Annotated in this window: 109 protein-coding genes, 4 tRNA genes and 2 pseudogenes (2 of these 115 cut by a window edge); 58 read left to right on the top strand and 57 right to left on the bottom strand. The window is 52.5% G+C overall.

Going from position 1 to position 115343, the window contains the following annotated elements:
* The 6 genes from SOJ49_RS15265 to SOJ49_RS15240 form a co-directional block, all read left to right on the top strand.
* On the top strand, positions 1 to 302 hold the final stretch of the coding sequence (locus tag SOJ49_RS15265; protein WP_369855351.1) for a TRAP transporter large permease. Its footprint begins 1027 nt before the window's first position; 302 of the gene's 1329 nt are visible here — the last part of the coding sequence; its start codon lies beyond the left edge, outside the window; the stop codon is at positions 300 to 302.
* 16 nt (positions 303 to 318) lie between these two features.
* The gene (locus SOJ49_RS15260; RefSeq protein WP_369855350.1) at positions 319 to 792 is read left to right on the top strand and encodes a universal stress protein; all 474 of its coding nucleotides are present in this window, start codon (positions 319 to 321) and stop codon (positions 790 to 792) included.
* Positions 793 to 801: 9 nt separating this feature from the next.
* Positions 802 to 1803, top strand: coding sequence for a helix-turn-helix domain-containing protein (locus SOJ49_RS15255; RefSeq protein ID WP_369855349.1), 1002 nt, complete (start codon positions 802 to 804; stop codon positions 1801 to 1803).
* A gap of 272 nt (positions 1804 to 2075) precedes the next feature.
* A complete protein-coding gene (locus SOJ49_RS15250) occupies positions 2076 to 2558 on the top strand; it encodes a CinA family protein (RefSeq protein ID WP_369855348.1) in 483 nt (160 codons plus the stop codon).
* 140 nt (positions 2559 to 2698) lie between these two features.
* Positions 2699 to 3742, top strand: a complete 1044-nt coding sequence (recA, locus tag SOJ49_RS15245; protein WP_369855347.1) for a recombinase RecA — start codon at positions 2699 to 2701, stop codon at positions 3740 to 3742.
* Positions 3717 to 4283 carry a regulatory protein RecX gene (locus SOJ49_RS15240; RefSeq protein WP_369855346.1) on the top strand — a complete coding sequence of 189 codons (567 nt, stop codon included), beginning with the start codon at positions 3717 to 3719 and terminating at the stop codon, positions 4281 to 4283. Before recA ends, SOJ49_RS15240 begins: the two co-directional genes overlap by 26 nt.
* Before the next feature lie 23 nt (positions 4284 to 4306).
* Here the strand turns inward: SOJ49_RS15240 and SOJ49_RS15235 are convergent, their stop codons facing one another.
* Positions 4307 to 4510, bottom strand: a complete 204-nt coding sequence (locus SOJ49_RS15235) for a DUF2892 domain-containing protein (RefSeq protein ID WP_369855345.1) — start codon at positions 4508 to 4510, stop codon at positions 4307 to 4309.
* Positions 4511 to 4753: 243 nt separating this feature from the next.
* Between SOJ49_RS15235 and alaS the strand changes: the two genes are divergently transcribed.
* From alaS to SOJ49_RS15205, 6 genes are all read left to right on the top strand, one after another.
* Entirely contained in the window at positions 4754 to 7381 is a 2628-nt protein-coding gene (gene alaS / locus SOJ49_RS15230; protein ID WP_369855344.1) for an alanine--tRNA ligase, read from the top strand.
* Positions 7382 to 7627: 246 nt separating this feature from the next.
* Positions 7628 to 8869, top strand: coding sequence for an aspartate kinase (locus tag SOJ49_RS15225; protein ID WP_369855343.1), 1242 nt, complete (start codon positions 7628 to 7630; stop codon positions 8867 to 8869).
* Between the two features lie 187 nt (positions 8870 to 9056).
* Complete coding sequence (gene csrA / locus SOJ49_RS15220; RefSeq protein WP_303434927.1) at positions 9057 to 9251, top strand: carbon storage regulator CsrA; 195 nt, start codon at positions 9057 to 9059, stop codon at positions 9249 to 9251.
* A gap of 68 nt (positions 9252 to 9319) precedes the next feature.
* Positions 9320 to 9410: transfer RNA gene (locus tag SOJ49_RS15215), tRNA-Ser, on the top strand.
* 77 nt (positions 9411 to 9487) lie between these two features.
* Positions 9488 to 9564: transfer RNA gene (locus tag SOJ49_RS15210), tRNA-Arg, on the top strand.
* 41 nt (positions 9565 to 9605) lie between these two features.
* Positions 9606 to 9682: transfer RNA gene (locus SOJ49_RS15205), tRNA-Arg, on the top strand.
* Between the two features lie 203 nt (positions 9683 to 9885).
* Here SOJ49_RS15205 and SOJ49_RS15200 read toward each other — a convergent pair.
* The gene (locus SOJ49_RS15200) at positions 9886 to 10437 is read right to left on the bottom strand and encodes a DUF523 domain-containing protein (RefSeq protein ID WP_369855342.1); all 552 of its coding nucleotides are present in this window, start codon (positions 10435 to 10437) and stop codon (positions 9886 to 9888) included.
* Positions 10434 to 11231, bottom strand: coding sequence for a methyltransferase domain-containing protein (locus tag SOJ49_RS15195; RefSeq protein WP_369855341.1), 798 nt, complete (start codon positions 11229 to 11231; stop codon positions 10434 to 10436). The genes SOJ49_RS15200 and SOJ49_RS15195 overlap by 4 nt, the downstream gene beginning before the upstream one ends.
* 208 nt (positions 11232 to 11439) lie before the next feature.
* Here SOJ49_RS15195 and SOJ49_RS15190 point away from each other — a divergent pair, with 208 nt between their 5' ends.
* Positions 11440 to 12129, top strand: coding sequence for a GGDEF domain-containing protein (locus tag SOJ49_RS15190; protein WP_369855340.1), 690 nt, complete (start codon positions 11440 to 11442; stop codon positions 12127 to 12129).
* On the opposite strand, the gene SOJ49_RS15185 is transcribed toward SOJ49_RS15190, so the two are convergent.
* The 7 genes from SOJ49_RS15185 to rpsU form a co-directional block, all read right to left on the bottom strand.
* Entirely contained in the window at positions 12126 to 12605 is a 480-nt protein-coding gene (locus SOJ49_RS15185; protein WP_369855339.1) for a YaiI/YqxD family protein, read from the bottom strand. The two genes, SOJ49_RS15190 and SOJ49_RS15185, sit on opposite strands and share 4 nt — an antisense overlap.
* Before the next feature lie 65 nt (positions 12606 to 12670).
* On the bottom strand, positions 12671 to 13207 hold the full coding sequence (locus SOJ49_RS15180; protein ID WP_369855338.1) for a hypothetical protein: 537 nt from the start codon (positions 13205 to 13207) through the stop codon (positions 12671 to 12673).
* Between the two features lie 391 nt (positions 13208 to 13598).
* Positions 13599 to 13675, bottom strand: a tRNA-Ile gene (locus tag SOJ49_RS15175).
* A 143-nt stretch (positions 13676 to 13818) separates the two neighbouring features.
* Complete coding sequence (rpoD, locus tag SOJ49_RS15170) at positions 13819 to 15642, bottom strand: RNA polymerase sigma factor RpoD (RefSeq protein WP_369855337.1); 1824 nt, start codon at positions 15640 to 15642, stop codon at positions 13819 to 13821.
* A gap of 214 nt (positions 15643 to 15856) precedes the next feature.
* The gene (dnaG, locus tag SOJ49_RS15165; protein WP_369855336.1) at positions 15857 to 17776 is read right to left on the bottom strand and encodes a DNA primase; all 1920 of its coding nucleotides are present in this window, start codon (positions 17774 to 17776) and stop codon (positions 15857 to 15859) included.
* A gap of 122 nt (positions 17777 to 17898) precedes the next feature.
* The gene (locus tag SOJ49_RS15160) at positions 17899 to 18345 is read right to left on the bottom strand and encodes a GatB/YqeY domain-containing protein (protein ID WP_369855335.1); all 447 of its coding nucleotides are present in this window, start codon (positions 18343 to 18345) and stop codon (positions 17899 to 17901) included.
* 29 nt (positions 18346 to 18374) lie between these two features.
* Positions 18375 to 18590, bottom strand: a complete 216-nt coding sequence (gene rpsU / locus SOJ49_RS15155) for a 30S ribosomal protein S21 (protein WP_369855334.1) — start codon at positions 18588 to 18590, stop codon at positions 18375 to 18377.
* A gap of 250 nt (positions 18591 to 18840) precedes the next feature.
* Between rpsU and tsaD the strand changes: the two genes are divergently transcribed.
* The 3 genes from tsaD to folK (SOJ49_RS15140) are packed head-to-tail and all read left to right on the top strand — an operon-like array spanning position 18841 to position 20764.
* The gene (tsaD, locus tag SOJ49_RS15150; protein WP_369858079.1) at positions 18841 to 19899 is read left to right on the top strand and encodes a tRNA (adenosine(37)-N6)-threonylcarbamoyltransferase complex transferase subunit TsaD; all 1059 of its coding nucleotides are present in this window, start codon (positions 18841 to 18843) and stop codon (positions 19897 to 19899) included.
* Complete coding sequence (gene folB / locus SOJ49_RS15145; protein WP_369855333.1) at positions 19892 to 20245, top strand: dihydroneopterin aldolase; 354 nt, start codon at positions 19892 to 19894, stop codon at positions 20243 to 20245. The genes tsaD and folB overlap by 8 nt, the downstream gene beginning before the upstream one ends.
* Positions 20246 to 20764, top strand: coding sequence for a 2-amino-4-hydroxy-6-hydroxymethyldihydropteridine diphosphokinase (folK, locus tag SOJ49_RS15140; protein WP_369855332.1), 519 nt, complete (start codon positions 20246 to 20248; stop codon positions 20762 to 20764). It abuts the gene before it with no gap.
* A gap of 8 nt (positions 20765 to 20772) precedes the next feature.
* On the opposite strand, the gene SOJ49_RS15135 is transcribed toward folK (SOJ49_RS15140), so the two are convergent.
* The 4 genes from SOJ49_RS15135 to SOJ49_RS15120 form a co-directional block, all read right to left on the bottom strand.
* Positions 20773 to 22002, bottom strand: coding sequence for a multifunctional CCA addition/repair protein (locus SOJ49_RS15135; protein ID WP_369855331.1), 1230 nt, complete (start codon positions 22000 to 22002; stop codon positions 20773 to 20775).
* A 135-nt stretch (positions 22003 to 22137) separates the two neighbouring features.
* Positions 22138 to 23748, bottom strand: coding sequence for a conjugal transfer protein TraF (gene traF, locus SOJ49_RS15130; RefSeq protein WP_369855330.1), 1611 nt, complete (start codon positions 23746 to 23748; stop codon positions 22138 to 22140).
* Between the two features lie 314 nt (positions 23749 to 24062).
* Entirely contained in the window at positions 24063 to 25640 is a 1578-nt protein-coding gene (locus SOJ49_RS15125) for a VWA domain-containing protein (protein ID WP_369855329.1), read from the bottom strand.
* A gap of 122 nt (positions 25641 to 25762) precedes the next feature.
* Complete coding sequence (locus tag SOJ49_RS15120) at positions 25763 to 27814, bottom strand: beta-propeller domain-containing protein (protein WP_369855328.1); 2052 nt, start codon at positions 27812 to 27814, stop codon at positions 25763 to 25765.
* A gap of 257 nt (positions 27815 to 28071) precedes the next feature.
* On the opposite strand from SOJ49_RS15120, the gene SOJ49_RS15115 reads away from it, so the two are divergent.
* Together SOJ49_RS15115 and SOJ49_RS15110 are read left to right on the top strand one after the other, a co-directional pair.
* Positions 28072 to 28821 carry a transporter gene (locus SOJ49_RS15115; protein WP_369855327.1) on the top strand — a complete coding sequence of 250 codons (750 nt, stop codon included), beginning with the start codon at positions 28072 to 28074 and terminating at the stop codon, positions 28819 to 28821.
* Positions 28822 to 28917: 96 nt separating this feature from the next.
* A complete protein-coding gene (locus tag SOJ49_RS15110; RefSeq protein WP_369855326.1) occupies positions 28918 to 29568 on the top strand; it encodes a transposase in 651 nt (216 codons plus the stop codon).
* 72 nt (positions 29569 to 29640) lie between these two features.
* On the opposite strand, the gene SOJ49_RS15105 is transcribed toward SOJ49_RS15110, so the two are convergent.
* Positions 29641 to 30282 carry a tyrosine-type recombinase/integrase gene (locus SOJ49_RS15105; protein WP_369855325.1) on the bottom strand — a complete coding sequence of 214 codons (642 nt, stop codon included), beginning with the start codon at positions 30280 to 30282 and terminating at the stop codon, positions 29641 to 29643.
* A 531-nt stretch (positions 30283 to 30813) separates the two neighbouring features.
* Between SOJ49_RS15105 and SOJ49_RS15100 the strand changes: the two genes are divergently transcribed.
* The 7 genes and pseudogenes from SOJ49_RS15100 (at position 30814) to SOJ49_RS15070 (ending at position 37066) form a co-directional block, all read left to right on the top strand.
* Positions 30814 to 31992, top strand: coding sequence for a dsDNA nuclease domain-containing protein (locus SOJ49_RS15100; protein WP_369855324.1), 1179 nt, complete (start codon positions 30814 to 30816; stop codon positions 31990 to 31992).
* A complete protein-coding gene (locus SOJ49_RS15095; RefSeq protein WP_369855323.1) occupies positions 31992 to 32471 on the top strand; it encodes a hypothetical protein in 480 nt (159 codons plus the stop codon). Before SOJ49_RS15100 ends, SOJ49_RS15095 begins: the two co-directional genes overlap by 1 nt.
* A complete protein-coding gene (locus SOJ49_RS15090; RefSeq protein WP_369855322.1) occupies positions 32468 to 34252 on the top strand; it encodes a hypothetical protein in 1785 nt (594 codons plus the stop codon). Before SOJ49_RS15095 ends, SOJ49_RS15090 begins: the two co-directional genes overlap by 4 nt.
* A gap of 258 nt (positions 34253 to 34510) precedes the next feature.
* Complete coding sequence (locus SOJ49_RS15085) at positions 34511 to 34816, top strand: hypothetical protein (RefSeq protein WP_369855321.1); 306 nt, start codon at positions 34511 to 34513, stop codon at positions 34814 to 34816.
* Between the two features lie 118 nt (positions 34817 to 34934).
* Positions 34935 to 35471, top strand: coding sequence for a DinB family protein (locus tag SOJ49_RS15080; protein ID WP_369855320.1), 537 nt, complete (start codon positions 34935 to 34937; stop codon positions 35469 to 35471).
* A 164-nt stretch (positions 35472 to 35635) separates the two neighbouring features.
* Positions 35636 to 36133, top strand: a complete 498-nt coding sequence (locus SOJ49_RS15075) for a hypothetical protein (RefSeq protein WP_369855319.1) — start codon at positions 35636 to 35638, stop codon at positions 36131 to 36133.
* A 14-nt stretch (positions 36134 to 36147) separates the two neighbouring features.
* Positions 36148 to 37066, top strand: a pseudogene (locus SOJ49_RS15070) (transposase).
* A 150-nt stretch (positions 37067 to 37216) separates the two neighbouring features.
* Here the strand turns inward: SOJ49_RS15070 and SOJ49_RS15065 are convergent.
* Both SOJ49_RS15065 and SOJ49_RS15060 read right to left on the bottom strand, forming a co-directional pair.
* Positions 37217 to 37525 (bottom strand): hypothetical protein, encoded by a 309-nt coding sequence (locus SOJ49_RS15065; protein WP_369855318.1) that lies wholly within the window; start codon positions 37523 to 37525, stop codon positions 37217 to 37219.
* Complete coding sequence (locus tag SOJ49_RS15060; protein WP_369855317.1) at positions 37522 to 38382, bottom strand: DUF6502 family protein; 861 nt, start codon at positions 38380 to 38382, stop codon at positions 37522 to 37524. The genes SOJ49_RS15065 and SOJ49_RS15060 overlap by 4 nt, the downstream gene beginning before the upstream one ends.
* Positions 38383 to 38593: 211 nt before the next feature.
* On the opposite strand from SOJ49_RS15060, the gene SOJ49_RS15055 reads away from it, so the two are divergent.
* Complete coding sequence (locus SOJ49_RS15055) at positions 38594 to 38842, top strand: DUF2061 domain-containing protein (protein WP_369855316.1); 249 nt, start codon at positions 38594 to 38596, stop codon at positions 38840 to 38842.
* A 25-nt stretch (positions 38843 to 38867) separates the two neighbouring features.
* On the opposite strand, the gene SOJ49_RS15050 is transcribed toward SOJ49_RS15055, so the two are convergent.
* The 6 genes from SOJ49_RS15050 to SOJ49_RS15025 all read right to left on the bottom strand — a co-directional run bounded on the left by SOJ49_RS15050 (position 38868) and on the right by SOJ49_RS15025 (position 44172).
* Positions 38868 to 39788, bottom strand: a complete 921-nt coding sequence (locus SOJ49_RS15050) for an FAD:protein FMN transferase (RefSeq protein ID WP_369855315.1) — start codon at positions 39786 to 39788, stop codon at positions 38868 to 38870.
* 233 nt (positions 39789 to 40021) lie between these two features.
* On the bottom strand, positions 40022 to 40540 hold the full coding sequence (locus tag SOJ49_RS15045; RefSeq protein ID WP_369855314.1) for a TlpA family protein disulfide reductase: 519 nt from the start codon (positions 40538 to 40540) through the stop codon (positions 40022 to 40024).
* A 46-nt stretch (positions 40541 to 40586) separates the two neighbouring features.
* On the bottom strand, positions 40587 to 41699 hold the full coding sequence (locus tag SOJ49_RS15040) for a DUF3570 domain-containing protein (protein ID WP_369855313.1): 1113 nt from the start codon (positions 41697 to 41699) through the stop codon (positions 40587 to 40589).
* Positions 41690 to 41923 (bottom strand): DUF4266 domain-containing protein, encoded by a 234-nt coding sequence (locus tag SOJ49_RS15035; RefSeq protein ID WP_369855312.1) that lies wholly within the window; start codon positions 41921 to 41923, stop codon positions 41690 to 41692. The genes SOJ49_RS15040 and SOJ49_RS15035 overlap by 10 nt, the downstream gene beginning before the upstream one ends.
* A gap of 162 nt (positions 41924 to 42085) precedes the next feature.
* Entirely contained in the window at positions 42086 to 43204 is a 1119-nt protein-coding gene (locus SOJ49_RS15030; RefSeq protein ID WP_369855311.1) for a DUF5610 domain-containing protein, read from the bottom strand.
* A gap of 92 nt (positions 43205 to 43296) precedes the next feature.
* Positions 43297 to 44172 (bottom strand): LysR family transcriptional regulator, encoded by an 876-nt coding sequence (locus SOJ49_RS15025; protein ID WP_369855310.1) that lies wholly within the window; start codon positions 44170 to 44172, stop codon positions 43297 to 43299.
* 103 nt (positions 44173 to 44275) lie between these two features.
* Between SOJ49_RS15025 and SOJ49_RS15020 the strand changes: the two genes are divergently transcribed.
* Together SOJ49_RS15020 and fghA are read left to right on the top strand one after the other, a co-directional pair.
* Entirely contained in the window at positions 44276 to 45397 is a 1122-nt protein-coding gene (locus tag SOJ49_RS15020) for an S-(hydroxymethyl)glutathione dehydrogenase/class III alcohol dehydrogenase (RefSeq protein ID WP_369855309.1), read from the top strand.
* Positions 45398 to 45562: 165 nt separating this feature from the next.
* Complete coding sequence (gene fghA, locus SOJ49_RS15015) at positions 45563 to 46396, top strand: S-formylglutathione hydrolase (protein WP_369855308.1); 834 nt, start codon at positions 45563 to 45565, stop codon at positions 46394 to 46396.
* Positions 46397 to 46494: 98 nt separating this feature from the next.
* On the opposite strand, the gene SOJ49_RS15010 is transcribed toward fghA, so the two are convergent.
* The 15 genes from SOJ49_RS15010 to dksA all read right to left on the bottom strand — a co-directional run bounded on the left by SOJ49_RS15010 (position 46495) and on the right by dksA (position 64406).
* Positions 46495 to 47100 carry an outer membrane beta-barrel protein gene (locus SOJ49_RS15010; RefSeq protein WP_369855307.1) on the bottom strand — a complete coding sequence of 202 codons (606 nt, stop codon included), beginning with the start codon at positions 47098 to 47100 and terminating at the stop codon, positions 46495 to 46497.
* Between the two features lie 144 nt (positions 47101 to 47244).
* The gene (gene mtnC / locus SOJ49_RS15005; RefSeq protein ID WP_369855306.1) at positions 47245 to 47964 is read right to left on the bottom strand and encodes an acireductone synthase; all 720 of its coding nucleotides are present in this window, start codon (positions 47962 to 47964) and stop codon (positions 47245 to 47247) included.
* Positions 47961 to 48512 (bottom strand): acireductone dioxygenase, encoded by a 552-nt coding sequence (locus SOJ49_RS15000; RefSeq protein ID WP_369858078.1) that lies wholly within the window; start codon positions 48510 to 48512, stop codon positions 47961 to 47963. The genes mtnC and SOJ49_RS15000 overlap by 4 nt, the downstream gene beginning before the upstream one ends.
* A gap of 140 nt (positions 48513 to 48652) precedes the next feature.
* Positions 48653 to 49300, bottom strand: a complete 648-nt coding sequence (locus SOJ49_RS14995) for a methylthioribulose 1-phosphate dehydratase (protein ID WP_369855305.1) — start codon at positions 49298 to 49300, stop codon at positions 48653 to 48655.
* A gap of 17 nt (positions 49301 to 49317) precedes the next feature.
* The gene (gene mtnA / locus SOJ49_RS14990; RefSeq protein ID WP_369855304.1) at positions 49318 to 50322 is read right to left on the bottom strand and encodes an S-methyl-5-thioribose-1-phosphate isomerase; all 1005 of its coding nucleotides are present in this window, start codon (positions 50320 to 50322) and stop codon (positions 49318 to 49320) included.
* A 170-nt stretch (positions 50323 to 50492) separates the two neighbouring features.
* Entirely contained in the window at positions 50493 to 52151 is a 1659-nt protein-coding gene (gene pgi / locus SOJ49_RS14985) for a glucose-6-phosphate isomerase (protein ID WP_369855303.1), read from the bottom strand.
* A gap of 148 nt (positions 52152 to 52299) precedes the next feature.
* Entirely contained in the window at positions 52300 to 52680 is a 381-nt protein-coding gene (gene panD, locus SOJ49_RS14980; RefSeq protein ID WP_369855302.1) for an aspartate 1-decarboxylase, read from the bottom strand.
* Between the two features lie 117 nt (positions 52681 to 52797).
* Positions 52798 to 53685, bottom strand: a complete 888-nt coding sequence (gene panC / locus SOJ49_RS14975) for a pantoate--beta-alanine ligase (RefSeq protein WP_369855301.1) — start codon at positions 53683 to 53685, stop codon at positions 52798 to 52800.
* Positions 53685 to 54491: a 3-methyl-2-oxobutanoate hydroxymethyltransferase gene (gene panB, locus SOJ49_RS14970; RefSeq protein ID WP_369855300.1), complete on the bottom strand. Its 807-nt coding sequence runs from the start codon at positions 54489 to 54491 to the stop codon at positions 53685 to 53687. The genes panC and panB overlap by 1 nt, the downstream gene beginning before the upstream one ends.
* A 166-nt stretch (positions 54492 to 54657) precedes the next feature.
* The gene (gene folK / locus SOJ49_RS14965) at positions 54658 to 55194 is read right to left on the bottom strand and encodes a 2-amino-4-hydroxy-6-hydroxymethyldihydropteridine diphosphokinase (RefSeq protein ID WP_369855299.1); all 537 of its coding nucleotides are present in this window, start codon (positions 55192 to 55194) and stop codon (positions 54658 to 54660) included.
* Positions 55191 to 56522: a polynucleotide adenylyltransferase PcnB gene (pcnB, locus tag SOJ49_RS14960; RefSeq protein WP_369858077.1), complete on the bottom strand. Its 1332-nt coding sequence runs from the start codon at positions 56520 to 56522 to the stop codon at positions 55191 to 55193. The genes folK (SOJ49_RS14965) and pcnB overlap by 4 nt, the downstream gene beginning before the upstream one ends.
* A gap of 2006 nt (positions 56523 to 58528) precedes the next feature.
* Positions 58529 to 59932, bottom strand: a complete 1404-nt coding sequence (locus SOJ49_RS14955; RefSeq protein ID WP_369855298.1) for a sigma-54-dependent transcriptional regulator — start codon at positions 59930 to 59932, stop codon at positions 58529 to 58531.
* The gene (locus SOJ49_RS14950) at positions 59929 to 62850 is read right to left on the bottom strand and encodes an ATP-binding protein (RefSeq protein ID WP_369855297.1); all 2922 of its coding nucleotides are present in this window, start codon (positions 62848 to 62850) and stop codon (positions 59929 to 59931) included. Before SOJ49_RS14950 ends, SOJ49_RS14955 begins: the two co-directional genes overlap by 4 nt.
* A 96-nt stretch (positions 62851 to 62946) precedes the next feature.
* Entirely contained in the window at positions 62947 to 63915 is a 969-nt protein-coding gene (gene gluQRS / locus SOJ49_RS14945; RefSeq protein WP_369855296.1) for a tRNA glutamyl-Q(34) synthetase GluQRS, read from the bottom strand.
* Positions 63916 to 63971: 56 nt separating this feature from the next.
* Positions 63972 to 64406 carry an RNA polymerase-binding protein DksA gene (gene dksA, locus SOJ49_RS14940; protein WP_369855295.1) on the bottom strand — a complete coding sequence of 145 codons (435 nt, stop codon included), beginning with the start codon at positions 64404 to 64406 and terminating at the stop codon, positions 63972 to 63974.
* 259 nt (positions 64407 to 64665) lie between these two features.
* Here dksA and SOJ49_RS14935 point away from each other — a divergent pair, with 259 nt between their 5' ends.
* The 3 genes and pseudogenes from SOJ49_RS14935 to SOJ49_RS14925 all read left to right on the top strand — a co-directional run.
* Entirely contained in the window at positions 64666 to 65868 is a 1203-nt protein-coding gene (locus SOJ49_RS14935) for a pyridoxal phosphate-dependent aminotransferase (RefSeq protein ID WP_369855294.1), read from the top strand.
* Positions 65865 to 66623 carry a DNA/RNA nuclease SfsA gene (gene sfsA / locus SOJ49_RS14930; RefSeq protein ID WP_369855293.1) on the top strand — a complete coding sequence of 253 codons (759 nt, stop codon included), beginning with the start codon at positions 65865 to 65867 and terminating at the stop codon, positions 66621 to 66623. The genes SOJ49_RS14935 and sfsA overlap by 4 nt, the downstream gene beginning before the upstream one ends.
* Before the next feature lie 119 nt (positions 66624 to 66742).
* Positions 66743 to 67249: pseudogene (locus SOJ49_RS14925) on the top strand (transposase); the annotation flags it as partial.
* A gap of 164 nt (positions 67250 to 67413) precedes the next feature.
* Here the strand turns inward: SOJ49_RS14925 and SOJ49_RS14920 are convergent.
* Together SOJ49_RS14920 and SOJ49_RS14915 are read right to left on the bottom strand one after the other, a co-directional pair.
* The gene (locus SOJ49_RS14920; RefSeq protein ID WP_369855292.1) at positions 67414 to 67725 is read right to left on the bottom strand and encodes a hypothetical protein; all 312 of its coding nucleotides are present in this window, start codon (positions 67723 to 67725) and stop codon (positions 67414 to 67416) included.
* 75 nt (positions 67726 to 67800) lie between these two features.
* A complete protein-coding gene (locus SOJ49_RS14915) occupies positions 67801 to 68220 on the bottom strand; it encodes a phage integrase N-terminal SAM-like domain-containing protein (RefSeq protein WP_369855291.1) in 420 nt (139 codons plus the stop codon).
* Positions 68221 to 68859: 639 nt separating this feature from the next.
* On the opposite strand from SOJ49_RS14915, the gene SOJ49_RS14910 reads away from it, so the two are divergent.
* The 6 genes from SOJ49_RS14910 (at position 68860) to SOJ49_RS14885 (ending at position 72737) form a co-directional block, all read left to right on the top strand.
* A complete protein-coding gene (locus tag SOJ49_RS14910; protein ID WP_369855290.1) occupies positions 68860 to 69405 on the top strand; it encodes a hypothetical protein in 546 nt (181 codons plus the stop codon).
* Between the two features lie 81 nt (positions 69406 to 69486).
* Positions 69487 to 69861, top strand: coding sequence for a hypothetical protein (locus SOJ49_RS14905; RefSeq protein ID WP_369855289.1), 375 nt, complete (start codon positions 69487 to 69489; stop codon positions 69859 to 69861).
* A 130-nt stretch (positions 69862 to 69991) separates the two neighbouring features.
* A complete protein-coding gene (locus SOJ49_RS14900) occupies positions 69992 to 70975 on the top strand; it encodes a DUF4917 family protein (RefSeq protein WP_369855288.1) in 984 nt (327 codons plus the stop codon).
* Between the two features lie 20 nt (positions 70976 to 70995).
* Positions 70996 to 71475, top strand: coding sequence for a hypothetical protein (locus SOJ49_RS14895; protein ID WP_369855287.1), 480 nt, complete (start codon positions 70996 to 70998; stop codon positions 71473 to 71475).
* A 111-nt stretch (positions 71476 to 71586) separates the two neighbouring features.
* The gene (locus SOJ49_RS14890; protein ID WP_369855286.1) at positions 71587 to 72222 is read left to right on the top strand and encodes a toll/interleukin-1 receptor domain-containing protein; all 636 of its coding nucleotides are present in this window, start codon (positions 71587 to 71589) and stop codon (positions 72220 to 72222) included.
* Positions 72223 to 72341: 119 nt separating this feature from the next.
* The gene (locus tag SOJ49_RS14885; protein ID WP_369855285.1) at positions 72342 to 72737 is read left to right on the top strand and encodes an MAPEG family protein; all 396 of its coding nucleotides are present in this window, start codon (positions 72342 to 72344) and stop codon (positions 72735 to 72737) included.
* Between the two features lie 96 nt (positions 72738 to 72833).
* Here SOJ49_RS14885 and SOJ49_RS14880 read toward each other — a convergent pair whose 3' ends face one another.
* Entirely contained in the window at positions 72834 to 73103 is a 270-nt protein-coding gene (locus tag SOJ49_RS14880) for a Txe/YoeB family addiction module toxin (RefSeq protein WP_369855284.1), read from the bottom strand.
* Complete coding sequence (locus SOJ49_RS14875; protein WP_369855283.1) at positions 73084 to 73356, bottom strand: type II toxin-antitoxin system Phd/YefM family antitoxin; 273 nt, start codon at positions 73354 to 73356, stop codon at positions 73084 to 73086. Before SOJ49_RS14875 ends, SOJ49_RS14880 begins: the two co-directional genes overlap by 20 nt.
* 184 nt (positions 73357 to 73540) lie before the next feature.
* On the opposite strand from SOJ49_RS14875, the gene SOJ49_RS14870 reads away from it, so the two are divergent.
* The 3 genes from SOJ49_RS14870 to SOJ49_RS14860 all read left to right on the top strand — a co-directional run bounded on the left by SOJ49_RS14870 (position 73541) and on the right by SOJ49_RS14860 (position 74758).
* Positions 73541 to 73918 (top strand): chorismate mutase, encoded by a 378-nt coding sequence (locus SOJ49_RS14870; protein WP_369855282.1) that lies wholly within the window; start codon positions 73541 to 73543, stop codon positions 73916 to 73918.
* On the top strand, positions 73855 to 74016 hold the full coding sequence (locus SOJ49_RS14865) for a transposase (RefSeq protein WP_369855281.1): 162 nt from the start codon (positions 73855 to 73857) through the stop codon (positions 74014 to 74016). The genes SOJ49_RS14870 and SOJ49_RS14865 overlap by 64 nt, the downstream gene beginning before the upstream one ends.
* A 250-nt stretch (positions 74017 to 74266) precedes the next feature.
* Positions 74267 to 74758 (top strand): hypothetical protein, encoded by a 492-nt coding sequence (locus SOJ49_RS14860; RefSeq protein WP_369855280.1) that lies wholly within the window; start codon positions 74267 to 74269, stop codon positions 74756 to 74758.
* Between the two features lie 60 nt (positions 74759 to 74818).
* Here SOJ49_RS14860 and SOJ49_RS14855 read toward each other — a convergent pair whose 3' ends face one another.
* Entirely contained in the window at positions 74819 to 75151 is a 333-nt protein-coding gene (locus tag SOJ49_RS14855) for a Rieske (2Fe-2S) protein (RefSeq protein WP_369855279.1), read from the bottom strand.
* 649 nt (positions 75152 to 75800) lie between these two features.
* Positions 75801 to 76160 carry a pentapeptide repeat-containing protein gene (locus tag SOJ49_RS14850; RefSeq protein ID WP_369855278.1) on the bottom strand — a complete coding sequence of 120 codons (360 nt, stop codon included), beginning with the start codon at positions 76158 to 76160 and terminating at the stop codon, positions 75801 to 75803.
* A 50-nt stretch (positions 76161 to 76210) separates the two neighbouring features.
* Between SOJ49_RS14850 and SOJ49_RS14845 the strand changes: the two genes are divergently transcribed.
* Entirely contained in the window at positions 76211 to 78700 is a 2490-nt protein-coding gene (locus SOJ49_RS14845) for a DNA polymerase II (protein ID WP_369855277.1), read from the top strand.
* Here SOJ49_RS14845 and SOJ49_RS14840 read toward each other — a convergent pair.
* The 12 genes from SOJ49_RS14840 to SOJ49_RS14785 all read right to left on the bottom strand — a co-directional run bounded on the left by SOJ49_RS14840 (position 78697) and on the right by SOJ49_RS14785 (position 91786).
* Positions 78697 to 79668 (bottom strand): LysR family transcriptional regulator, encoded by a 972-nt coding sequence (locus tag SOJ49_RS14840; protein ID WP_369855276.1) that lies wholly within the window; start codon positions 79666 to 79668, stop codon positions 78697 to 78699. The two genes, SOJ49_RS14845 and SOJ49_RS14840, sit on opposite strands and share 4 nt — an antisense overlap.
* A gap of 175 nt (positions 79669 to 79843) precedes the next feature.
* Entirely contained in the window at positions 79844 to 81898 is a 2055-nt protein-coding gene (locus SOJ49_RS14835) for a TonB-dependent receptor plug domain-containing protein (RefSeq protein WP_369855275.1), read from the bottom strand.
* A gap of 138 nt (positions 81899 to 82036) precedes the next feature.
* Positions 82037 to 83311 (bottom strand): class I SAM-dependent methyltransferase, encoded by a 1275-nt coding sequence (locus SOJ49_RS14830; protein ID WP_369855274.1) that lies wholly within the window; start codon positions 83309 to 83311, stop codon positions 82037 to 82039.
* Positions 83311 to 84219 carry a DUF1365 domain-containing protein gene (locus tag SOJ49_RS14825; protein WP_369855273.1) on the bottom strand — a complete coding sequence of 303 codons (909 nt, stop codon included), beginning with the start codon at positions 84217 to 84219 and terminating at the stop codon, positions 83311 to 83313. Before SOJ49_RS14825 ends, SOJ49_RS14830 begins: the two co-directional genes overlap by 1 nt.
* The gene (locus SOJ49_RS14820; protein WP_369855272.1) at positions 84219 to 85487 is read right to left on the bottom strand and encodes an NAD(P)/FAD-dependent oxidoreductase; all 1269 of its coding nucleotides are present in this window, start codon (positions 85485 to 85487) and stop codon (positions 84219 to 84221) included. Before SOJ49_RS14820 ends, SOJ49_RS14825 begins: the two co-directional genes overlap by 1 nt.
* 18 nt (positions 85488 to 85505) lie before the next feature.
* Positions 85506 to 86306, bottom strand: a complete 801-nt coding sequence (locus SOJ49_RS14815) for an SDR family NAD(P)-dependent oxidoreductase (protein WP_369855271.1) — start codon at positions 86304 to 86306, stop codon at positions 85506 to 85508.
* A complete protein-coding gene (locus SOJ49_RS14810) occupies positions 86303 to 86737 on the bottom strand; it encodes a nuclear transport factor 2 family protein (RefSeq protein WP_369855270.1) in 435 nt (144 codons plus the stop codon). Before SOJ49_RS14810 ends, SOJ49_RS14815 begins: the two co-directional genes overlap by 4 nt.
* Positions 86730 to 88217, bottom strand: coding sequence for a deoxyribodipyrimidine photo-lyase (gene phrB / locus SOJ49_RS14805; RefSeq protein WP_369855269.1), 1488 nt, complete (start codon positions 88215 to 88217; stop codon positions 86730 to 86732). The genes SOJ49_RS14810 and phrB overlap by 8 nt, the downstream gene beginning before the upstream one ends.
* Positions 88210 to 89109, bottom strand: a complete 900-nt coding sequence (locus SOJ49_RS14800; RefSeq protein ID WP_369855268.1) for a MerR family transcriptional regulator — start codon at positions 89107 to 89109, stop codon at positions 88210 to 88212. Before SOJ49_RS14800 ends, phrB begins: the two co-directional genes overlap by 8 nt.
* Positions 89106 to 90083: a YbgA family protein gene (locus tag SOJ49_RS14795; protein ID WP_369855267.1), complete on the bottom strand. Its 978-nt coding sequence runs from the start codon at positions 90081 to 90083 to the stop codon at positions 89106 to 89108. Before SOJ49_RS14795 ends, SOJ49_RS14800 begins: the two co-directional genes overlap by 4 nt.
* A 294-nt stretch (positions 90084 to 90377) precedes the next feature.
* Positions 90378 to 90770 (bottom strand): sirohydrochlorin chelatase, encoded by a 393-nt coding sequence (locus SOJ49_RS14790; RefSeq protein ID WP_369855266.1) that lies wholly within the window; start codon positions 90768 to 90770, stop codon positions 90378 to 90380.
* Between the two features lie 44 nt (positions 90771 to 90814).
* Positions 90815 to 91786 carry an NAD(P)/FAD-dependent oxidoreductase gene (locus SOJ49_RS14785; RefSeq protein ID WP_369855265.1) on the bottom strand — a complete coding sequence of 324 codons (972 nt, stop codon included), beginning with the start codon at positions 91784 to 91786 and terminating at the stop codon, positions 90815 to 90817.
* Positions 91787 to 91905: 119 nt separating this feature from the next.
* Here SOJ49_RS14785 and SOJ49_RS14780 point away from each other — a divergent pair, with 119 nt between their 5' ends.
* The 3 genes from SOJ49_RS14780 (at position 91906) to SOJ49_RS14770 (ending at position 95094) form a co-directional block, all read left to right on the top strand.
* Entirely contained in the window at positions 91906 to 92829 is a 924-nt protein-coding gene (locus SOJ49_RS14780; RefSeq protein WP_369855264.1) for a TIGR01777 family oxidoreductase, read from the top strand.
* A 229-nt stretch (positions 92830 to 93058) separates the two neighbouring features.
* The gene (locus tag SOJ49_RS14775; RefSeq protein ID WP_369855263.1) at positions 93059 to 93388 is read left to right on the top strand and encodes a hypothetical protein; all 330 of its coding nucleotides are present in this window, start codon (positions 93059 to 93061) and stop codon (positions 93386 to 93388) included.
* Between the two features lie 179 nt (positions 93389 to 93567).
* Positions 93568 to 95094 carry an FMN-binding glutamate synthase family protein gene (locus SOJ49_RS14770; protein ID WP_369855262.1) on the top strand — a complete coding sequence of 509 codons (1527 nt, stop codon included), beginning with the start codon at positions 93568 to 93570 and terminating at the stop codon, positions 95092 to 95094.
* A gap of 4 nt (positions 95095 to 95098) precedes the next feature.
* Here SOJ49_RS14770 and SOJ49_RS14765 read toward each other — a convergent pair whose 3' ends face one another.
* Entirely contained in the window at positions 95099 to 95734 is a 636-nt protein-coding gene (locus SOJ49_RS14765) for a hypothetical protein (protein WP_369855261.1), read from the bottom strand.
* A 449-nt stretch (positions 95735 to 96183) separates the two neighbouring features.
* Between SOJ49_RS14765 and SOJ49_RS14760 the strand changes: the two genes are divergently transcribed.
* The 14 genes from SOJ49_RS14760 to SOJ49_RS14695 all read left to right on the top strand — a co-directional run.
* Positions 96184 to 97551 carry a V-type ATP synthase subunit B gene (locus tag SOJ49_RS14760; RefSeq protein WP_369855260.1) on the top strand — a complete coding sequence of 456 codons (1368 nt, stop codon included), beginning with the start codon at positions 96184 to 96186 and terminating at the stop codon, positions 97549 to 97551.
* 1 nt (position 97552) lies between these two features.
* Positions 97553 to 98158, top strand: coding sequence for a V-type ATP synthase subunit D (locus tag SOJ49_RS14755; RefSeq protein WP_369855259.1), 606 nt, complete (start codon positions 97553 to 97555; stop codon positions 98156 to 98158).
* Positions 98155 to 100005 carry a V-type ATP synthase subunit I gene (locus SOJ49_RS14750; RefSeq protein ID WP_369855258.1) on the top strand — a complete coding sequence of 617 codons (1851 nt, stop codon included), beginning with the start codon at positions 98155 to 98157 and terminating at the stop codon, positions 100003 to 100005. Before SOJ49_RS14755 ends, SOJ49_RS14750 begins: the two co-directional genes overlap by 4 nt.
* Positions 99998 to 100456 (top strand): ATP synthase subunit C, encoded by a 459-nt coding sequence (locus SOJ49_RS14745; protein ID WP_369855257.1) that lies wholly within the window; start codon positions 99998 to 100000, stop codon positions 100454 to 100456. The genes SOJ49_RS14750 and SOJ49_RS14745 overlap by 8 nt, the downstream gene beginning before the upstream one ends.
* A gap of 58 nt (positions 100457 to 100514) precedes the next feature.
* A complete protein-coding gene (locus SOJ49_RS14740; protein WP_369855256.1) occupies positions 100515 to 101204 on the top strand; it encodes a hypothetical protein in 690 nt (229 codons plus the stop codon).
* Between the two features lie 134 nt (positions 101205 to 101338).
* The gene (locus SOJ49_RS14735; protein WP_369855255.1) at positions 101339 to 102118 is read left to right on the top strand and encodes a hypothetical protein; all 780 of its coding nucleotides are present in this window, start codon (positions 101339 to 101341) and stop codon (positions 102116 to 102118) included.
* Positions 102115 to 104025: a V-type ATP synthase subunit A gene (locus tag SOJ49_RS14730; protein ID WP_369855254.1), complete on the top strand. Its 1911-nt coding sequence runs from the start codon at positions 102115 to 102117 to the stop codon at positions 104023 to 104025. Before SOJ49_RS14735 ends, SOJ49_RS14730 begins: the two co-directional genes overlap by 4 nt.
* A gap of 76 nt (positions 104026 to 104101) precedes the next feature.
* On the top strand, positions 104102 to 104488 hold the full coding sequence (locus SOJ49_RS14725; RefSeq protein WP_369855253.1) for a response regulator: 387 nt from the start codon (positions 104102 to 104104) through the stop codon (positions 104486 to 104488).
* A gap of 2 nt (positions 104489 to 104490) precedes the next feature.
* Complete coding sequence (locus tag SOJ49_RS14720; RefSeq protein ID WP_369855252.1) at positions 104491 to 105120, top strand: hypothetical protein; 630 nt, start codon at positions 104491 to 104493, stop codon at positions 105118 to 105120.
* Positions 105121 to 105122: 2 nt separating this feature from the next.
* Complete coding sequence (locus tag SOJ49_RS14715; protein WP_369855251.1) at positions 105123 to 107282, top strand: EAL domain-containing protein; 2160 nt, start codon at positions 105123 to 105125, stop codon at positions 107280 to 107282.
* Between the two features lie 479 nt (positions 107283 to 107761).
* On the top strand, positions 107762 to 109222 hold the full coding sequence (locus tag SOJ49_RS14710) for a circularly permuted type 2 ATP-grasp protein (RefSeq protein ID WP_369855250.1): 1461 nt from the start codon (positions 107762 to 107764) through the stop codon (positions 109220 to 109222).
* On the top strand, positions 109222 to 110157 hold the full coding sequence (locus SOJ49_RS14705; RefSeq protein WP_369855249.1) for an alpha-E domain-containing protein: 936 nt from the start codon (positions 109222 to 109224) through the stop codon (positions 110155 to 110157). The genes SOJ49_RS14710 and SOJ49_RS14705 overlap by 1 nt, the downstream gene beginning before the upstream one ends.
* A gap of 103 nt (positions 110158 to 110260) precedes the next feature.
* A complete protein-coding gene (locus SOJ49_RS14700; protein ID WP_369855248.1) occupies positions 110261 to 113638 on the top strand; it encodes a DUF2126 domain-containing protein in 3378 nt (1125 codons plus the stop codon).
* Positions 113639 to 113782: 144 nt separating this feature from the next.
* Positions 113783 to 115343: the 5' portion of a circularly permuted type 2 ATP-grasp protein gene (locus SOJ49_RS14695; RefSeq protein ID WP_369855247.1), read on the top strand. 980 nt of this gene lie beyond the right edge of the window; only the first 1561 of its 2541 coding nucleotides appear in the window; the start codon lies at positions 113783 to 113785; its stop codon lies beyond the right edge, outside the window.

Here is a 115343-nt window from a genome sequence, read left to right as displayed (position 1 = left end):
TGGTGTTCGAGAGCTTGTCGATGATGTTGCTGACGGTGCCGATTTTTTATCCGCTGGTACAGAGCCTGGGCTTTGATCTGGTGTGGTTTGGCATCGTAGTGGTGGTGGTCACGGAAATCAGTCTTATTACGCCGCCGGTGGGGATGAATGTGTTTGTACTCAGTGCGGTACTGCGCGATGTGAACCCGGCGACCATTTTCAAAGGGGTAACACCCTTCTGGTGTGCCGATATTGTGCGTCTGGCGCTGATTGTCTTTATTCCGGCGATCTCGCTGATTCTGCCTGAACTCTTGTACCGCTAACCGGAGAGGGATTGTTATGTTGCCTGAAGTCACCCGAATTCTGTACGCCTCTGATATTCAGCAAGGCGCTCGTCCGGCATTTCGTACCGCCGTCAGTTTGTGTGGGCGTTACCATTCCCACATTACCTTCCTTCATGTGGTGGAACCGGTGCGTGGTAATGCCGAGCGCTTGGTGAAGTCGATGATGCATGAAGATGCCTCACTGCAGGCATTACACGACGACAGTCTGGGGAAAATCCGTCAGCAGGTACGGGATCGGGTCGAGCGTTTTTGCCGCGAGGAGTTGGAAGCGGAGACCATGCTGGAACAGGGGCAGCTGGATGTGCGTATTGAGGAAGGAACGCCCTGGAAAACGATTCTGGCAGTGGCTGATGAAATGGACGCAAGTGTCATTGTTATGGGGGTTCGTCACCAGAAAAGTTTGCTGGGGAATACGTCCAGTAAGGTAATGCACAACAGCAAACGTCCGGTACTGGTTGTGCCGCTGTAGGGCGAACTGATGACGGCATTTATAGCGGACGCTACCGCCCATCCGGTTGAGGTGGGGTATACCCCCAGCGATGAATCGCGGCTACGGGCAGCGTGTCGGGTCTTGAGCGGGCAGCAACGTCGGCTACTGCCAGACAGTGTGGCGGAAGTGCGTCGACCGGTGCGGGTTGAGCGGCTGGGGGAGCATGTTCAGATTGCCCTTGAACAGGTCAGTATGGCCTGTCACTGGCACGTCCCCTCGGGCGTTGTGCAGCTGTTGGTCAGCCATGCGGGTAATCATCAGTTGTCTTGCTCTGGCAAGTCGTACCAATTACAAGCCGGTGACATTCTGGTGGTGTCAGAGGGGTCTCGTATTCAGCTGGCACCAGACGGCGACGGCTTTGTCAGTATTTTGATGCTACCCGTGGCGGAGTTAAAACAGGCGGCAATGGGGATGGGGTGGTTATGGAGTGGCCGCCACAAGGATATTCCCGTTTGTCGGTCACCAGAGCTTGAGCGCCTGGTTCGGGATATGGCGAAGCCGCAGTACAGCCCCGGATATTTCCACGAGCATATTCATTATTATCAGCTGCGGGTGTGTTATGCCCTGGTGCTGCAACTCTGGCAGGAGCCGGGTCATTGTTTTATCGCTAACACGCCTATCGGAGATCGTGTGGTACATCAATTGCGCCAGCGCGTACTGGAAACGATTCTTGATGAACCGGAGGTCTCTGAGCTGGCGGCGTACTGCCAGGTCAGTGTCCGGACTCTGTATAACCGTCTAAAGGCGACACTGGGTTGTACCCTCGGTGAATTTATTCGCCAGCTCAAGATTGAATGCGTATTCCAGGATTTGAATGCCAATCCCCGTATCGTGCGTAATGTCACGGAGGTAGCCATGAAATACGGCTTCTCCAACCCCGGCCGCTTTGCCCATTATTATCGTCAGCACATTGGCGAACTGCCTTCGGAAACCCTGCGGCGGAATTCTGCGGCAGCGGCTAACAGCCAGACATCAGCTCTCCGGAGCTGAGTCTTCCGCCATACCTCATACAAGGATCCGACATACAAAGATCCTATGCTATTTTTTTACCGTACAGCAGGCTCTCTTTGATAGGCCATTGATTGATAGACCATTGATTGATAGGGCAGAGTTGTGAAAATAACAAGACTCCAACAGACTCTGGCATTGTCGCCACAAACGTCCTGTCGCTGGCATCCAGTGACGTCAAAAGCGTCAGATTCATCACCTCTAACCAGGCATCTTGCAAAGCGTTACACTGGAGGGGACATCTGGAGAAAACTATGAACCTGTACAGCCTGACGGAAGACCTTGCCAATCAACTTGTGCTGCGCCACTGGCGGCTGGCGACTGCGGAGTCCTGTACCGGGGGTGGGGTTGCGGCTGCTTGTACCGACTTGCCAGGTTCATCTGCCTGGTTTGACTGCGGGTTTGTGACGTATTCGAACGAAGCCAAAATGCAGCTGCTGGGGGTGTCGAAAGAAACGCTGGTGGTGGATGGTGCAGTCAGTGAAGCGACGGTGCGGGAAATGGTCGCCGGTGCGGTGAGTCATAGCCGTGCCGATGTTGCGGTGTCTATCAGCGGCATCGCCGGGCCGGGTGGTTCGGTTCCGGGCAAGCCTGTGGGCACTGTCTGGTTTGCCTGGGGTAACCATCGGCGTATTAGTGCCGAGTGTTGCCATTTTGACGGTGACCGTGCAGCCGTACGCCAGCAAGCGGTTATACATGCCATCAGGGGCTTGACCCGTTGGCTGGAGCAAGCATAAAAACTGTGAATACATCCAGTAAAAAATAATTTGCTGGCTTGGCGCTGTCCGGAAATTGTGTTTAACTACTGGTCAAATTTACAGTAAAACTTTCCGGATCAGCCAGTGGATTTCATACGCTGGCGATGAGAGGACATTCAATGGACGCGAACAAACAAAAAGCCCTTGACGCTGCTCTGAGTCAGATCGAACGCCAGTTTGGCAAAGGCGCCATCATGAAGATGGGCGAGCAGCCTCGTGAAGCAATTCCGGCTGTTTCTACCGGCTCGCTCGGACTCGATATTGCACTTGGTATTGGTGGTCTGCCCATGGGCCGTATTGTTGAAATCTATGGCCCGGAAAGCTCAGGTAAAACCACCCTCTGTTTGTCGACCATGGCCCAGGCACAAAAGCAGGGCAAGACGGTTGCTATCATTGATGCCGAGCATGCCCTGGATCCCTTGTACGCTGAAAAGCTGGGTATTGATCTGGACAGTTTGCTGGTATCCCAGCCTGATACCGGCGAACAGGCGCTGGAAATTTGTGACAGCCTGGTACGTTCTGGTGCTGTCGATGTCATCGTGATTGACTCCGTGGCAGCATTGACACCGAAGGCTGAAATTGAAGGTGAGATGGGTGACAGCCACGTGGGTCTGCAGGCGCGTTTGATGTCTCAGGCGTTACGTAAAATCACCGGCAATGTCAAAAATGCCAACTGTCTGGTGATTTTTATTAACCAGATTCGCATGAAGATCGGCGTGATGTTTGGTAGCCCGGAAACCACGACCGGTGGTAATGCGCTGAAATTCTATTCGTCCGTTCGCCTCGATATTCGCCGTATCGGTTCGGTCAAGCAAGGTGACGAGGCCATCGGTAACGAGACCCGAGTCAAAGTCGTCAAGAACAAGGTTGCGCCACCGTTCAGACAGGCCGAATTCCAGATCATGTACGGCTCTGGCATCTACCACATGGGCGAGATTATTGATCTGGGTGTGAAGTGTGAGCTGGTGCAGAAAGCCGGTGCCTGGTACAGCTATCAGAACAACAAGATTGGTCAGGGTAAAGCCAATGCGGCGGCCTATCTGGAAGAGCATCCAGAAATCGCCGAAGAAATTGAAGCCGGCATTCGTGCCCAGCTGATCGTTGTTCCCAACCTGAATCAAAGTGCTGGCAACGACAATGTCGAAGAAGTCGAAGCTGACTGATTTATTACCTGCCATCAGCCTGGCTGAACTGCGACCGCAGCTGCGCCAGGCTGGTATCGATTTATTGTCCCGCCGCGAGCACAGCCGCGACGAATTGCACAGCAAGCTGACCCGTCGTTTTTATGACCGTATTGACAGCGATGAGCGGGTGCGCTTCGAATTATTACTGAATGATATTCTTGATGACTTTACCCAGAGTGGCTGGCAAAGCGACGAACGCTTTACCGGGTCTTTTTTGCGCACCCGATTTCAACGAGGGCAGGGGCCATTACGCATTCAGCAGGAGCTACGCCAGAGACGCGTAGCAGACGTCATCGTGCGCACGGCATTTGAAGGCTGTGAGCTGGACTGGTTTGAATTGGCCCGAGCCGGAGCGGCTAAAAAACTTGGAGTGAGTGGCGAACTTGCCAGAGTTCGCCTTGCGGATCAGAAAGAAAAGGCGCGAGTTTACCGTTTTCTGAGCTATCGCGGATTTAACACCGATCAGATTCAATACGCACTGGATGCCTGTTGTGAAGACAGCGAGGATCAGGGCGAATAATGCTCAGCGTCAATAAACCGGTGTCAGGAAAACGCGCAACCTGCTTTAAGACCGACCTTTTTCAGAATCATCGCCAAGGGGCAGAAACCGGTAAATGCTGCCTGCAGCATATTGACGCCGACAAATGCGGTAAACCACAGCCAGTACACACTGTGCAGCTGCGACAGCGCCAGACTCAATAAAATAAAGCATCCGGCAAACGCAAACACCATACGATCAACATTCATGGCAACAACCTCAAGTCTGTGGGTGTAGTACGAACTTGCCTGTCCATAATAAGCGCTTTCGGTCATTGGCAAGTCATTCAAATATTCCTTTATGGTTATATTGTTTGAGTGTCAGGTCAAGTGTTTTCTACCGGGTTTTATACCCTGGTGATGGTTTGGAGTGTGTGCGGGACTCGGACAAAGCGGAGCAACCCGCTATACTGCCGCTTTTGATGCAACCAACCTTCGGAATTACGCCCTCGTATGAAAAGCGCAGATATTCGCCAGGCATTCCTCGATTTCTTTGCCTCCAAGGGGCACGAGGTGGTGCCATCCAGTCCTTTAATTCCTGCCAATGACCCGACCTTGTTGTTTACCAACGCCGGTATGGTGCAGTTCAAGGACGTATTTCTCGGAAAAGACCAGCGCAGTTACACCAGAGCCACCTCATCGCAACGCTGTGTCCGTGCGGGTGGCAAGCATAATGATCTGGAAAACGTGGGTTATACCGCCCGTCACCACACCTTCTTTGAAATGCTGGGTAACTTCAGTTTTGGTGACTATTTCAAGGAAGACGCCATCAAGTTTGCCTGGGAGCTGCTGACGTCAAAAGAATGGTTGAACCTGCCAGTCGAGAAACTGATGGTCACCGTTTATGCCGATGACGATGAAGCCTTTGATATCTGGCACCGACAAGTCGGTATTCCGGCTGAGAAAATTGTCCGCATCGGAGACAATAAAGGCAGCCGTTTTGCGTCGGATAACTTTTGGCAGATGGGTGACACTGGGCCATGTGGCCCTTGCACCGAAATTTTCTACGATCATGGTGAGCACATCTGGGGTGGGCCTCCAGGGTCACCTGAAGAAGACGGCGACCGCTTTATCGAGATCTGGAACAACGTCTTTATGCAGTTCGACCGCCAGCCTGATGGTGAGATGGTGCCACTGCCGAAGCCATCGGTTGATACCGGTATGGGCCTTGAGCGTATCTCCGCCATCATGCAGGGGGTTCACAGTAATTACGAAATTGATCTGTTCCAGGCATTGTTGGCCGCCGCCGCGAATGCCACCGGTTGCCAGGATACCGAGAACAAGTCACTGCGTGTGATTGCCGACCATATCCGTTCTACCAGCTTCCTGATTATCGACGGAGTTTTGCCCTCTAACGAAGGCCGCGGTTACGTCCTGCGCCGCATTATTCGCCGCGCTGTGCGTCATGGTCATATGCTGGGTGCAGCGGTTGGCTTTTTCCATACGCTGGTTCCTGCGCTGGTTGAGCAAATGGGTGAGGCCTATCCAGAGTTGTCGGAGCTGTCGGAGCATGTACAAAAAGTACTGCGTCTGGAAGAAGAGCAATTTGCCAAGACACTGGACAAGGGAATGGCGATTCTTAATGCAACGATTGAAACACTCGAGAGCGATACCATTCCGGGTGAAACGGCATTCAAGTTATACGACACCTACGGCTTCCCGCTGGATTTGACCGCTGACGTTGCCCGTGAACGCGACCTCAAGGTCGACGAAGCCGGGTTTGACGTAGAAATGAACAAACAGCGCGAAAAAGCCCGTGCTGCTGGCAACTTTGGTGCTCACTATGGCGCGGGTCTGGCCATTGACGGTGAAACTGCCTTCCGTGGTTACGACGCACTGGAAAATACCGGTACGGTGAAAGCCCTGTTCAAGAACGGTGAAGCCGTAGTCGAACTGCTTGCCGGTGATGAAGCCACGCTGGTACTGGACGAAACCGCATTTTATGCCGAAAGCGGTGGTCAGGCTGGAGATACCGGCTTTCTGACCGCAAAGGGTGTGGTTTTTCAGGTAAAAGACACCACCAAAGAAGGTAAAAATCACCTGCATCAAGGTGTACTGGTGGAAGGCCGTGTGGTCGCGGGCGATATACTGACGGCAACGGTCGATGCCGAAAAACGCCAGGCAACAGCTTTGCATCACTCCGCTACACATTTGCTGCATGCTGCGTTACGTACAGTATTGGGGTCACACGTGGCGCAGAAAGGCTCGTTGGTTACCTATGACAAATTGCGCTTCGACTTTTCCCACCTCGAAGCGATCAAGCCAGAAGAGCTGCTGCAAATCGAAACTCTGGTTAACCGTCAGATCCGTGCCAATACACCGGTAACGACACGTTTGATGGATATCGACGCTGCTCGTGAAACCGGTGCCATGGCGCTGTTTGGCGAAAAGTACGATGACGAGGTGCGTGTATTGTCGATGGGCATCAATGATTTTTCTGTTGAGCTGTGTGGTGGTATTCACGCCGCGCGTACCGGCGATATCGGATTGTTGAAAATCAGCTCCGAGAGCGGTATCGCCGCAGGTATCCGTCGTATAGAAGCGGTTGTTGGCCAGGCAGCACTGGACTTTGTTGGCCAGCAGGAACAGGCGCTGAAGGGAATTGCTGCGGTATTAAAAGGCTCTACCGACAACGTTGGTGAGAAAGTTGACCAATTACTGAGTCGCAACAAGACCCTGGAAAAAGAGCTGGAGGCGTTGAAATCCAAGCTGGCCAGCAATGCCGGTTCAGATCTTGCTGGTCAGGCTAAAGACATAAAGGGCATCAAGGTTCTGGCCGCTCGTCTGGATGGTGCAGATGTCAATGCTCTGCGTACTATCATGGATCAGCTGAAAAACAAGCTGGGCAGTGCGTTGATCATGCTGGCCGCTGAAAACGACGGCAAGGTCACCCTGCTTGCCGGTGTGACCAAAGACCTGATCAAGTCTGCCAAAGCCGGGGATGCGGTCAAGGCCTGTGCGGAATATGTCGACGGTCGCGGGGGTGGCAAGCCTGAAATGGCGCAGGCGGGTGGGCAGAAGCCAGAAGGGATTGCCGATGCGCTTGCGGCGTTTGAGCGCTGGGCTGAATCGGTAGCCTGATTTTCTGGGAATCGATTACTGCAAAGAATGATAAAACGGGCTTTAATGCCCGTTTTATCATTCTGGGCTGTGTCGGGATGGCCATCGTCACTCGTTTTATATCCACTGTTTGTGTATGGGTACTTGAGTAGATCAGTCAGTCCTGAAATCAGTAACGTTTTCCATACACTCTGTATCTTTCTTGTTTATGACAATTGTTGTTTAATTGGCGCCCTTTTTAGTTTAGTCAACCCCGGTTGTTACATCATGGCGCTATACGTACAGAAATATGGAGGCACGTCGGTCGGTACAGTCGAGCGGATCGAAATGGTCGCCGACAAGGTAAAGTCCTTCCACGATGCCGGTCATCAGGTTGTGGTGGCGGTGTCTGCCATGAGTGGCGAAACCAACCGCCTGATTGGCCTGGCCAACTCTATTTCTGATAATCCATCACCTCGAGAGATGGATGTACTGGTCTCAACCGGGGAGCAGGTAACCATAGCCCTGCTCGCCATGGCGCTTGAAGAGCGCGGTGTCAGTGCACGTTCCTACACTGGCTGGCAGGTGGGTATTAAAACCGACAGCTCATTCATGAAAGCCCGGATTGAAGATATTGATACCACATCCATGCGCAACCAGCTTGATGCGGGTGGGATCGTGATTGTGGCCGGTTTTCAGGGGATTGACGACGACAACAACATTACCACGCTGGGTCGTGGCGGTTCCGACACCACCGGGGTTGCTCTGGCTGCAGCGCTGGGAGCGGATGAATGCCAGATCTACACCGATGTTGATGGCGTTTATACAACCGACCCTCGTGTCGTACCGGCAGCGCGTCGAATGGAGCAGGTGACCTTCGAGGAAATGCTCGAAATGGCCAGTCTTGGTTCAAAGGTATTGCAAATTCGATCGGTCGAATTTGCAGGTAAATACAAGGTTCCGCTGCGTGTGCTTTCCTCCTTTAAGGAAGGTAACGGCACACTGATTACAATGGAGGAGAATGGCTCCGTGGAAAATCCCGTTATTTCAGGCATTGCATTTAATCGTGACGAAGCAAAAGTAACTGTAAAGGGGGTACCTGATATTCCCGGTGTTGCTTCCCGCATACTGGTGCCGATCAGCGATGCCAATATTGAAGTCGATATGATTGTTCAAAACGTATCGGATGATGGTACAACGGATTTTACATTCACGGTTCATCGCAATGATTACAGTAAGGCGATGGCGATTCTTAAAGAAACGGCCAAAGAATTGAAAGCCCGCCATGTGATTGGTACCGATGATATCTGCAAGGTATCCATGGTGGGTGTCGGAATGCGCTCTCATGCGGGTGTTGCCAGCAAAATGTTCAAAACACTGGCCGATGAGAATATTAACATTCTTGTCATTACAACATCGGAGATCAAAATCTCGGTTGTGATTGCAGAAAAGTATTTGGAGTTGGCTGTTCGTTCGCTGCACACCGCGTTCGGACTGGATGCCGAAGAAGAAACCCAGGTTAGCACCTGAGCTTGTTCTGCTCCTGTCTGTTTAGGGAACCTTCCTTCATGGAAGGTGCCCTAATAACCAAACGTTCTCAACATCCCAGGTTTTTTCTGATCATAATGGAATATATGGTCAATACTGTTAGATGAAGAGAATGGGCTCAGCGCCACAGCACCCTAGACCAATAAACAGGATTTTCAGGAGTAACCCTATGCTTATTTTGACCCGTCGCGTAGGCGAGACGTTAATGGTAGGTGACGAAGTGACCGTCACTGTCCTTGGAGTAAAAGGAAACCAGGTACGTATTGGTGTGAATGCACCCAAAGAAGTCGCAGTTCATCGCGAAGAGATTTATCAGCGCATTCAGCGTGAAAAAGATGGTGATGAATCGGCCGGTAACTACTAAGGCCTCAATTTAATAGCATTTTTTTCTTTAAGTTTCTAAATAACGTGGTATCATGCGCGCCGTGATCTGGAGAGATGGCCGAGTGGCTGAAGGCGCACCCCTGCTAAGGGTGTATAGGTTTATACCCTATCGAGGGTTCGAATCCCTCTCTCTCCGCCACGTTTTCTGCTTCTGCAGAGCGTTTATATACAGTTGACTATTAAAGTTTCCTTAATATAATACGCGCCCCACGATGTGCGCTCGTAGCTCAGCTGGATAGAGTACCTGGCTACGAACCAGGCGGTCGGAGGTTCGAATCCTCCCGAGCGCACCATTCTACTGAATGAATCCAATCGTGTTTTGCTTTTCTGATGTGCGCTCGTAGCTCAGCTGGATAGAGTACCTGGCTACGAACCAGGTGGTCGGAGGTTCGAATCCTCCCGAGCGCACCATTTCAGAAATGTCTTTTCGAAGCATTCGCTTCGGCAATTAAAAAATTCTGTAAGTATTACCGTCCAAGCGCCGGAGATTCGTGCCTCATCCGGTTCGATTCGAGCGCAGCGAGAAAACGTCGGAGCTTGCGACGACGGCCTGCAAGGCATTCGTCATCCTCCCGAGCGCACCATTTCAGCAATGTCTTTTCGACGCATTCGCTTCAAAATATTTCCCAATATCCGAATTTTTTATTTTCAATGCCTGAGTCAACCCAGTCTTGCTGTTGTTGCACCCATTCCAGCAATTGCTCAAAACTGTCTGGAGAAAAGCAGGCGATGCCGTGTTGCTTCAGCAGGGTAGCTGTGATGCCGCTATAGGCGGTCAGTTGTTTGCTGAAACTACCGTCATAGGTGCTGTCTGGCCCACAGGACGGCGACCGTGCTGCCAGCAGTGCCGCTTTGGCGTTGTGGGTCTGGGCGTATATCAGTGTGTGCCTGGCACCGGCGAGGAAAAATTCGGTAACATCGTCACCGGTTTGTGTCAGTACCCGACGCTGGCCTGCCAATACCTCGGCACCATTGCCGCCGGCGATTTCAGCCGCAGGTCTGGGTACTGGCAAACCGCCAGCGACTTCCGGGCATACCGGGATCAGCCAGCCTTGCTGATGCCATTGCTCAAGAACAGTCTGCTGGTGCGCCAGCTTTGCAGCGTTATCGGCACCGTCATAGCGGACGCGTTGACCCAGCAGGCAGGCCGATACCAGAATTTTCATGGGATTGCTCGTTTTGCCACCACGTGAATATAGCGGCCCAGCAAGCGGTAGGGGTCTTGCAGGCCAAACTCCAGGTCTGCTTGGTTAACCGAAGGTTGACCAATACGTTCACGAATTTTCTGATGCATATGATCATGAATGCAGCGAATACCGCGCCAGCGTAATATTTCAAAGCCGTTTGCTCTCAGCTCATCCATAATTTTTATGGGGTCGAGAGGGTGTTGAGGAGCATTACCTTCCCGGCGCAGACGATCGTTAGAACCTTCTGGCGCATGGGTTCGGCCATTCATCAGTTGGCGCCATTGATGGCCGTGGAGGTTGTAGAACATCAGTGACAACCAGCCGTCTTCCTTAACAAAATGGCAAATCGTTTCCAGGGCGTCGTAAGGCTGCTCCAGCCACTCAAGCACTGCATGGTTCACTACCACATCAAACTGGCCGGGAAATACAGCGGCAGCGGTTTGCAGGGGGCAGCAGGCACTTTTGAGTGGCAGGTTTGCTGTGGCAAAGCTGTGCTGCGCTAAGGACAGCATGGCTGCTGAAATATCGCAAAGATGAATGTTGGCACCTTGCCGGGCCAGTTCCAGCGCAAATTGCCCTTGTCCGCCGCCAAGATCCAGAACCTCGCATTGCTGCAGGGGAATATCCAGATCGGCAAAATCCTGTCGCAGGGCGGCCAGACGCAGCTGGCCTTTGGGAGTATCGTAAATCGTCTTGCTAAATCGGGCGGCGATATCGTCGAAATTACGGTCGGGAATCTGGTTGCCGCTATCAATCGGGCGTTGTGTGCTCATTACTGTATCGTATGCCATGGTTTGGGCGAGTCTAGCGCTATGTCGCAAAGGATGACATCTCTGCAGTGGCAATTGATATGGGTTGGTGACGGTTACAAATCGGTGTTGGCGGGGTTCGGTGTGATTGTTAAGTGGGGAGACCGGGTTTTTTCGACGTGAGCCGCTTCGCCTTCTACACTGAATGGGTCAAATTCAGGATTGCGATTGTATGAATGATTCAGCAGCGGAACAAACGGGTGCTGCTGCCCTTGTGGCGGCGGTAGAAAATCCCTGGCAATGCCAGTCATCAGGTATTTGCCGGTTTCAAACCGAGCTGGTTACTCTGCGTCAGCAAGCCGTGACAGACCCTCTGACGGGTTTGTACAACCTCCGTTATTTGTTGAAAGCGTTGGCAACAGAAATTGAGCGTACGGAACGTACCGGTTTGTCGACATCATTGATGATGCTGGATCTGGATTTCTTCAAACGGGTTAATGACTGCTGGGGTCATGAGGTGGGTAACCGAGTGCTGCAAAGTACCTCTCATGTGATTTTGGAGACAACGCGCCGACTGGATATTTCGTGCCGGTATGGCGGCGAGGAGTTTGCCATTGTATTACCGGGGTCATCGCTTTTGGCGGCGCGCGCGGTGGCAGAAAGATTACGGGTAAATATTGCGGCGCAGGCACTGAATATCGATGGCCAGTACCTGACAGTGAGTGCCAGCATTGGAGTCACGGCGATGGCGGCAGGCGCATTACAGACTCCCGGAAAGTTGATTGAAAAAGCCGATATCCAGCTTTACCGGGCCAAACAAGCCGGCCGTAACCGGGTCTGCTATGAGGTGGATACGGCGGTAACCAGTCATGTCACTCAAGACGAAAAAGACTTAATGAGATCGTTGTTTGACGGTGGTTAGCGCTTTGCCTTTACCTGTTTTGCCAGCCAGCGATCAAGGCTGTTGGCAAATGATTGCTTGTCGCGCTGATCAAAAGCGGCTGGTCCGCCGCTTTGGATGCCACTTGAACGCAGGGTTTCCATAAAGTCCCGCATATTCAGACGTTGGCGAATGGTTTCCCGGTTGTATGGCTCGCCGCGTGGATTGATAGCATCGACGCCGAGATCAAGAATTTCGGCGGCAAGGGGGATATCCTGGGTGATCAGCAGGTCACCGGGGCGGGCGCTTTGGACAATTGAGTTATCCGCAACATCAAACCCCGCCGCCACGATACGACTGTGAATCCATTCGGACTTGGGCAGTGGCAAGGCATGGTTGGCGACAAACCAGATATGGACTTGCGTCCGTACGGCGGCTTTGCACAGAATCTCGCGAATGGCTTTAGGTGCTGCGTCAGCGTCAACCCAGATACAGGCCGGTTGTTCATTGGTGTTCAATAGATAAGTATCCAGTCTCTACAGTAAAATCTGGCAAGCGTTTCTTGTGCTCGCGTGCCTGTCCATTAAATATCGTCCACTGTTTGCGCCAGTGACAGGTTCAGCCACAATAGCTGAGACTTGTTTTCCTGGGTTGCCAACGCCCGTGTCAGAAAATTGTTACCCGGATTCATCAGACTGAAGCCAAACCGGCTTTGAAAAGCAATCGGGTAATCGCGATTGCCTGCCGTTCCCTGAGCACTGGCGATCGGAAATTGGCTGATGGATCCAGCCAAGGCCTTATAAACGCAAGTACTCGCACCCGGTGAGCGTGCCAGGTCAATCAGCCAGCCATTCCAATCCTGATTACTGTGAACGCCAAAGGCAACACAATGATCAACCCCCTGTTGGGCATCAGGACATACTCCCCAGGCAATATCCAGCTCGTCCAGTCGCGATTCCCACAAGCGATTGCTGGCAGATAACACGACAAACAAGGGGAGTTCGCTGTCCATGGCAGGACGCAGCGCTGCTTCAAATTCAGGTAGCGGCATCAAGCTGGCAGAGAAATCGTCGAGACAACCCGCCTTGTTGGCCACCAATACGATGCCAGGTGCAGACATACAGTGACGTCCCTGATTCAAGTGGCTAAACCCTACTACAGAGAGGGTAAGCGGTAAATGTATAACCACCTCTGCCTGGTTTGTAGCTTTTCTCAGCGAGTAAATCGGCTGGGAGGTCTGAGGTGGCAATCAGGTATGTGACATGAATGGGATAAGTAGATGGGGGAGCTGTCCGTCATCAGGAGGGTGTTAATGAGTGAGAGCAAGCGCTGGAATCCATGAGGCTGTCTGGAGCGCTTGGTAATCTTTGCTGTTCTGAAGAGTGATTATTTGTATTCGGTAGAAGCCGGGAGAGCTGGCCCCATGACTGGATTTGACACCAGCAGAACATCTGCAACAGGGCTGCTGCTTGTTGTGATTCAAATATAACTGACTGATTTTAATAATATAGTGGTGGGCCTTCCCAGACTTGAACTGGGGACCTGCCGATTATGAGTCGGATGCTCTAACCAACTGAGCTAAAGGCCCTTCTGCTTCTGGCTGAACGGCCAGAATGATTACTGCGAAAACAGGGCGCTGATTATAGAGGCGTGCCGCTGACTATGCAAAGACCCACTATAAAAAAACCGGCGCGTGGCCGGTTTTTCTGGGTGACGATTGTCGTTATAGGACTATTCGTCGATAAAGCTGCGCAGATGATCAGAGCGGCTGGGGTGGCGCAGTTTGCGCAGTGCCTTGGCTTCGATTTGTCGAATACGCTCGCGGGTGACATCGAACTGTTTGCCGACTTCTTCCAGAGTGTGGTCGGTGTTCATGTCGATACCGAAGCGCATTCGCAGTACCTTGGCTTCACGAGCCGTCAGGCCGGACAGAACGGAGCGGGTTGCTTCGGTCAGGCCGTCGTTGGTGGCTGTGTCCATCGGTGATTCGGAGTGCGCATCCTCGATAAAATCTCCCAGGTGCGAATCTTCATCGTCGCCAATCGGCGTTTCCATGGAGATGGGCTCTTTGGCGATTTTCAGTACCTTGCGGATCTTGTCTTCCGGCATTTCCATGCGTTCAGCCAATTCTTCCGGCGTTGGTTCCCGTCCCATTTCCTGCAGCATCTGGCGGCTGATACGGTTCAGCTTGTTGATGGTTTCAATCATGTGCACCGGAATACGGATGGTGCGTGCCTGGTCGGCGATCGAACGGGTAATGGCCTGACGAATCCACCAGGTTGCATAGGTAGAAAACTTGTAACCACGACGGTATTCGAACTTGTCGACGGCTTTCATCAGGCCGATGTTGCCTTCCTGGATCAGATCAAGGAATTGCAGGCCACGGTTGGTGTATTTCTTGGCAATCGAGATAACCAGACGCAGGTTAGCTTCGACCATTTCTTTTTTGGCGCGACGGGCACGAGCTTCACCGATGGAGACACGACGGTTGACTTCCTTGATTTCAGGAATGCTCAGACCAACTCGGGATTCGACGGCATGTATTTTACGCTGGGCGCGGAAAATATCGAGTTTGTAGGTGTCGAGTTTTTTCGAGTAGGGCTTGTTGGAGGCGATCAGGCCTTCAATCCAGTCATTGTCGACTTCGTTGCCCTGGAAGAACTTGATGAAGTCCTTGCGATCCATACCGCACTTGCGCGTCATCATCATCATGATTTGACGTTCCTGGGTACGGATGGCGTTTAGTGCTTCGCGGGCATTGGTCACCAGGTTTTCGAAGTGTTTGGGCGACAGCTTGATCGGTGCAAACACGGAAGCCAACGCTAACAGTGCCGCTTCGGATTCCTTGCTGGCGCGACCATGTTTTTCAATCGAGGCGAGCACGGCTTCGTGGGCGTCGTAGATTTCTTCAAAGCGACGGTTGACCTCGGTCAGGTCGATACCGGATTCCGCTTCGGAATCGTCGTCATCGTCTGTTGTCGCTGCGTCGTCTGTTTCTTCAACAACGGCATCAGGGCCGCTTTGCGGGCCTGGTTCCGGGTCTTCATCGGATGGGTCGATAAAGCCATTAAAGATATCGCCAATGCGGTTCGGATCCTGATCGGCATCTGCAAATGCCTTGAGGATGGTCTGCACTGCACCTGGGTAGTAAGACAGCGCCGACATCACTTCACGGATGCCTTCTTCGATACGCTTGGCGATCACAATCTCGCCTTCGCGGGTCAGCAGCTCAACGGTGCCCATTTCACGCATATACATACGGACAGGGTCTGTGGTGCGGCCAACGTCGCTTTCGACCGATGCCAGTGCTGCCGCAGCTTCTTCGGCAGCGGCATCATCGGCGGCATCGTTCATGAACAGGGTTTCACCATCGGGAGCCACTTCCGATACCGGAATACCGATGTCGTTAATCATACGGATGATGTCTTCAACCTGATCAGGGTTGGCAATGTCATCTGGCAGATGGTCGTTCACCTGAGCATAGGTGAGGTAGCCTTGCTCTTTACCTTTGGCAATGAGTTCTTTCAATCGGGACTGTTGGGTATTCGCTGACATAGGGGCCCTGTGATCCGTTGGTATCAGGCGTGGCAAGAAAAGCGCCGAAGTATATCTTTTTGACCGGTTTTAGGCCAGAGCCAACGGGATGGGTTCCATCCGGGCTGTGAATAAAATATACAACAATGACTCGGTTGGTTGAGTCGGGGCATTTCTGGAACGGCTTATCCATATGGGGATGAATGGTTGTTTTTTCAAGCAGCATAGACCTGGTCTAGCGCTGATGTGGATTATTCAGGTAAATCTCACCACGCCCGGCTGTGAGTTCGCGGCGTTGGCGTTGGTAGGTTTTGAGCTGTTGTATCTCGTCGGAACTCATTTGTCGGCGGCTCTCTTTGCTGTGGTAGCGGGCCAGGAGTGACTGGTATTCACTCTCTGTCTGGCGGGTTGAGAGGCGTTTGATGGCATTGCTGACTTCGGCGATAACGGGTTTGACTGGCGTTTCATTGTGGTTGGCAATACGCGTCAGTTCGGCATGGAAGGGCGTACCAATCCACTGGATCAGCAAGCCTATGCTGCTGGATTGTGGTGACTGGTGCAGCTTCTTTACGACTTCCAATAAAAGTCGCTCCCGGTCGGTGAAGGGTTCAAATTCGACAGTATCAAGCTGACTGGCGAGAACCGGGTTGCGTACCAGAGCAGATAGGGCGCGCTCGACTACGGGTATCAGACGCTGGCTATTTTTGTTGTCACTGTTGCCGCTGCGGTTGTCGAGGTTGTCACTGTCGAGTTCGGTCAGCCAGCTGGGGGTGTTGTCTGGCGCATAATAGTCAGCTTCAGGGAGCGGTTCAGTGGCTGGCTGCTGGGGATGGATCTGGTTGGCACCGCTTGTATCGGCGGCGTTGATTTTGTCCATTGCCCGGCTGTGAACACCCAGTTGTTTTTCCAGTTCCGCAATCATCAGATCGCGCAGTGTGCCGCGCGGGATTTTGCTGATCAGCGGGGCCGCCAGCTGATCCAGTCGTGCCTTGCCATCGAGGCTGTCGAAATCGACCTGTTGCTTGAGGTAATCAAACAGGAATTCCGGCAGGTGCCGGGATTGATTCAGGCGTTTTTCAAAGGCTTCCTTGCCTTCCTTGCGTACCAGGGTGTCTGGATCTTCGCCATCAGGTAAAAACAGGAAGCGTGCTTGCAGACCATCTTCGAGGATGGGTAGTACGGTTTCCATGGCTCTGGCAGCTGCGGTTCGACCGGCCTGATCGCCATCGAAGCAAAAAATCAGTTCAGGTACCAGTTTGAACAAGCGGCGCAGATGGTGTTCGCTGGTGGCTGTGCCCAGGGTCGCAACCGCATAGTGAATACCGTATTCGGCCAGTGCCACTACATCCATATAGCCTTCTACGATCATGATGCGGTTCAGCTTCTGGCGAATCTTGCGCGCTTCATACAGGCCGTAAAGTTCCTTGTTTTTCTGGAATACCGGAGTTTCCGGTGAGTTCAGGTATTTGGGTTTGTCGTCGCCCAGTACCCGACCACCAAAGGCAATGATCCGGCCACGAATATCCCGTATCGGAAACATGATGCGATCGCGAAAGCGGTCATAGTGACGGCCATCGTCTTTTTCGATCAGCATGCCAGAGGTAACCAGTTGTTTGACATCAGCAGGTGTGGTACCGAGGCTGCCGATCAGGTTGTCCCAGCCGGGTGGTGCGTAGCCGATGGCAAAAAATTTTGCCGCCTTGCCCGACAGCCCCCGGCCTTTAAGGTAGTCGACCGCCCGCTGGCGTTGGTCATGCTGGCGCAGTTGGCGGGTAAAAAAATCGGCGGCAAGGGACAGTTGTCGATAGAGTGGTTGCTGCTCTTGCTGCTGACGTTCCATATCCTGGCTTTGCTGGTCGCGAGGGACATCCAGTCCGACACTGCTGGCCAGTTTTTCAACGGCATCAGGAAAGCTCAGGCCGTCAAATTCCATCACGAACTTTAATGCCGTACCGGATGCGCCGCAGCCAAAGCAATAGTAGAACTGCTTTTCACGGCTGACGGTGAAGGATGGCGTGTTTTCGTTGTGAAACGGGCAGCAAGCAGAGTAGTTTTTCCCTGCCTTCTTGAGTTTGACGCGGCTGTCCACCACATCGACAACGTCGGTGCGTGAGAGCAGTTCATCAATAAATGCCTGTGGAATTCGGCCCGCCATCGATTTTTCAGCCCGTAGATAACTACACCTGCGGTATAGAGTAAATGAAGGTAGCAGAAAATAAAAAACGCCACTGTGAAAAAGTGGCGTTTTGACTCTGGCGTTGGTGTCTGTCCAGCCGCTTAACCGAGTTGGGATTTCACCATTCGGCTGACTTGCGCCATATCTGCGCGGCCTTGCACCTGTGGTTTGAGGATGCCCATAACGTTACCCATGTCCTGCACAGAGGCAGCACCGGATTGTGCAATGGCATCAGCAACGAGCTGGCTCAGCTCATCTTCGCTCAGAGCCGTTGGCAGAAATTCGCTGAGCACGTCAATTTCGAATTGCTCAACTGCTGCCAACTCATCGCGACCTGCTGCCGTATATTGGGCAAGAGAGTCACGACGTTGTTTGGTCATTTTGTCGAGAATAACCAGAACACGGGCGTCATCAACATCAATACGCTCGTCCACCTCGACCCGTTTGAACTCGGCGGTCAGCATGCGTAACGCACCCAGACGATCTTTTTGCTTGGCGCGCATGGCATCTTTTACTGCCGCTTTTACCTGTTCAACCAGAGTACTCATGGTGGCTCCTATGGTTATTCAGAACAAAATCAGTAGAGACGAACCAGCTTACGTGATTCGCGCTGTACTTTCTTCAAATGACGCTTGACTGCTGCAGCTGCCTGGCGCTTGCGGATCCAGGTTGGCTTTTCGTAGTGTTCGCGACGACGTACTTCAGACAGTACACCGGCCTTTTCACAGGCACGCTTGAAGCGACGCAGTGCTACGTCGAATGGCTCGTTTTCTTTAACTTTTACAGCTGGCATCCAATCACCTACGTTTTAGCTGAATTCTTTGGTCGAGGCCGATGATTCAGGATATTCCTGCATGGACCCCAGTTAGAGGGCGGGCATTCTAATGTTTTTTACAGTGGAATGCAAAGCCTTGACGGTCTGTTTGGTTGGCTTTCGATCGACTGGGCCGTATTATGGGCGGCTTGTTGGCCGCTGCAAGGTGTTCTTGAGGCTGGTCGATCAAAATCAGGAGCAGGTAAATGAATGTGTTGAAGGGTTTGGCGTGATTGTATTGGGTCTGGAGACGTCTTGCGATGAAACCGGTATCGCCGTCTATGATACCCGGCACGGGTTGATGGCGCATCGACTGTATTCCCAGATAGCAGTACATGCCGAATATGGTGGTGTGGTGCCGGAACTGGCGTCGCGTGACCATGTCCGCAAGACCATGCCGCTGATTCACGAAGCACTGGCAGAAGCTGGCATCACGGTGAGCGATCTCGACGGCATTGCTTATACCTCCGGGCCAGGTCTGGTTGGTGCTCTGCTGGTCGGTGCCTGTTTTGGGCGCAGTCTGGCCTGGGCCTTGGGTAAACCTGCGATTGGTGTACATCATATGGAAGGCCATTTGTTGGCTCCAATGCTGGAAGACAACCCGCCGCCGTTTCCATTTGTTGCTCTGCTGGTGTCGGGTGGTCATACCCAGCTGGTACAGGTCGATGGCATTGGTCGGTATACCTTGTTGGGTGAATCACTCGATGATGCTGCTGGTGAAGCCTTTGACAAGGCCGCAAAAATGATGGGTTTGTCATACCCTGGCGGCCCGGCACTGAGCAAACTGGCAACAACCGGAGACGACAAGCGATTTGCGTTTCCGCGACCGATGACAGACCGTCCGGGGCTGGATTTCAGCTTTAGCGGTCTGAAAACCTTTACTCGTACCAAAATTCTGGCATTGGCGGTGGATGGCGTGCTGGCCGATACCGACAAGGCCGATATTGCTGCCGGGTTTCAGGCGGCAGTGGTGGATACCTTGTCGCTGAAGTGCAAGCGAGCGATGCAACAAACCGGTATCAAACGCCTGATTATAGCCGGTGGTGTTGGGGCGAATGTACGTTTGCGTGAACAGCTGCGAGTGACTGCGGAAGCGATGGGCGGGGCGGTGTATTATCCCCGGCCAGAATTTTGCACCGATAACGGTGCCATGATTGCTTACGCCGGAGCACAGCGGTTGGCCGCTGGTCAATGTTCGGATCTGGCAGTGGCGGTGGTGCCGCGCTGGCCATTGGTGGATTTGCCTGCGGTCGCACATTCCGTTGGTGCGGAGGCGGTGGATGGATAAGGTCTTTATTGATGGTCTCAAGGTGGATGCGGTCATTGGTGTGTATGAATGGGAAAAACAGGTGCGCCAACCGCTGGTGTTTGATCTGGAGATGGCCTGGGATATTCGCCAGGCGGCCGCAACCGATGATCTGACTTTCGCGTTGAACTATCAGGCGGTGACGGAATACATTGAGCGTTTTGTGCAGCAGCAGCATTTTCAGTTGCTGGAATCGCTGCTGGAACGCTTGTCTGCTGGGCTATTGCAGGAATTCGGTATGCCCTGGTTGTCTATTCGGGTGGAAAAACCGGCCGTTGTTCCGCAAGCGCGGGCGGTGGGGCTTAAAATCGAACGTGGGGTATTCTAGTTGGCCATTGTCTATTTGGGGGTTGGCTCCAATCAGCAAGCCGAGCGTAATATCACCGATGGCCTTCGAGTCTTGAGCGCCAAGCTGCAGCTGGAGAAAATTTCTCCCTGGTATCGTTCTCCGGCGATGGGATTCGATGGTCCGGCGTTTATCAACCTGGTGGTCAAGGTCTCGACCGATTTATCCTTGCCGCAGTTGGGCCGCGTACTGAAACAGCTGGAGCTGGATTTTGGCCGGGCACCGGATGCGGTGAAGTTTTCATCGCGCACGCTGGATGTCGATGTGTTGCTGTATGACGATCTGGTCGGTCAGTACGAAGGACATTCCCTGCCACGGGGGGATATCCGGCGTTGTGCGTTTGTGTTGCGGCCATTGCTGGATATTGAACCTGAACTGAGTTGCCCATCGAGTCTCCAGCGCTTTGACAGTTTCTGGCCAGCCCTGGCCTCACAGCCACTTGAGCAGATAGTCCCTCCCGCTGATTTTCAAGTGGCGTATTGCAAACAGCAACCTGCTTGAATCTCCGGTCAGCAGACCTGAGCTGCTTTCCAGCTTCCCAGGCAGGCCTTTCTGGCCTCTGCCAATGCCGGACGAATCTCGGCGCCGGTTATGCCATTGACCATTACGTCTTTCGCCGTGATGGTCAGGGCTTGTTGGAGCGCTTGCTGCAGGTATTCCACTTGCGGGTAGTCACATTGTTCAAACCCGGTTCTGCCTCTGGAATCCGCTTTGGCGACCAGCAGGAGCTGTTCAAACCGTTCCGGCCTGCGCCACACGTCCACGCCATCCAATAACTTCAATAAGGTTTCCGGCCGCAGCTCCTGTGCCCGATGTACATGGGTGTGCCACTGGCTGGCCAGTACCGACAGTTCGGCAGCGTCTTTGGGTGCTTTCAGGCGCTTGGCGAGTTGTTTGGCAGGCTGGACACCCCGTGCTTCATGAGCGATATGGCGGGGCCATTCTTCCGGCGGCGTGAGTGCCTTGCCGAGATCGTGAGTCAGTGCTGCCCAGCGGACTGCTACCTGGTCAGACAGCGGGACGCTGGCGCTTAACGACATCAGGGCATGTACGCCGCAGTCGATTTCTGGATGGTGTTGTGGCGGCTGAGGAACACCGAACAGGGCGTCAATTTCTGCGAACCAGACTTTCAGCGCGCCGCAGTCGCGCAGTACCTGGAAGTAGGTGGCAGGCTGCTTTTCCTGCAGGGCACGCTGGGTTTCTTGCCAGACCCGTTCTGGTACCAGGTGATCAAGCTCTCCGGCATTCACCATATCGCGCATCAATGTTTGTGTTTCGTCCGCCACCGTGAAACCAAGCGGGGCCAGACGAGCAGCAAAGCGGGCTACGCGTAATACCCGCAGCGGGTCTTCCATAAAGGCCGGTGATACGTGGCGCAGCAGGCGGTTGTACAGATCCTGTTGACCACCGTAGGGATCGACCAGACTGCCGTCATCCCGTTGCGCCATGGCGTTGATGGTGAGGTCACGGCGTAGCAGGTCTTGTTCCAGCGTAATGTCGGGGCTGAAGCGGCACTCGAAGCCTTGATAGCCTTTGCCAGACTTGCGTTCGGTACGCGCCAGGGCGTATTCCTCGTGAGTTTGAGGGTGCAGGAAGACCGGGAAGTCTGCGCCAACCTGTTCGTAGCCGAGATCAACTAACTGCTGTGGTGTTGCGCCTGTCACGACCCAGTCCCGATCCTTGACCGGAATACCCAACAGTGCGTCGCGGACGGCACCGCCGACCAGATAAGATTGCATGGTGATTGTTATCCTGAAAGCGTGCGGAAGCCTGATTTGCCAGATCGGAAGCATAAAAAACGCCAGCGGGCTTGTCACCCGCTGGCGTTTTAATCGTGCACCTGAGGTTTCCTGCTGGAAACGCCAGGGCGTGTATCAGAAGTAAAAACCGGTTTCCAGTGCGACACCGGCTTCTTTTTCGACATCGTTAGGGTTAGCCATGGCGGCGATGTCGATATGTAATCCAAATGGCGAGAAGCCGAAACCGATTGAGGCGACTTCAGCATCAGATACACTCAGATTGGTGCGGTAACCGGCACGTAGCTGCAGGGTATCAAAGACATCAAATTCTGCACCAATGGCGGCGTATTGGGTCGGGTTTTCCCAGGCAATCGGGTCGTTTTCCGTGAGGTCAACGTCGATGGCGACGGTTGTCCAGTCGCCATTAAAGGCCAGACCCGCGCGGTATTGCGGCTTCAGTGAAATTTCCGGGCCGTCCTGATAGGTGGTCACAACCGCACCACGAACTTCGGCGGGTTTGGTTTCGTAGGTTTTGCTGATCAGGTTTTTACCGACCAGACCAAATACCCATTTGTTGGTGGAGCCAAAGCGGAACGAAGCGCCAAGGTCGACGTTAAACTGGTTAAAGGTTTCGGAGGAATCTTCGAGATCCTGCTCATCAATATCACCATCGTAGTCGGCTTCAGTGACGTAGTGGAGAGTGATGACGCGTTGCAATTTTGGCGTAATACCAATGGCGATTTTTTTCTCCCAGAAGCTGAATTCACGGGAAAAGGAAACACCGAGATCAGAGACCGCAACACCAACCAGCTCCAGACGGGAGTTCAAGTCGGCGTCTTCAGCTTCAGAGCTCAGTTGCCCATCTTCGATAATGCTGATGTCACCCGATGCGGTAGTGATGGTGTCCGACGTATAGTTGCTGGTGGACTGAGCCTGATCGGTAATGGCTGTTAACTGGGCTTCGGTCACATCACCGTTTTCTGCGCCATCCAGCAAGGTATCAAAGTCGGTCGTCAGCGTTTGGGCATCGCTGGCGTAACCGTTGGCGGCATCAGCGTACCCATTGATCAGGTTGTTATCTTCCGGACTGAAGTAGGCCCGGCCAGAAAAGGTAACGTTACCAGAAAGACTGATGGCGGCGGCAAAGCGTTTGCCCGGAAAGGCGATTGCCGCTGAAGCACCCAGGCGACCGCTGAGCGGGTTGCCTGAAACCGAGTTCAGGTCGCTGGTCAGTTGATCCGTCAGGTTGTCGACGTCGTTGATATCCGCAGTCACTGTGGTCAGGGCGGTTTGCAAATCGGCATTTTTGGCGCGCAGATTGGCGATGGTGGCATCGACATTGTTAACGTCCGTAGCCGACAGGCCGTTCAGAGCGTCATATAAAGCCTGGGAAGCCTGATCCAGCGCTTCGATGTGCTTGTCGAAGTTGTCGCTTTCCGCGTTATCAAACAGGGCTTCAAATTCCGGTATCAAATCATCGTTCATATCGACAAAGGTGTCGTACATTTCCGCTTCATCGGCTACTGAAATACCAAACTGTGGAATCAGAATGGCAAAATCATCATCGTGTTCTGCCTGCGACAGCAGCGACGGGTTGTAGGATGGCGCATGGGCGCGCTGGGCGCTGGCAACACCGGTGTTACCCATCGCCAGGCCGCGGGCATCCATCGGCAAAAAAGGAGTCGCCTGGACACTGGCGGCCCCCAGTGTGGCAATCGTTACGGCAAGCAGTGAACGTTTTGTCATAGTCCTGATCCTGAATCCATGTTGTTGATCTGATTGGTCGTATTGGCACCATTCCCTGGACAGGTCTGCACTGCCTTTGCGCTCAAGGCGACCGGTGGTTGCACCAGGTGCATTGCAGGGGTGTGGCCATCGCGTGGGGCTGGTGTTTCTGGGCTAGCAACAAAGTTCCATAATCTTAGCTATTTTTTTTTTGTCTTGCACGGTCATTGCTTAAAGAATAATCACCGCAGGCTGCGGTTGTCTTGAATTGCGGGCAAGCTGCCCGCGCTCCGGGTTAGTGATAGTGATAGTGATAGTGAGATTAAAATGACCTATCAGTCAGCGTAGTGAACGTCGCTGGTGATTGAGCAGTAATCTTCGATGGCGGTTTTGTAACGGAGATAGGTGTCATGCTCGTTATTTAACGTCAGTAACCCTGATGCTGCTATATCGCTGCAGTGGGTGTTGGTAGAAACCAGTTCTGCGAGTGCAGTCACTGCGGCAGCGGCCTGAATCTGGCTGGTTCCGGTGTCGAGTATGTCGCCCATGGTGACGGTCAGGCTGTCTTGTTGGGTCACGCCGTCGTTATCTTTCCAGCGAATCTGCAGGGTAATTTCATCGCTGCTGGCAAATTCTGTATCGGCGGAGAAGGCTTCAAAGAAAAACTGTTCGCTGTTGTAGGAGTAGTTGATGGTCTGGATGGCGTCGGCGTCGGTGGAAGATTCTTCAGCTGCCGATACCCTGTGCTCCCAGTTTTGTGGGTAGTCGAGCATAAACAGCACGTCTCGTACGGCGACATCGACAAAGCGCATAAAACCGTCGCCAAACAGGCGGCTGGCGTCTGCCGGTGTCACCATGGCGGAGTAGGTGCCTTTACCGGCGTCGGTCAGTTCATCCAGAAAATCGGAGTCGAAGTCCGCGCCAATCCCAATGCCGGAAAAATAGATGCCTTCCTGATCATTGAGGGTCAGGTTGTTAGCAATGACATCGACATTGGTTTCACCGGTATTGGCGTAGGCGTCGGTCAGCATGATGACGCGGTTGTCCTTGCTGGCATCGAAGGTTCGTAAGGCAACGCGGTAGGCTTGTTGAATACCGGCATCCAGATTGGTGCTGCCATTGGCCACCAGTTGGTCGAAGTAGTTGGCGAGTGCTGCGGTATTGACAGTATCTGAGCCTGAGTCCAGGTCGTAGTGCCAGCCTTCGAGCAGGGTGCTGGCAGCGGTATTGAATTCGACCAGATTCACGACATCGCCGGCCTTGAGGCTGAAACGCAGTTTATCGAGGCCGTATTTCACCAGCTCGATACGGGTATCGAGGCCATCAATGGTTTCATATGTACCGTTGTAGAAAGGGCTGTCCATGGAGCCGGAGGTGTCGACCAGGAGGGTTAACACCAGATTGTCACGCGCGTCTTTGGTCAGGCTTGGGCCTTGTATATCAATACCGAGGGCGGTGAAATACGCGTGCTCCGAGTTGACCATCAACTCGCTGGCAGTGGTGTTGTAGGCACCGATAGAGACCTCAAATGGTCCCACCGTCTGGCTGTTGAAGGCACCAAAGGTTTCTGCATTGAGGTATTCGTAAGCCCGACCCCAGTTGGCCAGCGGTGTCTGGCCCTGGTCGAGGTAAAAGAGCGTCAGATCACGGGAAGCGGTGCTGGCGGAGTCGTCATAAGAAAAATAGAAGTAACTCAGATCCGTGGTGTCGATTTCGGAGGTTGGTTCATCGGGCAAAGAGGTTTCTGCCAAACTGTCTTCGGTAGCGCTGCCAATTTGCGGGGACGAGGTTAATGAACTGTCACTCTGTTCGTCGCTACCGCAAGCGGCCAGTAGCAGGCTTGTTAATAACAATGCTCTCCAGTGGTGTACTGGAGTCTGGTGGCGAGCTCGGGTCTGGTGGTTATGGATCATGGCGAAAGTCCTTTTGTGGTAAAGAGCCGTAAAAGAGTCTTGTTAGAAAGAGGACGGCAGACTCCGTCAGCAACCTGGGTCTGCCGTTGATGTGCTTGCGGTCGCTGGTTTAGTCTGGCGGCTTATTGTGCAGTCCAATCCGTGACTGAGCCGGAGGTTACCTCGCCGTTGTTAACCAGATGCAGGCCATCGGCTTGTAATGGCACTCGGGTGTATTGATAGCTGTACCAGTAGTTGGCGTAGCTTTCGTCGTTGGGTTCGAGGTAGTTGGTGTTGAGTATTTCGGTGAGGGTTTGGGTGCTGGTGTTGATGTCGGCGATATAGATCTTGTCGCCTAGCCATTGATAGCCGTTGTTTTCGTCGTAATGAGACCAGGTAAACGCCAAGCGCACCCCACTGTCGGTCGCCAGAAAGCTGGCGGCGTGGTGATCCTGGAGAATGTCGGCGCTGGAGCCGCGCCCACCCAGTCGGGTGCTACTGATCGCCGTCGGGTTGGCAGCATCCGAGGTATTAAACAAGGTGAGTTTCAGGCCTGCTGTGCGACCGCTGCTGTCGGCGTCCTGGCCAATGCCCAGTAGCAGTGAGTCGGACAGCGGATGCAGGTAGGCCGAGAACCCGGTGATCTCCAGTTCGCCTTCCACGAAGGGATCACTGGCATCACTGAGATTCAGCACGTACAGCGGGTCGGTTTGCTGAAAAGTCACCACATAAGCGCGGTCACCGCGATAACGCACCGCTTTGACGTCTTCTCCCGGTTTGCCAATCACGGTGGTGCGGCTGGCGTTGGGTAGCTGTGAGATCAGATCCAGAGTGCCATCGCTGGCGGGGGTGACGATAAACAGGCGGTGTTGCCAGTCGCTGCTTTCCATCAGATCGGTGCTGTTGGCGGCGACAGCCGTGGTGCTGGAGCTGGACTCCAGGGTGGCAACGTCGTCGATGAGCACGTCTTCCCAGAACCACCAGTTCCAGCTGGAAGTCAGAATACGCAGGTTGCCGTCTTGTTCGCTAAGGCGGAAGCCGGGCATGCTGCCGTCCAGTGTGCCAGGTACTGTGCCACTGGCTTTCAGCGTCAGACCATCGAGCGTGTACCAGTCGAGGCGGGTGCTATCCCAGTGGCTATTGTCGTAACCCGTCATAATAAACGCGTCGGTTGAGGCGTAGACTCCGGTGATACGACCGCTGTTGCAGCTGGCCTCCCAGTCGGTCGGGTTATTCAGGTTGATTCGCACCAGTGCGACGATGCTGGGATAGCCTCCCTGAGCCAGATCGGGTACGTGACAGTTGCCATCTTCGAACAGGTGTCCGGTTTGTTCACCGTTGATCCAGATCCGTGGTAACAGCTCGCTCAGAGGGGTGTCGAGCACGGTGTGTTGCCAGCTGGCAATCGAGACGTTATCGCCATACTCATTGCTGTTGTCGGGGGGACTGATCGTCGGGGTGAACTTGGTTGCCATATACAGCTGGCCATTTATCACACGGCTGCTGATCAGATAGCCTTCGATACTCAGTTGATAATTCTGGTTTGGCTGAGCGGGTGTACTGAGGTCGAGTACGCGGACATCGGTGCTGTACGACTGCCAGTACCAGGGGTTGTAGTAGCTGTCTGATGCCCGTGTTGTGGCGAGATCGTTGCGGCTGGGGTCGAGCCCTGAGCGGGTCAGTGCAATCAGCCGGTTGTCCTGCAAATACAAACCTTCTACGTCATAAGCTCCCGCCAGCGTGACGCTGCCTTGCAGGCTGCTACTGACCGGGTTGGTGTGGGTGGCCCAACTGAGAATTTTGGGTGCTGTTGTGCCGCTGGGGTCGAGCCAGGCAGGCAGCGGCTGCTGGACGGCATAGAGGTAGCTGCCGTTCTGTTTGACCAGATCGGCTTCGTCGACGCCGCTTTCCTGGGTGTTGGTTACGGAGTAATTCCCACCGGTTGAGTCATCGGCGCTGGTATCTGTGTCGGTTGCTGGTGCCGCGGTGTCGACTTCGGTGCTGGCATTGGTCGACTCTGAATATTGATTGATATAACCGCGTTTGAGGTAGTTTTCCAATGTGGTGGCGTTTTTCAGTTCGGTATCCAGATTCACACCCTTGCTGTCACTATCGCTCTGGCAGGCAGTGAGGATAGCGCTGATCAGCACCGTCGTTGCGATGGTGCGGAAATGGGTTATGACGTCTCTGTCCATGATCGGATGCCTCTGCGGGATCGTTGGTTCGATTATTGTTCAGGTTATATGGGAAAATTTCCCATTTCAATCCGGCAAGATAAATTTCATAAAAGTGTTACATAGCGGACTGGTAGACTGGCGTCCTTGCTCTGTTATTTTTTGAGTCTGTTTTTTGGTGTGTTTTTTGGTGTGTTTTTTGGTGTGTTTTCGGGATGTGTATTTTTGGTGCACTGGTGTGATGTGAATGGTCAGGGACAGCGATACGGGACAACGATATGGGTAGAGTTATCAACGGTTCGGTGAGTCGAGTCGGCATATTCAGCACAGCCAAGCCGGTGAAACAGGCTGGCTTGTACCTGTGTGGATTGCTTGTCGGTATTGTCAGCACCAGCACGGTTGAGGCCCAGTCAGCCCCCTTGCAGGCAACGCTGGGTTATCACACCGGCCTGGCCGATGTGCCGGAGACGGATCAACGCTGGCAGTCCTGGACGCTGACACTGGGAAAAACGCTGCCGGTCGAAGCGCCGCTGGTACGTATTCGTGCCACTCTGGGGGTATTACAATCCGATAGTGCCAGTGGTCTGGCGGATACCTGGGTCTCGATGACCCGGCTGGGGCAACGACGGCATTGGCAGCACTGGTGGGATGTTCGGGCCAAGGTGAAGTTGCCCACCGCCGATGCAGCTGCTGGTCTGGGCACCGGCAGCGTGGACGAAGAGATTGGCCTTCGGGCGCTGGCTCAGTGGGGAGATTGGGTGCCCTGGTACGCTTTGGGTTATCGCTGGCGCGGCGCTAGTGATTACTATGATTTGCAGGATGGTCTGACCTGGGGAGCGGGGCTGGGTCATGCTGGCTGGAACCTGAGCTATCAGGGGCGCACGGGTAGCCGCAGACAAGACCCGAGTCGTCACGTGATGAGTGTCGGACATGGCATGACGCTGTTTGGGCGGCGCTGGTCGCCCTATCTCAGCCTGAATGTCGGTCGTACCTCGCGCTGGGGGACGGGCCTCAGCGCTGTTTTCTGACGGGATGGATGTGGCTATTTAGCAGGCTGTTGATTTTATTCCTGATGTCTACTGGCTTCGGTAAAATGCTCTTTTTCAATGGATTCCCGGACTCCCATGCGTGGCGCTGACATTACTCAAGAGCCTCTGTTCACCACCATCAAACTGGATGAACGGGTTCCACACGATCACCCTTTACGATCCATCAAAACCCTGTTCGATCAGGCGCTCATCCACATCGATTGGAAACTCAGCCTGATCTATTCCGAGCGTGGGCGGGAATCCATTCCTCCGGAGCGTTTATTGAGAGCCTTGCTGCTGCAAATCCTCTTCAGTATTCGCAGCGAACGGCAACTGGTCGAGCAGATTCAGTACACGCTGGTTATCGGCCTGAGCATTGATGATCCGGTCCGGGTTTTAAAAGCACTGCCGGGGGCTCATCATAAAACCGTGGGCGCGGATAAAAACTACGATACCAAGGGGTTTGTGAAGGAATGCAGGAAGCACCGTATCACGCCCCATGTTGCCCGAAATAACAAACGGCCCGGCGGCTCAGCGATCGATGGTCGAACCAGTCATAAAGCGGGTTATGCTGCCAGTCAGATTGTGCGTAAACGGGTCGAAGAACCCTTCGGCTGGGGCAAGACCGTTGGCCACTTACGGCAGTTAAAAGTGAAGGGGCTGGCGAAGGTCAACAGCGCTCTTGAGATGACCATGATGGCCTACAACCTGGTGCGAATGGCAAAGTTACAGGGTCAATCCGTTTGAAGACCGGAAACAGGGTGGAGAATCCTGCTTCCAGCGGAAAAATCACTCAGAAAACAACCAGATAAGCGTGAATTATCGGGTTGAAAAGCTTCTGTCTGCGAAGTGAATAAGAATTTCAACAGCCTGATGCAGATGATGCCGACAGATCACTCCGGTATCCGGGTGCAAACACAAACCGCTGGAAGGAAACAAGAACATCCAGGCCGGTTGACGGAAGGCATTCGGATACTTTCTCCCCAGGGCATCTGGCAACGAGGGGCCAACACCCTGAGTATTATCAATTTTCTGAATTTCTATGGCACTGGCCATCGCTGCTTCAATTTCAGTCTGAAGCGATAAGAAGAGAATTGTCACCCGGTCCTTGTTTCCTTTGCCGCTGTGTACGGTCAGTGCTCGCCGAGAAAAATCGAAATCCTTGATTCTCAGCCGTAAATATTCAGAAAGGCGCAAACCGGAGCCAAATAGCAGCGAAAATATCAGCCGATCCCGATTGTTCATCACGGCAAGAATTCGTCCGACCTCCTGCGATGAGATCACCACAGGCAATTTGGCAGGTTTGTTGGCATGTTGAAAGCCCAGGTCGCCCAGAGGCAATTCCAGATACGTGTTATAGAGAAACGCCAACGCATTCAAGGCCAGCTTCTGAGTATTGACCGAGACATGACGATCATTCGCCAGAAACCCCAGAAACTGCACCACCTCAGCAGCCCCCATCTCTTTGGGATGTCTCCGCTTTTGGTAACGATAAAGAACCGAATCCAGTAAACATAGGTTTTCTCGGTTCGCAGGCTGTAGCCGCGGGTGCGCATAAAGCGGCGAATGTCATTGGAATGTTATTGAGAAAGGGGCTGGAAGTCATTGATCATTCCTTGATCTGATGTGTATGCATATCCAGTATGATTGAAAGTTTGCCCAAATCAATGCGCGCTTTTTCAGAAGCCTTGCGCGCTTTCCCGGACGTTGTTATCGTTGCATTGATACACGGAAATTTGTTGCGCAGGTTTACAGATTAATGCGCAAGGCACAAAGGAGTTAATGCGCATGCTCGCTTTCACAGAATGGACTGATCTGGAAATGGATTTTACTTCCTATTATTCAAGTAGTTACGGTGATTTCCCAGAAACCGCGCATGCGCACTAATAAACTGTTATACGGTGGGTGACACTGAGTTACTCTCAAGAATCAATAATAGGATCAGGAAGTGCGCATCATAAATCGAAGAATATTTCCTGAAGGAAGATAACCGTGGCAGATACAAATATCGGCAGTCCAAAGCTTCATGAAGTCGAGCCACGGGAGAATGTTGGAAGGGAAACCATTGCCCGCTATCAAGCCCAGTTTCGCGGAGCGGCTTTCGAGTGTTTGGCACTATTGGAGGATGAGACGCTAGACCGTGTCTATTGTGATTACCAAGACGATTTCGTGACTCGCCTCAATGTCGAGGGGAATTATGTCTATAATTTTTTTCAGGTCAAAACCAAGGGAAAATTGAATTACCAATGGTCTGTGAACGATGTCTTGGGAATAAGGAAAAGCGCCAAAACATGCGAGCCAGCCAAGATTACTGATAGCTACGTTGGAAAACTCCTTATCCATACTATCAGGTTCAATAACTCCTGTGGTAACGTCGTTTTTCTCACCAACGTGCATCTAAATGATGATTTGGAGGGATTACGTGATGCCATACATGACGATAGTGATAACAACTATTACAAATTATTGCTTGGGAATTTTAATGAAGCTTTGTGCCCAGAAGCGCCCATAGAAGATCAGGGTATTATAGAGCGCATAAAAAAGCTTCAGCTTAAGTCGAATATTTCCTATTTAAATCCACACGATGATAAATTTTTCTCTGAGGCAAGAGAGACCATTTATCAATACAGTGAAATAGATCTGCATCGTTCAGAGTGTGAGGAAATCCTTAACAGTCTTATATCTCTTGTCGAACGGAAGTCGTTTGGCAAACTTTTAGAGGAAATAGGAGAAAGCGACCTCGATGATATAGCAGGTGTTAGTCTTTCAGAAATGCTCGATATTCTGAGTATCTCCAAAGTGGCATATCAGAGCTTAAAAGATAGTGGCGACTCACAAGCCATCAAGAATGTTTCTATTATTCACAGATTGATGAGTAAGGCTGGGGCGTCAGAGCGAATGATAGAGTTCGTGTCTGACTGTAAGGTTCGATGGGATATATGGTTTAGGGACAAACGTCATACTATTCCAGAGTTTGATCTGAATTTCATGTTAGAAGAAATAGAGAGAAATGCTGCTGAGTGGGTGAAATTGGGAGAAAGTCTTCCATTGCTTCAAAGTCGAATCAATATAGTACTGTCTGCCTTGGATACTGAAGATTTGTCTGCCACTCTTAATCGTGAACTCCTTCTAGGCGCTGTTTTTTCATTTTTAGTTAGAGGAAATGCGTGATGGATTACGAAGAATTCTTTCAAGAAGCGTCTGAAAGAGAAATTGTATTGCCTCTAGATCATTTCAGTGGTTCGGCACCTCATCGGCTTAGCAATGAAGCGCTTTTTCATCTTCCCTTGCTTGCGATGACTATTCTCTTGTTGTCTAAAACACGCCGTAAGCCTAAGTCAGACGAACTAGGTCAGTTGATTGGCGAGTGTTTTGAGAGAACATTTTCAGGCTTTAAAGGTTCATCCCAACACTTGGGATGGTCGGCAAACCTTAGAATGCGGACAGTTAAGGCGCTAACCTTTCTTGAAACAGTAAGCCTTGTTGAGGTCGACCGCCATGATTCTCGCATTAAAGCCACCGAGTTTGGGAAAAAGATCGTATCAAAAGCAATAGATGTACAGTCAGACCTCGGTTACACGCTCCAGCTAATTGAACGAAATTATTTTGATATACAAATAGAAAAGCAAATTGCAATGGATTTGGAATGAAACTTGTTAAATTAAAAATTCATCCTTCAGGGAAGACCGGTTGGGGTTCGAAGGATCTTGTGTTTGCTAGCGATATCACCCAACTATATGGGCCGAACGGAGCAGGGAAAACGCCTGTTATTCATTCTATTGCCTTCGCGCTTGGTTACCCTGTTAGATACAGGGACGATATTATGGCGAAATGTTCTTCAGTCAGCCTGACTGTGGAGCATGAAGAGGAATTCTTCACTTTCGCGAGGTCATTTTCTGATAAGTTTCACATAGAAGTTTCGGAAAAAGGCTCCAAGGAAGCACGTATCTTCTACAACGAACAAGAGATTTCTGAGTACCTATTCTCGAGGCTAGGGCTATCATCACTCGCGTTGACGACCAATAATAATGAGCCTACTTATCCGTATATCTCAACATTCCTGCCGCTCTTTTATATTGACCAAGATGCCGGTTACACGAGTGCTTACAGGCCTCCAGGTAGTTTCATAAAAGATCAATACGCGGAGATGGTCAGGTTGGGGCTTGGAATTGCTCCAAAGCATTCGTTCGAGGCTAAGCGTTTTCTCATAGAAAAGAAAAGGGAGCTTGATTTAGTAAATATTCAGATCGTCAATACTGAGGAATTCATACGCAAACTCGAAGAGCAGTCCGATATTGGTAATATTTCCGTTTCGGAGATTGAGGGAGAGTTGGAGCAATTTAGAGGCGAGCTGGAAGAGCTCCGTAATAGTTTTGATGCGACGAACGATGCCGATTATGTGCTACAAAGACTGATTCGCGAGAAGCAGAATGAACGGCTTAATCTTGCGGCTTCGATCAAGAACCTAGAAAGCCGGATATCAGGGTTCAATAAGATAAAGAATGAAATAGAGATCGAAATTAGTACCTTGTCTCTTAACGAAGAGTCTAGACGGCTGTTCAGTTCTTTTAAAGAAATTTGTGCAGCACCAGGTTGTGGTCTTTTTACCTCAAGTTCGGATTCGTACGGAAAAAATTTGCTTTATCTTCGTGATCAAATCAAAGACTTAGGCAGAAACACAAAATTTCAAGAAATAAGGTTGGATAAATATATATCGAGATTAAGAAAGCTCGATGAGGAAATTTCCTCCCTTGAATCCAATTTGACGAAGGAAGAGGAGAATTCCCAAACAACGTCTTTGATTGCTGCAATAAGTGCATTAACGCGATCAATTATTGATCGCCAAGGCAAAAAGGACGTATTGGAAAGGATCGAATCCGAGAAACATGATTATGTTCAGCTATTGAATAAGCGTAAGGGTCTTCAGGGCGATATATCTTCTTTTGAAGGCGGATCGGGTTCGGGTGATATCAGAATTCTCGAATTCAGAAATTCTTATCGTAAGAAGATTGTCGAATGGCTTGATGTTCTCAGTACTAAGAACGTATCGAGGGACATTGCTGTCGATTCTGATTTTAATGTTTTGTTTGGGGCGGAAAAATTATCCCAATTCAGTGGTAGTACACTTTTGCGAGCAGTCCTTGCTCTCAGAGCTGCCTTCTTTGAACTGTTCATTTCCACGGGATGCACTTCCATAGAGTTTCTGATATTTGATACGCCACGGCAGCATGATATTGAAACTAAAGATTTTGCAGCATTTATCACCAGGTTAAAAAGCATCTGCAAAGGTAATCGAGCTCAGATTGTCTTCTCTACTACAGAGTACCACTACAACGCAGCGGAAGGAGACATAGAGTGGAAACCGGAATTTTCTGGCTTTGAACAGCCAATGTACTTAGGTGTAATTGATAGTAATCAAGCACCTAGCTAGACCCTGTGAAGGTAAAATATGAAATTTTAAAAGTGGGAATATCATAAAAAGTCGAATGAATTGTATGCCCGCTTTTTACAAAATGTAGGAATAGTGTTGATGGCGCAGATTGCGTATAACAAACGCAAGTACACGGAACAATTTTACGCTTCGCTTCAAATTGTCCGGTGTTGCGAGCGTTAGTGGCCTATGAAGAAATTTTTAAGTTTCGTATTTATATCAATGTTAACCATTAATTGCTTTGCTCAAGGAAGTAGCGTGAAAATTGAAGAATTAATCGTAAACGATAACTATGCTTTGCCACTTTGGGAAAAACGCGGGTTAATGCCATCACCAGCACCAGTAATCAAACAACTTGAGAACGTTACTGTTAATTTTCTTAAGAGTCTAAAAGCAATTAACGAAAACTCGGGATTGGATAAGCCGTCAAAATTGAAGAGTGTTCAAAAGCTTGTTGACCAATTGCCTTGGGATGATTTTGACACCGAGGAAAAAGAGTTTTTAGCTGATGTAATCGCCCCAGCCATTGAATCAATGGGGTTTAATCCTTGGGCGATAATCTAAGTCGGCAACTAACAAGTTACTCAAAAGGACGCAAAACGCTTGGCTTGTGCTCCTTCGTCGCCAATTTTAGCCAAGCGTTTATGCGCCCATTAGTAAGGCGTTATACCCAAGGAGAGTTATGTCACTTAAATCTTATTTCGAGTTGATGGCAGAGTATAATCAAGGGATGAATGAAAGTATTTATCAAGCTGCTTCTAAGTTAAGTGAAACTGATTTGGCTGAAGACAAAGGTGCATTTTTTGGTTCAATTATTAATACTCTAAATCATATTCTTGTTGGTGATACTATTTGGCTTCAGCGCTTTGCCAATCATCTAGAAAATTTTCCAGCACTTGATTATGTTCGAGTACTAGAAACACCAAAATCACTTGATACTGTTTTGTATTCAGACTTTAGTGAGTTAAAAGAAAAGCGGGGTGAAATGGATGAAATAATTAAGTTTTTTACTAAAGAACTTACTGATAATGTTATTTCTGAACCGTTTTCGTATAAAAATACAAAAGGCCAAGCGTTCATTAAAAACTTTGGTCACGTATTACAACATTTTTTCAATCATCAAACACATCATCGTGGTCAGGTATCAACCTTATTGTATCAACATGGCATAGATATTGGGGTCACTGATTTATTGGTTAACATACCAAGTGTGGAGTAAGGTATAACAAGTTGCTCAAGCATCGTTCCGGCGCAAAAACACGCGCCTCCACTGGACAGTCAAACTGCTGGTCTTTTTGTGCATTTGCTTCGCAAATTATCGCACAAAAAACCCAACAATTTGTCTGCCGCTTAGCAAGGCGTTATGTTTTCTAAGTGAGAAGTATGCATCCACATTTACAGGTTAAATCTACAAATAATGATGCCTTTCTTGAAAGTATCATTAGTGTAATTGAAAGTGTGGATTGTAAAGAATACTTTTCAAATCACCTTGGTAAAAGTCAATCTGATCAAAAGGTCATTGTTGCGGGATTTCAGAGCGCTATATGTGATGCGTTAGCCGCTAATATTCCATCTACAAAATGGGAATTGGAATATCGCCCAAGTAAATCAAGCAGAGATTCTGTCGATATATTTGGAAGTGATGAATATTCGGTGATAGCCATTGAACTTGATAAGCATCGGGCAGATCAAGTCGCAAAAAAATTCGTTTCTCGTGTGGCAATTCTCCCTGAAACTAAGGTGTACTATATATCTCTGTGTTACCCAGGAACGGCGAATATGAGCAAGCCGGAAGTAATAAAATATTTTGGGTTCTGCTCAAATCTTGCCAAAAGAATGGATAATGTATATGCAGGCTTTACCGTTGAATCAAAAACATAACAAGAAGTTCAAACATCGTTCCAGCGCAAAAAGCCACGCTTCCACTGGACTGCCTACGCTACGCTGATAAACGGGTTCCACAGGATCACCCTTTGAGATCCATCAAAATCCTGTTCGATCAGGCGCTCACCCACATCGATTGGAAGCTCAGCCTGATCTATTCCGAGCGTGGGCGGGAATCCATTCCTCCGGAGCGTTTATTGAGAGCCTTGCTGCTGCAAATCCTCTTCAGTATTCGCAGCGAACGGCAACTGGTCGAGCAGATTCAGTACAACATGCTCTATCGCTGGTTTGTCGAACGATCATTTCAGTGTCGATGGTACTTTGATGCAGGCCTGGGCTTCCCAAAAGAGTTTTCGGCCAAAGCAATCTGATGACGACCGTGATCAGGGCGAAGGGCCTTCCGGACGCAATCGGGGAGAGAATTTTCGTGGCACCAAACGCAGCAATGACACGCATGAATCGACCACTGACCCAGATGCGAGGCTGTTCAAAAAATCCAAAGGGCAAGAGGCCCGATTATCTTTCATGGGCCACACTGTCATGGAAAACCGGCATGGTTTGATCGTGGCGACCCAAGCCAGTCTGGCGACCGGAACAGCGGAAAGAGAAGTTGCCCTGACGCTTTTAAAAGCACTGCCGGGGGCGATTACAAAAGCAATGTAATGTTTAAAAAACTGGCTCAAATGACGTTGACACGTTCCGCCCGCAATGACAAACGGCCCGGCGGCTCAGCTATCGATGGTCGAACCAGTCATAAAGCGGGTTATGTCGCCAGTCAGATTGTGCGTAAACGGGTCGAAGAACCCTTCGGCTGGGGCAAGACGGCAGTTAAAAGTGAAAGGACTGGCGAAGGTCAACAGCGTTCTTGAGATGACCATGATGGCCTACAACCTGGTGCGAATGGCAAAGTTACAGGGTCAATCCGTCTGAAGACCGGAAACAGGGTGGATAATCCTGCTTCCAGCGGAAAAATCACTCAGAAAACAACCAGATAAGCGTGAATTATCGGGTTGAAAAGCTTCTGTCTGCGAAGCGAATAAGAATTTCAACAGCCTGTTAGTGATCTTCAGGAGCCGCGTTTTATGGCGGGGTTGCGGTATCTTCTGTGCCGGTATCTTCTGTGCCGGTATCCAGATCAACACTGTCACTGCTGTTATCTGCGCCATAGAGATCAACATCCGGGCGTTCAAAAATATCTGGTCGCTCAAATACTTCCGGCCGCTCTGGCGTATTGATACTGCGACCGGTGCCGCCAATACCTTCCTCGTCACCGGGGAGTTGCGGTTGCTGGCCGGTGCCGCCAATGCCGTCGTTCTCAATGCCGCTCTTGGCGGGCAGGCTGCTGGCCATCAGTAGCAGAATGAGCAGCCGGGGTGTGAGTCCGTTCATACATCGGTTTCCTGCGGGTGCGTGGCGGGGGCTGGATTCGGGTTGGTGGACGACGCTGGTTGTTCACCGCAGGCGAAGTACACCCCGGCATTCATGCGTAAATTCCCGGGTGAGCGGGTTTTCAGCTGGCGTGCCCGTGCGTTTATCTGCTTCAGCAACGCCATGCTCCTTTCCCGATACAGGTGGTGTAATTCGTCGACAGCGGCGGGTGACAACTGGCCATAATACACACTGCGCTCCAGCCGTGGCGGGTTGGTGTCATCAAGGTTTTGCGATGCTGTCTGGATATGGTCGGCCAGATTACGCTGCCAGTAGTAGAGTTTTTCTTCTTCGTTGCCGCGTGGCACGTAAGCGTCGGTTTGCAATACCACTTCGTCTTTACCATTAACACTGGCAATGCCCAGCCGCTGCCATTCGTCTAATACGGCCCGTGGGCGAATATCCTGATGGCCGACGGTTTCGACCAGGGTTTCAAAACTGACATCTCCGGGCTGGCGGCTCTGGCGTGGAATCGGTTGTGGCTGGCCATCCTGGTGATAACCTGCGGTCGCCAGCCAGCTGGCAACCAGTTGCCCTCCCAATGACAGGTTTACCGGCACCTGCTGCGTCGGAATCACGTCTTCTCGCAGGCGTTTGACCTCCTTGCGGTGAATGCCGGTCAGCAGGCTGAGGCGGCTCTCGGTCTGGCGTTTGCCATCCAGCGTCAGTTCCTGATCAGCCACTTCAACATAAAGTTGTTTCAACAAGGGTAGCAAGGCGGTGTAGGTCACCTGATTTCTCAGTAGCAGACGTACCAGTGGGCGCAGTACAGCGGCACAGGCAGTGAGCAGGCGGGAGGGACGTTCGATCTGGCTCATGGTGATCTGCGGTGAAAACGAAGAGCAGAACTGTAGCGAACTTCTGTCTGACTGTCTAAAAATGGGGATAATTTCCATTTGTTATAATTTAAAAAGCTATCAGAATTCTAGTTTTATTTTATTTAAACTATTTAAAGGGTGGCGTTACTCTGTTGGTGTATTCCAATCAATGCCAGACAGCGCCAGCAAGGCAGCTGGCGAGGAGCTTAAAATGATCAAGACACTGACCTTTGCTGTGATGCACTTTTGTGTGGCGTTTACCGTTGCCTACACTCTGACGGGGGATTTGTTGGTCGGAGGTCTGGTGGCCATTGTTGAACCTGCCATTAATACCGTGGCCTTTTACTTCCACGAAATGGCCTGGAACATGAAGGAAAAAATGAAAGACCAAATCCGCGCCGTTGGCGCTGCCAGCGTCAATGGCTGGGTAGCAGTGCAATCGGAAGGGGCGGGTCGGTAGCGCCGGTGGACAGCCATGGAGAGTGTTACAGGGTAAACCCACTGGACAGGTGTTCGATGCCAGCGGCATCGATCACCATGGCTTCAACATCGTCCAGCTGTTCAACCAGTGCCATACCTTCTTGCGGCCCCATAACAAACACTGCGGTGGCCAGGGCATCGGCCCAGAAGCCACGGCTGGCCATGATGGTGACACTCTGGCAGCCATTCGCGGGGTAGCCTGTTGCCGGGTTGATCAGGTGACTATAGCGCTGGCCGTTGTGAATGAAATAGCGTTCGTAGTCGCCTGAGGTAGCCACCGCCATATTGGCGACAGGCAGGCGCGCAATCAGTTGCTCACGCTGTCGAGGGTGCTGAATGCCGACTTGCCACAGCGGTTGTCCTGGCACACTGCTGGCGTACAGATCACCTCCGGCATTGACAACAAATTGCTGGAATCCGGCGCGTCGAATGACTTGTACGGCGCGGTCGATGGCATAACCCTTGGCAATGGCACCCAATCCCATGCTGGTGTTGGCTGAGGTAATTTCTGCCAGATAACCGGTAGGGCTGGTGGTGGATTGTTGCAGCCGCACTTTGTGGTAATCAATCGCAGTTATGGCGGCCTCTATTTGCGCCTGGGTGGGGATGATCTGGTGACGAAAATCCCATAACTTGCCCGCACTGCGGAAGGTGATATCGAACCGTCCACCACTGAGTTCAGACACCTGTAATGCCATTTGCAACAGCCGATACAGTTCCTCGCTGATCGCCACCGGCCCTGTGCCCGCCGCGCTGTTAATCTGAGACACCTCACTGTGTGGTTGCCATTCCGACATCACCTGTTCAATGCGCTGGATTTCTCCGATGGACTCGTCAATTGCCTGATTGGCAGTGGCGGTCTGCTCGATTAATTCAGGCGCGGATTCAAGCGCTAACTGAATCACAAATTCCACCGGCGTGGTCATCAGTGTGACGGTGCGGCTGACTCTGCTGCTCTGGCGTGACTCCGCAGCGGTGGGTTGATCCGGCAGAAGATGCTGGGTTGGCCAGCGTTGTGATGTGTTGTTGCCGACGGTTGCCGGGGTCTGTGCGGCCGCTATCTGTGTTATTGCTAGTTGTGTTATTGCTAGCGATGCGGTCAGTAATATGGCTAACCGTCGGCAGATACGCCGGTGCGGGTGTTGTGGCGCTATCGGTATCATTTTGAGGTTGGTTGCACGGTTTGCTGGGCGTTTGCTGGTGTTGGAATAGCTGGCTGCGCGGCTGGCTGAATAGCCGCCAGGGCAGCACGCAACTCATCATTCAAATGATGGGTAATCTGGATAATGTTGCCACTGGCGTTAATCACCACCAGCGTGGGGGTGCCCCGAACCTGATACTGGTCGGCGATGGTCAACTCGCCATCCTTGACCGAGGCGTAGGGAATACCGCGTTGTTCGACCACCGCCAGACCATTGGCGGCAGTGCGGTCGAGGTTGACACCGACGACCGTTAGCCAGGGATTGCTATTGGTGAGGGTGATCATATCTGGCAGTTCTTTCATACAGGTCGGGCACCAGGAAGCCCAGAATACCAGCAGGGTCGGTGCGCCTGGCTGATAACGGATCGCTGTGCCAACCAAACTGGTGCCACTGAATTCGGGGGCATGGGCAGGTGATTGCAGGGCGTGTGTTGCTGAGGCCAGCGTTAACATCAACATCAGTAAAAGTTTTAGCATGGTGGCTCCAGTCTTGAAGGGTTATAAATAGCGCCAGACGCAGACGTTATTGGGGATAGCGCCAGCCGACGGTCAGCCAGTAAAAGCGGATGTTGTCGCTGCGATCGTAGACCTGAAAACCCATATCATACCAGGCCTGTCGCTGCAGCCAGGGGGCAGAACCGAGCCAGGAAACATTCAGCCCCAGGGTATGGCCGTCGAAATCGCCGAGGTCAGAATCCGAGCTGCGAAAGGGCGGCAAGCCATCAAACTGCCAGGCAAAATAACGGGACTGTTGTTGCTGGTAATAGCGGTAGACCGGCTCCAGCACCAGTTGGCCACGATTGAAATGGGCATAATATCGCAGCTCCAGGGTATTGCCTTTGACATCCCAGTTGTCCTGATAGCGGCTGAAACCGAGCTGCCAGGAGTCTTCTCCGTTTGCCTGTTTGTAACGGATGGAACCGGCGTTGCGAATACGGTGTTCGGGGAGTTGTTCAAACTCAAAGTGGTCGTCTACCTTGACGGCATTAAAGGATGTGGCGAGCATTCCGCGTTGCTGGCTGTTCGACCAGCCCAGATTCAGCACGCGGGTTGGCGTCAGGCTTTGCGTCCAACCCAGATTCAGGGTGTCGGTATTACGCACCTGATCGTGCTCCTTGCTGCCATCGAAGCGAATCACCCGTACCTGATCGTTAAACACCTGCAAGCTGGCACTCAGTTGCGTGGCTCCTTCCGCCAGATCAAGATTGCCCGACAGGTTGTAACCTTGTGAACGGTAGGCGTATTCCTGGCCATAACTGGTGCCGATGGAGAAGCCCCAGTCCAGACTTTGGTGCAGCCAGGCAATATCAATATTGAACCGACCCGGATTGTAGCCAGTAGCACCGGAGACGGTTTCGGCTTTTTCCCGCGCATCGTCATAGGAGGCAGCAGACACTACGTCGCCGGTGAACTTGCCTTGTAATGCATCCTCAGCGCCGAGGCTGCTGCGGTAGAGAAAGAGTCCCTCGTAAATAGAGGCATCTTCGCTGACGTAGGGATTACCACCGTTGTTATCGTCTTGCTGCAACACAATGCCACGAAAGGCAAACAGATCATCCAGTTCACCACTGGATGGAGCAGCCGCAAAACAGGGTAAAACCAGCAACCAGCTGATGACTGTTTTTATCAGTAACACCCGCAGCCACCTCCGCCACCGGTCGAAAAAGTGCCCGAAGCGCCTTCGCGGGATGAATAGATATGGTTTTCCAGTTCGGCCTGCAGTGGCGTGCCATCAAACTGCATATCCGGCCGGGCCAGGGTTTCGCGTTCGTTAAAACGCACGCTGGTGCAGCCACTGCAAACCAGCACCACGGTGGCCAGCGTCAGCCAGTGCCGTGGTCGGGAGAAATTGGGTGTCATCGTGGTTGATCAGTCTATGTCGCTGAAACTAGGATTGAGTTAACCACAGTTATATGGGGATTTTGTGAAGATCCCGTCACGAACCGCAACGGTGACTGGAATGGTGTGTACTATCAGCGGTACTCCCGCCGCAGGCCACAGGTTGGCTGATAATAAGGCTGATCACGTCATTCTGGCGGCTAACACATCGCGAATGCCCTGGTTAAAATCCCTGAAGGCCGTGATGCGGCTATCGTCTGCAGCGAGCCGATTTGCGACCAGGTTTGCTACCAGGGTATCGAGCAACTGCGCGGCAGAGGCTATGGGGTTGGCGGCGTCGAGTGTGGCCAAATAGTGGTCAACATAGTTGGCCAGCGGGGCTTTCAGCTGCTCTATGGCGGTGGTAGGGGCTTCGGCAGCGGCTGGCTGGTACTGCTGGGTGCGTTGGGTCAATGTCGTTTGCAGCGTGAAACCTTGCCTCAGGTCGAGGCTAAACGATGCCAGCTCCTGCTGGTTGTAGCCCAGCGCCATTGCTTCTTTCAATGCTGTACCCAGATCACCGGCAAAAAACTGCTGACTCAGGCTGCCGACCTGTTCGAGCAAGCCGCTTAATGCGGCCATCTCGCCATCGTCCAACTGACCATCAACGCTGAAATTGAACTGCTGATCCTGAGATGCGGAAACCCCATAGCGACCGGCTGATGACGATTCATTGATCGCGGTGTGCTGTGCCAAAAATACCGTTACCTTGTCGCCGTCGCGGGTTTGTACTTCCAGCGCCAGGCGATTGCTTTGGCTGAAAGAAGACCGCTGCTGGTTTTTGGGCGTGCTGGTGGATGGGCTGGTGGACGGGTGGATAAAAGTGTCGGCCAGATGATCGAGGCTCGACAAACGCCCATCCACCAATGATCGTGAAGCGGCAATATCGCCTTTCAGTTGATCGTCCAGCAAGCCCATCGACGACAGCATACCGGTTGCCTGCTGATAGCCTTTCTCGATGCCTTGGCGTGCGGCTTCCAGACGAGCCTCCATGCGCTCATCCGACGCGCCGGATGAGCGCAGCTGTTCGATACCAGTGTTGACAAAATCGAGAATTTTGTTGGCCGTGGTGAGTGGATCTTGCCGCTCGGTATTCTGCAACGAGACGTTATTAACAGAGACCGTCTTTGTAATCGGGTTGGACGTTTTTGCGGCGGCGACTGAATGATCAGGCGAAGCCGCGCTGTTGGTCGCCGGGCGAGTGTTGGCATGCGGCTGGATGGATCCCGGTGTTGATCCCGGCGTGGGCGTAAACTGAACCATACGGCAGCTCCGACAATGGCTTGAGCAGTAACCGCTCAGGGCCGATCAATGATCCAGAGGCTATCGGCAGCGCTGGGCATTGCTTGAGATGTTTATCCGCCGCCCAACCGCTCTGCCAGAAAATCCACCAACAGCCTGACCTTGGTCGACAGGTGGCGGCTGTGCGGATACAGCGCCCAGATCCCTTCGGCTTCCGGCTGGAATTGCGGCAAGAGCTCAACCAGTGCGCCACTGTCGATATGTTCCTTGACGTAATAATTCGGCAGCTGAACCAGACCTATGCCCTTGAGGGCTGCATCGACCAGCGCCAGGCCGCTGTTGGTGCGCAGGTTGCCGCTGACGCGGAGGATTTTTTCCCGGTTGTACTCTCGAAAACGCCAGTAATCGAGAGTGCCCAGCAAACAGTTGTGGTGTTGTAACTCCGAGAGCGAATGGGGCTCGCCCCGTTTGCTCAAGTACTCTGGCGAAGCACACAGATATTGCTGGCGAGTGGTCAGGCGGCGAGCCTTCATGGAGGAGTCTTCCAGCTTGCCCAGGCGAATGGCGAGGTCGTAACCGCCGTCAATCAGATCGAGTTTCTGGTTGGTCATCTGGCATTCAAGCTGCACCTGGGGATGCAGCAGCAGGAAGTCGTTGAGTAACAGGGAAATATGATTTTCACCATAGGTGAACGGTGCGGTCAGTCGTAACAGTCCGGTGGCTTTGTGGTTGAGGGAGTTAAGCGCTTGCTCGGCTTCTTCCAGGCCATCGAGCAAAGGCCGACAATGCTGATAATACAGTCGGCCGGCTTCCGTCACCGACACCTTGCGGGTGGTGCGGTGGAGCAATTCGCTGTTGAGTCGGGCTTCCAGTGCGGCAACCTGGCGGCTGACCTGAGCTACCGATAGTTTCAGCCGTTGGCTGGCCGCGGTAAAGCTGTTGGTCTCTGCCACGGCAACAAATTCTCTGACTCCTTCCCACTGCACCATTATTTCTACACCGTAAAGATAAATTGTTAATCTGGGGGATTATATCCATGTGAGGAAAAACTAGAATGGTGTTTTTACGCTAAATCACCAGCAGGAGAACAACATGGCTGAACCTATCAAGTGCCGCGCCGCTATTGCCTGGGGGCCGAAAGAGCCTTTAAAGATTGAAGAGGTTGAGGTTGCACCACCGCAGGCCGGTGAAGTGCGGGTCAAGATTGTCGCCACGGGCGTGTGTCATACCGATGCCTTTACGCTGTCTGGTGAAGATCCTGAAGGTATTTTCCCGGCGATTCTGGGCCATGAAGGCGGCGGTATCGTTGAGTCGATTGGCGAGGGCGTGACCAGCTTGAAAGTCGGCGACCATGTGATTCCGCTGTACACCGCGGAATGTGGCGAGTGCAAGTTCTGCAAATCCGGCAAGACCAACCTGTGCCAGGCGGTGCGTGCCACTCAGGGCAAGGGCCTGATGCCGGATGGCACTACCCGTTTCAGCTGCAACGGTGAACCGATTTTCCATTACATGGGTTGCTCTACCTTCTCTGAATACACGGTGCTGCCAGAAATTTCGCTGGCCAAGGTCAATCCGGAAGCGCCATTGGAAGAAGTGTGTCTGCTCGGTTGTGGTGTGACCACCGGTATGGGCGCCGTCATGAATACCGCCAAGGTGGAAGAAGGTGCCACCGTTGCTATCTTCGGTCTGGGTGGTATTGGTTTGTCGGCAATTATTGGTGCCACCATGGCGAAGGCCAGCCGCATCATTGCGATTGATCTCAACGAGAGCAAGTTTGAACTGGCGAAGAAGCTGGGCGCGACCGACTGTATCAACCCGAAAGACTACGACAAGCCGATTCAGGACGTGATTGTTGAGTTGACCGACGGCGGTGTGGATTACTCGTTTGAATGTATTGGTAATGTGAACGTGATGCGTTCGGCGCTGGAATGCTGCCACAAGGGCTGGGGCGAATCGGTGATTATCGGTGTTGCCGGTGCCGGTCAGGAAATCTCTACCCGTCCGTTCCAGCTGGTGACTGGTCGAGTCTGGCGTGGTTCCGCCTTTGGTGGCGTCAAAGGCCGTTCCGAACTGCCAGGTATCGTTGAAGATTACCTGGCCGGCAAATTTGCCCTGAACGACTTTATCACCCATACCATGCCACTGGATCAGATCAACGAAGCGTTTGACCTGATGCACGAAGGCAAGTCCATTCGTTCTGTTATTCATTATTGATCAAGTTCGGTATTTGGGGCCAAGGCCGCAGCTATATAACATCGTCGAAACGCTGATTGACACGATGATACAGCAGCGGACTTGGGCGCGATAAATCGGTGATGCAACAGCTATCGCGCCAGGCGCTCCGTTGGCAATGCCGGGCGTTGGCGCAGGAGATGTACGATGGAAATGATCAGTCAGAACAAGAGCTTCGACGGTTGGCACAAACAGTATAGACATCGCTCCGAGGTACTGAACTGTGAGATGCGCTTTGCGATTTATCTGCCGCCGCAGGCGGTGCAGGGTCAGGATGTACCGGTGTTGTACTGGTTGTCGGGACTGACCTGCAGTGATGAAAACTTTATGCAGAAAGCCGGTGCCCAACGAGTGGCGGCGGATCTGGGTATTGCCATTGTGGCAGCGGATACCAGTCCCCGTGGCGACGGTGTGGCCAATGCGGATCAGTACGACTTGGGTCAGGGGGCCGGGTTTTATGTCAATGCGACCCAGCAGCCCTGGAGCAAGCACTATCGCATGTACGATTACATCGTCAGTGAGCTGCCAGCGTTGATTGAGGCAACGTTTCCGGTGACGTCGAAGCGGGCTATTTCCGGTCATTCGATGGGCGGCCATGGGGCGTTGACGATTGCGCTGAAAAATCCGGCGATGTTTTCATCGGTATCGGCGTTCAGCCCGATCAGTAATCCGGTGAACTGTCCCTGGGGTCAGCAAGCGTTTACTGCGTATTTGGGTAAGGATCGTGAGTTGTGGAAACAGCATGATGCCAGTGAGTTGATGAAAAGCGCTGAAGTACGTATTCCGGCGCTGGTGGATCAGGGCGAAGCGGATAACTTTCTGGTGGAGCAATTAAAACCGGAAGCGTTGCAAGCCGCTGCGGAAGCAAGTGATTACCCACTGACGTTACGGCTGCATGCTGGTTACGACCACAGTTATTACTTTATTGCCTCGTTTATTGAAGAGCACTTGCGGTTTCATGCCGAATATCTGGGTGACTGATTCATTCCGAAGTGACTGATTGCTGTGATCAACCAACAAAAAAGCCAACCGGGTTAACAACCCGGTTGGCTTTTTTGTTGGTCACACCATTGTGCCAATCAGAATTGGTAGTGAACACCGACTGACGTTGCGCTGTAGTCCAGCTCGATACTGTCTTCGGCGTAGTAATAATAACTGCCGTCGTCTTCCCAGGTTTGATCCAGATCCATCGAAGCACGGCTATGTTCCAGGCGTACAGCAACACCACTATTAAACAGATACTGGACGCCGCCGCCAAATACAGCACCGAAGCCATCCCAGGAATCTGAATTTGAATGAGAATCGTCGATCGCCAGATCGAAATGCTGAAGTCCAAAGCGTGCGTAAAGGCCAATATTGTCGGTTAACAGCAGCTGAAAACGGGGCGTTATGGCTACGCCTGACAGTGTATATTCTGTGGACGAGCCTTCAGCCTGAAATCCTGGTGCCCGGTTGATGTGCATTTCAAGGCCAAACCAATGGGTGAAGTTGTAACCACCATAAACACCAAACAACGCGGTGTTGTCGTCTGCCGTCAGTGAGCTGTTTAATTTATTGGTCAACTCAATATGAGTACGACCAAATTCACCACCAACAAACCAGCCGCGCTGATCGGCGGCGGATGCTGTTGTTGCTATCAAGCTTATGGTGGCCGTAGTGATTAGCGTAATGAGTGACTTGAACATAGCATTTCCTTATATAGCCCTGAATTTGGACGATGGTGTCAGACGGAGTGTCAGGCAAATAACAAGCCCTGTTATCTGATCACCGGTCTGTGAAGTCCGTGTGACAGGCAGCCTTACAGAGGCTTGCCTGTCAGGTTGATGCCTTCAGAGCGGCTGCACAAAATCAAAAGAGGGCACGGCGGTGTGAGCGGATGCTTGAGGAATTTTTCCATCCCTGATCAGCCAGCAGGTTTGCAGTCCGGCTTCACGGGCAGCATCCAGTTCGGCTTCGATATCCGACAGGAACAGCACGTCTGCGGCTAGCAGACCAACATGTTGGGTTTGTAGTTGCTGCACTATATTGCGGTAGGAATCCGCTGCCTGTTTGGCCCCGGATTGGGTATCGAAATGGCCACTGAATAATGGCAACAGGTTGCCATCCTGGCTGTAACCAAAAAACAGTTGCTGGGCCTTTACCGAACCGGATGAATACACATACAAGGGTATGCCGTCGGCGTGCCATTGCCGCAGCTTGGCAGTGGCATCCGGGTACATATGGGCGGCATAGTCGCCGTTTTTGTAGCCTGTTTCCCAGATCAGTCCTTGCAGGACTTTTAACGGCGTTGCCTTGCGGTCTGCGGCAATCCATTCCAGCAGTGTATTGATCAGGGCATCGGTATCCGCTGCGGTTGCTTCACTGCCGGGAGATTCTTCTTCCAGCAGTTGTGCCGTTGCTTGCAGTTGTTGCTGCACCAGGGGGGCGTTGCGATTGGCACGTACATAACCGGCCAGGTGACTGGCGGCGTAGGGAAACAACACGTCCTTTACAAAGGCAATGGAGGAGGTGGTGCCTTCAATGTCGGTCAGTATGACTTTGACTGTCATGATCCGTTTTCCAGTCGATTAAAGCGCTCGGCAATGGTGTCGCCGGTGTAGTTGGCAACCCAGCCTGCCGGGTTATTAAACAGTCGAATGGCGATAAATCCGGGATTCGGGCCCATATCAAACCAGTGCGGGGTATTGGCCGGTACGCTGATCAAATCGCCTTGCTGGCACAGGACTTCGTAAACCTTGTCGTCTATGTGCAGGCTGAACAGGCCCTCCCCGGCAACAAAAAACCGCACTTCGTCTTCGCTGTGACGGTGTTCGCTGAGGAAAATCTGGCGCAGTTCATCTTTTTTCGGATTGTCTGCGTTGAGGCTGACAACGTCGACTGTCTGGTAACCTTCTTCATTGATCAGGCGGTCGATATCGGCGGCGTAGGCTGCGATAACATCTTCCTGGCTGGCTCCGGGGGTCAGTTGGGTATCGGTGTGCCATTGCTCAAAACGGACGCCGACTTGCTGCAGTCGTGCACGAATATGATCGTGCGTGTCGGTGGTAAACAGCAGTTGGGTGGTTTCTTGTTGGGGGTAAATGCGCAAGATGCTCATGGCTTCCTCCTTCATCATATCCAGTTCGGCACGCATATAACCGCTGCGGCGCGAGCGTACGGGTTTGCCCTTGTTCCAGGTACGGAGGTCTTTGCGCGTCAGACTTTGACGGGTGATGTACCTTGGCGTCGGTGGACGTTTCATTGCTGCCCCAGTCGTTTGAGTTCCAGTTGGTAGTCGAACAGGTGTTCAAGTGCTTCCAGATGACGCATGCATTCGGCCAAATCCCGGCCCCAGGTATACACTCCGTGGCCTCGAATCAGATAAGCATGTCCCTGCTGGCGGGTTTGCATGCGCTGTTCAACCTGGTTGGCCAGTCGGGTGATGTCCTGATCATTGTCGAAAACAGCAATGACCATCTGGCAGTCGTGGCTGGTTTGGCCAGCAAAGGCTTTCAACAGCTCCCAGCCTTCAAGTATCAGTTCACTGTTCGGGTGAATCTGCGATAACACCACTGCGGCTTTGGAGTGCGTGTGCAACACCGCGCCAATGGCCGGGTCGCGGGCGTACAGCTGCGTGTGCAACCGGGTTTCGGCACTGGGTTTTCCGGGTGTCAGTGGTTCGCCTTGCCAGTTCACCACGAGGATATCTGCCGGGGTCAGTTCGCCTTTGTGTTTGCCAGAACTGGTCAACGCGCAGCAGTGCTCGTTGAGGCGAACCGAGTAGTTAGAGCTGGTGGCTGGAGACCAATCGCGGTCGTACAGTTGTTTGCCGTAGCGACAGAGATCGGCAGCGGCGGACTGCAATGCCGCTGTATCGAAAGCCGTGGAATCGAAAGCGAGTGCCATGCTATCTCCCGTTAACGTCAGTGGCTGTCCAGCAGCGCGGCAACCGTGGCGACAGACGGCTGATGGATCACGCCCCGTTCGGTGACGATGGCGTCGATCAGCTCAGCGGGCGTCACGTCGAATGACGGGTTAATGGCCTGGCATTTTTGCGGGGCAATCTGAATGCCTTGCAGGCTGGTTACTTCGCTCATCGGGCGCTGTTCAATCGGAATATCGTTGCCGGAATTCAGGCTCAGGTCAAACGTGGTGCTGGGCGCAGCAACCATAAACTTCATACCGTGATGTCTGGCCAATACCGCCAGACTGTAAGTACCAATTTTATTGGCGACATCGCCGTTGGCGGTAATCCGGTCAGCACCGACAATGACCCAATCAACCGTACCTTGGCGGAACAGTTGCGCGGCAGCACCATCACACACCAGCGACACCGGAATATTATCTTGCATCAACTCCCAGGCAGTCAGCCTGGCCCCCTGTAACCAGGGACGGGTTTCACCGGCGTACACATGCTTGATCTTGCCGCCGGCCCAGGCGCTGCGAATGATGCCCAGGGCTGTCCCATGACCACCGGTCGCCAGCGCGCCGGTATTGCAGTGGGTGTATACCGTTGCATTGTTGCCCAATAGCTCGGCCCCGAATTGGCCCATGGCGAGATTGTGGGCAATGTCTTCAGCGTGAATACGCCGGGCTTCGGCCAGCAGCTGTTCGCCGTCGCTGGTGCCTAGTGCGGCCATCCGTTCCAGTGCCCAGAACAGGTTAACAGCGGTTGGGCGGGACTCGGCCAAGACTTTGTAAGCGGCTTCCAGATCGCGACCTGCCAAGGCATCCAGCGCAATACCATAAGCGGCCGTAATGCCGATCGCCGGGGCGCCCCGAACCACCATCTCGCGAATGGCGTTGGCCGTTTCTGCGGCGGTCTGGCATTCAATCATCTGCTGCTGATGGGGAAGAATACGTTGATCGAGTAACTGCAGCGTTTGTTGCCGCCATTCGATGGCGATCACCTGTGAGTGTTGTGACATAGGCTTTGGGTATTCCGATATGGACGCTCAGCTGGCTTGGGCAAGCTGTCGTGGAAGACATAAACCCGCACAGTTTAGCGTTAACCGTCGTGGCTGTCGCCACAGAGGTTGCTTGAATATCGGGGAAGGAAGGATCGCAGCGCCATGACAGTGCATGGCGCTGCACTCGATCAGAGTTTCGACTGCATGGCGTGGAAGGCGCGAATCAGGCCATTGGTGGAGCCATCAAACGCGTCTGGAATACGATCGGACTCCAGCGCCTCCAGCACTTTGTTACCCAATTTTTTGCCCAGTTCAACGCCCCATTGATCAAAGGAGTTAACGCCCCAGATCATGCCCTGGGCAGCAACCTTGTGCTCGTAAAGTGCAATCAGGGCACCGACGGTTTGGGGTTTGGCCTTGGGGAAGTAGAGTGTGTTGCTTGGGCGGTTGCCGGTAATGACTTTCTGGCGTGCCAGTACCATGGCTTCTGCTTCGCTCTTGCCGTCGGCGATCAGTTCGTCGATGGCTTGCTGTTCGGTTTTGCCTTGCAGTAACGCCTGGCTCTGGCTAAGACAGTTGGAGACCAGCATCGCATGGAAGTTATCGATCGGGTTGTGACTGCACATCGGCATGATGAAGTCGCAAGGGGAGAAATGGGTGCCTTGATGCAGCAGCTGGTGGAAGGCGTGTTGGCCGTTGGTACCTACACCGCCCCAGATGACCGGGCCGGTGTGGTAGTCGACCCGGCGACCGTCGAGGGTGACGGATTTGCCATTACTTTCCATGTCGAGTTGCTGCAGATGCGCAGGCAGGCTGCGCAAATAGTGGTCGTACGGCAAGATGGCGTGGGAATTGACGCCAAAAAAGTTGACGTACCAGACACCCAGCAAGGCCATGATCACCGGCATGTTTTGCGCCAGTGGTGCGGTGCGGAAGTGTTCATCCATCTGGTGGGCACCGCGCAGCATGTCGCGGAAGTTGTCGATACCAATGGCCAGCGCCAGTGGCAGACCAATGGCCGACCAGAGTGAGTAGCGACCGCCAACCCAGTCCCACATCGGGAAAATATTTTCTTCGGCAATGCCGAATTCCACGGCTTTTTCAACGTTGGAAGAGACTGCCGTAAAGTGTTTGGCCAGATATTCTTCGCAGCCACCGTTGCTGAGGAACCATTGACGGCAAGCAAGGGCGTTTTTCAGGGTTTCCTGGGTGCCAAAGGATTTCGACTGGATGATAAACAGCGTGGTGGCCGGATTCAGGCGTTTGAGAATCTCGGTAATGTGAGTGCCATCAATGTTGGCCAGGTAATGCACGTTCAGGCCGCTGTCCCAGTAGGGCTTGAGCGCACTGGATGCCAGCTTTGGCCCCAGAAAGGAGCCACCAATACCAATCGAGACGACATCGGTGAACGGCGCATTGTTGTAGCCGCGCCATTGATTACGACGAATCTTCCAGCAGAACTCTTCCATCCGATGCACGGTATCGCGAATCTCCGGCATGATGTCGCTGCCGTCGACCATGATCTGGCGGTCGCTGAAATTCCGTAACGCGGTGTGTAATGCCGGACGGTTTTCGCTGCGGTTAATCGCTTCGCCTTCGAACATGGCGTTGATCTGGGCAGGCAGCTCGCGTTCGTTGGCCAGTTGCAGCAGGTAGTGCAGGGTGTCGCGGGTGGCGCGGTTTTTGGAAAAGTCGAGACTCAGGCCTGCAGCGCTGAGATGAAAATCTTCGAAACGATTGGGGTCAGTAGCAAACCAATCGAGCATGTGCTGATCTTTAATCTCGCCGTAGTGGCGTTCCAGAGTTTTCCAGCTTTCAGACTGGGTCAGGCTACTGGCCAGGGTCATAACGCTTCCTTCAATATCCGTATGGTCGGCAGGCAGTATACGGAACCGGTTCACCGTCAGCAAAAGTTAGGATTGTCCGTTTTGTGAGTGATCTGGGCGGATAGGGATAGGGGAAGAATCGGCCACCACGGGGTGGTGGCCGGACAGGTCAGACAACCTGTACAGGAATATCGAAGCTGGTATGACTGACGGTGTTATCGGCGTTGATGTACACCATTTTGGGTTTGAACGTTGCCAGTTCACTTTCATCGTAATTGCCAAAGGCACAGATGATGATCCGGTCGCCAACACCGGCAAGGCGGGCCGCTGCACCATTGACCGAAATCATGCCAGAGCCGTCTTCGGCGCGGATGATATAGGTGGTGAAACGGTTTCCGTTGTCGATGTTGTAGATCTGGATCTGTTCAAATTCACGCATACCCGCGAGATCCAACAGTGAACCGTCGATGGCGCAAGAACCTTCATAATCAAGCACGGAGTGTGTAACACGAGCCTGATGAAGTTTGGCTTTCAGCATAATGGATTGCATGGTAACCCCTTGTTTGTACTGCGGTTCGGCGTACTCATCAAGACGCCGATACCGGGGATTTCCCTCGTCTGATCGAACAATAATTGTACGACCAACGGAAGGGGGCGAGAGTATGCCCTAATCAAAATCTGTATTCAACGACACCAAAATATTATCGATAAGTCGGGCCTTACCGAGTAGCGCTGCTGCCAGAATGACAATTCTGGCCGTTTTGGTCAGCTCGGTGGTGTCGAGTTCCGCCAATGTGTCGGCATGACGGATCTCGATATAGTCTTTGGTGAAGCCGTATTGCTGCAGTTCATCGTCGGCATTGGCCAGCAAGGTGGGTAATGCTTCGCCCGCCTGCAGGCCCTGTGCAATCCGTGTCAGGGTGCGGTAAAGCGCTGGCGCAGCCTGTCGTTCTGCATCGCTCAGGTAGCCGTTCCGTGAACTCAGGGCGAGGCCGTCGTCGGCTCTGGCGGTGGGCACGGGCACCAGTGCGACGGGCATGTTCAGGTCATTGATCATCTTGCGAATCACCGCAACCTGCTGGAAATCTTTCTCGCCAAAAAAGGCCAGATCGGGTTGGACCATATTAAAAAGTTTGGCCACTACCGTTGCGACACCATCAAAGTGGCCAGGACGACTGCCGCCGCATAACCCGGCAGATACGCCAGGAACCTGCACGCTGGTGTGAAGCGTCTGCCCTTGTGGATACATCTCGACCACATTCGGAGCAAACAGCAGATCGCAACGGGCATCGACCAGTTGCTGACGATCTGCTTCCAGAGTGCGCGGATAACGTTCCAGATCGGCGGGGTCGTTGAACTGTAATGGATTGACAAAAATGCTGGCGACGACAAAACAGCCACGGTCGCGGGCGGCGTCAATCAGGCTGATATGACCCCGGTGCAGGTTGCCCATGGTGGGCACAAAGCCAATCTTGCGGCCTGACGCCTTGGCGGCCCATACCTGCTCGCGCAGGGCGGTAACGGTATGTACGGTGATCATTGAAGTACTGGGCATCAGGCGAACTCGTGTTCCGGGCCGGGGAAAGTACGTGCCTTGACTTCGTCATTGTAGGCCGCCAGAGCTTCATTCACGGTACGCCCTGAAGTGGCAAAGTTTTTGACAAATTTCGGCACATGGTTGGGGTTCAGCCCCAGCATGTCGTGCATCACCAGAACCTGGGAATCGGTTGCGGCACCGGCACCAATACCGATAACCGGTACCGTCACGGCGGCGGTGATACGTTGGCCCAGATCAGCAGGAACGCATTCCAGCAGAATCATGTCAGCACCGGCCTCGACCAGCGCCACCGCTGCATCCACCATGGTGTCAGCATGGGACTGATCACGGCCCTGTACTCGATAACCTCCGAGCTTGTTGACCGATTGTGGGGTCAGTCCCAAATGAGCACAGACTGGAACGCCCTGTTGCGCCAGGCTGGTTACCAGCGGCACCAGCCATCGGTCACCTTCCACTTTGACCATATGCGCACCGGCCTGCATCACCTCTCGGGCGCTAGCCAGTCCTTGCTCCAGGGTGCCATAGCTCATAAATGGCAGGTCGGTCATGATCAGCGCCGGGCGTTGTGCCCGGCGGTTGCCATTGGCCACGCAGCGGGTGTGATAAACCATATCAGCCAGAGTGACTGGCAGGGTGCTGTCTTGCCCTTGCAATACCATGCCAAGGGAGTCCCCGACCAGCAGAGCTTCAATGCCTGCATCGGCGGCCAGTTGTGCGAGGGTCGCGTCGTAGGCGGTTATCACAGCAAACGTCTGTTGCTGTGACTTGTACGCCTGTAGTGAGCGAATTGTTACTGGATTCATCTGCTACTCCCGTGTGGACAAGCCACTTTCAGGTCGCTAATGGTGCGGATTGGTGAGCATAAGTCAATATTGCCCGAACAATTTTCGTTGGCAGGCAAGGGTGACTCGATCCTGCTGCACATTTTTTGACGGGTAGGCTACTCAAGGGTCGTCCAGGAATACATAATCAGGAGTCCACCGCAGGGGCTTGCGGCAGCAGCTCCAGACGTGTTGGTGTGGGGATGGTTATGAGTTCGTCTTGTCCGGCCAGTGTACTTAATATCGCATGGACGGGAGTGCCATCAGGAAGATGACAATCAGGAACCAGCTCGGCCAACGGCTGAATAACAAACAGGCGGTTGCACATTTCGACATGGGGAACCGTCAGGCGTGGGTGTTGGATTGGCTGATTGGCGTACAGCAGAAGATCGAGATCCAGAGTGCGCTCACCCCAGCGCCGTAATCGTACACGGCCCTGATGTTGTTCGATGGCTTGTAACTGATCGAGCAAGTCCAGTGGTGCGAGGGTAGTGCTTATTTGGGCAACCGCATTGACATAATCCGGTTGGTCTTGCGGCCCTACTGGCTTGCTGCGGTAAAATGACGACCAGCCGGTCAGTTTGATACCAGGGGTGCTGTTCAGAGCAAGCAGTGCCTGCCGCAGTTGCTGATCGGGCTGGTCAAGATTAGCACCCAGCCCCAGATAGCAAGTGACCGCTGTCATGGACGGCGGGGAGCGTTACTGCGACGACGGCGTTTACGTGGGGGGTCATCCCGATAGGCCTGGCGTGACGAGTCGGGCACGCCTTCACGCTTTTGCAAGTCAGTCCACCAGTCACCCACGCCTTGCAGGTCTTCACCAGACTGTTCACGCAGCAGCAGAAAATCATAAGCTGCGCGGAAACGCGGGTGTTCCAGCAGTTCTTTGGCCTTGCGGCTTTGAATTTTGGGCAGACGTAACTGCAGTTCCCAGATTTCGCGCATCGGAATAGAGAAACGCTTGGGAATAGCTGTGTGGCGAATTTGCTGGGACAGAATCCGGTCGGCGGCTTTTTGTAACGCCGGGTGTGGTGCCAGTCCGGAATCTTCAAATTCCTTTTGCATTCTGACCAGTGCTGGCCAAAGCAGCGCGGCAAGGAAAAAATACGGCGTGACGGATTTACCTGCCTGAATGCGCAAGTCGGTGTTACGCATGGTGTTTTCGGCAATGTTACGAGCCAGTTCTTCGGCTTGCAGACACTGTTCTGTTGCCGGAAAAATATGCCCCAGCAAACCGTATTCACGCAGTAATTGCAGGGTGACCAGTGCCTTGCCTGCCAGGAACAGTTTCAGCAACTCATCAAACAGTCGCGCAGCCGGTATTTGTTCCAGCAAGGGTGCCAGCATGGGGATCGGTGCCGCGGTGGCAGGTTCCAGCGAAAAATCGAGTTTCCCCATAAATCGGATCGCCCGCAGCATCCGCACCGGATCTTCTCGGTAGCGCGTTTCCGGGTCACCGATCAGGCGTAACTGGCGATGTTGCAAGTCATCCCAGCCCCCGGCGTAGGAATAGACACTGAAATCCGCAATGTTGTAATACAGCGCATTGACGGTGAAGTCGCGCCGCAAAGCGTCTTCTTCACGGTTGCCGAAGACGTTATCCCGCAGAATCATGCCCTGATCGCCGGTCGAGGCGACTTTACTGGAGTGCTCATCGGTCGGTGGTGCGCGGAACGTCGCAACTTCGATCACTTCCCGGCCGAACACCACATGCACCAGCTTGAACCGGCGTCCAATCAGGCGGGAATTACGAAATAGCTGATTGACTTGCTCCGGGGTGGCGTCGGTCGCGACGTCAAAATCCTTGGGGGAGAGGCCGAGCAGAGTGTCTCGGACACCGCCGCCGACCAGCAGGGCTTCGTGACCGGCGTTATGCAGTCGATACAATACCTTCAGTGCCGCATCGCTGATCTGGCTACGGCTGATGCTGTGATCATCGCGGCTGATAATACGCAGGTTGGCGGAAGGCGCGGCGTTGGCAACAACGTCGTCGGACTGAAGGATGTTTTTGATAAAATTGGTTAGGCGCTTCACTGATGCTCAGTTTGGTTACTCGCAACGAAGGGCGGAGTTTAGCAGTGTCCGCAACAATTGATAAATCAATCCGTCCGACAGGCAATAAAAAAGCCGCACAATGGCGGCTTTTACTGGGAGGCCCTTATTTTTATTCTTCTTGTGTCCCTCAACACTCGGACTGGGTATCCGCTCTTTTGAATATTCAGTATCGCCTGTTGTTATTTTTATCAGCGAGACCAGTCATTCGAAACAGCCGATGGGGCGCCTCTCTTGTTATTTTTGTTGTCGAGAGTTGCCGCTGCAGATGGAAGTTATTTTTATTGTCATCTGCGTGAAGTGCCTTGCTTGTTATTTTTATTGTTTGCTGCGCTTCATGATCTTACTAAAGCAGGTGCTGTGCCAACTTTTTAAAGTCATTTAAAAACAATTAGTTACGAATTTTCCAGGATTTTTATGAGGGGGGCTGGCCCAGATTGTTACCCGCTTTCGAGGTCTTAGGTAACAGAGTGTGTGCGAGGTAACACTTTGAGCCAAAGGGGATTTTTTGAGCCATAAATATACCTGAATGAAAAGACTTTTTTGCCTGTGTGAATGTTTTGGTCTAAAGACTGTCGTGAAGCTGGCTGTGTGGTAATTGCGGACGCCAGCGGCCAAAGCAGACCTGGCGATGCAACAGAGTGAACCGCCAGGAGTGTGCTCAATATGCCAATAGCCCACAGATAGGAGCAGGCAGTGGTTTGAGACAACGAAACTGAACTGAGATGTTGTGTGTGGATGCATCGGGTATCCATCATTTCTGACAGAGCGGACGAGAAACCCAGCGCTAACGCTTGATAGGTATTGATAGGTATTGGTAGGTATTGGTAGATAGCAGGCGTTTGGATGCTGGTCTGCAAGGAGGCGTTGGCAGAACGCCAGAAAGAACAAACCCCGCCACCTTTGCAGGTGCGGGGTTTGTGAGAGCACGGACTGTTTCTTGTTTGACACTCGATCACCGGTATTTATTTTTATTGTCGGTGATTGGCTGAGTCCACATTATTATTTTTATTGTGTGTTTCAGCTCTTGTTCTTGAGCAGAATAAAGCGAGTACTGTGCCAGTTTTTTAAAACTCTTTAATATCAATGAGTTGTGTTCTCTGGTTTGAATTTGGCTCGTCAATGTCAGGTATTTGTTACCTTGATAGCGGGGTGAGGGGTAACACTTTGGCGATGGTGTAACACTTGGGTAGCACTTCTTTGGGGGGAGCAGTCTGGGTAGTGAGGAGTATTTGGGGCAGCTTGTATGTCGCAGAAAAACTGGCCCATGTGAGGGTAATGGCGGGGAGGTGTCATTCAAGGCTGGCGGATGTGTGGTGGTTGACCATGAGATTGTGCGGTCACATTGCTGACATTGGATTTGCTACCTGATTTCGATATCAACCCGACTCTGCCAGTCCGTTCTGACAATAAAAATGCCCAGAAAGAACAAACCCCGCCACCTTTTCAGGTGCGGGGTTCGCGAGAGAGTATGACTTCTTCTTGTTCTGACACTCGTGCACCGACACTTGTTTTTATTTTCGGTGTAAGGCTGATGATCACATTGTTGTTTTTGTTTGGCGTGATACCCGCTCTTTTTGTTGCAGTAGTTAAAGCCAGTTACGTGCCAAGGTAGGGATTTTGTTTTTTTGTTTATTTTTATCGTTATTAATCAATGGCTTAGTATTTATTTCTGGCTGTGGGTATTGGTTCAGGCGGGTGTGTTACTGGCTGGGTTAGTGGAGTGTTACCTATTGTGTTACCTCGGGTAGCGTATGCGGTAGGTTGCTCGGGGTAGTGGGGTAACACTCAGGTTGGCCAATAGGATGTTCGAGATGCGCGGCTCGAAGTCGTACGACCAGGGAAGTAGCCGGTGTGGTGGATGGGTACTGGATGCGGGAGTTACAAGCAGGGGTTTGCCGTTCGGGTAACAATGCCCGAACGGTGGTTTTGCGGCTGAATTGAGATCGGTTGAAGCGTGTGCAGGGTTATTTTTTCTTGCGCGGAATGCCCAGACGCTGGCGTCGCTCCCACAGGCTCTTGCGCGATATGCCCAGCTTGCGGGCAAGGTCGGTCTCGGTCATTTTGGCTTCGTTCTCCAGGACAAAATGCACAAAGTAGTCGTCGAGTGATAAGTCGCCCTGGTCGCCATGTTCCGTGCGTTCGATGATGGCTGGGTTGTTGTTATTTTCAATCAGGTTTTCACGCATGGCTGAGCTGATGTAGCGATCGGGCGACAAATCGATGCCGAGTAATTCAGCGCTGACGTAGCGGTCTTCTGCAAGGATCACCGCACGTTCAACGGCGTTTTCCAGTTCGCGGACGTTGCCTGGCCATTGATACTGTTTAATCGCCAATACGGCACCGCTGTCAAAACGCATGGGGGATTGCCCCATTTTTTCGCAGGCTCGCGTCAGCATGAAACTGGCCAGTTCTGTCACGTCGTCACCTCGGTCTCGTAATGGTGGTAACGTCAGTTCGACCACGTTCAGCCGGTAGTAGAGGTCTTCGCGAAACTCTCCACAGGCTGCCATTTCCTTGAGGTTGCGGTGAGTTGCGGCAATTAGCCGCACATCAACCTTAATGCTTTGTACGGCGCCAACACGACGAATCTCACTTTCCTGTAACACCCGTAACAGCCGTGCCTGGGCTTCCAGTGGCAGTTCGCCAATTTCGTCGAGGAAGAGGGTGCCACCATTGGCGGCCTCTACCAGTCCCTGACGCTGGGTAGCTGCCCCTGTGAACGCGCCTTTTTCATGGCCAAACAGTTCGGATTCGAGCAGGGTTTCCGGGATGGCGGCGCAGTTGACGGAGATAAGCTGAGCGGTTGCCCGGCGACTTTGCTGATGCAGTGCCTTGGCGACCAGCTCTTTGCCGGTACCGGATTCGCCATGAATCATCACGGTTGCATCCGTGGGAGCGACCTTGCTAATTTTACGAAACAGCACTTGCATGGTATCGCAACTGCCAATGATGCCGTTGTTCTTGGCGATATCCGTGGCGTTGCTGACGGGCAGGTCGGAGGCACTGCTTTCGGGGGGCAGTTGGGCCTTTTCGAGGATTGATTTGACGGCTTCAACCAGTTCGCCATGATCAAAGGGTTTGGCGATGTATTCGACCGCACCCATTTTCATGGCGTCCACCGCAGAGCGGAGGCTGGCGTAGCTGGTCATGATCAGCACTGGTGTCGTTCCGGCCAGTTCAATCAGATCGGTACCTTGGCCACCTGGCAGGCGTAGATCGGTAATCACCAGATCAAAGGCGCTCAGGTCGTATTCGCGGGCTGCATCAATACTGTCGAGGTCTGTTACTTCGTAGTGGTGACGCTGCAACAGTCTGCGTACAGATTGGCGAATAATAGCTTCGTCTTCGACGACCAGAATGCGACTCATAGATTTGTTTCCATCCTGTTCTCCGGCAGGTAACGCGGGAGACTGACTTTAACACAAGTACCGGCATTCCCGGTCACCGGACTGACGATCTGTACCTGGCCATAATGTTCTTCAATGATGCTGTACACCAGTGCCAGACCGAGGCCAGTGCCCTTGCCAACTTCCTTGGTGGTGAAGAAGGGTTCGAACACCTGTTCTAATGTATCAGGCGGAATGCCGTGACCCTGATCGGTCACTCTGACGGTGACCTGATGCATATCGGCCAGTGTATCGGCAATGACCTGTTGACCGGGTTGACTGGCATCACGGGCATTACTCAGCAGGTTGATAAATACCTGTACCAGACGTTGAGAGTCGCCAATGACCAGTAGCTCAGGGTCACTTTGATTGACGAATTCAATGTCCGGGCTGCGTTTGTTCAGGCGCAGCAGCTGCATGGCATCTTCAAGGCAATGGTGCAGGTTGACTTCCTCGTTCTCGGTGGCGTGGTTACCCGCATGAGCGAAGTTCATCATGGATTGCAGAATGCGGCTGACGCGTTGGGTCTGCTCACGAATCTGGTGGGCAATCTGGTGCAGCTCGGGATTGTCAGTTTCGTATTCCATGCTCTGGGCGAGGCAGTCGATGCCGGTAATCGGGTTGCCAATTTCATGGGCGACGCCAGCCGCCAGGCGACCAATCGATGCCAGACGCTCGCTGTGAATCAATTCGCGCTCCAGTAGCTGGGTGTCGGTCTGGTCTTCGAGCAACAGCACAATCCCACCTGGCTGGCCATTGGCTGACTGAATAATGGATTTGTGTAAGGTGTACCAGCGGGGGCGGGCACCAATGTCGACCCGTTTTTTGTGCTCGTGTAATGTCGGCGTTTTGATAAAACGTCCAAGCAGATCGCCCCAGGGCGTTGGTAACTGGTGCAGCAAGGTGCCGGTGACCCGTTCGGCGGCCAGCCCGGTCAGTTCGACCATCACTTGATTCCACAACAGGATTTCACCATCTTCCGCCAGGGAACATGCGCCGATAGGCAGCCGTTCGAGGGTTTGGCGGTGGTAGCGGCGCAAGTGATCCAGCTCTCCTGCGATGCCTGAAAGCCGGTCATGAAAGCCTTCCAGTCGCTGTTCAATAATATAAATGTCGCTGCTTAGTTCGGTGCCTTCCTGCAGTGGTAAATAGCGCCGGATAATATCTTGTGCCACGGTTGGGCCGAGTAAAGCGGACAAATTGGCTTCCAACCGTACGCGCAAGCGACGCAGTTCGTGCGGTCGGTCTTCATAGCCGGGCAGGCCCAGATCCGTCAGCGCCTGGTGTACTTCGCGTTCGGCCATGTAGCGACCTAACGGGCGACTGAGAGCAAGGATGGCATCGTTGGAATTTTCAGCCTCCAGCAATTGCATGCTGGGACGTTGGGCGGCGATGACGCAGGCGTCGGCGGCGCTGAGTTCGGCATCGTCCGGCTTGCGGGTGAAGCTGATGATGACAAACAGCAGCAGGTTGCCCAGTACGCTGAGCAAGGCGGTACGGTGCCAGTTGCTTTCATCGGGAATCATGAACCAGTGTTCCCAGCGGGAGCCAACCAGCAGCAGCGGCAGCAGCAGCCCCAATAACCAGATAGCCAGACCGGTACTCAAACCTGCAACAAAGCCCGTACGGCTGGCACCGCGCCAGTACAACAAGCCGAGAATACCGGGCAAAAACTGCATGGCGGCACCACAGGCAAGAATACCGAGGCGGTTGATGTCGAGTTTGTCGCCCATGAGCTGATAAAAAAGATACGACAGCGCGATCAATCCGAGGATTAATAACCGACGAGACCATAAGAGCCAGCGGTAAAAATCGTGTTTCGGGCTGGGTTTGTAATGAGGGAAAAGCAGGTGATTCAGCAACATCGCCGTAGTCGCCAGAGTCATCTGAATACTGACGCCAGTGGCAGCGGCCACGCCTCCCAGAAAAACCAGCAAGGTAATGGTTGGTGAGCCGGTTTCCAGCCCCAGGCCCAGCGCAAAATATTCAGTTGGCACCGTGATCTGATGAGACATCCCGGCCCAGAGCAGCGGCGGAATAGACAGGCTCAGTGCCAGTAAAATCAGTGGAAAGGCCCAGCTGGCCAGTCGCAGGGCGCGGTTGCTGACGTTTTCGGTAAAGGTGATATGGAACGTGTGAGGCATGGCAATGGCAATCGCCAGGCACATCACCAGTAGTGTCAGCCAAGGGCCATCAGGCGGGCCGGACGGACGACTGGCGAGGTAGTGGTGAATCGATAACATCCACTGATCGCCACCCGGTGATGCAGGAATAATCTCGGTCACTACCACGATAGTGGTGACGGCTGCAGCAACCAGCTTGAACAGCGATTCCAGCGCCAGTGAAAACACCAGGCCCTCGTGGTTTTCCCTTGGCGTCATTTGGCGGGCGCCAAACATAATGGTCAGCGTCAGCAGTATCATGGCAAAGCCGAGAGCCAGATTACTGACCGGCCATCCAGGGCTGAGAATATCGAGCGTGTCGGCCACCGCCTTGATTTGCAGGCTGAGTAACGGCACAACCACACACAGCATACAGATACTGACCAGAACGCCAGCCGCCTGGCTGCGGTAGCGGAACGCCAGCAGGTCGGCGAGAGAGTTGAGCTGGTAGCGGCGGGTGATGCGCAAGATTGGCCGTAACAAAATGGGTGTCAGCAGAAAGGCACCGGCAAGGCCCCCGAAGTAGGAAAAATAGCCATAGCCATAAAGTTGAGCCAGTGCCACGCTGCCGTAATAGCCCCAAGCGCTGGCAAAGACGCCCAGCGACAGCAGATAGATGATCGGCTGTTGTACCCAGCGGCGTGGTATCCAGCTGCGCTCCACGGCGTAGGCACTGAGATACAGCAGGGCCAGGTAACCAAGCAGAATCAGGCAGAGCAGGCTGAGGCTGAATGTCATCAAGCAGGTTCCTGGTCAGGGGCGGGTGACAGTTGCTGACTGGCAACACCGAGTGTGGCAAAAGGCGACAGGGTAGCATAAATCGGACACTGGCATTTATGACCGCAGGCCAGCCGGGCTGCGTTGAAACGAGACGGGTGCTGGCAGGCCGTGAATGCCATTGAGTGCTGCGGGCTGCCAATGCTGGATTGCCCACTGTAGTACGCTGGGATTACCTTCGTATTGCAGTGCCACCGGAGGGTGCTGGCGGAGCCAGTCTAACGCCAGCCATAGGGTTTGGCCGCTGGGGTCCGGTTGTAAGGGCAGGGCCAGATTCTGCTTGCTGAGTTTCTGACCATTGGCTTCTGTCGCGACCGGAATATGCGCGTACTGTGGTGCGCTCCAATCGAACGCCTGATAGATTAGCAGTTGTCGTTGGGTTGAGTCGATCAGGTCGATGCCCCGCACAATTTGGTTGATACCCTGATCACGGTCATCCAGCACCACCGCCAGCTGATAAGACCAGAGCTGGTCGCGGCGGCGAATCACAAAATCACCGATATCGTTGGCAGGAGACAGGCAAACGCGGCCTTGCAGACGATCCTGAAAGCACAGCGGCGCGGAATTCGGATCAACCCGGAAACGCCAGGCGTAATCCTGACTCCGGTCTGGCGGGTTCAGGCAATGCCGAAGGTGCAGACGGCCTTGCAGTTGCTTGCGTGAACAACCACAGGGAAAGGCCACACCTTTGTCCGCCAGCTGTTGCAAACCGTGCTGATAGGCCGCCTGGCGCTGGCTCTGATAACGCACGCTGCCGTCCCAGTTCAGGCCGTAGGCTTCCAGGGTGCTGAGAATATGGTGGCTGGCTCCCGGTTCTTCTCTGGGTGGGTCGAGATCTTCGATACGCAGCAGCCATTGGCCATTGGCGTGGCGAGCGTCGAGGTAACTGGCTAAGGCTGCGAGTAACGAACCAAAATGCAGTGGGCCGGTAGGCGACGGCGCAAAACGGCCAATATAACAACCGGGCTCTGGTTGTGAGCGAGCAGTCTGGAGAGCGTCAGAGAGAGCCGCTGTGGGAGTCGACATGAGGGTGGGAAGAAGGGCGCGGCGCGGGCAAAGGGCACCCGCACGGCACAACTGGATCAAACGCCCAGTTGCTTTTCCTTGATTTCTGCAAGGGTCTTGCAATCGATACACTGGTCGGCTGTCGGACGTGCTTCCAGACGACGAATACCAATTTCAACACCACAGGCTTCACAATAGCCGTAATCGCCCTTGTCGATCAGATCGAGTGTTTTTTCGATCTTCTTGATGAGCTTGCGCTCGCGGTCACGGGTACGCAGTTCGAGGTTGAATTCCTCTTCCTGGCTGGCGCGATCGTTAGGATCGGCATAGTTATTCAGCTCAGTCTGCATGTGCTCTTTGGTACGATCGACTTCCTCCATCAACTCTTGTTTCCATTTGCGCAGAATATTTGCGAAATGCTCGAGCTGGGTGTCATTCATGTACTCTTCAGTCGCGGACGCCTGGTAAGGAGTAAAGTCTGTCAGAGCGAATTCTTTTTTATCTTGCGGCATGGTGCTGCTGCCTCACCTGGTTAACGGGTTCAATCAACCGAACACTTGGCTTACCACGACAGCAAGGACCAGTGGCCTGATACCGGCATGTCCATGGGCGCCAAAAATAATAAGGCCGGCAAACTAGCAGATAACGGCGCGAGCGCCAACTATTTCATTGGGTTGATGCGGCCAACAGGCAAATAGACGGCTTGTAGAGCGACAATTTGTCGAATTGTCGGCTTCTGGCACAATGTTGGCCCGACGCAGGAGATTCTTTGTGGAACATTCATCTCGATCTATCCATCCGGCTACTGGTCAGGCCATGACTCGACGCAGCCGTGAAATATCCCCTTTTCAGGTCATGGAGATTCTGACCGAAGCCCAAACGCTGCAAGCTGCTGGCCAGGACATTATTCATCTGGAAGTGGGTGAGCCGGATTTCCCGACCCCGGCACCGATGATCGACGCCGCTTTCACGGCATTACGAGCTGGCAACACTGGCTATACCCCGGCGCTGGGTATGCCCGCCTTGCGTGAAAAAGTGGCGCATTGGTATCAGCAACGGTTCGGTATTTCGCTGTCTCCTGCCCGTATTATTCTGACGCCTGGTGCATCCGGGGCCTTGCTGCTGCTGGCCGCGTCGCGTTTGGGGCCAGGCGATCAGCTGATGCTGGCAGACCCTGGTTATCCCTGTAATCGCCATTTTGCCCGTTTGTTTGAAGCCTGTGGCCAGTTGATTCCCGCTGGGCCGCAGCAGCGTTATCAGCTAACACCAGCGTTGCTGGAGCAACATTGGTCACCGGCCACCCGAGCTGCGCTGGTGGCCAGCCCCGCCAACCCGACGGGTACCGTATTAAGCCTGCCAGAATTGTCCCAATTGGCCACTACAGCTGAACGGCTGGGAGGTGAGTTATGGGTGGACGAAATCTACCAGGGGCTGAACTATGGCTCAGAACCACAGAGTGTCTTGTCTGTTGCCGATAATGCCGTGGTGATTAACAGCTTCTCCAAATATTTCGGCATGACCGGCTGGCGGCTGGGTTGGGCGGTAGTACCGGAGCACTGGTTGCCGACGCTGGAAACACTGGCCCAGAATGTGTTTCTTGCGCCGCCAACACCGGCACAGCACGCAGCCATGGCGGCCTTCGAGCCGGAAACCCTGGCGATTCTGGAGCAACGTCGGTCGATTCTTGCCGAACGCCGTGAGTATCTGCTCACGGCCTTGCCAGAACTGGGTTTTGTGGTGCCCGTGGCACCGGATGGGGCCTTGTATGTGTACGCAGATGCCAGCCGCTTTACCAACAATAGCCTTGAATTTTGTTTGCGCGCGTTACGTGAAACCGGCGTGGCGCTGACTCCGGGTATCGATTTTGGCGAGTATCAGGCCCAGACTCATATACGATTTGCCTTTACCGCCGATCTTGCCCGACTGAAACAGGCTGTCGAACGCCTGTCAGACTGGTTGGTAGCCATAACATGAAGTACTCGTCAGCACTGATTCCGGGCCGCCTGATCAAACGTTACAAGCGCTTTCTGGCCGACATCGAACTGGATAACGGCGACGTCATTACTGCCCATTGTGCCAATACCGGTGCCATGACCGGCTGTGCCGACCCCGGTTGCCGGGTCTGGCTGTGGGACAGTGCCAACCCACAACGCAAGCTGCGCTACAGCTGGGAATGGACCGAAGTGGCGGGTCAGTACAAAGCCTGTATTAATACCGCCAGAGCCAATCAGCTGGTGGCCGAAATGCTGCAGCAACTCCCGAATACCGGTTGCTTGTCTGATCTGCTGGGTGGTTATACCCGAGTGCTGCGGGAGCCTAGGGTAGAAGATGGGCGATTGGATTTTTTGTTGCAGGGCGACGCTGTGCCAGATCTCTATATTGAGGTAAAAAGCCTGACGTTACGGCGTGAGGATCTCGCCGCCGGACTGGGTTGTTTCCCGGATGCCCGCACCGAGCGTGGGCTGAAACACTTGCGGCGCTTGCAGCAATTACGGCAGCAAGGGCACCGCAGTTTGTTGTTATTCTGCGTGGCACTGGAAGGCGTTACCGCCGTTGCAGCGGCAGCCGATATTGATCCGGAGTATGCAAAAGCACTGGCAGAGGTTATTAACGCTGGCGTTGACGTCATTGCACTGCCGGTACGTTTTGATGAAAAACAATCCAGCGTGAGCCTGTTGCCTGAAGGCAACATCGCTGTGCTTGCCGGTAATGTTGTCCTGAACGAGTGAAAACAGCCAGCGGACACTGTTTGTTTTGACGCCCGACATGTTTAGCAGGGTGTTGATTTTATCCTGATGCCTACTGGCTTTGGTAAAATACTCTTTTTCAATGAATTCTCGGACTCCCCATGCGTGGCGCTGACATTACTCAAGAGCCTCTGTTCACCACCATCAAACTGGATGAACGGGTTCCACACGATCACCCTTTACGATCCATCAAAATCCTGTTCGATCAGGCGCTCACCCACATCGATTGGAAGCTCAGCCTGATCTATTCCGAGCGTGGGCGGGAATCCATTCCTCCGGAGCGTTTATTGAGAGCCTTGCTGCTGCAAATCCTCTTCAGTATTCGCAGCGAACGGCAACTGGTCGAACAGATTCAGTACAACATGCTCTATCGCTGGTTTGTCGGCCTGAGCATTGATGAGCCGGTCTGGGATCATTCGACTTTCAGCGTCAATCGGGATCGCTTGATCCACCATGACGTCAGCGCCGAATTATTTGCCGAAGTGGTTGCCTCGGCCCAAAAACAACAGCTCCTGTCGAACGATCATTTCAGTGTCGATGGCACTTTGATGCAGGCTTGGGCTTCCCAAAAGAGTTTTCGGCTGAAGAACCCTTCGGCTGGGGCAAGACCGTTGGCCACTTATGGCAGTTAAAAGTGAAAGGACTGGCGAAGGTCAACAGCGCTCTTGAGATGACCATGATGGCCTGCAACCTGGTGCGAATGGCAAAGTTACAGGGTCAATCCGTCTGAAGACCGGAAACAGGGTGGAGAATCCTGCTTCCAGCGGAAAGATCACTCAGAAAACAACCAGATAAGCGTGATTTCTCGGGTTAAAAAGCTTCTGTCGGCGAAGCGAATAAGAATTTCAACATCCTGATGCAGATGATGCCGACAGGTCACTCCGGTATCCGGGTGCAAACACAAACCGCTGGAAGGAAACAAGAACATCCAGGCCGGTTGACGGAAGGCATTCGGATACTTTCTCCCCAGGGCATCTGGCAACGAGGGGCCAACACCCTGAGTATTATCAATTTTCTGAATGTCTATGGCACTGGCCATCGCTGCTTCAATTTCAGTCTGAAGCGATAAGGAGAGAATTGTCACCCGGTCCTTGTTTCCTTTGCCGCTGTGTACGGTCAGTGCTCGCCGAGAAAAATCGAAATCCTTGATTCTCAGCCGTCAACATTCAGAAATGCGCAAACCGGAGCCAAATAGCAGCGAAAATATCAGCCGATCCCGATTATTCATCACGGCAAGAATGCGTCCGACCTCCTGCGATGAGATCACCACAGGCAATTTGGCAGGTTTGTTGGCATGTTGAAAGCCCAGGTCGCCCAGAGGCAATTCCAGATACGTGTTATAGAGGAACGCCAACGCATTCAAGGCCAGCTTCTGAGTATTGACCGAGACATGACGATCATTCGCCAGAAACCCCAGAAACTGCACCACCTCAGCAGCCCCCATCTCTTTGGGATGTCTCCGCTTTTGGTAACGAATAAAGAACCGAATCCAGTAAACATAGGTTTTCTCGGTTCGCAGGCTGTAGCCGCGGGTGCGCATAAAGCGGCGAATGTCATTGAGAAAGGGGCTGGAAGTCATTGATCACTCCTTGATCTGATGTGTATGCATATCCAGTATAATTGAAAGTTTGCCCAAATCAATGCGCGCTTTTTCAGAAGCCTTGCGCGCTTTCCCGGACGTTGTTATCGTTAAGGCATTGATACACGGAAATTTGTTGCGCAGGTTTACAGATTAATGCGCAAGGCACAAAGGAGTTAATGCGCATGCTCGCTTTCACAGAATGGACTGATCTGGAAATGGATTTTACTTCCTATTATTCAAGTAGTTACGGTGATTTCCCAGGAACTGACTTGCCCAGAAACCGCGCATGCGCACTAATAAACTGTTATATGCCGTGCTGGCGAGCATCAAACCTATGAGAGAACTATTAAGAAAACAATTTCTAAAATCTCAATTTCTAGCTCTTTTAGCTTTAATTTGTCTTATGGTTATCAGTTGGCGTCAAAATGGTGAGATCCTATTTACTACGCTATTTAAAATTGTGGTAATTCTTCAAATTTGTGTGTTTTTTGGCATGTTTCTAAGTTGGTTAAATTTAAGGGCAAATAACATTGGTAACTAAAGTGGCATATAACAAGCCAAGCCAGCGGGAATTTTACTCGCTGAAAAACGCTCATAAAATCCCCTGCTTGGGGCGTTATACGCAAAGGGAGCATCATGCTTAAGAATTTGATTGTTAGTCTGGCCTTAATAATTCCGCTATTCGCCGTGGCCGAGGAAAAGCAACCAGAATTTGAGATTTCCTGCCAAGATGGCCCTAAGGAAATGGTCACGGAGGTTCCGAAGCTTGTTCAAGCACTAGCAAGTGTTAAATGCACAATTTACGGTCAAATTATAACTGGTGCGGAAGGCGTCCTTTGGAACTATCCTGGTGGCTTTGCCCCAGTAATAATTCCAGCCCAAATGGTTCGAACCCAGCCAGAAAAAGTAAACAATGAATTTCACTTCACTTCTGTTGCAGCAAAGAAACTAAGTCAAAAAGAAGCCGCTGAAATATATAAAGGCTTTGGCCAAGGCTTCGATGAAATGCCAAAAGAAGCGCCTGAAACCATTGAGATCGTCGCCACTAATCAGAAAGGTGTAACTCAAAAGGTTTATCTTTTTCAGTTGGCGCCAGAAAGTATGTGGGGGTTTGCCTGCCAACCAACTTGCAAGCCAGAAATGGCATTTATGGTAATGAAGTTTGAGCAACCTAAGTCGTAAGCGTATAACAAGCAAAGGCAGCATCGCCCTTCGGGCTGGACGCGCTAACGCGCGCCGCTGCTTTGGGCGTTAAGTGTCACCATGGATAATCGAGCATTTACAAAACTCATAGAATATCTGGAAAAGATTCCAGCAATACGCGGTGCCATTGCAAATGGTACTGAGACCGATGGTCGGTGGTGGGTGAAATTCGAAATAGATATCGAGCATCAATTTGCTTGGCATACGGTCCAAGAATTGGGGCATGTTTTAAATTACATGTCTCTTGAAGAACGTTTACCTACTACATTTCATCCTGTGTCTCCGCCGCCATATATGAACGGTGGTCCAGAAGAGTTTTTATCGTGGGTAATCGAGTGCCATGATCCACGGTTTAAGCCGGGCACATGTGCAGAATGGCTCATTGGTCGCCTGCCCAATCCCGTCGAAGATTTAGAGCAGTGGGCAACAGAGTAAAGCACTTAACAAACAGCTCAAACCGACCTCCACTGCGTTGCTCGTTTTGTGCTTTTCCGCTACGCTCGCACAAAACAATCAACTCCGTTCCGGCGGCTTAGCTGGGCGTTATGCAGTATAAGGATAAACATTGGACATACCTAAAAAATGGCTAGACCTTAAACTGAACAAGCCAAATTTACTTTTTGGGAATGGTCTGGGAAGAACATACTGGGAAGCATTCGGCTACAACTCACTTTTAGATGTTTTTGGGGATCAGCCAGTTGGGCGATATCTTTGTACAAAAGAACTTTTTAGCAAGTTGAAGACATCAAATTTTGAAGAGGTGCTTAGGGCTATTTATCATGCCTATCAGGTATCAATTGATAATTTAGTTGCAACAAAAACCTTATACACAGATGTTCAAAAAGCACTGATTGGAGCTGTAAATTCAGTCCATCCAAAGCATTCTCAAATACCAAACGAAAAGATTGCGGAATGTTTTTGCGAATACAGAAGTGTATTTACAACAAATTATGATTTGCTGCCTTACTGGGCAATTTTAAGTGGCTATTCACATGTTCTAGTTGATTTTTTTTGGGGCAAACAGTTTTTTGATTCAAGAAATGTAGACTTATATAAAGGTAAAATTCCTGTGTATTTTTTGCATGGCGCGCTTCATTTGAGATCAAAAAACATATCGGATACACAGAAGATCCCTATAACACTGGAATCAGAAGTAAAAGGTGCTCTTAAACTAGATTTTGAACAATCATTTCCGTTATTTATTACTGAAGGAAGTTCTGAACAAAAGTTAAATAGAATAAATTCAAATTCTTACCTAAGGTTCTGTTATCAATCACTTTTTCAGACTTATGGCGAGTTAGATATTTACGGACATGACCTTAATCAAGATTTTGATAGTCATATAATAGATGCCATTAGGCAGAGTGGTAATGAAAGAATTGCAGTTAGTGTCTTCTCTGGTTTAAATGTATCAGACAAAAAACTTTTTATGGGTAGGATTAGATCGCTATTTTCTGATCAGAACAGAAAGATAGAGTTTTATGAGTCTAATACGCATCCATTCGCAACTGCAGTGCATAACAATGCATTGCAGCGGACAAGCCGCTGAATGCGGCGTTAGGTTACTAGATGAAACTGGATGACATCACAATCTCAACTGACGGAGTAAATTGGGAGAAATGCCTAGGACATTGGCTTTGGCTTCTTAATAAATCCCCTGAGTTCACTATTTATCTCGTAACTAAATTTGCTGAGTTGCTCCTTATTGATAATGACGGTTGTATTTGGTTTTTATCTACTTCGGGCGGTAGCTATGAAAAAGTCGCAAATTCAGAAACTGAGTTTTTTGAACTTATAGCAGACGAAGAGGAATTCGATTTCTATTTTATGCCTCAAGTAATAGACCTACTAACTAATAACGGCTTATCACTCAAACACGGTGATTGTTTTGGTTTTATAACACCAAGCATATTTGCTGAATGTGAATTTGAAACAAGCAATTTTAAGGTTACATCTACTGAGAGTTACCTTATCGGTTTAGGTGATATGCTTGGTTCGTTACAAGAGACAAAGAACGGTGATAAAGTCACTTTTAATGTGGTATCGTAACCTAACAAGCTAATAAATAAGGACTAAAAACAGTTTGCTGTTTTCGTTCCTCAACATTTTAGTAAACTATTTTTAGCCCATTATTAGGGCGTTAGGGTTCAAGGGATAAATATGGATTTCGTTACACAGTTTTTCATTTCTCACGCAAGTGAAGATAAGGAAGAGTTTGTAAGGCCTTTCGCAAATACCCTGATTGATACAGGGGTAGATGTTTGGTATGACGAATATTCATTGAAAATCGGTGATAGTTTGGCTGAGTCAATAGACTCTGGTTTGAGAGAGTGTGACTTTTGCATAGTTGTGCTCAGTCATGCATTCTTTGCAAAAAAATGGACAAAAAAAGAGCTCTATTCTTTAGAGAATCGCCAAATTAACGAAAATAGGAAAATAGTTCTTCCAGTTTGGCACAATGTTACCAGTAATGAGGTAGCAACTTTTTCGCCATTTCTCGGTGATACGATTGCACTCACTTCAGATATTGAAATGCGAAAATTAACCAACCAAATTTTAGAAAGTGTAGCAGATGAATCCGAGTACCTTTCTACTAAGAAAAGGTACATTGATGCATTGAATAGGCTTGATTACTATCTTGAACGTGATGGACTCATTGATCCGGATGATTCACTGTTTTGGAGGTTTGATTTCGAAAAAGAAATCAGTTCCACTAAATTTATAATTAAGCGGTGTGAGGACAAACTTGATAAGTTCGAGAGGAAGAGCCCTAACAAATCAATGCAGTCGGACTAATCTCCGCTCCGGCCAGTTTGTGGTCGCTGCGCTTATACCACAAATTGACCTCCACTCCGATTAGCTGCTGATTGAGGCGTTAGGCTTTTAATCAAGCATTACAACTTCAGGAATCACAAATGCAATATGTAGAATTAGTCGCAATATTAGCTGTACTTCAATTTTTCTTTTTCGGTTTTATGACTGGGCAGGCACGTAGAAAGTCTGGCCTAAAAGCGCCTGCCATTACAGGTGATGATGGTTTTGAAAGAATGTACCGTGTTCAAATAAACACATTAGAAACTCTCGTGGCATTCCTTCCTGCAATATTTTTAGCAGGAAAATACTGGCCTAGCTTATTGGTTGCCGGTATAGGTATTATTTATATAATTGGTCGCTTTATCTATTGGCGTGCATACATAAATGACCCTGCAAAACGTGGCATTGGTTTTATGCTATCTATGATACCAACGTTTGTGCTTATAGCTTTAGCATTAGTTGGCATTGTGTTGTCATTAATCACTACCAAAGCCTAACAAGAAGCTTAAACGGAAAAATAACAGTTGGCCATCGCTTCGCGATTATAGCCAACCATTATTTTCCGCTTAGCTAGGCGTTAGGGCTGCGCGCAGTTAATGGTCATCATAATGTCCACCAATGGCAAAAATATAAATAGAGTTATCGTCAAATTTATAAATTAATCGGTCTTTTTGAGAAATGCGTCTAGACCAAAATCCGGTGAGATTGTGTCGAAGTTGTTCTGGTTTTCCCGTGCCTTGGCTGGGATCTTCACGAAGCATTTCTTTTAAATGTTTGCAGAGAGCTTTGTGTAGTTTTTTATCTTTTTCACGAAGCTCTTCATAGGTGATCCAGGTCCTACCTTCAAATACCAGTGATCTCATTTAGTTCCTCTCTGGTAGGGGTATAACCGGAGCCTTTATTGTGAGTTGCCATAGATTCAGCAATCTGTTTCATTAGGCTGTTGTTCTGTAGAACGTAGAGTGTTTCTTGCTCTCTCTCCCAGTCGTCGGCGCTCATTACTACGAAAGCGTCACCGGCTCTTCGGGTAACTTTGAGCGGAGTGTGGTTTGTAACTACCTGTTCTACAAAGGTTTTTAGCTTATCTCTAAATTGGTTTACGCTTACTGTGTCCATATCTAATACCAAGTGTACGGAAATACGGTACAAATATAGCAGGTGGGCCCTAACAAGGCTATCAACCTGACGTCCAAAGCTCCGCTGGTCTTTGGGCATGGCCTGCGGCCATTTTAGCCCAAATCCAGCTCCACTTTGGCCGCAGGTTATAGCGGCGTTATGGCTCAAAAATAAGGAATGAAAAGTGAACAAGGCCGTAACTTGCAAGTCCCTTGAGGAAGTCCGTTCCAATATCGACGCGATTGATCACAAGATCGTAAGCCTAATCGCTGAGCGTGGCGACTTTGTCATGCAGGCGGCGCGCTTCAAGAAAACCAGCGATGACGTTAAGGCTCCGCAAAGAGTCGAGCAGGTAATTTCTAAAGTTCGCGCGCTTGCACAAGATTCTGGTGCAAATCCCGACGTAACCGAGGCCGTCTATCGCTCCATGATTTCGGCTTTTATAAATGCGGAGATGGTCGAACCAGTCATAAAGCGGGTTATGTCTCCAGTCAGATTGTGCGTAAACGGGTCGAAGAACCCTTCGGTTGGGGTAAGACCATCGGCCCCTTACGGCAGTTAAAAGTGAAGGGGCTGGAGAAGGTCAACAGCGCTCTTGAGATGACCATGATGGCTTACAACCTGGTGCGAATGGCAAGGTTACAGGGTCAATCCGTCTGATGACCGGAAACGGGATGGATAATCCCGTTTTAAATGGAAAACCTGGCTAGAAAACAACCAAATAAGTGTGATTTATAAGGCGGAAGAGCTTCTATCAGCGAATTAGATACGAATTTCAACGGCCTGTTAGACAATCCCGTTACTGCGCTGTCACTCAGGATTGAACGGCCACTCTGTCCGGCAAGCCTGTAGCCTGTATAGTGGCTCGGTAAATTCACTGATATCAATAAACAACCTGCGGAGTACCTGTATGAATGTAATAACCAAGCTGATGTCTGTCGCCAGTATGGCCGCCCTGCTGGCTGCTCCTGTCTATGCCGAGGATGAACCATCCTGGTGGGATAGCATGGTTAGCAAGGGTAAATCCATGTTTGGTGGCGCTGAAGAAACGGCAGCAAGCAGTGTCGACAAGGGCAGTGAGCAAGTGGAAGAGAGCACTGACGATGGCAAGAGTATGGCGGCGGAAGGGATGGAGAAGGGTAAGGAATTAGCCAAAGACGGCTATGAACACGGTAAAGAAGCCGCCAAAGAAGGTTATGAAAAGGGTAAGGAGTTAGCCAAAGACGGCTACGAGCATGGCAAAGAAGCCGCCAAAGACGGCTACGAACACGGCAAGGAAGCTGCCAAAGAAGGCTATGAGTCCGGCAAGGAAATGGCCAAAGATGGTTATGAGTCCGGCAAAAAAATGGCGAAGGACGGTATGGAATCCGGCAAGGATTCACTGAAAAAGACCTTCGACTGAGCGTATCAAGCACTGTTGGCCGGCAGCAAACAGCGCCTTGGCCCAAGTCCAGCGGCGCTTTCAGTCCAGTAAAACCAGTAACTGGCCGTCTTTGACATCGTACTCGATGGCTGTCAGAGGCTGGCCAGCGCAAGGGCCTGCGATACACATACCATCCTCAACCTGAAACAGGGCACCATGGCTACTGCACTGGATAAAATAACCATCAACATCAAGAAACTGATCCGGTAGCCACTCCAACCGAATACCCAGATGCGGACACTGGTTAACAAAAACAAAAAAACGCGCAGCCCGGCGGATAACAAACAACGCCGTATCATCCAGCTCAAACCCCTTGCTATCACCCTCGGTAATATCCTGCTCGGCACATACCCAACGCCATGTACTGGCCATGATTGATTCCTGTTAAACCTGTGGCTTGTTGCCTTAATCGCGACGGCGACTGGTCGATGGACGACCTGTGCGGTTGATCAGTGCGGTTTGATGAGCGTCAAGATTAATAAATAACCGGCAGTACAGCCAGTCAGAGTTTCGAGGGGCACTGCATATGGCCAGGGAGCGTTCTCAATTATTTGCCACGGCCTGTCAGGAGGAAAGATTCCGCCAAACAAGGCGTTGGATACCGAGAATGGCGCGTCCTTATCAAGTCCAATAACATCGCATGGCGGGATATTGGCCCGGACCCTTCGGGCTGAGGCCAGTAACTTCCAGTACGGCGTTATTCGTCACTTGTTTAGCTCGCTAAACCACGCTCCTCATGCCTTGTTCTGAAACCAACGGCTCTCAGCAGGCTCGGTTTAATCATTGAGAAAATGAGGTTATGTGAGAGGGCGTGGCATGCGGGAATACTTGACCACGACAACACGTGCCACGACAAATAGCAGACAAAAAAACGCCCCTCTAAAAGAGGGGCAAAGCAACCGTGATTAGCTTGATGAGAGAGATCACCTCACAGCCAAGGCCGTGTTGTGAACACCGTTGCTATCGCTAGCTCCGATAAGCAAACAATAGTCATTCTCATCTGAGTTGTCAATAATAATTCTCATTTATTTTCGGCGGATGTTTGTACGTGCCGCAAGCGGGTACCAAACTCCAGTGACAGCTTGAGTTCTTCGGCGCTGATTGCGGGCGGAAAATAACAGCCGCTGACTCGTGAGTTCACCAGGCTGACGCCATCCAGGCAGCAGTCACGAAAATCAATGCCGCGCAGGTCGGTGCCACGAAAATAGGCATCGGTAAGGTCCATTCCGCTGACCAGAAGGCCGCGTAAATCAAGGCCGCGCAAATCCATACCGGCCAGGTTACATACCTGGCCTTGCTGGATAGCCTGATTAAATCCGGCGACGTCATCGTTGCGGAGCAGTTGATACAGGGGATCCTGGCTGATGGCCGCTGTAGTCATGGAAAACCTCGTTGATTAGACTGGGTGGCCTTCAGTATAGATGACCCTCAATGACTCGTTCGCTTAACGCTTTTCTGCTGACCTCCAGCTGGTCGGATGCCACCCCGGATCAGGACTCGGAACTGGTGTTTTGGTGGCAAACCCCGGTTGGCCCGCTACGCCAGCAGTTGCGGCAGCCTGCCGTGTGTTTTATCGAACGCCGTCATCAGCAGGAGGCTGAACGCATGGCCCGTGCTCTGGGTTGGCCGGTAAGCTGTCGCCCGGTCGCGTTAGCAACCTTTGACCAGCAAGCGGTCTCCGCTTGTTATATGCCCGCCAGTTATAGCTATCGCTGGCGGGATTTATTGCTGAATCAGCAGATTCCCTGTCGTGAAGTAGATGTGCGTATTACCGATCGTTATCTGATGGAACGGTTTGTCTATGGCGCTGCAGTGATTCACTACGATGCCGCCGAAATGTCTGAAACCCCGGTGGCTGTACCAAACACCGCAGCCGCTTATCAGACGCTGCGAGGGGGGCGGCTGACGGCTGGCAGTTATCGGCCGACCTTGCGGTGGTTGTCGCTGGATATTGAAACCAATATTCCGCGCCAGGGCGAAGCACTGAAACTCTACTCTGTTGGGCTGGTAACGTCACAGCAGCGTTGTGTGTTGCTGGTTGAACAGCATGGCGCGGGCGCGGCGACTGCGACGGATCCGGTTGAACTGGTACGGCTGGCGGATGAAGTGGCGGTTTTGCATGCGCTGAACGACCGCATGGCGGCAAGTGACCCGGATGTGATTCTGGGCTGGAACCTGATCCAATTTGATCTCAATGTGTTGCAGCAAAAATATCACGAGCATGACATTCCCATGCGTTGGGGTCGCGATGGCAGCCGCTTACAGGTGCGGCGGCAACGGAATATGCCCGACCGGATCATCGTCAATATGGCTGGGCGACTGGCGCTGGATGGCATTGAACTGTTGCGGGCAGCCAGTTACCAGTTTGAAAGTTTCTCGCTGAATGCGGTGTCTGAACAATTGTTAGGGGATTCCAAACTGCTCACTGGCAGTCATCGGGGGCAGGATATCCAGCGCCTTTATCAAACCGACCTGTGTGCTTTTACGGCCTACAATCTGCAAGATTGCGACTTGGTCTGGCGTATCTTCGAGAAGCTCAAACTGCTGGAATTTGCCATCGAACGCAGCTTGATGACCGGCCTGGCACTGGATCGGATGGGTGGCTCGGTAGCTGCCTTCGAGAATCTCTACCTGCCGCGTCTGCACCGCGCCGGTTATATCGCCCCCAATATTGGCGAAGGGTACCGCGCTGAAAAAAGCCCCGGTGGCTACGTGATGGAGTCGACGCCGGGTTTGTTCGAGCATGTACTGGTACTGGATTTCAAAAGTCTGTACCCGTCGATTATTCGTACCTTTAAAATAGACCCGATGGGATTGATTGAGGGACTGGCTACCGATGCCACGCTGGCGTTGCCGAATGCCGACTGGGTGCCCGGATTTTTTGGCGGGCGCTTTCATCAGCAGCAGCATATTTTGCCGGAGCTGATTCGCGGGCTGGGAGAACATCGCGAACACGCCAAGCAGCAAGGTAACAAACCGCTGTCGCAGGCCATTAAAATTATTATGGCCTCCTGCTACGGCGTATTGGGGTCGGAAGGCTGCCGTTTTCACGATACCCGGCTATCGGCTTCTATTACCAAGCGCAGCCATGAGATTATCCAGACCAGTTCAGACTGGATTGGCGCTCAAGGCTACGAAGTGATTTATGGCGATACCGACTCGGTATTTGTGTGTTTGCGAGCCGCCGTCACAGACTCTGCCGCCGACCGGATTGGCCAGCAGCTGGCCACCGACCTGAATCACTGGTGGGCAGAGAACCTGCAACAACGTTTTGGCATCCAGAGTTATCTGGAAATGGAATACGAAACCCATTATCAACGCTTCTTTATGCCCTCGATTCGGGGCGCAGAAACCGGCAGCAAAAAGCGTTACGCCGGACTGATCAGCGACGCTGATGGCTTACCAAAAATGGTGTTCAAAGGGCTGGAAGCGGTGCGTTCTGATTGGACACCCCTGGCGCGGCAGTTTCAGCAGCAGTTATATCGCAAAATCTTTCTGCAACAGCCATATCAGCATTGGGTGCAGCAACAGCTCCGCGACTTGCTTGATGGCCACTCAGACAGCCTGCTGAGCTATCGCAAACGCTTGCGACAACCGTTAGCCATGTACCAGCGCCAGGTGCCTCCCCATGCCCGCGCAGCGATGAAACTTGACCAGTGGCGACAACAGAATGGCCTGATGCCCAGGTATCAGCAAGGACGCGGCTGGATCAGCTACCGCATCACCGCGAACGGCCCGGAGCCACTGGACGATCAACAAGATAACGACCAGTACGATGGCTTGGTCTATCCCACCGCAGCACCGGATTACCAGCACTATATTGACAAACAACTCCGACCGATTGCCGCTGCGATTTTTCAGTTTACCGGCGATGATGTGGATGATTTATTGGGGACGCAAGGGTCGTTGTTTGGCCCCTAGTGCTCAGTCACGGTAGCCGGTTCGCAGGCCGTTGTCTGGTGCTGTGGCAGTTCCACTTCCCAAGGTGGATTGGGACGAATATTGTCGATCACGAAGTCAACAAAACTGCGTACCTTGGCCGATAGATGGCGGTTGCTGGGGTACAAGGTATGAATCGGGTTGGCTTCAAACGGGTAGTCGCAACAGAGTGGTACGAGGTCGCCGGACTGAATCGCGGGGGCGGCAATCAAGGCTGGCAGTGGTGTAATACCGGTACCGGACAAGGTCAGTGCATAAAGTGAGGCAAAATCGTTTGCCTGCAACTTGGGTTTGACCTGAACCGTCAGTTCTTCACCCTCAGGGCTGGTCATATTCCACTGCAGCCAGCGTGATGCGGTGATCAACCGGTGGTTGGCCAGGTCGTCCGGATGCGACGGCGTACCAAAGCGTTGCAAATAATCCGGGCTGGCACACAGCAGTACACCAACATCACCGAGATAGCGGCCAATCAGCGACGAATCTTCCAGTTGCCCAATACGGAAGGCAACGTCGATGCCTTCCTGTACCAGATCCAGCAGTTGATCGGAAAGCACCAGATCAATCGTCAGCTGGGGATGCTGATCCATAAATTCTGCTACCAGGCTGGACAGTACCGTTGAGCCAAACAGCACCGGAGCGGTAATACGCAGCGTACCGGTGGGTGTGGTTTGCATCTGGGTGACTGCGATATTGGCTTCTTCAATTTCGCTGAGAATACGTGAGCAGTGGCCATAGTAGGCATTGCCGGTATCTGTCAGACGCAGGCTGCGGGTAGTTCGCTGGATCAGTCGCACACCGAGGCGTTCTTCGAGTTGGGTAATCTTGCGGCTGACGGTGGACTTGGGCAGTCCGAGATTTTTTGCAGCTCCGGTAAAGCTGCCAGCGTCCACGACATGGACAAAAATCGCCATTTCATTGAGGTCAAATTCTTCGCGCTTGCCAATCTGCATGGGGCTCTCCTGATATCGGCGGTTGGCCTTCGAACGCATAGAAAGGTTTGAAGGAGCATTCCGGGGTCTACCGTGCCATAATTTTTGGAACAATGGTAGATTTTTGGTGTCGATTGTTGTCTTTATTGGCGTATTGCTGGGTGTGATATTGGTTAATTCGAGACATTTGTATCATTTATAAGCGTATTTTGACGCCGACCGAGACAATGGTTGGTAAATCCGTCACATCTTCCCGTTCACTGTAATCAGCATTTTTGTACTGGTAGTCGATCACATTGGCGCGACCGTAGAGGTTGAGGATTTCGGTATACAACGTCATTTCCCAGGAAGTGTAGAAGAAATTACGGTCGGCCCGGACATCGAGTGCGTGATAGGCCGGTAAACGTTCGGAATTGAGTTCGCCGTACACCGGGTTATAAAGCTCGGGGTTGTCACTGTCTTGTACGGCACCTTCTATAGGGGTTATCAGCTGGCCGGTTTGATAGCGCCATTTGAAGCCCAGTGCCAACACATCGCTGTAGTCATAACTGGCGACAAGGTTGATGATCAACGGCTGGTCATAGCTGTAGCGAAAGTCTTCGTTGGTCAGCTCGTTGGTGCGTCGGGTGCGAGACCAGGCAACGGATGCCCAGCCGTACCAGCGTTCACTCAGATCCTTGTTGATAAATAGCTCCATCCCCCAGGCTGTGCCGCTGGCATCGTTGGTGTAGCGGGGCAAGGCGAGATATTCCTCATCGGACAGCTCAGGATAGACCGTCTGCTGGTCGGCTCGGGCCACCACCAGGCGATCCATCGTTTTATAGTAACCCTCAACCCGGATGAGCAGGTCGTCACGCAGTTCATGCTCGATACCGGCTTCGTAGTGAATTGCAGTTTCCAGTTTGAGGTCGGGGTTGCCAAAGTTTTTGGCGTATTGGCCGAAGTTGTCCGGGAAACTATGGTAACGGCCATAGGCGGCGGTCAGCGTCCAGTAGGGTGCCACTTGCCACTCGCTGCTCAGCCTGGGTTCGATAAAAAGTTCATCGGTATAATCTTCTCTGGCGACCAGTACGCCTGGGTTCAGAGTCCAGTATTCGGTGGCTTGCCAGCTGTCAGCAAGGTGCAGGTTGATACTGGTGATGACAACTTTTTCGTTGAGGGATACAACCTCGTCACCATCAATGATACGGCAATCCGGATTGTACTCATCGCACGGAGGGCCGGAGTAACTGCCTTTTAATGACGCGTGGGATTCTGATAGCTCAGCACCCCATTGCAGATCGTGATACAGATTCAACGGTTTGGAAAACTGGCTACGAATCTCGTAGTTATTGGTTTTGACGTTGACATAATTACTTCGGCCAATGGCAAACTGGAATTTTTCTTCAAGCTGGGAGAATCCGGTTTTTTGCTGTAACCCATTGCCGTAAATTTTGTCCCAGACAATGGCCTGACTATTAAAATAACGCTCAACATTGAGGCCGCCATCCAGCCCCGGATCCTGGGCGAGTTCATCGGAGTCTTCGTCAAATTTTATCCCGGCCTTGTCGCGGGAACCAATGGCCTGCACCACCAGACTTTCAGTGATACTGGGCTGATATTCGTATTTCCCCTGATAGTCGTAGTATTCCGGCAAGGTGGTGAACTGGAAATCTTCATCGTCCAGTAGCGCGTCGATGTAGTACTGAAACAGACTCTGGCGCCCGGATAAATAAACGCTCTGTTCGCTGTTAATCGGCTGTTCGATAAAAAGACCAGCCTTGAGGAAGCTGACATCGATCACGGTCTGGGGAGTGGCAAAGTCCGGTGAACGTGAGGTGGCATCGATCACGGCACCGGTTGCCCCATTGTATTGCGGCCCAAACGCGGCGGCTTCCAGGGTGAAACCCTCAATCACGTTGTCGTTAAGAATACTCGACGAGTCACTATGAAAAATGTAACCCACCGGGAAAAAATCGATGTAATAGGCGTTGTCATCGGGAGAAGAACCACGCACCGCCGGGGCGGAATCCTGACTGTTACTGAACACCACGCCCGGCAAGCTTTCGATGGCTTGCAGCGGGTCGTTGCCAGCACCGGGAACACGCAGCAGTTTACGTGGACTGACGGTCGTCAGTGATTCTGTTACCCCCAGTACCTCAATCACCTCGATGTTGGGGTCGTCTGCCAACGATGGTTCGGAGACATCGGCTTGTGCGCTCGTCATCATTACCAACGGGAGTAGTAGCCGGAAGGGTGAAAGCGCTTTCATGACGGCGTCCTGTGTCGATGGAAGGAGCAATTTGGCGGCTGGCTGTGGTTAAGACAGTGTGGTTAAGTTTACAGTGATCACATGCCAGCCTACTGATATCCGATTAAATATCTGTGACAGAGGTGGGTTCTTTATCAATCACGTTCTCAATCCGGTTACCAAGTCGCCCAATAACAGTGGCCGTTGATTACCTGGCTTGGCAAATACCATGTGTACGGTACTGATCACCCGCTCATCAAAACCGCCTTCACAGTAGGCAAAGTAAAAATCCCACAGTCGACAGAAGGTGTCGTCATAACCCAGTTGGTGCAAGTGCTCGCGCTTGTCGAGAAAGGTTCGCCGCCAGCGCCGCAAGGTTTCGGCGTAGTGGCTGCCGATATCTTCCAGGTGAATGGTTTTCAGGTTGCTGGTACGGCTCATGGCCTGTTGCATGGCGGTGACACTGGGGAGAAAGCCGCCAGGGAAAATATAGCGCTTGATAAAATCGACATTACTTTTGGCCTGTTGATAACGCCAGTCATCGATGGTAATGGCCTGAATCAGCGCAATGCCATCGGGTTTCAGTAGCCGATTGAGGGTGTTGAAATAGGTGTCCAGATACTGATGACCAACCGCCTCGATCATCTCCACCGAAACCAGTTTGTCGAACTGGCCGTTAAGCTGACGGTAGTCTTGTTGTAGCAGTGTGATCCGGTCTTGCAATCCGGCCTCCCGAATACGCTGTTCTGCTTTGCGGTATTGGGCATCGGAGATGGTGGTTGTGGTGACCCGGCAGCCATAGTGCTGGGCGGCGTAAATCGCCATGCTGCCCCAGCCGGTGCCGATTTCGACCAGATGATCTTCGGCGCTCAACTGCAGTTTTTGGCAAATCCGTTCTAGTTTGAAGCGCGAGGCCTGCTCCAGCGAGCTGTCAGGGGTTGGGAAAATGGCACTGGAATACATCAGTGTCGGATCGAGAAACAACTCGAACATCTCGTTGCCGAGATCGTAGTGAGCGGCAATATTGCGACGCGACCCCTTTTCGGTATTTCGCTGCGCCCGATTCCACAATGTCAGCGCCCACTTGCCAGCGCTGGCCCAGCCACTGTCGATACGATCCAGTACCTCCTTGTTGCGACAGAGAATACGCACCAGGGCAGGCAAGTCATCGGCGCACCAGTCTCCGGTCATGTAGGCTTCACCAGCGCCGACGCTGCCGTACAGAGCGATGGTGCGCCAGGCTTCCGGGTCGTTAATTTTGACCGTGGCACGCAGGGCATGATGGGTGTCCCCGAAGACATGGGTCTGGTCTTGTTCGCAAATCGTCAGGCAGGCATCCTGAATCTGTGTCAGACGTTGACACAGCGCTCGACGGCACAGACGGTCAAGCCAGTGAAGGGTACCGGGAGCGGGAGTGGTCGTCGGTGTTGGCATTAATAATCTCCCTTTGAGGTCGGCTGGGCTGCGGCCTGCTTTTGATGGCGGGCATGATCGTGTTCCGGGTTGTTGTGAGGATGTGGGTGATAGCGACTGCCACGCAGCCAGAGTTTGGCGGCGTTGTAATAAATCCCCGCCACAACTTGGAGCGTCATCAGCGGGTAGTGCCATAACACTCGCCCCAGAGCGGCGCGGGATATCCGCTGGCGTTGCAGTTTCATGGTGGCGTCGAGCACCCGGTAACCATCTTTGATCACGTCCATATGGCTGAGTATTTCACTGCCGCTGATGGCAGAGGGAGGGTTCAATACCCAGCGATATTGCATCGCCAGCGGATTAAACGGCGATACATGGAACGCCTTGTTAAAGCGGAACTGGTAGCGGCAGACAGACGGGCGTTTGAACACCCGTTCTGGATAAATTGCCAGTGGGCATGACGGCAGGTCAGCACCTTCAGACGGCATCACCAGACTGTAGTGAAAACGTTCTTGCCAGGGTGTATTGGTGATTTCAGCCACCGTCCCGATACAACGATTCTGCGCGTCATAGCCAAAATAGAGGCTGAGCGGATTGATGATAAAACCGAAGTAGCGCATGTTGGTGAGTACTTCCACCCGCTGCACTGATTGTCCGGTCTCTTCCTCGAACGTGCGTAAGATAGAGCGTTTCAGCGCCGCCACTGACGAGTGCTGGCCAAAATAGTCGGTGCTGTCAAAGCGGGCCATGGCCCAGCGTTGAGCTGACCAGAACGGATGCTGTGCCATGACCTCGTCGACTTCGTCGAGATCCAACAGCATCATATAGACCTTGTGGTTCAGCTCATTGCGTCCCTCGCGAAAGCGGCGATGGCGCACCCAGCCGGTATAGAGGGCGCTGTGGCCGTTAAATACTGTTGCGGTAGCCATCAGAAGCTGACTCCCAATGCCTTGCACACCCGTAGCGCACTGTTGACGCCATCTTCATGAAAACCGTTAAACCAGTAGGCACCACAAAAATGGGTATGGTTGGCACCACTGATTTCATGATGGCGCTGCTGGGCGGCCATGCCATCGAGCGTGAATACCGGGTGGGCGTACTGGAAGCGGCGGAGGATTTTGGCCGGATCAATAGCGTCGGTCTTGTTAAGGGTGACGCAAAAATGCTCAGGGGCATCGGTAAAGTTCTGCAACCGGTTCATATAATAAGTGACGGCGACGGTGTTACGTTGCTCGCTGTCGAGATGGTAGTTCCAGCTGGCCCAGGCATGGCGGCGTTGCGGTAGCAGGCCGATGTCCGTGTGTAATACCACGTCGTTGTTTTGATAGGGGATGGCTTGCAGGATGTGCTGTTCGGTAGCGCTGGGTTGGGCCAGTAGCGCCAGCGCCTGATCACTGTGGCAGGCCAGAATTACCTGGTCAGCGCGGAACGTTTGGTTCGCCAGCGTCAGCGAGACACCCTCGGCATCCCGTTCAATCGTCGTGATCGCACTGTTAATGTGAATGTTTTGCGCAGGCAATGCCGCCAGGATTTTCCCGACATAGCTGCGTGAGCCGCCTGAAACCACCCGCCATTGAGGGCGTTCGTTAACACTCAGCAGGCCGTGGTTATTAAAAAATGTCAGGAAAAAGCGCACCGGGAAATCCATCATCATGGCTTCGCTGGCAGACCAGATCGCGGCGCCCATGGGAATAATGTAATAGCGGCGGAAGTAGTCGCTGTAGCCATGGCGGGTCAGGTATTGCCCCAGCGTCTGGCGGCTGTTCAGGCTGTTGGCGTCCAGTTGTGCACGGCTGTCGCGGTTAAACCGGAGGATTTCCTGCACCATGCGCCAGAATTTCGGATTCAGCAGGTTGCTGCGTTTGGCAAACAGGCTGTTGAGATTTTGGCCGTTGTATTCCATGCCGCTGTGTTCACACTTGACGCTGAAACTCATATCCGAGGCTTCGGTTTGGACGTCCAGCTGGGTCATCAGTTTGATGAAGTTGGGATAGGTCCAGTCGTTGTAAACAATAAATCCCGTGTTGATCGGCCAACTTTTGCCATTCATCTCGATGTCGGTGGTCTGGGTGTGACCGCCAACATAGTCGTTGGCCTCAAACAGATGCACGTCGAACTGTTGGCGCAGTAACCAGGCGCAGGTCAGACCGGAGATGCCGGCGCCAACAATGGCGATGACAGGTTTAGTGGTTGTCATGGGCAGTAGTCCTTGCGGTTAGTCCGGTTGTTTTTGTGGGCTGGTGGGCAAACGGGTGGCGGCACGACGTGTCAGAGCCAGGCGCAGGTCGGCGGGCAGGCAGCCGAGTAATTGCAATAACCAGGTAAAGCGACGGGGAAAGTGAATGTCCCAGGGGCGTCGTTGCAGACTCTTGATGATGGCTTCGGCGGCGACGTTGGCGCTGATGCGCATCGGCATCCGAAAACGGTTGCGATCCGTCAGCGGGGTTTTGACGAATCCGGGCGACACGACCGAGACATCAATGTGCTCGCTGGCGAGGTCGGCGCGCATGGCTTCCATAAAGTAGCGCACGGCTGCCTTGCTGGCACCGTAGGCTTGGGCTTGGGGCAAGGCCAGGTAAGTGACGCTGCTGCTGACGGCGACCAAGTAGCCACGCTGGCTGTTGCGGATCAGTGGCAGTGCGGCTTCGAGGCTGTTGACCAGTCCGTAAACGTTGGTATCTATCACTCGTTTTACAAGAGCGCTGTCGAACTGACGCACGTCAAGGTATTCACAGCTACCGGCATTGGCGATCAGGGTATCTATACGGCCAAACCGTGCGGCGATGTCAGCGGCAACGGCTTGCATTGCATCCCGCGATGTCACATCTGCCGACAGTGCGACGACGTTGGGATGCGGTTCGGCCAATTGTTGCAGGCGGTCGCTATTACGGGCTGAAATGATCAGCCATTGGCAGCGCTTTGACAGCCCATGCACCAGCGCTGCACCAATGCCGGAGCTGGCACCGGTAAGCCAGATAATCTGCTCGGATAACGGTGGCGGCAGTGGTTTTTTCATGCCATACGCTCGCGGATTTTACCCAGCACCCAGCCCAATACGGGCAGGTGGTTGTAGAGCATGGTTGCGCCGTCAAACAGATCCTGGTGGTAGATGACCCGATCATCCTGCCAGCGAAATTCGGTGCCACCCTCAACATGGATGGCCTTGCCCGCAGCAATGGCCGGGTGGCAGAAGACCATGCTCCAGCGCAAAAAATCGGCTTCACTGGAGGGCCAATACTGGCCGTAATGAAAGGTGATCTGGTCAACCGATTGATACATCCCCGAGAAATAGGACTGAATGGCCGTTAGACCTTCCAGGCGATGAAACGGATCCTGAAAAACCGCCTTGGGGTGATACAGGCTCGCCAGCAAGGCATCATGATCTGCTTCTCTGTCGAGCTGGTCATAGACTGAGGTAAAGGCGTGCAGCCGTTGGCTATCATTCATCGGTAGGATTCTCCTGCTTGAGCGCCTTGAAAGCATTCAAGGCCCGCTGGCGGGCAAATGCGTGGTCGACGATGGCATCGGGGTAGCCGGTTTGCTGGCGCTCGAAGGTATTGGGTTGATGACGGCTGGTGGCTGGCAGTGACGCCAGTTGGGGTAGATAGCGAATCAGAAACTGGCCATCGGCATCAAAGCGCTGCGACTGGGTGGTGGGGTTAAAAATACGGAAGTAGGGCACGCCGTCTGCTCCAGTAGACGCGCTCCACTGCCAGCCGCCGTTGTTGGAGGCTAGATCGGCATCAACTAGGTATTGGTTAAAAAATGCCTCACCGCGCCGCCAGTCGATCAACAGATGTTTGGTCAGGAACATGGCGCTGATCATGCGTAGGCGATTGTGCATCCAGCCGGTGGCGAGTAATTGCTGCTGGGCGGCATCGACTATCGGGTAACCGGTGCGGCCGTTGCACCAAGCCTGGAAATCGGCCTCGGCGTCTCGCCATTTCACTCGCTCGGTCTCGGGCTTAAAGGCTGCGTGCTTGCACAGGTCCGGGAAGGCAACCAGTAAATGGCGGTAGAACTCACGCCAGGTTAACTCGTTGATCCAGCTGTCGAGGCCCGCATTGCCACCGGTCAACAGGCCCTGGTTTGCCTGACTGGCAGCAAACAGACATTGACGGGGAGACAGCAAGCCGAGCGACAGCGCGGTGGAAAGCTGGCTGGTCGCGTCCAGTGCCGGAAAATCACGCCGTTGGTGATAATGTCGACCCTGCTGCTGCAGAAAGTTGTGCAGTGCATGGTGGGCGCTGGATTCGTCGTCAAACCAAAGTGCATCCGGGCATCGATAAGTGAGGGTTAACGCACGCCTGAGAGGTTCGGTCAGTATCTGCTGCCATGTAGTTGAGGTGGTTGATGACGGCTGTTGCAGGGCTGCGGGGGATGGCAACGGCGCGCTTAATTGTCGTTCTGCCTGGGCCAGCCAGGCCTTGCGGAACGGGCTGTAGACTTTGAAGGGCAGGTTGGTTTTGGTCAGTACCGCGCCAGGGGGAATCAGGCACTGATCGTGGAAACGATGAACGTTTACCTGATGTATATTGGCCCAGCGATAGCACAGAATGTCGCGCTTGCACTCGTTGACTTCGTATTCGTTGTTGAAACTGACGTGACGAATATCCAACTCAAGCACCAGCTGTTGTAACAGCTGCAGGCTGTGGCTGAAGGTGCCTGCATGCAATACCAGTAACTCGACGCCCCGCTCTGCCAGTGCCTGCTTCAGGTTGTGAACGGCGTTGTGTATCAGCCGGATTTTACGTTCCCCGAGGCCATGCTGGCGCCATTGTTCCGGTGTGACAAAATACACCGCCAGTACTTGCTGCGCCTGGCTTTTGGCAGTCGTCATGGCATGGTGCAACGCGGGATTATCGTGCACCCGCAAGTCGGTGCGGAACCAGACCAGATGTCTGCCAGTACTCTGCTGGTTACTCATCCGTTACCCTGCCAGCATTGAGAATGTAGTGCTGTATCTGCATGGATAACGGTGTTTGCAGGCGGTGCATGTTGGGGCGACCACCGTTGTGATCCGGTGGTGTGCCGGTGAGTATATGCATCCGTTCGGACTGGTTCAGATACCGTTGCCAGCGTAAATCACAGCTTTTTTCCTGTGGCATAAAATGAACCCAGATATGCGTCGCCTGCAATGCATCGGCGGCAAGGCTGAGATCAGTGGGATTAAGATTCGGGCCGAGGTATTCAACTCGCAACCCCGCTGCACCAATTGCGCAGGCGCGTATCAGAATATCCAGCTCACCCTCGGGCTGATTGGTTGCCATTAACAGAGTCGGCGGGCTGGCCATGCGTTGCTGCTGATAAAACATGCTGTACAACTTGCGTTGCAACAGCTGTTCCATCATTCGCAGCAGCATCGGGTGTTCGCTGCCACTGCGCAGGCGGTCGAGTACCGGTGCCAGGCAAAACTGGTAATACACTGCAACGGGATAGGTCGAGAAGGCGTTGCACCAGAGCTCGTCGAGACGTTTTGGGGTAATTGCCAGTAAGGTATCCATAGCGGCCTGTTGCTGTTCCAGCCAATGGCCATGGGGGATACCGCCAGTATCCGCTGAACTGTTTGCGTCTGAGTGATCCTCATTATTCAGCAGCAAGCCGACGTGACGTACCGGGTATCCCTGCTCCAGCCAATACAAAATGCGCTTTACCTGACGGATATGATCATCACTGAAAAAGCGGTGGCCTTTGGGCGTTCGTAGCGGGTGGATGATGCCATAGCGTCGCTCCCAAGCCCTCAGGGTGGCTGGGTTGACGCCGGTCAGGCGGGCAAACTCCCGGATCGGGTAGCTGCCATCAGGAATTGGCGAGGTCACAGGCTGTTCCTCAAACCCAGTTCATAGGGATGCGGGTTGAGATACACCTGTTTGCGGGCGTAGGCATTCGCCTCTTCGTAATGATTGAGATGATGCTTCAGCAGGGTCAGTGGCACGATCAATGGCACGATACCTTGATGATATTGCTGGATGACGTCGGTCAGTTCCGCCTTGTCGGCTGCGGATATCAGTTGCTTCAGATACCCCTGCAAATGCATCAAGGTATTGGTGTGCATCTTGCGGCTGGCCGGTTTGGCCAGTGCTGTCATTAATTGGGTGAAATACTCGCTGGCAACACTTTCCAGGGTGTCGCTGTGCAGGTTGGCTAACAACCGTCCCATGGATTTGTAGTGCACCAGGCTGTGAGCCATCACCAGGTATTTGTAACGACTGTGGAAGTCGATCAGACCGGCAGCGGTGAGATCAGTGGAACGATATTCGCGCCATTCGTGATAGGCGAATACGCGCACCATAAAATTTTCGCGCAGTGCATCGTCGTTCAGGCGTCCGGCTTCTTCCATGGGCAGTAGCGGATGGAGCCGCTGGAACTCACGGGCGAATACCCCGCTGGCAGTACCTTCCGGGTGGCCATTAGCCAGATAACGTTTGACCCCGAACAAACCGCAGCTGGGACTTTTTTGCATCAGAATAAAACCACACAAATCGGCCATTTCAGCGGCCTGCTGTTGTGCATAACGTGCCAGTGGCTCAGTAACATCCATCTCGGGATTGACGGTACCGAGTGCTCGCACCCGGGTATCGCTGGCACGATCGCTAACCAGCCGGATCGGCTGCCTGGGTATTCCCAGACCGATGGCCATTTCTGGACACACCGATAGAAATTCAACATAGCGGCTTAACACATCGGTACAGAAACGCGAGCGTTTGTGACCGCCATTGAAACGTACAGGCTGACCTAGCAAGCAGGCACTGATCCCTACCTTGATGGTGGACTTACCCAGTTCATTTGTCATGTTGTATAACCTTTGGGAAGGTTTTTTGTATAGGTTTATTCTGGCGTCATGACCACGCTTTTGTCAACAAAACTTATACAATTTTTGGAATTTTTGTATAGGTTTTTGAGAAAGCTTTTCTGGAGGATGGGTGCTTTGATGAGAGGAAGCGGGCGGGAGAGTCCGTACCGGAGAGAACTTCGCCAATGGGATACAACAGAGTGGATGATGATCCGCTGGCGATGGAGGTGTAGGAATTTTTTATCTTCGGCTGCCTGTCAGAAGAGAGACAGCCGTTGTTGCAAGCGGGAGCGGCTAGCGGTCACCAACCAGTTTGCGCACCACCACATTGCTGATTGCAGTAGCTACTTCCGGTTCAAGGCCGACCGGAGGGTGAAGGGTTAACTTGACCAGGTGCTGGCGTTGCAAGGCTGCCAATTGCAGCGGCACATCTTTGCGCAAGTGGCGACCGGCAGCAAAAAACAACGGCAGGACATCGATATGGGTCATGCCGTCGTCTGACAACATGGCTACCTGCTGTTCGAGTGAGGGGTCAGCGAGTTCCATGTAAGCCAATTCTACCCGGCCGGACTGGTCGAGGTTTTCTCGAATTTGTCCTGCCAACTGTTCAAATGGTTTGACCCAATTGGGATCGCTGCTGCCGTGCGCCAGCAAAATAGTGGCGTGGCTATTGGATCTGGTTTGCATAACACGTCTCCTGTTTGGCTGGGGAATTAATATAGCTAACCCAGTCAGAGTAGGGCATTGGCAGCAGCCCTGCCACTTAGCCAGGCGCCCTCTATATTTGGAGAATGTAACCAGTCTCCGCAGATTGCCAGCGTTTGTTGAGCGTTGAGCTGAAAACCCTGGTTCATTTTCTTTTCAGGAAGGGCATATAACCAGCGGTGAAGCCAAAGGTGGCGCCACTGGGGTACAGCAGGGAGCCGCAGGGCCTCCGCAAACGCGGCCAGCAGTTGTTTCTGAATCTCGTGGCGAGGCGTATCCTGATGTTGCAAGCTCCATAAGTGGCTGGCTTGTATGACCCAGGCTTCCGTCGCTTCTCTGCCCGGCTTGCTATTGTTGCGACTAACCCAAGCTAATGGGCCGGACTTCACAAAAGCAGCATCGTAAGGTGCTGGCAGTGGTGTGTCGAAGGACAGCAACAATGTCCAGCAGGGCAACATGCTCGTCTCGCTGGTGACTGCCAGTGCCGGATCGTTACTTGCCAGTGCCGCCGCCTGGGCTGGCGGTATAGCCACCACCAGACCGTCATATAGGCCGAATATTTCCCCCTCAGAAGCTGTGACTTGCCAGCCTTGGGCTGTTTCTTCACAACCGGTGATGCGGGTGTTGGCTTCAAAGTGTGTTGCGTTTTGCAGCAGCAAACGGCTGAGCGCGGTCATGCGGGGAATGGCGACGTAGCGTTTTTGGTCGTCTGCCGATGGATGTTGGCGAGTACCATTGATCACCCAGGGCGTAACCGGCCATTCTGCAATCACACCCTGTTGCTGCCATTGTGAGAGCTGGGTGGCAAACTCGTTTGAATGGGCATGAAAGAATTGGGCACCCATGTCCCAGCTGTCGGCAGCCAGTTTTTTGGTTGCCATACGGCCACCGCTGCCACGGCTTTTGTCGAATACGGTTGCCTGATGCCCGGCTGCAGATAGAACCTGAAGTGCGCTGAGTCCGGCGATTCCAGCGCCAATGATTGCGTAGTGAGCCAAATCAGCCACCTGTCTTTTATTTGTATAAGATTTTTATTCTAGCATTATGCGTTCTTATGTATAAGTATTGTATATTAAATTATTTACTTTGATGGCTAAACAGTCTCGTGGGAGGCAGCATGAGCAAGCGTATACTGATAACTGGAGGTACAGGGTTTATTGGTTCTCGTCTGGTGAGCGGGTGGCTCGCCGATGGTCATGAGATCTCAGTACTGACCCGTCGGCCGCAACGAGTCATCGAACGCTGGGGTGGGCGTGTGACAGGCGTCAGCGATCTGTACCAGTTGACCGGGCCATTTGACTGGTTAATCAATCTGGCCGGAGAAGGAATTGCCGATCAGCGCTGGACAGCTGCCCGCAAGCGGGAGCTGCGTGACAGCCGTATCGGTGTTACTGGCAAACTTGCCGAATGGGCAATGCATACCGGCCAGCGTTTCGACGTGGTGGCCAGTGGTTCTGCGATAGGTGTTTATGGAGCGCTGGCAGGCACCGCAGAGCAGCAAACCGTTGATGAAGCAAGCCGGGTGGGCCAGGATTTTGCTGCGCAACTGTGTACCGATTGGGAAGCGGCGGCGCAGCTGTTGTACGGTTTGTCGGAACGGTCTTTGATGCTGCGTACCGGAGTGGTACTGGGCGAACGTGGCGGGATGCTGGGACGCTTGTGGCTACCGTTTTCGCTGGGCTTGGGAGGGCGGATCGGGAATGGCGAGCAGTATTTGTCCTGGATCCACATCGACGATTATATCGCGGCACTGAATGCTTTGTTGGTATCAGATGCGGTGGGTGTGTTCAATATGGTTGCACCTGAGCCCGTGACCAATACTCGCTTTACCCATGAATTGGCACATTGTCTGGGGCGTCCGGCGTTGCTGCCGATGCCAGCCGAAGTTGTGCGTTTACTGTTTGGTGAAATGGCCGATTTACTGCTCAAAGGCCAGCGGGTACTGCCGGCCCGATTATTGGAACGAACGTTTGCATATCATTACGCCACATTGCCGGAAGCACTTGAGAGTATTAGACAAGTCTGGGCTAACTCTCGTTAGAATTGATGTTTGTCAGCATGTCCCTGGCAGTCGATGAAACCGTATGATCTTGAATGATTGACGCCTGATGACGGGTCTAACCTGTCATTGTTAGCGATTTGTGTGGATAAAAGTACTGAAAACTGACGCCAGTAAGAGAACTGTAGTTTTGTGTTATTAGACATTGAAAGCATGGGAGTTGGCGACTAAACCTAGGGTATACGTATCAGAATCAACGCAGGAAGTACCCATGAGCATAAGCCGCCAAACCCTGGAACATTACCTGTACGAGTTTGATCAGGGATATCGGGTGAGTTACGTCAACTTTTTTCGTGCCAGTGATCTGACCGATGCTCAGCTGGTGCTGACGCTGGAGCGTGGCTGCGAGCGTCGCTCGTTTGCGTTTACCCAGCCGTTGTTTAACGACATCGACAAGAATCTGGTGGCCTGCCGCAGTCTTTATATTGCAACCATCAAAAGCTCCCCGCTGTCACCCAATCGGGTGGAAGTGGGAGATATCGAAGGTAACTTTGTCTATTTTACCGCCCGTACCGTCAAGAACATCACGCCGACCGCCTGAGTCTTTTTATTCCTGCACCCAAAGAGCGGCAGAGTCCGCTCGTCCCTTATCGCATCTTCCTGTTTGCAGAGCGCTTGCCGCTTTGATTGCAGAACAGACTGATAGCACGATGGTGACTTTTTTCAGTCGAGCCATCGGGTTAGTCTAGCCGCCTTCTGAACCATGTACTGAGGCTGGATGTGACCGATACTCTGTTTGAACTTGCTGCGTACGGCGTATTGACCCTGATCGGGTTGTTGGCGGTGTTTACCCTGGCGCTGGGCGGTTGGATTCTTTACGCCTGGATGGTGGACGTGCGTCAGACGCAGCACACGGTCAGACGCAACTTTCCGGTTATTGGCCGGTTTCGCTACTTTTTTGAACATCTCGGTGAATTTTTCAGGCAGTATTTTTTTGCCATGGATCGTGAAGAAATGCCCTTTAATCGTGCCGACCGTACTTGGGTTTATCGGGCTGCCAAACGCGAAAGTACGACGATTGCCTTTGGTTCTACCCATCGTCTGGATATACCGGGTACCGTTATTTTTGTGAACAGTCCGTTCCCGTCTTTGAAACATGATTTTGCCAGTTCTGGGCCACTAACGATTGGTGAGCATTGTCGTACGCCTTACACGACGACTTCGCTGGTGAATATTTCCGGGATGAGTTTCGGGGCTTTGTCGAGTGTCGCGGTGACGGCCTTGTCTCGCGGTGCGGCGATGGCTGGCTGCTGGATGAACACCGGTGAGGGCGGGCTATCTCCCTATCATCTGGACGGCGGTTGTGATTTGGTGTTCCAGATTGGTACCGCCAAATATGGCGTGCGGGATGAACGGGGCCTGTTAGATGATGCCAAACTGAAAGCCATTGCCGAACACGGGCAGGTACGCATGTTTGAGATCAAGCTCAGTCAGGGGGCCAAGCCGGGTAAAGGCGGTATTTTACCGGCGACCAAGGTGAATGAAGAAATCGCCCGTATTCGCCATATTCCGATCTATGAGGATTCGATCAGTCCGAATGGTCACCCGGAAATCCGTTCCGTGGATGATTTGCTCGATATGGTCGAGCATGTTCGTGCGGTGACCGGTAAACCGGTTGGTTTCAAGGCGGTGCTGGGTGATATCGACTGGATTCGGGATTTGTGCAGGGCCATTCAATTACGCGGCAAGCAAGTGGCACCGGACTTTATCACTCTCGATGGTGCCGAAGGCGGCACTGGTGCGGCACCCCAATCGTTGATGGATTATATGGGCTTGCCGTTAAACCAGTCGTTGCCGATGCTGGTGGATACGCTGGACGAGTTTCACCTGCGACCACGTATCCGCGTTATTGCGTCAGGCAAGCTGATTACGCCAGACCGGGTTGCCTGGGCGTTGTGTGTCGGTGCCGACTTTGTGGTATCGGCGCGTGGCTTTATGTTTGCTCTGGGTTGTATTCAGGCGTTGCAATGCAACAAGAATACTTGCCCCACCGGGATTACCACCCACGATCCGCATTTGCAGAGTGGTCTGGTTCCGGCCGACAAGGCCCAGCGTGTAAAACATTTTGTTGAGGGGCTGGTACAGGAAGTGGGTGTTATTGCTCATTCCTGCGGAGTTGATGAACCGCGTGGCTTAAGCCGCCAGCACGCCCGTATTGTGCAACCGAACGGTGACGCCCGACGGATGACGGATATTTATCGGGCGTCTTCCTTTCATCCTGGTAATGACCTGATGCCGGAAGACTGAGCGACTACAGACTCATCAGGCGGCCGACCAGCCGCTTGAGTACGCCGTCGTTGGCCAGTTGTCCGGCTGCTGTGCTGGTAATGCTGTTGGTGCCGGGGCGTGACAGTGTTTCGACGTAGCCGGCCAGACGAGCGGCGCTGTAAAACTGGTAGACCTCGGTGAGGGGGATATTCAACAGCCGTGCCGTGACATCCAATGCGACCGGGCGTCCAGACCAGAGCGCGGCGATACGCAGGGCATTGGGGCTACGATGAACACGGGTAAAGTTGGGCCACTGCACCAGAAAGGCAATATCATGGCTGGAGCAGCCAGTTAACAGGCGGCCACGGGACAAGCGGCAGCCTGCTTGCCAGAGCAGTTCATCGACTGGACGGCCAGTACTGCGAGCGCGCTCCCGTATCGGCGAATCTGCTTTTAGCGCGACAACCTTATATTCCCCTTCGACACCGCTCAGTATCCGGGTGATGCTGACGTTATTGACCAGATAGTGTTTTGATGAGCCGAGCAGGGTGAGAAACTGATTGGTTGAGCAGAGATAGGCATCGGAATAAAACAGAATCTGGATATCTTCACGATTTGCCAGGGTCTCTTTTATCAAACGAAAAATGCCGCTGTCGGTTACGGGACGCGCTACTGCCATATTTTCCTCACTACAACTGGGTACGCACGGTTACCAGAGTGCGTGATGTCCAAAAGAGGTACCTGCCTGGATTCCGGCAAAGGTTTTTCGACAATATACTGTTTTTGTGAACCCTGTCACCTTTGGATTGTGACAACGATCAACAATGGCCAAAAACTGGCCCAAAGAGATTCACAGGGTTTCGTTATTACTGAGTGGTCTTAGAAATCTTGCCTTACGCCTGTATGGCAAAAGGGGCTATAACTGTATCTGCATACTTGATGGGTTTCAGAGTCGTCGGATAAGGTGTCTTGGCGCACGGGTGAACCTGTCCTGACCCTGAGCGGGGTCAAGGTGCTTCATTTTATGGGCGTCATGATGGTGTCGTAGATGGCCCGTTATGATGCTGTAGCTTGTCAGTGGTAAAACGCCCTGACCCGGTAACGGGAGCAGGAATCAGGAGGTTGTGAATGGGTTCAGACAGTACGTCCTATCGTTCGATCGTTGCGATTGTGGGTGATCTGGTGCGGTTGCGTGTTGCAGCTCCTGAATCTGGCAAGCCAACTCGGGTACGGTTGGACGATCTTGCGGTGCTGGTGAGTGGTGATGGTACGACCCGTCGTCTGGCTCAGGTAATTGATATTCGCGATGAGCTGGTATCGATGCAAGTGTTTGATGGCACCAAGGGGTTGGCGACCGATGCCAGTGTGCAGTTTCTTGGCCATCCGATGCAGGTAACCTACTCTGCCAATATTCTCGGACGTATTTTTGACGGTCGCGGCAAACCGATGGATCACGGTCCTGCGCTTGATTTTGATAGCCAGGTCGAGATCGGTGGGCCAACCGTCAACCCCATGCGACGGGTGCTGGCATCTCGCATGATCCGTACCGGCGTGCCGATGATCGACCTGTTTAATTGCCTGGTCGAGAGTCAGAAAATTCCGATTTTTTCCGTTTCCGGTGAACCCTATAACGCTTTTCTTGGCCGTATTGGTACTCAGGCGGATGCGGATATTATTGTGTTTGGTGGCATGGGGCTGGGATTTGACGACTTTTATTCGTTCCGCAAAACCTTTGAAGATCAGGGTTCTTTTGCCCGTACGGTGATGTTTGTTAATCAGGCTTCGGATTCGATCGTCGAGCGCTTGCTGGTGCCGGATATGGCGCTGGCAGTGGCGGAACGTTTTGCGGTGGAAGAAGGCAAGCGGGTGCTGGTACTGCTGACCGATATGACGGCTTATGCCGACGCATTAAAAGAAATCGGTATTGCCAACGAACGGGTGCCGTCCAACCGTGGCTATATGGGAGATTTGTATTCGCAGCTGGCGCGGCGTTATGAAAAAGCCTGCGACTACGCCAAGGGCGGATCCGTTACCATTCTGGCGGTCACCACTATGCCGGGTAACGATGTCAGTCATCCGGTGCCGGACAATACCGGCTATATCACCGAAGGCCAGTTCTACTTGCACGACGGCCAGCTGGATCCGTTCGGATCCTTGTCGCGGCTGAAACAATTGGTGATTGGCAAGCAGACCCGTGAAGACCACAGTCAGGTGATGAACACCATGATCCGGCTTTATTCCGGTGCGGTCGAAGCCGAGCAAAAGCAGGCCATGGCCTTTGATCTGAGCGATTACGATCAGCAGTTGTTGCAGTACGGTCAGTTATTTCGCCAGCACTTTATGGCATTGGATGTGTCAATGTCGCTGGAGCAGGCGTTAGATATGGGCTGGCAGCTGATGGCGCAATGCTTCCGGGCTGAGCAATTGCTGATGAAACCAGAACTGATCGACAAGTATTTTCCGACCGCCACGTCGGATAACCCGGAGAGTGCCTGACATGGCCCGCTTGCTGTTATCGAAGGCGACCTTGTCGGCCCAGCGACAGAAGCTGGCGGCCTACCAGCGGTTTTTACCGGCACTGGATATGAAGCGACAGCAGTTGCAGGGTGCCATCAAACAAGTGGAAGTCCAGCTGCAGCAACAGCAACAACAACAGCGGCAGCTGGAACAGCGCATTGCCGAACAAATGCCGATGCTGGCAGAAACCTCCATTGATTTGCAGGGTTTGTGCTCGGTGAATCGATTACGGTTGCAACGGCGCAATATTGTCGGCGTTTGGGTCAATGAGCTGGATGATATCGAATTTGATCTGGCAGATATTCCGCTGATGGCCAAACCGCACTGGGTCGCACCGTTGCAGCAATGGCTGAAAGAGGGAATGACACTGGATGTTCGGCAACAGTTATTACAGCAGCAGCAGATCGTGATGGCAGCGGCCTTACGCAAAGTGACCCAGCGGGTGAACCTGTTCGACAAGGTATTGATACCAGACACCCGTTCCAATATTCGTCGGATTGGCATTTATCTGGACGACAAGGAACGAGAGTCGGTAGTGACGTCAAAAATTGCCAAAAACAAACGCCAGGCTGCGGGTGGCTTATGACGATTGTGGCATTAAAAAAAGTGGCTATCGCTGGCCGCGAAAAAGACAAGGATGCCGTCGTTGCCAAGTTGCAGGCATTTGGTCAGTTACATCTGATCAGTGCCCATGAGAGCGGTGAGGAAATACCGGAAGGGATTCGTCATCTGAACCAGGCGATACGATTTCTGCAACAAGGTGAAACCCGCCGCCGACCCTTAAAAAAATTTACCGGTTTTCATTTGCAGCCGGTGGTGGATGAAGCCCTGGAGGTGCAGCAACAGCTGCGTAATCTGGAAGATCAGCGCGATGATGTTCAGGCCCGCATGCGGCGTATGTCGCCCTGGGGTGGCTTTCAATTTCCGGGTGACACGCTGGTGAATCATATTCGGCTGTGGTTTTACCGGCTGCCGGTCAGCAAGCGCTCCTGGCTGGATCGGCTCTATCAGGATAACGCTGAATCCCGACCATCGGCTTTGGGCCAAGAGGCATCCAGCTGGCAGATTCCCTGGCAATTGGCAGGGCGCGACAGTCGTTTTCTTTATGTGGTGCTGGTCTCTGCGACTGAACCGCCAGCGGCGTGCATGCCGGTGCCGCGTGAGCATCTTGGCTCCCGTTCATTGGCGCAGCTGACCGAGGCGTTGGAAAATCTTGAGCAATCCCTCGATTCACTACAATCCCGGCGTGAAGAACTGACTCGTTACTTGTTGTTGCTCAAACGTCATCAGGCCCGAACCCACAATCATGCACTTTGGCGTCAGGTGGTGGATCAGCTGTCGTCGGATGGACAGGTATTTTCCCTGGTCGCCTGGGTGCCGGTGTCGGCTTTGCAGCAACTGACGGAGGTGGCGAGAGAGACCGGGTTTGCCTTTGTCGCGACCGATCCACAGCCAGACGAAACACCACCGACCTTGCTGCGGCCATTGGCGGGCTTTGCCGCTGGACGATTGTTGACCCGGTTTTATCAGTTACCGGCCTATCGATCCTGGGATCCGTCCGTGCATTTATACCTGTCGTTTGTGGTGTTTTTTGCCATGATCCTGTCGGATGGCGGTTATGCACTGGCACTGGGAGGCTTGCTGGCATTGCGCTGGACGTCGATGGGCAAAAGTGAATCCGGTCGTGGACTGCGGCAGCTGGCGCTGTCTCTGGTTGGAGCATCTCTGGTCTGGGGCATGCTGGCGGGTAGCTATTTTGGTCTGACTCCGGCACCAGGGAGTTGGCTGGCGGCGCTGGTTGTGGTGGATATCAACCACTACAACGCGATGATGAAACTCTCGGTACTGACCGGTGTGCTGCACTTGCTGATCGCCAATGTCAGCCTGGCCTGGCATCGACGGCGAGAACGCTGGTTTGTGGTGAGCCGGATGGGATGGTGTGCTGTGGTGCTGTCGGGTTGCTGGGCCGGTTTTGTCGGTATGTCTGTGGCCGTTGTAGCATTGTCGGTTGTCGCGCTACTGGCCATTGTGATTGGCTCCGGCTGGTCCGGTCCGGTCACGATGCCAGCCAGCCAGGGGAAGAGGTTGCTGCAACGGTTATTACGGGGAGTACTGGCGTTGTTAAGCCTGAGCCAGCTGTTTGGCGATGTGCTCAGTTATATGCGGCTGTTTGCGTTGGGGTTGGCATCAGCGTCGCTGGCGCTGACTTTTAACCAGTTGGCAGGACAGGTAGCTGCGGCTGAAGGAGGCCTTGCCTTGCTGGGCGGCGGGCTGATTCTGTTACTGGGCCACCTGGTCAATATTGGCCTGGGTGTGATGAGTGGCGTGGTACACGGCCTGCGACTGAATTTTATTGAATTTTATAACTGGGGCGAGCCGGGTGAAGGCTACGCTTTCCAGCCGTTTCAATTAAAGGAGTTGGAAGATGAATGAGCTGGTCATGACCCTGGGCTGGATTGGAATTTTTGCTCCCGTTGCCCTGGGAGCCATTGGCAGTGTGATTGGTTGTGCACTGGCAGGTCAGGCAGCCATTGGTGCCATGCTGGATACGGATAGTGGTTACGGGCGTTTTATCGGATTGTCGGTATTGCCATCGTCGTTTGTGATTTATGGCATCGTGCTGATGTTTACCTTGCAACGGGAAGTGAGTGTCACCAACGCCGCCGGTTTGTTTGGCATCGGCTTGTTATCCGGTCTGGCGTTAATGACAACAGGGGTCTGGCAAGGCCGGGCCTGTGCGTCAGCCATCAGTGCCTCGAAGGAAAAGCCGGAAATCTTTGGTATGTCGATTGCTCCGGCTGCAATCGTTGAAGGTTTTGGCGTGTTTGTGTTTATTTTTGCACTGGTGCTGTCGGGCGGTATTCCTGCTCCGGCGGTTCAGTAACAGAGTTATCGACGTTTGCCCGACGATTGATCGGGTCAGCGCAGGAGGATAAAGGTCGATGAAACAATCAGGCAGCGACGTTGTTTCCGCCGGTATTGACGAACTGGTTAACCGCTTGCGCCAGGACGGTGTTGAAGCGGGCGAGACAGCAGCGGCGGCGATATTGGCCGATGCTCGTCAACAGGCGGCCGCCTTGTTGGCTGATGCTACCCGGCAGGCGGAGCAGTTGGTTGCCGATGCGCAACAGCAAGCCCAACGGCAGCAGCAGGCGGCAGCGGAAGCCATGCAGATTGCGTTTCGGGATCTGGTGCTGGATATGAAATCCATGCTGGAACAACGCTTCTCTGCGGATGTATCGCGGCTGGTGCGGCAGCAAATTGATCAGCCACAGTTATTGGCAAAACTGGTTCAGGCTGCGGCCGGACGACTGTTGGAACAGGCTGAGCTACCGCCGGAAGGCGACCTGGAGTTGTTGTTGCCACCGCATATTCTGGCTCTGGATGATATTCGGCGAGCGCCGGAATCGGCGATGCAGGGGCCGCTGGCCGACCTGGCTTTTGCGTTACAAGTCGATATGTTGCGTGACGGCGTGACCCTGGCAAATCGATCCGATGACCACAATGGTATCAAGCTGGTGCTGCGTGGTCAGCAGGTTGAAGTAGATCTCAGTGATCGGGCCATTGCCGGATTACTGCTGGGGTATTTGCAGCCCAGGTTTCGCGCCATTCTGGATGGCATTATTCGGTAGCCGGCTGCTTTTACGGCCATTGAATTTACAGGCCATTGAATTTACGGGCCATTGAATTTACCGGCCATTGAACGACGGTTTAAACGTTGTAATCGTAACTCCGATAAATTTTTAACAACCGGTTAGGGGTTTGAATGGACTGGCGTGATCGTTACACCCTGTTGATGTCGAGTTTGCCTGCCCATGGGCGCTGGGGCAGTCGTCATCAAACGCCGCTTTCCCGGTTAAAGTTGGAGCGCCGGTTACGGCTGTTAAGTCCGCAAGATGCCGACTTGCTGGCGCGAATTGAGTCCTCACTGCAGTGGCGAGAGCTACCCATCAACACCGATAACCGCCGGCTGGTTGGGCGTCAGCAACAACTGCTTGATGCCTTACGCGATGAGGCTATTCGACCCGCCGCCGAAACCTCAGCACTGCTGACTCTGATTCAGCGGCGGCTGGATGTCAGAACTCTGGTGGCGGCGTTGTGGCGACGAGAATATCAACAGGCTGACAGCCCGTCTCCTGGAGGGGACTGGACGGTCAGCCGTTATCGCCAGATCATTGAACGTAACTGGCATGAACCAACGTTTCGTCTGGAAGTGGCTCAGCCCTGGCTGTCACAGGCGCTCCAGTTTATCCGCTTACACCAACCCTGGGAGCTGGAACAGATGCTGCTGCAGTACAACTGGGCCTGGATGGGGCGTAGTCACCTGCTCGGAGATAACAGCCTGATTGCCGTGGTGGTATACGTGCTCAAATGGGACATGCTGAACCGTCGGATTGGGTATGACGCCGACAATGCGGTGGTACGCTTTAAAAACTGGGTTACGGTGGATATAACGGCTGTGGTTCAGGATGATGACAGCAACCCGGCTCGGGACGCTGGAAATACATTTGCCAAAACCTCGGCTGCAGCCAAGAGAGAATTATGATGACTTCGGCGACAACAGAGACGACAGCAACAGCAACAGCAGGGATGACCGATTCCCGTCAGCTGCCAACGGCGCGTATTGTCGCAGTACAAGATGACCTGGTCACCATCGAAAGTATCGAACTTGCGCCTGGTGAATATCATCCGCTGTCCAAAAACGAAGTGGTTTTTATCTTGCCAGGCCGCCCGGCGTCTGATGGACGGCAGGAGTACCTGAAAGCCGAGATATTGAGAATACACGGCCGTCGGGCTGATGCTCAGGTCTATGAAAGCACCCGTGGTGTCGGGGTGGGCGATCCAGTATTACAAACCGGCGAGCTGTTATCGGCAGAGTTGGGGCCGGGTCTGCTTGGCATGGTTTACGATGGTTTACAGAATCCGCTGGAACAGCTGGCAGCCAGTTACGGTACGTTTCTGCCGCGAGGGGTGGATGTACGTGGCCTCGATCAGCAACGCCGCTGGTCATTCAAACCCGCCATCAAGGAAGGTCAGAAGCTGCGGGCAGGAGACGTGACCGGCGCAGTCGCAGAAGGTCGTTTTGAACACAAGATCATGGTGCCATTTGACTGGCAGGGTGAGTGGCAACTTGACTGGATTCTTGAAGGCAGTTTTACCGTTGCCGATCCAGTCGCCAGGTTGACGCCGCTGTCGGACAGCGGCGTTGCCGACATTCACCGTAGTCGTAACCTGACACTCAGTCAGCGCTGGCCAATTCGGATGCCGATCTCACGTCGGCTGATGGCGCTGGGTGAAGCTGAACGTGTTTATCCCAGTCAGCCGCTGTCCACCACAATCCGGCTGGTGGATACCTTTTTTCCTTTGGCCAAGGGCGGTACTGGCTGTATTCCTGGGCCATTTGGTGCCGGTAAAACCGTACTGCAGGGGCTGATTTCGCGTTATTCGGATGTCGATATCGTGATCGTTGTCGCCTGTGGTGAACGCGCTGGCGAGGTGGTGGAGACGATTCAGGAATTTCCCGGTATGACGGATCCCAAGACCGGTGGCAGTCTGATGGATCGAACCATTATCCTCTGTAATACTTCATCTATGCCGGTCGCTGCACGAGAAGCATCTATCTATATGGGCATTACGCTGGCGGAGTATTACCAGAGTATGGGGTATGACGTCTTACTGATTGCTGATTCGACGTCTCGCTGGGCTCAGGCGATGCGAGAAACCTCGGGACGATTGGAGGAAATTCCAGGCGAAGAAGCGTTTCCGGCCTATCTGGACTCCTCGATCCGTAATGTGTACGAACGGGCAGGGGTGATCCGTCGCTCCAACGGCGTTGAAGGTACCTTTACCATGGTTGGCACCGTCTCTCCTGCCGGAGGTAATTTTGAAGAACCGGTGACCCAGGCGACTCTGGGCACCGTAAAAACCTTTCTGGGGCTATCCGCCGATCGGGCTTACCGGCGTTTTTATCCGGCGGTCGACCCGCTGATTTCCTGGTCCCGTTATCTGAAGCAATTACAGCCCTGGTTTGATAGCCACTTATCCCCTGGCTGGACCCATCGGGTTGAGTCCTTGTCGCAGCTGCTGGTGCGGGGTGATGAAGTCAGCCGCATGATGCAGGTGACCGGTGAAGAAGGCATCACACTGGACGATTTTATTCTCCAGCAAAAAGCGCTGTTGCTGGATATGGTGTATCTACAGCAGGATGCTTTTGATGAAGTGGATGTATCGGTTCCGATGGATCGTCAGCAGCGGCTGTTTGAACGGATGGAAGCGGTTGTTCGGCATAAACCGGTGTTTGTTGCCGACTCTGACTCGCAAAGGAAAGCCGCTGTCCGAACCTTCTACACCCGACTGACAGGCCTATTTAAAAACCTCAATTACGCGGTGGATGGCTCCGGTGAATACAACCGTTTACTGGAAGCGATCAGGGTGATGTTGAATCAACCCTGAAAATAGCATCGTTGCTTGCTTAACCCCTGTTCTGGACTAGATTTAAGCGATGAAGTAACCAGAACAGGTATTGATTATGGCTCCCAAGTGCCTTGTCGCGGACGACAGTCTATATGCTCGCATGATCATAAAAGACGTCATTCTCCGAATATTCCCAGATGCAGAATTTCACGAAGCCGGTTCCGGTGAGGTTGCCATTACAACCGCTGAAAGTGCCGGTTACGATTTTGACTGGTATCTGCTCGACGTCAATATGGCACCGCCAGATGGTGTCGCAACCAGCAAGCAACTCATGGCGGCTGGAGTGGATGCCAGCAAAATTGCTCTGGTGACCGGCAATCGATCATCCAACTTGATAGAGGAAGCCAATACGCTGGGCGTGCAGTACATCAACAAGGCGATCAGTCCAGAGGATATCGGACTGTTTGTCGAACGCTTGCGTACTTTTTTTGGTCGGAGCTGATCATGATCATGGATGAGCAGTCGCGGGCCATCAGTCTGGATGTCTTGGCAGAATCACTGAACCTGGGACTGGGCCATGTGATTGATGAGCTGTCAGAAATTTCAAACAGTCGTATCGAATTACACGTTCCTGAAGTCAATATGTTGCCCAAAAAAGAGGCACTGGCTTTTACCGAGCAATTGCGCCAAGAAGGTAAGGCGATTTTTGTGCAACAGCGCTTTTCCGGAGAAATTTGCGGGGAGGCCTTACTGTTTTTTAGTGAACGGGAAAGTCTGAATCTGCTGAATGGGCTGCTGGGAGAGCAAGAGCAGACACTGATCGAGTTTGCCGTAACCGAAGAAGAAATGCTGCTGGATCTGACCAATGTGGCCGTTTCTGGTGTTATCTATGCGCTGTCCCAGTTACTGGGCATTCAAATCCATACTGAATTACCGCGCTGTGAATACGGCAATTTCAGCGACCTTAACGACAGTGGCCGGTTGCTCGATGAAGCGGATGACCTGATCTTGTTTTTGACCATCAGCTTCACCGTGGTCGAAAAAAATTCCCGAGCCCAGCTGATGTTTTTCCAGCCGACCGATGCGCTGGTGACCTTGTTTGATCATATCAAGAAGCGTTTGGCGGCGTTCTGAGTATGCCTGAAATGTATCGGCATATTATTGACCTGGTGGATAGCGGGATTGTTGTGCTCAACACGGAAGGAGCCGTGGTGTCCTGGAATGGCTGGATGGCAGAACGGTCGGGCATTAGCGAACAGGACATTCTGGGTAAGGACATGATCGAAGCCATGCCAGAACTGGATAACAGCCGTATTGCCCGTGCGGTGTTCAAGGCACTTAAATTCAACTCGCCTTCTGTGTTGTCCGCCAAATTGCTGAAAACGTCATTTCCGCTGTTCAAAAAATCCATCTCTGGCCGTTCCCGGCCGTCAGAGCGGCTGGTGCAGTCCATCCAGATAAAACCCTTTGTGCATGATGACGGCAGTCACTACTGCGTTATTTCAATTTTTGATATCAGCTCGGCGGATATGCGTGAGAAAGTGCTGCGCACCCAGTCGGGGGTGTTGTCGACACTGGTCAAGGATCTACAGGAGAAGGAGCATGAACTCCGTACCCTGTTCGAGAATACCCAGAATGGCATCCTTATTTTTGATCATCAGGGCACTATTCTGAGCGTTAACCCGGCGGCCTCAACGATGTTTCAGCCGCCCGAGGGGGCCGAAGTGCAGTTGCCCCATCAGCATCTCTTTGATTTATTTGCAGACATCGAGCCGCAACAGCTTGTCGATGGTATCAGTGAAGAATTTATGCGCTCACTGTTGCCAATGGCGGGAAAAGAACACGAGATGATGGCGCAACGAGCAGATGGCACACGTTTCCCTGTTTCTGTGTCCGCCAATGCAATTCCTCATTTTGGCCAGCCAACGCGATTTTTTATGTTTGTCCGCGATATTACCGCGCGTAAACGAGCAGAAGAACAGCTCTACCGCATGGCCCGGATGGATCCGTTGACCGGGCTGTGTAACCGGTTCTCATTCAGTGAAGTGCTGGCGAATTCGGTTAAAAGGCATGCGCGTGAACAGCATACGTTATCGGTATTTTTTATCGATCTGGATCGTTTTAAAAACGTGAATGACAGCCTCGGGCACGACGCAGGTGACGAACTGCTGCGGCAGGTTGGTGAACGGCTGGTGGAATGCTGCCGTGATTCAGATACCGTGTCGCGCTGGGCGGGTGACGAGTTCGTGATGTTATTGCCGCAGCAGAATCAGGGGCGCTCATCAATTACGGTAGCAGAAAAAATTCTCGAAGCGATCGCCCGTCCGTTCGAGGTGAACTCGAATCAAGTGTATATACATTGCAGTATTGGTATAGCCCAGTTTCCTGATGACGGTGTGGAAATGGAACGGCTGATTTTTTGTGCCGACCAGGCGATGTATCAGGCCAAGGCGGATGGTAAGGGTAAATTCCGCTTTTTTACCCCCGCGATGAACGATCGTACGCTGGCCCGATTGAAAACCGAAAGCGAATTACGCCTGGCACTACAACACAATCAGTTTGAACTCTATTATCAACCACAAATAGATGTCGCTCATGGGCGCTTGTTTGGCGTGGAAGCCTTACTGCGTTGGCATCACCCTGAGCGGGGGATTATTTACCCCAATGAGTTTATTGGTGTTGCCGAGGAGTGCGGACTGATTGGACAGATCGGTCAGTGGGTGATGGTGCAGGCCTTTGAAACAGCGTCACGCTGGCACAAACGAGAAGACAGTTCACTGTCGATGTCGATCAATATCTCACCAAAGCAGTTTCAGGAAGGTAACCTGATCTATAACGTCAGGAATCTGATTCAGTCTGTTGGTTTCCCTGCTGAACGGCTGGTTCTGGAAGTGACGGAAGGGCATTTTATCGATGATGCTGGAGAAAGCCTGAACAAGTTACGCACACTGAGAAACCTGGGCGTGAAAATCGCAATTGATGATTTTGGTACCGGGTATTCCTCTCTGGCGTATTTGCGGCATTTGCCGGTGGATATATTAAAAATAGATCGCCATTTCCTGCAAAGTGCGGCAACGGATAAAACAGATGCCAGTATTGTTTCGGTTATTATTGATCTTGCGCATGCACTGGAGCTGGAAGTCGTGGCCGAGGGAATTGAGCATTTGTCACAAATGGATCTGTTGCGAATGAAAGGCTGTGATATCGCCCAGGGGTATTATATTGGCTATCCTATGTGTATTGATGATCTGGTAGACTGGTATAGCAGTTACAAAAACTTGGGCTGTGTTAATTAAAACAGAATATCTGCCTGACTGTCTTTCTTCTTGTATTATTATGCTGCCGGTTTGTTACTGGTTTGCGGCGTTATTATATTGATATCTGCTGATTGGCGTGCTGGCTTCGTTTAATAGGGTGCCTAAGGATGCCTGTAGTCTTCAAAACTCACCATAAAGCGTCGTTCAAGTCGTGCCTTGTTGCACGGGTTTCGCCTCACATTCCGGTTTTTGACCGCTGGGTGCCGCAATGCACTGGATTGGTGCTTTTGGGGTGTGTGACCTGTTCGTCATTGGTGCCTTTGTAGCAAGGGTTGATCGCGGCTGCCTGATTCATGATCAATACCTATCATTCTGCGCCAGAATGGCCGCTGTGGCGGCTTGCAGTCATCCATGGGGAGTGGTTTACTTCGGGCACTTTGTAGTCTTTCAGAGTGACCCAGTGCTTGCCAGTCTGGCGTCAATTCCTCATTAACCTGATGGCAAATTTCAGGAGCTGTATGTCTATCGAGTGGAAGGATTACGCACCGGGTGAGTTCTACGACGAACTTTTCAGTGCACCCGGCTGCGCGCGTGAACCTGCTGAAGCACTTATTTCCTATCTGGAATCTTTCTCGGATGAAGATGTCAATTCACGCAAAATAGCGGCTGAATCGACTATTAAGGAAATGGGTGTTTCGTTTACTGTATATACAGAAGGCGGGAATATCGATCGGGCCTGGCCCTTTGACATTCTTCCCAGAGTGATTTCCAAAAGCCAATGGGATATCACGGCTGCTGGTCTGAAACAGCGCTTGCGTGCGCTTAACCTTTTTATTGATGACTTGTACCACGATCAAAAAATCCTCAAGGATGGTGTGGTGCCGGAATTTATACTTAAACAATCGGTTAATTACCGCAAGGAATGTGAAGGTATCAGCCCTCGTTTTGGTGTGTGGGCTCATATATGTGGTACCGATCTGGTGCGTGACGGTGATGGCCAGTTTTATGTACTGGAAGATAACCTGCGTGTTCCATCTGGCGTATCGTATATGCTGGAAAACCGCTCGATCATGAAGCGGGTTATTCCTGAAGTGTTTGAAAAAGTAAGTATCGCCCCGGTCGGTGATTATCCTGAACACCTGTTTGATACCCTGTCGGCGTTATCTCCACGCGAAGTCGACAAGCCGGTGGTGGTGGTGCTGACTCCGGGAATTTATAACTCGGCGTATTTTGAGCATGCTTTTCTGGCACAGCGTATGGGTGCCGAGCTGGTTGAAGGCAGTGATCTGGTGGTGACAGAAGACGATTGTGTCTACATGAAAACCATTGCTGGTCTGGAACGGGTTGATGTGGTTTATCGCCGTATTGACGATCTGTTTCTCGACCCGGAAGTATTCCACCCCGATTCCACGCTGGGTGTGCCCGGGCTGATGCGTGCATGGCGTGCTGGTAACGTGGCTTTGGCCAACGCGCCGGGTGCCGGTGTGGCTGATGACAAGGTGGTATATGCCTTTGTCCCTGCCATCATCAAGTATTATCTCGGTGAAGAACCACTGATTCCGAATGTGGAAACCTTTTTGTGTTACGACGACAAACAGCGCGAATATGTACTGGCCAACCTCGACAAGCTGGTGGTTAAACCTGCCAACGAATCCGGTGGTTATGGCATGCTGATTGGCCCGCATTCAACCAAAAAAGAGCGTGAAACCTTTGCTGACCTGATCAAGGCTAACCCGCGTAACTACATTGCCCAGCCAACGCTGGCCTTGTCGACCTCGCCGACTCTGGTGGGTAAAAACAAGGTGGAACCACGTCATCTGGATTTACGGCCGTTTGTACTGCAGTCGCGGGACAGCTATGTCACGACCGGTGGTTTGACGCGGGTTGCAATGAAAAAAGGTTCTCTGGTAGTTAACTCTTCCCAGGGTGGTGGCAGCAAGGACACCTGGATTGTCGATACAGGAACAGGAATCGAATAATGCTCTCGAAAGTTGCAGAACGTATTTACTGGTCCGCTCGCTATCTGGAGCGGGTTGAAAGCACAGCGCGACTGCTGAGCATTTATGACAAGCTGTTGTTTGACATGCCGCGGCGTGTCAATCTGGGCTGGTACAACCTGATTGTCATCAACAGTCTTGAAGACGATTACAACAGTCGCTATTCCGTTCGAGATGAGCGTAATGTAGTGAAGTTTCTGCTGGGTGATGACACCAATCCGTGCTCAGTTGTGAATTCCCTGCGCGCGATTCGTGAAAACATCCGTACCACGCGGGATGTGATCCCTGCCGATGCCTGGGAACTGGTGAATGAACTGAGTATGTTTGTGCAGGAAAACCTGTCACTCGGTATTAACCGCAGCATGCGCCACGAGTTCCTCGAAAGCATCATCAAATCCTGTCAGCAAATTGTCGGTTTGCTCTATGTCAATATGACCCGCGACGAAGGCTGGGACATGTTGCTGATGGGACAAAACCTGGAACGGGCCGACATGACTTCCCGTAACCTCGATGCCGCGATTGCGGCGATTCATCAGGTGGCTGATGATGAATACGCGGTGAACAGTCGTCAGATTATCTGGGGTAATGTGTTGCGTTCTCTCAACGCCGATCAGCCCTTCCGTCGCGCCATGCGTTCGTCCATCAAGGGAACCCCTGTGGTGACCTTTTTATTGGGCGATGAGCAATTTCCCCGCTCAGTTTCATTTTGCCTGAATAAAATCATGGCAAGCTCGGCTTGTTTGCCAGCGGGTGAAGACGTGATTAATCGCACCCGATTGATTTGTGATGAAATTACAGCAGACCTGGATGCCGAAGATTTTGGCGTCGCCTTCCGTGAGGATCTGAATGAATTGCAATTATCACTGGCAGATGTTCATGACCTGATACAAAAAACCTGGTTCCTGTCGGATCAATAGCCAATTACCGAGCAGGCAACAGGGACGAAAATGAGGTGCTGGTTTGGCAAGGCCGACCAGCACCTGTAACGATATTCAGAGTTTTCCTATTTCGGGAGCAGTTATGACTATCCGTGTTGCGATTCAGCACAACACATACTACGATTTTGACCGGCCTGTTTCGCTGTCACCCCATGTGGTTCGACTGCGTCCGGCCCCTCATTGTCGTACACCAATTGAGTCTTATAGCCTCAAAGTGCAGCCGGAAAACCACTTTGTTAACTGGCAGCAGGATGCTTACGGCAACTACCTGGCACGTTTGGTATTCCCGGAAAAAACCCGCAAGTTTTCGGTAGAAGTTGAAGTCATCGCCGACATGACGGTGATTAACCCATTCGACTTTTTCCTTGAAGAAGATGCGGAAGAATTTCCGTTCGAATACGACAAGCAGACCAAAAAAGAGCTGCAGCCCTATCTGGAGCTGGAACCCCAGGGGCCAGAGTTTGAAAAGTTTCTGGCGGGTATTTCGACCAAAAAACGTCGTACCATTGATTTTCTGGTAGACGTCAATTCGCAGCTTGAGCAGCTGATTGAATACACCATTCGAATGGAACCAGGCGTTCAAACGCCAGAAGAAACTCTGGAACAGGCACTCGGTTCCTGTCGTGACAGTGCCTGGCTAATGGTGCAGGCGGTGCGTCATCTGGGAATGGCAGCGCGTTTTGCGTCCGGTTACCTGGTACAGCTGACGTCGGATGAAAAGTCGCTTGACGGCCCTTCTGGACCGGAAGCCGACTTCACCGATTTGCACGCCTGGTGTGAAGTGTATCTGCCTGGTGCTGGCTGGGTCGGCCTGGATCCAACTTCCGGGCTGTTTGCCGGTGAAGGTCATATTCCATTGGCCTGTACACCACATCCGGTATCGGCCGCACCAATCAACGGTTACACCGACAAGTGTGAAGTCGAGTTTGACTTCAAGAACGACGTTACCCGTTTCCATGAAGATCCTCGTGTTACCAAGCCGTACACCGATGCGGAATGGGCGGATGTATTGACCCTGGGCGACAAGGTCGATTTGTTGCTGGTTGAGAACGATGTTCGCCTGACCATGGGGGGTGAGCCAACCTTCGTATCGATTGATGATATGGAAGCGGCACAGTGGAATACCGAAGCGCTGGGTGCCCACAAGCTGAGTCTGGCCAAAACCCTGTTGTTAAAACTGCGTGACCGGTTCGCACCAGAAGGCATGCTGCATTATGGTCAGGGCAAATGGTATCCGGGCGAAGAAGTACCTCGTTGGGCGCTGGGTGTGTTCTGGCGTACCGACAATCAGCCGATGTGGACACGCCCCGAGCTGTTGGCTCGGGTTGACAAAGATTACGGCCACACAGAAAAAGATGCTCACCAGTTTGCCACGCTATTGTCTGAGAAACTGGGCTTGTCTGACCAGTATGTTCAGGCGGCCTATGAAGATGGCCTGCATTACCTGCTGGAAGAACAAAATCTGCCCGTTAACCTGGACTCCGAAATCGCGGCTGCCAAGGATGAACTGGCACGTCGTCGTCTGGCACGGGTGCTGGATCAGGGGCTGAGTACGCCTACCGGTTTTGTTGTGCCAGTGGAATGGGACTTTTATGGCCAGAACTGGCGCTCCAGCGTGTGGGAATTGCGCCGTGGTCGCATTACGCTGATACCGGGCGATTCGCCTATGGGTCTGCGTTTGCCACTGCAAGGCTTGCCATGGTCAGAAGAAGTGCCACTGCCGCAGGAAGCTGACCCGTTCCGCACCACAGAAGCATTGCAGACTCGTGAAGAAATCATCAGTAGTGTGGCGACAGTTGCCCCAGAACCGATTGCCGAGCAATCCGTATCCGATGAAAAATCACAGAAGCAGCGTGCCGAGCAGGATGACCAGTCCGAGACCTACTGGCGCAATCTGGTTCGTACGGCCATGTGTATTGAAGCTCGTGGTGGCAAAATTCATATTTTCTTGCCACCACTGCCGTATTTGGAAAGCTACGTTGCCTTGCTGACCATGATCGAGGAAACAGCCGCAGCGCTGGATATGCCGATCATTATTGAAGGTTACGAGCCTCCACGTGACTGGCGTATGCAAAAGCTGCTGGTGACGCCAGACCCCGGTGTTATTGAGGTGAATATTCACCCGGCCAGCAACTGGCGCGACATGATGCACACCATGAATGAGTTGTATCAGGCAGCACGTGAATCACGTCTGGGCACTGAAAAGTTCATGCTGGATGGCCGCCACACCGGTACCGGTGGTGGTAACCACATCACGCTGGGTGGCAAGACTCCAGCGGATAGCCCAATGCTGCGTCGCCCTGACTTACTGCGCAGCTTTGTCACTTACTGGCAGCATCATCCAAGTTTGTCCTATCTGTTTTCGGGTGCCTTTATTGGCCCGACCAGCCAGGCACCACGGGTGGATGAAGGCCGGGACGAAGGTCTGTATGAACTGGAGATTGCCTTCCAGCAAATGCCGGAAGGGGAATCTGCCCTGCCATGGCTGGTCGACCGCATTATGCGTAACCTGCTGATCGATGTGACCGGCAATACGCACCGTGCCGAGTTCTGTATCGACAAGCTGTTTGCACCAGGCAGCGCGTCAGGCCGCTTGGGTATTTTGGAGTTTCGTGGTTTTGAAATGCCACCGCACAGCCGCATGGGGCTGGTTCAGGCGCTGTTGATCCGGGCCTTGTTGATCCGTTTCTGGAAAGATCCGTACAAACACGATCTGGTGCGCTGGAATACCCAGCTGCATGATAAGTTCATGCTGCCACATTATGTCTGGGAAGATATTCAGGAAGTCGCTCAGGATCTGCAGGAGCATGGTCTCGATTTCCGCGCAGAATGGCTGTTGCCGTTTGAAGAGTTCCGTTTCCCGCATTATGGCCGGGTAGAACTGGGTGATATCAAGATCGAGCTGCGCTGGGCGATTGAGCCATGGCACGTTCTGGGCGAGGAAGTCTCCAGTTTCGGTACGTCCCGTTATGTGGATTCCTCGGTCGAGCGTTTGCAGGTCAAGGTGTACGGCATGACCAACAACCGCTATGTACTGGCGTGTAATGATCGTCGTGTACCTCTCACCAGCACGGGTCGCCATGGCGAATACGTTGCCGGTGTGCGCTACAAGGCCTGGGCACCCCCGTCGGCGCTGCATCCAACCATCGGGGTACAGTCACCATTGATGTTTGACCTGATTGATACCTGGAATGGCCGTTCTGTGGGCGGCTGCAGTTACCATGTATCGCATCCAGGTGGCCGCAGTTACGACACTTTCCCGGTAAATTCCTTTGAAGCGGAATCGCGCCGGGTCAATCGTTTCTCAACGCTGGATCACAGCCATGGGGCGTATTCTGCCCGTCCGGACATCGATGCTATCCGGGAGTTTTTCCCGCATACCGAACCGCGTCCGATGGCACCTCCAGCAGAAGAGTCTCCGAACGATTATCCTTGTACGCTGGATTTACGGCGTAAATAAGGCGCGTTTGCTCCCTCTGTTGGGGGAGGGAGCAAACAAAGCTGAGACAATTTCCCCAATCTGACATAATGGCCGCCGCAAGCGGCCATTTTTTTGGCCGGAATTTTTTAACAGCGTTCCTTCGAATCCGCAGCGAGAACAAGCATGTCGCCGACCGTGTCACCGGCTCCAGGGCCAGACAGCGATGAACTGATCTACCGCCATAATCCGGCACTTCAGGATGAAGCCGTCGATGCCAATGGAGAGCTGCGTCCGCACTGGTCCTATCTTCTCGACAGTCTGAAAGAGCTGGGGTCTGCTTCATTTGATGAGCGCCAGACCAAGGCGCTGCGTATTTTGCGGGACGATGGCGCGACCTATAACATCTACAGTGATTCCAGTACGCCATCTCATACCTGGAATATGGATCTGGTTCCCTACGTTATTGGCAGTGATGAGTGGGGACGGATTGAAGCCGGTCTGCTGGAACGGGCAGAGCTGTTTAATCTGCTGTTACGGGATCTTTATGGTAATCGGGATCTGATTCGCTCAGGGGTGATTCCCCCTGACGCACTGTTTTGCCATCGTGGTTTTTTACGCGCTTGTAATGGCATCCACTTGCCGGGTGACCACGATCTGATTTTGCACTCGGTTGATCTGGTGCGTGGTGCAGATGGCCAGATGATGGCGATTGGCGATCGTGCCCAAAGCCCGAGTGGTGCTGGCTATTCACTGGAAAACCGCAACGTGATGTCGCGGGTGTTTCCGAGTCTGTTCCGCGACAGCCATGTACACCGGCTGGCGGCCTTTTTTCAGCGCCTGCGTTCCAAACTGAATTCCCTGTCACCCAATACCAGTACGCCACGTGTTGCGGTCATGACACCCGGTGCGCATAACGAAACCTACTTTGAACACGCCTACCTGGCTAATTACCTGGGTTTTCATCTGGTTCAAAGTGACGATCTGGTCGTTCGTAACGGCTTTTTATGGATGAAGTCGCTGGATGGCCTGAGCCGGGTAGACGTCTTGTTACGCCGGGTGGATGACTGGTTCTGTGATCCGGTTGAATTGCGTGGTGACTCCCGCCTCGGAGTCGCCAACCTGCTTGAAGTGGTTCGGGCTGGTAATGTCGTCGTGGCTAACCCGCTTGGTTCCGGGGTATTGGAAAACCCGGTTTTTTTACGCTTTTTACCCGGTATCGCCAAACACTTGTTGGGCCGTGAGCTACGTTTGCCATCGGTAGAAACACGCTGGTGTGGTCTTGATGAGGATCGTGCCTATGTACTGGATCACTTGCACGAACTGGTGATCAAGCCGGTGTACCGCAATCTGGATAACCGCAGTCTTTATGGACCAGAACTGGGGCAGGAAGAAACCCGAATACTGAAAGCCCGGATTGAAGCTGATCCAACCCAATACGTTGCCCAGCCAGTGATGGAAGCCTCCCACGTCCCTTCTTTTGTGGACGGCGTACTCAAACCCCGTCCGGTTATCCTGCGCAGTTTTGCGGTAGCAACGGACACGTCTTACACCGTTATGCCGGGCGGGTTGACGCGCATTGGTCATGGCGAACGTTCGTTTATGATCTCCAGCCAAACCGGTTCCAAGAGCAAAGACACTTGGGTTATTGCTTCTGAACCGGAACGCCTGGCCCACGATGAGCAGCTGGATGAGCCGGTCAGTCGTGAAGCCGACCTGATCAGCCTGCCCAGCCGCGTGGTGGAAA

This window comes from Candidatus Thalassolituus haligoni (assembly GCF_041222825.1).
GTDB lineage: Bacteria > Pseudomonadota > Gammaproteobacteria > Pseudomonadales > Oceanobacteraceae > Oceanobacter > Oceanobacter antarcticus.
This window is presented reverse-complemented; position numbering and strand designations above follow the sequence as displayed.

Coding starts and splice junctions, on each gene's coding strand:
- SOJ49_RS14885 (WP_369855285.1), top strand. CDS start 72,342: ATGCAATATGTAGAATTAGTCGCAATATTAGCTGTACTTCAATTTTTC.
- SOJ49_RS14710 (WP_369855250.1), top strand. CDS start 107,762: ATGTCTATCGAGTGGAAGGATTACGCACCGGGTGAGTTCTACGACGAA.
- SOJ49_RS15025 (WP_369855310.1), bottom strand. CDS start 44,172: ATGGTGCAGTGGGAAGGAGTCAGAGAATTTGTTGCCGTGGCAGAGACC.
- SOJ49_RS14840 (WP_369855276.1), bottom strand. CDS start 79,668: ATGCAGATTGGCAAGCGCGAAGAATTTGACCTCAATGAAATGGCGATT.
- SOJ49_RS15035 (WP_369855312.1), bottom strand. CDS start 41,923: ATGACACCCAATTTCTCCCGACCACGGCACTGGCTGACGCTGGCCACC.
- SOJ49_RS14910 (WP_369855290.1), top strand. CDS start 68,860: ATGCTTAAGAATTTGATTGTTAGTCTGGCCTTAATAATTCCGCTATTC.
- pgi (WP_369855303.1), bottom strand. CDS start 52,151: ATGACCCTGGCCAGTAGCCTGACCCAGTCTGAAAGCTGGAAAACTCTG.
- SOJ49_RS14705 (WP_369855249.1), top strand. CDS start 109,222: ATGCTCTCGAAAGTTGCAGAACGTATTTACTGGTCCGCTCGCTATCTG.
- mtnA (WP_369855304.1), bottom strand. CDS start 50,322: ATGTCACAACACTCACAGGTGATCGCCATCGAATGGCGGCAACAAACG.
- SOJ49_RS14810 (WP_369855270.1), bottom strand. CDS start 86,737: ATGAATGATAGCCAACGGCTGCACGCCTTTACCTCAGTCTATGACCAG.
- SOJ49_RS15240 (WP_369855346.1), top strand. CDS start 3,717: ATGTCGAAGAAGTCGAAGCTGACTGATTTATTACCTGCCATCAGCCTG.
- SOJ49_RS14830 (WP_369855274.1), bottom strand. CDS start 83,311: ATGCCAACACCGACGACCACTCCCGCTCCCGGTACCCTTCACTGGCTT.
- SOJ49_RS14845 (WP_369855277.1), top strand. CDS start 76,211: ATGACTCGTTCGCTTAACGCTTTTCTGCTGACCTCCAGCTGGTCGGAT.
- SOJ49_RS14725 (WP_369855253.1), top strand. CDS start 104,102: ATGGCTCCCAAGTGCCTTGTCGCGGACGACAGTCTATATGCTCGCATG.
- SOJ49_RS14850 (WP_369855278.1), bottom strand. CDS start 76,160: ATGACTACAGCGGCCATCAGCCAGGATCCCCTGTATCAACTGCTCCGC.
- SOJ49_RS15065 (WP_369855318.1), bottom strand. CDS start 37,525: ATGAACGGACTCACACCCCGGCTGCTCATTCTGCTACTGATGGCCAGC.
- rpsU (WP_369855334.1), bottom strand. CDS start 18,590: ATGCCAGCTGTAAAAGTTAAAGAAAACGAGCCATTCGACGTAGCACTG.
- SOJ49_RS15195 (WP_369855341.1), bottom strand. CDS start 11,231: ATGAGCACACAACGCCCGATTGATAGCGGCAACCAGATTCCCGACCGT.
- fghA (WP_369855308.1), top strand. CDS start 45,563: ATGGAAATGATCAGTCAGAACAAGAGCTTCGACGGTTGGCACAAACAG.
- SOJ49_RS14765 (WP_369855261.1), bottom strand. CDS start 95,734: ATGGCAGTAGCGCGTCCCGTAACCGACAGCGGCATTTTTCGTTTGATA.
- SOJ49_RS15250 (WP_369855348.1), top strand. CDS start 2,076: ATGAACCTGTACAGCCTGACGGAAGACCTTGCCAATCAACTTGTGCTG.
- recA (WP_369855347.1), top strand. CDS start 2,699: ATGGACGCGAACAAACAAAAAGCCCTTGACGCTGCTCTGAGTCAGATC.
- SOJ49_RS15190 (WP_369855340.1), top strand. CDS start 11,440: ATGAATGATTCAGCAGCGGAACAAACGGGTGCTGCTGCCCTTGTGGCG.
- SOJ49_RS15020 (WP_369855309.1), top strand. CDS start 44,276: ATGGCTGAACCTATCAAGTGCCGCGCCGCTATTGCCTGGGGGCCGAAA.
- phrB (WP_369855269.1), bottom strand. CDS start 88,217: ATGAGTAACCAGCAGAGTACTGGCAGACATCTGGTCTGGTTCCGCACC.
- csrA (WP_303434927.1), top strand. CDS start 9,057: ATGCTTATTTTGACCCGTCGCGTAGGCGAGACGTTAATGGTAGGTGAC.
- SOJ49_RS15045 (WP_369855314.1), bottom strand. CDS start 40,540: ATGCTAAAACTTTTACTGATGTTGATGTTAACGCTGGCCTCAGCAACA.
- SOJ49_RS14740 (WP_369855256.1), top strand. CDS start 100,515: ATGAAACAATCAGGCAGCGACGTTGTTTCCGCCGGTATTGACGAACTG.
- panD (WP_369855302.1), bottom strand. CDS start 52,680: ATGCAATCCATTATGCTGAAAGCCAAACTTCATCAGGCTCGTGTTACA.
- SOJ49_RS14700 (WP_369855248.1), top strand. CDS start 110,261: ATGACTATCCGTGTTGCGATTCAGCACAACACATACTACGATTTTGAC.
- SOJ49_RS14950 (WP_369855297.1), bottom strand. CDS start 62,850: ATGACATTCAGCCTCAGCCTGCTCTGCCTGATTCTGCTTGGTTACCTG.
- SOJ49_RS14815 (WP_369855271.1), bottom strand. CDS start 86,306: ATGAAAAAACCACTGCCGCCACCGTTATCCGAGCAGATTATCTGGCTT.
- SOJ49_RS15180 (WP_369855338.1), bottom strand. CDS start 13,207: ATGTCTGCACCTGGCATCGTATTGGTGGCCAACAAGGCGGGTTGTCTC.
- SOJ49_RS15125 (WP_369855329.1), bottom strand. CDS start 25,640: ATGATCCATAACCACCAGACCCGAGCTCGCCACCAGACTCCAGTACAC.
- SOJ49_RS15200 (WP_369855342.1), bottom strand. CDS start 10,437: ATGAAAATTCTGGTATCGGCCTGCCTGCTGGGTCAACGCGTCCGCTAT.
- SOJ49_RS14715 (WP_369855251.1), top strand. CDS start 105,123: ATGCCTGAAATGTATCGGCATATTATTGACCTGGTGGATAGCGGGATT.
- SOJ49_RS14755 (WP_369855259.1), top strand. CDS start 97,553: ATGGCCCGCTTGCTGTTATCGAAGGCGACCTTGTCGGCCCAGCGACAG.
- SOJ49_RS15160 (WP_369855335.1), bottom strand. CDS start 18,345: ATGAGTACTCTGGTTGAACAGGTAAAAGCGGCAGTAAAAGATGCCATG.
- SOJ49_RS15225 (WP_369855343.1), top strand. CDS start 7,628: ATGGCGCTATACGTACAGAAATATGGAGGCACGTCGGTCGGTACAGTC.
- folB (WP_369855333.1), top strand. CDS start 19,892: ATGGATAAGGTCTTTATTGATGGTCTCAAGGTGGATGCGGTCATTGGT.
- SOJ49_RS14875 (WP_369855283.1), bottom strand. CDS start 73,356: ATGGACACAGTAAGCGTAAACCAATTTAGAGATAAGCTAAAAACCTTT.
- SOJ49_RS14860 (WP_369855280.1), top strand. CDS start 74,267: ATGAATGTAATAACCAAGCTGATGTCTGTCGCCAGTATGGCCGCCCTG.
- SOJ49_RS15095 (WP_369855323.1), top strand. CDS start 31,992: ATGGATTACGAAGAATTCTTTCAAGAAGCGTCTGAAAGAGAAATTGTA.
- SOJ49_RS15255 (WP_369855349.1), top strand. CDS start 802: ATGACGGCATTTATAGCGGACGCTACCGCCCATCCGGTTGAGGTGGGG.
- SOJ49_RS15260 (WP_369855350.1), top strand. CDS start 319: ATGTTGCCTGAAGTCACCCGAATTCTGTACGCCTCTGATATTCAGCAA.
- SOJ49_RS15110 (WP_369855326.1), top strand. CDS start 28,918: ATGCGTGGCGCTGACATTACTCAAGAGCCTCTGTTCACCACCATCAAA.
- SOJ49_RS15060 (WP_369855317.1), bottom strand. CDS start 38,382: ATGAGCCAGATCGAACGTCCCTCCCGCCTGCTCACTGCCTGTGCCGCT.
- SOJ49_RS15105 (WP_369855325.1), bottom strand. CDS start 30,282: ATGGGGGCTGCTGAGGTGGTGCAGTTTCTGGGGTTTCTGGCGAATGAT.
- SOJ49_RS14995 (WP_369855305.1), bottom strand. CDS start 49,300: ATGGCACTCGCTTTCGATTCCACGGCTTTCGATACAGCGGCATTGCAG.
- SOJ49_RS15115 (WP_369855327.1), top strand. CDS start 28,072: ATGGGTAGAGTTATCAACGGTTCGGTGAGTCGAGTCGGCATATTCAGC.
- SOJ49_RS15030 (WP_369855311.1), bottom strand. CDS start 43,204: ATGGTTCAGTTTACGCCCACGCCGGGATCAACACCGGGATCCATCCAG.
- SOJ49_RS14775 (WP_369855263.1), top strand. CDS start 93,059: ATGAGCATAAGCCGCCAAACCCTGGAACATTACCTGTACGAGTTTGAT.
- SOJ49_RS14915 (WP_369855291.1), bottom strand. CDS start 68,220: ATGACTTCCAGCCCCTTTCTCAATGACATTCGCCGCTTTATGCGCACC.
- SOJ49_RS14955 (WP_369855298.1), bottom strand. CDS start 59,932: ATGAGTCGCATTCTGGTCGTCGAAGACGAAGCTATTATTCGCCAATCT.
- SOJ49_RS15055 (WP_369855316.1), top strand. CDS start 38,594: ATGATCAAGACACTGACCTTTGCTGTGATGCACTTTTGTGTGGCGTTT.
- SOJ49_RS14905 (WP_369855289.1), top strand. CDS start 69,487: ATGGATAATCGAGCATTTACAAAACTCATAGAATATCTGGAAAAGATT.
- SOJ49_RS15000 (WP_369858078.1), bottom strand. CDS start 48,512: ATGAGCATCTTGCGCATTTACCCCCAACAAGAAACCACCCAACTGCTG.
- SOJ49_RS14890 (WP_369855286.1), top strand. CDS start 71,587: ATGGATTTCGTTACACAGTTTTTCATTTCTCACGCAAGTGAAGATAAG.
- SOJ49_RS14855 (WP_369855279.1), bottom strand. CDS start 75,151: ATGGCCAGTACATGGCGTTGGGTATGTGCCGAGCAGGATATTACCGAG.
- SOJ49_RS15010 (WP_369855307.1), bottom strand. CDS start 47,100: ATGTTCAAGTCACTCATTACGCTAATCACTACGGCCACCATAAGCTTG.
- SOJ49_RS14790 (WP_369855266.1), bottom strand. CDS start 90,770: ATGCAAACCAGATCCAATAGCCACGCCACTATTTTGCTGGCGCACGGC.
- SOJ49_RS14760 (WP_369855260.1), top strand. CDS start 96,184: ATGGGTTCAGACAGTACGTCCTATCGTTCGATCGTTGCGATTGTGGGT.
- SOJ49_RS15090 (WP_369855322.1), top strand. CDS start 32,468: ATGAAACTTGTTAAATTAAAAATTCATCCTTCAGGGAAGACCGGTTGG.
- mtnC (WP_369855306.1), bottom strand. CDS start 47,964: ATGACAGTCAAAGTCATACTGACCGACATTGAAGGCACCACCTCCTCC.
- SOJ49_RS15075 (WP_369855319.1), top strand. CDS start 35,636: ATGCATCCACATTTACAGGTTAAATCTACAAATAATGATGCCTTTCTT.
- sfsA (WP_369855293.1), top strand. CDS start 65,865: ATGAAGTACTCGTCAGCACTGATTCCGGGCCGCCTGATCAAACGTTAC.
- SOJ49_RS15050 (WP_369855315.1), bottom strand. CDS start 39,788: ATGACCACGCCGGTGGAATTTGTGATTCAGTTAGCGCTTGAATCCGCG.
- SOJ49_RS14730 (WP_369855254.1), top strand. CDS start 102,115: ATGATGACTTCGGCGACAACAGAGACGACAGCAACAGCAACAGCAGGG.
- SOJ49_RS14750 (WP_369855258.1), top strand. CDS start 98,155: ATGACGATTGTGGCATTAAAAAAAGTGGCTATCGCTGGCCGCGAAAAA.
- SOJ49_RS15235 (WP_369855345.1), bottom strand. CDS start 4,510: ATGAATGTTGATCGTATGGTGTTTGCGTTTGCCGGATGCTTTATTTTA.
- SOJ49_RS14825 (WP_369855273.1), bottom strand. CDS start 84,219: ATGGCTACCGCAACAGTATTTAACGGCCACAGCGCCCTCTATACCGGC.
- alaS (WP_369855344.1), top strand. CDS start 4,754: ATGAAAAGCGCAGATATTCGCCAGGCATTCCTCGATTTCTTTGCCTCC.
- folK (WP_369855299.1), bottom strand. CDS start 55,194: ATGACAGCGGTCACTTGCTATCTGGGGCTGGGTGCTAATCTTGACCAG.
- SOJ49_RS15080 (WP_369855320.1), top strand. CDS start 34,935: ATGTCACTTAAATCTTATTTCGAGTTGATGGCAGAGTATAATCAAGGG.
- SOJ49_RS14720 (WP_369855252.1), top strand. CDS start 104,491: ATGATCATGGATGAGCAGTCGCGGGCCATCAGTCTGGATGTCTTGGCA.
- rpoD (WP_369855337.1), bottom strand. CDS start 15,642: ATGTCAGCGAATACCCAACAGTCCCGATTGAAAGAACTCATTGCCAAA.
- SOJ49_RS14835 (WP_369855275.1), bottom strand. CDS start 81,898: ATGAAAGCGCTTTCACCCTTCCGGCTACTACTCCCGTTGGTAATGATG.
- gluQRS (WP_369855296.1), bottom strand. CDS start 63,915: ATGTCGACTCCCACAGCGGCTCTCTCTGACGCTCTCCAGACTGCTCGC.
- SOJ49_RS14745 (WP_369855257.1), top strand. CDS start 99,998: ATGAATGAGCTGGTCATGACCCTGGGCTGGATTGGAATTTTTGCTCCC.
- SOJ49_RS14895 (WP_369855287.1), top strand. CDS start 70,996: ATGAAACTGGATGACATCACAATCTCAACTGACGGAGTAAATTGGGAG.
- SOJ49_RS14735 (WP_369855255.1), top strand. CDS start 101,339: ATGGACTGGCGTGATCGTTACACCCTGTTGATGTCGAGTTTGCCTGCC.
- SOJ49_RS14880 (WP_369855284.1), bottom strand. CDS start 73,103: ATGAGATCACTGGTATTTGAAGGTAGGACCTGGATCACCTATGAAGAG.
- SOJ49_RS14780 (WP_369855264.1), top strand. CDS start 91,906: ATGAGCAAGCGTATACTGATAACTGGAGGTACAGGGTTTATTGGTTCT.
- traF (WP_369855330.1), bottom strand. CDS start 23,748: ATGACAAAACGTTCACTGCTTGCCGTAACGATTGCCACACTGGGGGCC.
- SOJ49_RS14795 (WP_369855267.1), bottom strand. CDS start 90,083: ATGACAAATGAACTGGGTAAGTCCACCATCAAGGTAGGGATCAGTGCC.
- SOJ49_RS14820 (WP_369855272.1), bottom strand. CDS start 85,487: ATGACAACCACTAAACCTGTCATCGCCATTGTTGGCGCCGGCATCTCC.
- panC (WP_369855301.1), bottom strand. CDS start 53,685: ATGCCCAGTACTTCAATGATCACCGTACATACCGTTACCGCCCTGCGC.
- dksA (WP_369855295.1), bottom strand. CDS start 64,406: ATGCCGCAAGATAAAAAAGAATTCGCTCTGACAGACTTTACTCCTTAC.
- panB (WP_369855300.1), bottom strand. CDS start 54,491: ATGAATCCAGTAACAATTCGCTCACTACAGGCGTACAAGTCACAGCAA.
- SOJ49_RS15135 (WP_369855331.1), bottom strand. CDS start 22,002: ATGCAATCTTATCTGGTCGGCGGTGCCGTCCGCGACGCACTGTTGGGT.
- SOJ49_RS15120 (WP_369855328.1), bottom strand. CDS start 27,814: ATGGACAGAGACGTCATAACCCATTTCCGCACCATCGCAACGACGGTG.
- dnaG (WP_369855336.1), bottom strand. CDS start 17,776: ATGGCGGGCCGAATTCCACAGGCATTTATTGATGAACTGCTCTCACGC.